This window comes from Pseudomonas asturiensis, from assembly GCF_900143095.1.
Lineage (GTDB): Bacteria > Pseudomonadota > Gammaproteobacteria > Pseudomonadales > Pseudomonadaceae > Aquipseudomonas > Aquipseudomonas asturiensis.
The window spans coordinates 1-81,956 of the sequence record NZ_FRDA01000011.1; the positions used below are offsets into that span (position 1 = coordinate 1).

The following is an 81,956-nucleotide window of genomic DNA, read 5'->3' on the forward strand; positions in this document are numbered from 1 at the left end:
GCTTGCCGGCATATTCGAAATCGGAAAAGCTCATCTGGCTCATGGGCGGCTCGGATCAGGTGGTCAGGCGTATTTCAGCACATCTTGGGACTTGTTCGGAGATTCCCTAAGCAAGACTCAGAGTTATGCGCGAAATGTCCTTGGTCGCTATGAACCGCTTCTTACGAGCGCTATTCGAAACCTTGAGCTCTCCGAACACCAAGACATAGCTCCCAGACAACTCATCTGTGTCCGCTACGGGAAATCTTTCTAGGAAAGGAACGCTCAGCGAAGCGTCAACAACAATGCTGACGTCATCAGTTGCCCCGCTATTAAGCCAAAGGCTTTTTGATTCCCCTTTGGACAAACCTGCATCTGTGATCAATCCCCAGTATCCCCTGAAGGAGTTTAGGTGGTGCACGTTAATTTCATCAAATTTGACAAATAGGTCTTTTACCCGGTACTCGCCCTCGGGCAAAGCTATCAACTGATCTGACCTGCAAAAGTCCTCACTGTGCATGAGGTTTTTAAGCAGAGTACTAAGCCTTCGATGTGAAACTGAAGTTTGCGCCCTTTGGCCTCCTCGAAATCTCCCCCCTCGCCCGGCGCCGTCATCGTCGGCATCTGGTCCGGGATGCAGAACAGGGCTCGCACCAAATTTGAAATCGATCTCGATCCGCTCTCCGTGATTTATACGCTCCTCTTTATCAGGACCGGACATACCGCCTTGCGAAGAATCCACGGCAGCTAACGAGCAATTCTCGCCGTGAGGCCGCGCACCGAAGCAAGCCGCCTGCCCACTGGTTGACTCCTTACGAAAAAAAGCTGGCCCCCTGCACTCGGGACAGACTAATTGGCGGCGGTAAGCCTCGATAACTGAATCATCCAAAGCTTCAAAGCTTAGAGCCGAATAATTTCGGCCATCGGCCGTGCAATGCGCTACATCCATGATGATCTTCCCTGGTAAATCCAAATCGTAGTAGCTATCAGCCACGTCCAAAACATCCCCTCTTCAATACCTCAATTTCATAAGTGACGCTAGCAAGCAATGTCGGCGCCCGATAGGAATCGACCATGGACTATGAATTACACCTGGGCGACTGCCTAGAGGTGCTGCGCGGCTTGCCTGCGAACTCGATCGACAGCGTTGTAACTGATCCGCCCTATGGCATTCGCTTCATGGGCAAAAGCTGGGACGGCCAAGACATCGAAGATCGTGCCGCATACCGGGCCAGCATGCCGTCACACGCTGGGGCATGCGGGCCGAACGGCGGGCACCGATCGGTCGCAGCCGAAGCGGGAAAGTACGACCTGACGCCAGCCGGTATGCGAGCCTTCCAAGCATTCACGCTGGAATGGGCAACAGAGGCCTTGCGAGTACTCAAGCCCGGCGGGCACCTGCTGTCATTCGCCGCCGCCCGGACCTACCACCACATGGCTGTAGGCATAGAAATGGCGGGCTTTGAGATCCGTGACCAGATTATGTGGGTGTTCGGCTCCGGCTTTCCGAAGTCGCACAACCTGAAAGGCGATCGCGCTGGTTGGGGCACTGCTCTGAAGCCCGCGCATGAGCCGATTTGTATGGCGCGCAAGCCATTCTCCGGGACAGTTGCTGCAAATGTTGAGCAGCACGGTACCGGGGCAATCAACATTGATGCTTGCCGAATAGATCCAACAGGCGAGAGCAGGCAACGAATCGGCGAGGCATCTCAAGATAAGCGCTACGCCGAGAGCGGTGGGACGAATTTCGCTGCACGCCCGGGCGTCCGTGGCGGCGATCCGCTTGGCCGATGGCCAGCGAACCTGATTCATGACGGAAGCGAGGTTGTTCGTGCTGCTTTCCCGAGCGCAAAGGGCCAGCAAGGTGATTTGAAATCGCACGGCGTCTGCCGGCAGTCTCCCAACGGGATATTCGGCGGGATGCGCCCTGCCCTCGATCACGCCGCCAGAGTAGAAAGCGACGAAAGCGCTGCGCGTTTTTTCTACTGCGCAAAGACGACTCGCGCTGATCGGCATGAGGGCCTGATTGACCCCGGCCCCCAGTTCAAGCAGGGCACCACCTTGCGCAAGGTGCAGGTAGCGGACACAAAGGGCAACAACCATCCAACGGTGAAACCCACGGAACTGATGGCCTACCTGCTCCGGCTGGTCACTCCACCTGGCGGGAAAACGCTTGACCCTTTCATGGGCTCAGGCAGCACAGGCAAGGCGGCAGTACTCGAAGACTTCAACTTCATCGGGATCGAGCAAGACGCCGCGTACATGGCGATCGCCAAGGCGCGGATCAGTCACGCGCACGCCAAAAGCCTGCTGGCCCAACACGAAAGCGCTCTGAAAGAACAGCAACTCAACCTTTTCAGCGCGTAACCACACCACTCAACGACTCACGCCACCCCGGCGAGGATGAGCATGACCACAGCAATTGATTTGTTCGCCGGGCTCGGCGGATGGAATACCCGCGCGCAATGCTGGTGACAACGCTCTATGGGCTGCGAACCACTGGCCTGTTGCAGTTGTTATCCACAAGTATCTTCGGATCGCAGGTTTCTCCGCCCGAGACTCCTATGCATAGGATGGCCGGCGGCTTCCGCCTCGCACCTTATGTACGAGCAGCCTATCGCTGCGATGCCAACGTGATATCATGGGCAATTCTATCAATATGGATATACATAGATGATTCAGTCTATCACAACTTGGCTTAAAAACTTTTTCGTGAAAACCTGGCAGTTTTTTGCGAGCGTTGTTGTGGTTATAATCGTTTTCATAAGCCAGTTCCATGATTTCAAATCCCCAGACATGGCGCTAGAGGTCACATCTGTCAAAGCCACAAGTTCCCAACCAATCGACCTAATTAAGCTCAACGAACTTTCATCTTTAAAATTTATTGTTAGCTACGGATACCCCAGTATCATTCCTCAGCGCGAGATGGAATTTTCCCCGGAAGAAATAGATCGCTCCCTACTAATCTTCAAGAATCGTATAATTTCTCTATCTACTGAAATTGAGCACACGGAGAAAAAACTTGCTTTCGGCTTCTCTGGTGCCGATCAAAAAACAATACTGAACCAGTTAGCCGACTTACATGATAATGACAGCACCAGTTACCAGCGTTTCTTCATGAGCACAGCATCGCGATCACTAAGCAACTCGCAAGAGTCCAACACAGAAAAGAAAATCGACAGCCTAAAAGAAAAGATCACCGATAGTCTTGAATCAAAAAGACGAGAAAGAGACAACTTAAACATTAAATACGATCAAGCCAACAAGGATTGGACCGAGTTTAAATCAACGGTCATGCCAAGCAGAACAAAACTAGTAATAACCTGTGCCGTGGGAAACCAAGGAAGTGGAGCAACATCTTTAAAACCTCAGGCCCTCTTCAGAGCAAATTTAGGCGAAGGAAATTATCTGGACTTCTCTATGAAGATGAGCGACTACGATAGCTCCCCAGAAGCTGCCACCTTGCAACCCCAGTCGTACAAGGTAATTAAATTCGAATCTGATGAAATTCAATCGATGACAGCTGCGGACAGAGATCGCTTTAAATCATTCTTGGGAAATGCCTCTCCGGCCAGGCTGTTCGTATCGGATGTACGCGGTGAAGTTTACGAATCTAATTCGGTTCCATTTTCACCTGGCGTATATGAGCAAAAGATGTTTGATGCACTGAAACAGTTCGCATCATCGAAAACTCGATAATGGCTAATTCGCTGCGCCATGACCTGCGTAGTTATGGGGAAATTCCTATGACGAGTCGCTGAACAGTTTTAATTTTACATCCCTGACCAGGCTGAAAGCGTTGAACTTTAAAAGGTGCATCAGCCAGTCTTTTACCCTTTTGGAGCTCACGGCCGTCGCCCAAGAGCAAAACTCCGATAGATGATGGTGAAGGCGGGATTACCGGCTGGCTCAGCGGCGTTGGCGGCAAGGGAGAACAAAGAATGCCGGCAGTTCAAGCAGAGCCTCGCTTAGACGCCTCACCCATCTTGAATGCGAGCATCTTCAAGATTTCCGAAAACTACACGCTGATCACGCTGTGAAATAGGCTTTCCGGCGAATGTCAGGGCGGCCCGCGCTACAAAGCGACCGTTAGCAGCAAGGCTGCGCCAGTCGTGCGCTGGATAGTCATGCGGATTTTGAATCAGTTATGACAAGCTGAAATCCCCGCAATCCCCACCACTTCAATCAATTCAATGTCAGCCGCGTGTGCGGCAAGGACGAAGTCATGCCTGAAGGAAAGATCGTATTCATCCAGCCAGCGCCCGTCATTCGCGACGAAAACGGTTTCTTCCAGCACCCGGATATGCCGGACTTCGAGGAGGGCGACGGCGAGAAATGCAAAGCGTGGGTCGCTGAGCAAGCCCTCGAAGTGGGTCAGGTCGAACTTGAGTACGCAAGCGACAAAGCTGTTGCTGATCGCTACTTCGAAGCAGGCGATCCTGACTGCAGTTACTGGGAGCCAGATCGCCCTGATGGTGAAGACTGGTTCTGCCTGGCTATTCATGACACGGACGATGGTCCGGTGTGCTGGTGGGCACGCCGGCTGAAGCCGTGAGCCTAACGCAACGTGAAAATCAGCTCTCCCCTGTCAGTCATCGCCATGCCGTACTTGAGCCTGCCCAGGTACTGGTCATGCATTGAGTAGACCCGGTCGTCGATGATTCTGAAAATCATCGTTCGGTCCGACCAGATATTGCCGTCCACCGCCCGCCTGCCGAGCCTGGCATTGCGCGGGCTATACACCTCATCTGCTGTTGTGGTGCATTCCATGACCTCTCCTTGGCGTTGCCCCAGCTCCTGCTGGCCGCATGAACCATAGCAGTGATCGGCAGTTTCTGCCTGATACCCCCTTCCCTACAGAGCCTGCCGGTGATCGGCGGGCGGAGATATGCGCATGATCATTGATGACGTAATGAACGACGAAATCACCCTTCACGGCCTAGGCTTTGTGCAGGTCCAGCTCGAAGGTAGCCAGCGCCTACACGTCTGGCACCCAGAACTACCGCGCCGCGCATGCTTCGAGCATTCAGCCATCCATGATCACCGCTTTAGCTTCACCTCGCGCGTGATCATTGGTGAGCAGCGCAACATCGAATTCAGGGCCGACCCTGATCCCGATGGAGAATACATGCTCTATCTGCACGAGGGCGCACGCACTTCATGTGGCGGGCGCCCGTGGGTGCCTGATGGCCGAGTACAAATGGTCAAGATCCATGACGAGACCATAACGGCCGGCCTTACCTATGGGCAGACTGCATACCACTACCACCGAACCGAGCCTCAAGGAGACGGCAAGGTCGCCACCATTCTGCAGAAGTGCGGCGAGTACTCCCGTGGCGCTCACTCAAGCTGCCTGATCGGCACGCAGCCCGACGATCAGTTTGATCGCTATCAGTGGACGCCAGCCCAGCTCTGGGAAGTCGTGCGCAGCGTTCTTATCGGATAACCCCTTCTGCCGCCCAACGCGGCCCGGAGCAATAAAATGAGCAAAGTTACCCTCGACGAGTGGGCGGCAGACCAGTTTCGGACGCCGCCCAGCCTGAATACGCTGCGCAAGTGGGCTCGCGAAGGCCGAATAGCGCCAGCTCCCGTAAAGCATGGCCGAAGCTACTATGTCGAAGCCGAGGCGCAATACAGCGAGCCCGAAAAACCGATTGTCCGCATTACGGGCGGAAGCCTGATCAGCCGAATAGAGAGTGCACGTAATGGTTCCAAGGCCGCGTAACGCTGGATCAAAAGACCTCCCGCCTAACTTGTATCGAAAAACCGACAAACGTAACGGCCAAACCTACTACACATATCGTGATCCACTCACAGGCCGAATGTTCGGCTTGGGCAAGGATAAGGCGGCAGCGATTATGGAAGCTGTTGCTGCCAATCATGCGGACGTGCTGAGACCAACACTAAGGGAGAGGATCACCGAGCCAGTCGCTTCGCTTGACCGTTTGTTCGCTGATTGGCTTGTTGAGTACGACCTGATCTACCGAGAAAGGGGTCTCAGCGTGCATACCGTTCGAACTCTCAAAAGTAGGCTCAGGGTGCTCAAGGAAGCTTTCGGTGATAAATACATGCGCAGTATCCGGACGATGGATATAGCGACGTTCCTCGCCACATTCACTAAGGCCGGGAAAGCGCCAATGTCCAAAGCATTGAGGTCCTTGCTACGGGATGTCTTCACAGAAGCCATTGCGGCTGGGTGGTGTGACCTAAACCCCGTCGATGCGACAAAGGCGGCACGGTCAAAAGTGAAGCGCGGGCGCCTAAGCCTCGAACTCTGGAAAGCAGCTCACGCAGCGACTGACAGGCCCTGGCTTAAGCGGGCGATGGAGCTTGCCCTGCTCACAGGACAACGCAGAGACGACATAGGCTCGATGCTGTTCAAGGATGAGGCAGACGGCTTCTTGCATGTCATACAGTCGAAAACGGGCGCTCGTCTGCGGATCAGTACCAGCCTAAGGCTCGAAGCAATAGACCTTGACCTGTCGAGCGTAATAAAAATGTGCAGAGACAGAGTGCTTTCGAAGCACTTGGTGCATCACGCAAGGACGGTCGCCGTCGCGAAAGCAGGTAGTCCAGTAAAGCTGAACACTTTGACGCTCGCTTTCGCCGAGGCCAGGGATAAGGGCGCTGCAGCGCTCGGCATTGATTTAGGCGCGAACCCACCCAGCTTCCACGAAATGCGCTCCCTGGCCGCAAGGCTTCATGCATTAGAGGGCCGTGATCCTCAGAAGCTACTTGGGCACCGCAACGCAGCGATGACCGAGATGTATAAAGATGGTCGCGGGTCAGAGTGGATTGAAGTCGCGTGATTCGTTTTAGGGATATATTGGGGGAGTTTTGGGGAGGATTTTAAGCCCTTTAAAATCAATCAGTTACGTTATCGTGATATTCCCGACTGCAATATGCCGGTCATGAACGGTTACGATCTGACCCGCGGCATAAGGGCTCATGAACACTCTCTCAAGCTTGAGCCATGCCCGGTCTGGGGATTCACGGCCAACGCTCAGCCTGAGGAAATCCATCGCTGCATGGACGCGGGAATGAACGATTGCCTGTTCAAACCCATCAGCCTGGCACTGCTCAGCGAGAAGCTGGCTCATCTTGAGCCGGTGGTGCATTCAGCACCCGCCTTCAACCTGAGCAGCGTCCACAGCCTGACGGGCGAACGCCCCGAGATGGTCAAGCGCCTGCTTGCCCAACTCCTGCAGAGCAACCGGGAAGATCGACAATTGCTCGCCACCCTCATGCGTGAAGGCCGTCGTGACGATGTGCGTGAAATGGCCCACCGCATCAAGGGCGCCGCCCGCATCATCAGCGCCGCTCAGGTGGTCCAGGCCTGTGACGCGCTTGAGGCTGCGTGTGAGCCAGACGCAGCCGATGCCCAACTGCAAGCTGCCCACGGGGTCGTCAACATGACCATGATCGAACTTGAACGGGCACTGGTCGCCCAACAGGCCAGGGCCGAAACTCCAGGGCATTCCCCGCCTGGACGTTGAACCTGTCGGCCCCGTTACACCGGCCTCACAGTCGCCTGCATGTAACAAAATGCAGGCGGCTGTGCACTCATTCAGGCATCGCCCCCTTGAAACTGTTAAAGTGCGCCGCGTAATTACTCAAGAGGAATGTTTCATGGCCACTAACCGCTCCCGCCGTCTGCGCAAAAAACTGTGTGTAGACGAGTTCCAGGAATTGGGGTTCGAACTTAACCTGGGCTTCAAGGAAGATCTGGCTGACGAGGCAATCGATGCATTCCTCGACGCGTTCCTGACTGAAGCGATGGACGCAAACGGGCTCGACTACGTCGGTGGCGATGACTACGGTCTGGTCTGCCTGGCCGAACGTGGCTCGGTCACTGAAGAACACCGCCGCATCGTTGAAGCCTGGCTCAAAGGCCGCGACGAAGTGGAAAGCGTCGAAGTCAGCCCGCTGCTGGACGCCTGGTACCCTGAAAAGCCGATCAATCAGGCTGCCTGATACCTTGAAAGCGCACTGATGTTCGGTAGGGCCATCCTCTGTGATGGCCCTATTTTTTTGCGCCACGCCTGCCTTGAAGACTGTCGCCTCTCCTCCAGGACCGGCATCGCTTGAAGATGACCTGTCAGATGCTTGAAAAAATAGCGTTTTCCTGACGCCTGCCCCATCACATGCCGGCCCTGCTTGGGGCATAATGCCGCACGCCTGGGCGCAGCGGGGTGCAGAACAACGCCACCTGCGCAGCCTTAGCGTGTTCGCACGTTCATTTTTGCGTGCTCGACTATTCGTTTTTTGACGTTCGCTGCTTTCACTTTTTCACAGGTTTTGATTTTTCACGGGTTTTGAATTTTCACTATAGTTACGCCACGGCAGTTACCCGCGCCATTCAAGTTACCCAATAGTCAGCGACTGGTTACCGAGGGCATTCATCCACGCTCTCATTTTTGTTTCCCCTTATGCAGTAGGGTTTTATTCATGATCAAGCCGTTCCGCTCTCTTCTGATCGCTACATTGCTCGTTCCCATGGCCTTTACCGTCAACGCGGCCGTCATCAACACCACACTGTCCCCCAAGGTTCAACAGGCCCTCAAGGCCAGCAAACTCGGTGATGATGCATTGTCGCTGGTCATGCTGCCGCTCAATGGTCCAGGCACGCCGACTGTGTTCAATGCCGACGTGTCGGTGAACCCGGCGTCCACCATGAAGCTGATCACCACCTACGCGGCACTGGAAATCCTTGGCCCCACCCACCAGTGGAAAACCGAATTCTTCACCGATGGCACCCTGAGCAACGGCGTACTGCGCGGCAACCTGTACCTCAAGGGCGGGGGCGACCCCAAGCTGAACATGGAAAAGCTCTGGCTGCTGATGCGCGACCTGCGTGCCAATGGCGTACAGCAGGTCACCGGTGATCTGGTGCTGGATCGCAGCCACTTCGTGCAACCGCAATTGCCGGTCTTCAACGATGACGGCAACGACGACAACAAGCCGTTTCTGGTCAAACCGGATTCGCTGATGGTCAACCTCAAGGCCCTGCGCTTTGTCACCCGCAACGACGACGGCCGCATCCTGGTCTCGGTCGAGCCGCCCATCGCCACGATTCAGGTCGACAATCAGGTCAAGGCTGTCGCGTCCAAACAGTGCACGGGCGATGTGCGTTACAACCCGGTGAACCAGCCTGACGGCAGCGTCAAGGTGACGGTGACCGGTCAATTGGGCAACGGCTGCAACTCCCAGACTTACCTGTCGCTGCTGGACCATCCGACCTACGCAGCGGGTGCCGTACGCGCCATCTGGCAGGAGCTGGGCGGCACCATCCAGGGCAAGGACCGTGTCGATGTCGTGCCGGGCAACGCCAAGCTGCTGGCCAAGGCGTTTTCGCCGGACCTGGTAGAAGTCATTCGCGACATCAACAAGTACAGCAACAACACCATGGCGCAGCAGCTGTTTCTCAGCCTGGGCGAGGAGTTTCGCAGTGACGCCGACGGCGATGACGCAAAAGCCGCACAGCGAGTGATTCGCGGCTGGCTGGCGAAAAAAGGCATCACGGCGCCGCATCTGGTGATGGAGAACGGTTCAGGTCTGTCTCGCGCCGAACGTGTCAGCGCTCGTGAGATGGCAGTCATTCTGCAAGCGGCATGGCGCAGCCCGTATGCCGCAGAATTCATGAGTTCCATGCCATTGGCGGGGCTGGACGGCACCATGCGAAAACGCCTGAAACGCACCCCGCTGCTGGGCGAGGCACACATCAAGACCGGCACACTCAATACCGTACGCGCCATTGCAGGCTTCAGCCGCGACAGTAACGGTAATACCTGGGCTGTCGTGGCGATTCTCAATGATCCACGCCCGTTCGGTGCATCCTCGGTGCTCGACGAGGTGCTGGTCGATCTCTACCGTCAGCCCAAGCTGGGCAATACCACGGTGTCGATCCAGCAGCCCTGACACCACCTGGCCCGGGCTCTGTGCGTAAAGTCAGCAAGCCCAGCCACTTTTACCCCTAGAGCCTTCGACAAAGAGCAGCGGCCTGACTCCGATCAGGCCTGCTCCGGCTCTACCTTGTCACGGCCCGACTGCTTGGCCGCGTATACGCCGGAATCGGCGCGCTGCAGCATTGCGTCGACGCCCTCGCCTTCCCGCCAACTGGCAATTCCGAAGCTCGCAGTCACCCGGCCCACACCCTTGATATCAGCACGGCTCAACTCGTCACGCAGGCTCAGCGCCAATTGATAGGCATGGCTGCCTTGTGTTCCGGGGCACAGCACCATGAACTCTTCGCCACCCAACCTGCAAAAAACGTCATCGGTGCGCAGGCGCTGAGTAATTCGCTGCGAGATCGCCTTGAGCACCAGATCCCCCACACCATGCCCGAAGCGGTCATTGATACGTTTGAAATGGTCGATATCGAGCATGATGATCGACAGGTCTCCGCCGTGCCTGTCGATACGTTTGAGCTCGGCCTGCAACCGATCCTGGAAATAACGCCGATTGAAGGCTCCAGTCAGCACATCGGTCACCGATAGTGCTCGCAGCTCCTGCTCGACCCGCTTGAGGTCCGAGATGTCGGACACAAACCCATGCCACAACACAGCACCGCCCTCCAACTGTTCAGGCGTCGAGGCGGCGCGTAGCCAGCGCAAGCCTTTGCGGGGCAATTCCACGCGATATTCTTCGCTCCAGGGCGTCAGTTGTTGAGCGCTGGGAATGATCGAACTCTTGATTCTGATCAGGTCCATCGGATGAATACGGCGCATCAGGATTTCAGCGTCGACCAGTAACTGCGCCTCGTCCAGCTCGAACAACTCGCACATGCCAACGCTGACGTACCTGAAACGCGATTGGCCATCGGCATCCAGCTGGTACTGATAAATGCCGCCAGGCACTTGCGAGCCCAGCTTTTTCAGCAGTTGTCCCTTGGCTTCCAGTGCGTCATGCACACGCCGATGCTCGGTCATGTCCGTACACACGGCGAGGCAGCCGGTCCAGTGCCCCTGATCGTCACGCATCGCCGTGACCAGCATGCTGACCACCAGCGTCGTGCCATCACGGCGTTGAAAGGTCAGCTCGCGTGCCGAATGGCTTCCGTCATGCGCGGCCGCCGACAGCATGTCCTGCAACAGCCAAGCGTCGCTGTCGGCATTGGCATCTGTCAGTGCCGATTGCTGAAAATCCTTGAGCGTGAACCGGCCCAGCACCTCTTCGTCCGAGTAGCCGAGCATTCTCTGGGCGCCCACATTGAACGTGCTGATGACGCCACTCAGGTCAGTGGCAATGATCGCCACCTCAGTCGCGGCATTCAACACATTGCGCAACTGGCCATTGGCGACCCGCAGTTGCTGTTCGCGAACACGCAGCTCGCGCGTGCGCTGGTCCACCCGCAGAAGCGCTCGCTGACGCTGACCGATGAGGCTATAGAGCAGCGCACTGAGCATCAGACTCAATAAGCCGCCGAGCCAGAGGATGTTGTCAGTGGTCATCCGGTTACTTTGCTGGAACAGCTCGGAGGGCCGTACTTCCATCAGATAATCCCGGTCACCGAAGCTCAGCACGGTACTCTGATAAAGGTCGTCGGCAATGCCGGCGACAGGCGACTGGTAAACCTGTTCCGGGGTCGGCTGCGCACTCAGGTCAGTGAGCGTGATTGCCAGATTGTCCCGCTCAGCAGGACCGACGCTCATCAACTGGGCAAGACTGATGATCGCCGTCAGCATGCCTCTGAGTGCCGACGGCTGATCGGGTGAGCGATCAGCGGAAAACACAGGGGCTACCAACAGTATGCCCTGGCTGTCCGAAGGATCGAGCGCCAGCAGTTTGATGCGCGGCGTCGCAACGATGTGATCGAGCTGGCGTGCCCGGTCCAGCGCAAGACGTCGTATCGGCTCAGAATAAATGTCGAAACCCAACGGCGGCGGGATCTTGCTCAGCGAATCGATATACAGGACCGGGAAGTATTCGGCACGCTCGCCTGCGATGGTCAACTGGCCCTGCTCATCAAGCTCACGAATGGAAAACGCCGGTAATCCACGATTGCGCATCGACTGCTCGAACGCAGCACGCTCGGCCCGAGTCACCCTGGGATTCCAGGCATACGCCTGCGTGCCCATCAGCAACGGTGTTACGAAACCGTCGTATTCGGCCTGGTCGACCTGCTTGGAGAAAAGAAAGAAACGGCGGACGGTGTCCAGCCTGCTGACCTGACGGTCAAGACGCTCCTGAATGCGGCTGAAACGCTCGCTGGCCAGGATGTCGAAACGCTGACGCAACTGGAGTTGGTAGAGGTCATGGTCAGCCAGCGCCAGCATGAGCGTCAGTGCGGCACCGACCACAAACGTCAGAACCGCAACCAGCCACGCTGAAACCTGCTCGCTGATGAAGCCCAGCACCCTGAGCCTGAACCGTTTCGCCGCCATAAACGCAACTCATGACGCCAACAGGGTGTTGCGCCACGCTGGCTGTGCTTTGTTTATAGCTATTCGCCAGTAATTTGCCTAGTGGGTGATGAACGAACCTGCGTACTCAGTGCGCAGATTCGTTGTTCACACCCTGCATCACGCGCGCGCAGTGATCTTCCAGGCCCGGTGAATCTTGCTGTTGCGGGCAAAATCCTGGTCGATGGTCTGGGCGGTGATCTCCTCCACGGCATAACGCTGGCCCAGGTTTTCGTCGAGCACAAACTTGCGGAAGTTGTTGGAGAAATACAGCACGCCGCCCGGTGCCAGACGCGCCATGGCCAGGTCGATCAACTCGACCTGATCACGCTGCACGTCGAACACGCCTTCCATGCGCTTGGAGTTGGAGAACGTCGGCGGATCGATGAAGATCAGGTCGTACTCTTCACGACAAGCCTGCAGCCAGACCGTGACGTCGCTTTGCTCCAGACGGTTCTTGTCGGAGAAACCATTAAGCGACAGGTTGCGACGCGCCCAGTCCAGGTACGTGCGCGACAGGTCGACGCTGGTGGTGCTGCGCGCGCCACCCTTGGCCGCGTGAACGCTAGCGGTCGCGGTATAGGCAAACAGGTTGAGGAAGCGCTTGCCGGCGGCCTCGCGCTGGATGCGCATGCGCATCGGGCGGTGATCGAGGAACAGCCCGGTGTCCAGGTAATCGGTCAGGTTGACCAGCAGCTTGACGCCACCTTCGCTGACTTCCAGAAACTGACCCTGTGCGCTCTGACGTTCGTACTGGCGAGTACCGCTCTGACGCTCGCGACGCTTGATCACCACGCGGCTCTTGTCGATGTTCAGCGCCTGAGGAATGGCCGCCAGCGCGTCGAACAGACGGGCCGAGGCTTTCTCCGGGTCGATGGACTTGGGCGCAGCATATTCCTGCACATGCACCCAGTCGTGATACAGATCGATGGCCATCGAGTACTCGGGCATGTCGGCGTCGTACACGCGATAGCAGTCGATACCCTCGCGGCGCACCCACTTGCCCATCAGCTTGAGGTTCTTCTGCAGGCGGTTGGCAAACATCTGCCCGCCTTCGCTCAAGCGCGCCTGCTCGACCACCACGGGAGCCGGCTTGATCGGGTTGCCGTTCTTGTTGAATTTCTTCTCGACTTCAACCTCGGCCTCGACCGGGGTTTCGCGCTCGATCTGACGTTGTTCCGGGGTGCGGCGCTCGCCGGTGACGAACTGATCCGGCAGCACCTTGATCAGCAGCAGCTTGCAGGGCAGCGCGCCGTTCCAGAACGAATACTGCTTGTGGCTGCGAATGCCCATGCGCTTGCCCAGGTCCGGCGCACCGGTGAACACCGCGGCTTCCCAGTTCAGGCACGACTGACGCAGACGCTCGCCCAGATTCTGGTAGAGATACAGCAGGCTGGCTTCGTCGCCCAGACGCTCGCCGTACGGCGGGTTGCAGATGACCAGACCTTTCTGATTCTGATCCGGCCGCGGCTCGAAGGTCGCGACTTCGCCTTGATAAACCTTGATCCAGTCGCTCAGCCCTGCGCGCTCGATGTTGTTGCGCGCAGGCTGAATCAGACGCGGGTCGGCTTCATAGCCGCGAATCCACAGAGGCGGCCTGGCAAGGCCAGCCTCGGCACGCGCCAGCGCCTCGTCGTGCAGCTTGCGCCACAGGGCCGGGACGTGACCCAGCCAGGCAGAGAACCCCCAGCGCTCACGCTTGATGTTCGGTGCAATGTCGGCAGCAATCAGGCCGGCCTCGACCAGGAAGGTGCCCACGCCGCACATGGGGTCGGCCAGCGCGCCGCCTTCAGCAGCGATGCGCGGCCAGCCGGCCCGTACGAGGATGGCCGCAGCAAGGTTTTCTTTCAGGGGAGCAGCACCCTGCTGCAAACGATAGCCACGCTGGTGCAGGCTATGGCCGGACAGGTCCAGCGACAGAATCGCTTCACCGCGATCCAGGCGCAGGTGCACGCGCAGATCGGGGTTGATCTTGTCCACCGACGGGCGCTCCCCGTCAGGCGTGCGCAGCTTGTCGACAATCGCATCCTTGACCTTCAGCGCACCGAAGTGGGTATTGTCGATGCCCGAACCGTGGCCGCTGAATTCCACGGCAATGGTGCCGTCCGATTCGAGATGGTCATGCCATTCAACGTCGAGAACGCCGTGGTACAAATCTTCGGCGTCCTTCATCGGGAAGCGTTTGAGCACCAGCAACACGCGGTTGGCAAGACGGGACCACAGGCACAGCCGGTAAGCGGTCTCCATGTCGGCCGAGCCGCGAATCGCCGAGGTGTGTTCGCGGGTGTCCTCAAGGCCGAGTGCCGTGGCCTCTTCAGCCAGCAGTCCTTCAAGACCTTTGGGGCAAGTGAGGAAAAGTTCGTAGCGATCCGACATGTGTATTCCAGGGCCTGAGCCGTCAGCGGCGGGCAACGCATTGCCCGACCAGATTTTAAACAGGCGCCTTTCTTGGAGTACGCCTGCGTGGCACGTCAAATGTGCCGGTCCGCTGCATCAACCTGCCGTGTGATCAGGGCAGTGTCGGTGCGGCAGTTTTCAATACATCATCTTCTTCACATAGCTTCCCTATATGAAGAACGAACATTCAACCCGACGAAGTGGGAAACAAAAAGTCACATCTCGACCCTTCGTCGAATTTGCACTTAAAGCATTCAGCCATCACCTGCACCTGAGACGCGCTCTCAGTTCGGCCTGAAACGCCCGCGTCAAAAGGCTTACGTCAAAAATCGGTAGTGAAACCCGACCTTGCTTATCACTCGACAGACCTAAATGTGACGTGCTTATGACAAAACGGTCATTCACAGCGTCCGGCGCTTTGGTTAGAAATCACCTCAGGTCATCTCCGCAACGGATTTGACACAAAGGCCCGCGACGCCGGCAGCGGGCACCAACGGCAGATCTTTCTGCCCGACCTCACCATGAGGTCTCAGGGATATAACAGTCAACAGACGAGGGCAATACCCTATGAGAAGACTTAAGCGTGATCCGTTGGAAAGAGCATTTTTACGCGGATATCAATACGGCGTTCATGGTAAATCCCGTGAGCTTTGCCCTTTTACTCTACCGTCAGTACGCCAGGCATGGATCAATGGTTGGCGAGAAGGACGCGGCGACAACTGGGACGGTATGACCGGCACTGCGGGAATCCACAGACTCAACGAACTTCACGCGGTCGGATAAGGCGCTTCTGGAGATACAGGCCCCGACCAGTCCATCATCAAGGCTATATTGACTGACCATCTACACCCACACCATGCACGCCCCATCCGGGCGGCGGGCCAAAAGCCCAGGGGCTCTTCAGGAGCCCCTTTTTTTACCTGAGTTTTATCCCCGCTCGCGTGGCATCGCCGCAATCGCGTCCACCGACTCACGGATCAATGCCGGCCCTTTGTAAATGAAGCCGGAGTAGATCTGTACCAGACTCGCACCCGCCGCGATCTTCTCTGCGGCGTGACGCCCTTCGGTGATACCGCCCGCCGCGATGATCGGCATGCGCCCTGCCAACTCGCCCGCCAGTATCTTCACGGTGTGGGTGCTCTTCTCGCGCACCGGAGCACCCGACAGACCGCCCGCCTCGTCCGCATGCGGCAGCCCTTCGACGCCTTCGCGGCCAAGGGTGGTATTGGTCGCGATGACCGCATCCATGCCGGACTCGATCAGCGCAGCGGCGACCAGCACGGTTTCTTCATCGGTCATGTCCGGGGCGATCTTGATGGCCAGTGGCACACGCTTGCCATGGCGCTGCGTAAGTTCCTGCTGGCGCAGGCTCAGCGCCTCAAGCAACTGCTTGAGCGAATCGCCGAATTGCAGGCTGCGCAGGCCTGGTGTGTTCGGCGAACTGACGTTGACCGTCACGTAGCTGGCATGGTCGTAGACCTTGTCCAGGCAAATCAGGTAATCATCCACCGCACGCTCGACGGGCGTGTCGAAATTCTTGCCGATGTTGATGCCCAGAATGCCGCTGTATTTCGCGGCCTGCACTCGGCTGACCAGATTGTCGACGCCCAGGTTGTTGAAGCCCATCCGGTTGATGATCGCTTCTGCCTGAGGCAAGCGAAAGATCCGTGGTTTGGGGTTGCCTGGCTGAGGACGCGGCGTGACCGTGCCGATCTCTACAAAGCCGAAACCCAATTGAGCGAATCCGTCGATGGCCGCGCCATTCTTGTCCAGGCCTGCTGCCAGTCCCACCGGATTGGGAAACTCAAGCCCCATCACGTTGACCGGCACCTTCGCCGGTGCCTTGCTCAACAGGCCATTGAGGCCCAACCGCCCGCCGGCACCAATCAGGTCCAGCGAGAGGTCATGGGAGGTTTCCGGGGAAAGTTTGAACAGTAACTGGCGGGCCAGGTTATACATGGGCGGGCTAGGCTCGTGAGAAGCTGAATTCAGGGCCGCGATTATAGCCGTGTGGAGGGCCCGCACGCGAGGCATGCGAAAAACTTGTTACCCTGACCCGTCGAGCACTGGCATATGCCTTGCTTCAACCCATTATCGGCACGCGTTCCAACGAAGGAGCGGTGCCCGGACAACGGCGTCGCTCCAGCCCTTGCATCGTGCAACGGGCTGGGCGACGCTTTTTTTCTGGATGTCCCTGATGAAGCACGCGGTATGAACGAACCAACAAGCAATGCGCTGGACTGGGTAAACGGCAGCGATGCGCCCGAGATCAACAGCCTGGACGTGGGTTTCATGGCACTGACCGACTGTGCCTCGCTGGTCGTGGCGGCTACGCAGGGCTTCGCCCAGCCGTATGGACTGACCCTGAACCTCAAGCGTCAGAGTTCCTGGGCGAGCCTGCGCGACAAGCTGGTCAGCGGCCAGCTCCAGGCAGCCCATAGCCTCTACGGGATGATCTATGCCGTCGAACTGGGCATCAGCGGCGGCCCGGCCAAAGACATGGCGATCCTGATGGGGCTTAACCAGAACGGTCAGTGCATCAACCTGTCGCGTGGCCTTCAGGACAGTGGCGTGGTCACTCCTGAAGCACTGGACAAACGCGTGCACCAAAGCGGCCCGAAACTGACCTTTGCCCAGACATTCCCTACCGGCAATCACGCCATGTGGCTTTATTACTGGCTTGCCAGCCAGGGTATTCATCCGCTGGACGACGTGAACAGTGTGGTGGTACCGCCACCGCAGATGGTCCAGCACCTGCAGGCCGGGCGTATCGACGGCTTCTGTGTCGGCGAGCCCTGGGCTGCCAGCGCTGTCAATCAGCAACTGGGGTTCAGCATGGCGACCAGCCAGGCAATCTGGCCCGATCATCCCGGCAAGGTGTTGGGTTGCACCCGCGAATTCGTCGAGCAGAACCCCAACACTGCCAGAGCACTGGTCATGGCCGTGCTGGAAGCGAGCCGCTTCATCGAACAGAGCGAACACAACCGGCGCAGCACCGCGCAATTGCTGAGCGGCGCAGAGTATCTGGACACCGCACTGGACTGCATCGAACCCCGCTTGCTCGGCCACTACAGCGATGGCCTGGGCAATCACTGGGAGGACCGCCACGCGGTAAGGTTTCACAATGAGGGCCAGGTCAATTACCCGTGGTTGTCAGACGGCATGTGGTTCATGACCCAGTTCCGGCGCTGGGGCCTGCTGCGCGAAGACCCGGATTACCTGGCCGTCGCCAACCGGGTTCAGCAATTGGCCTTGTACCGTGAAGCGGCCATTGCATTGGGCATCGAGGTGCCGGATTCGACCCTGCGCAGCAGCCAGTTGATCGACGGCAAGGTCTGGGACGGCAGTGATCCGGCTGCCTATGCGCGCAGCTTCAAGCTCAACGCCTGGGCGGATGCTGCGCCCATTGCCGCCCGTCGTTGAAGGAGGACGTGACCATGCTGCGTATCCTGCTCATAAACGACACCCCGAAAAAGGTCGGTCGTCTGAAGTCCGCACTTATCGAGGCTGGCTTCGAGGTCATCGACGAATCAGGCTTCATCATCGACCTGCCGGCACGCGTCGACGCGGTACGGCCCGACGTCATCCTGATCGACACTGAGTCTCCGGGACGCGACGTCATGGAACAGGTCGTCCTGGTCAGCCGCGACCAGCCCCGCCCTATCGTGATGTTTACCGACGAACACGACCCCGGAGTCATGCGTCAGGCCATCAAGTCCGGGGTCAGCGCCTACATCGTCGAAGGTATTCAGGCCCAGCGCCTGCAGCCCATTCTGGACGTGGCCATGGCCCGGTTCGAAAGCGATCAGGCCCTGCGCGCGCAACTGCACGCCCGGGACCAGCAACTGGCTGAGCGCAAGCGCATCGAACTGGCCAAGGGTCTGCTGATGAAAATGAAGGACTGCAACGAGGAAGAGGCCTACACCCTGATGCGACGCCAGGCGATGAGCCGCCAGCAGAAGCTGATTCAGGTCGCCGAACAGATCATTGCAATGAGTGAACTGCTGGGTTGAACATGTAGATTGAGAAAATACTGACGAAACACTAATCGTGGGAGGCGGCTTGCCGGCAATGAACGATGACGCGGCCTGGATGTTAAACCGCGCCGACGCCATCGCCGGCAAGCCGCCTCCCACAGTTACAGTACCTGTCAGCAGGCCGCGTTGTGCAGACGCTTGCCGTTCACGCCTGCATGCATCCGGATTACTGAGTCAGCACCACGTCCTTCATCGCCGGTATATAGCCGTAGTCATACGACTCTTGCACAAACGAACGGTCGCCCCGCAACAGAATCCTCACCGTCGGCGCTTCGGTGCCACCGATGCGAAAGTCCTGCCCCGTCGTGGGCACGCTGTCGATGAACGAGGTGACCAGCCCGTTGGGCATCACGCAGTGCGAATAGGTCTGGAACGGCTGAGACGGAGGATTACCCAGCACCAGACCTGACGCATTCATAGGGCGATAAGGGCCAAACAACTGCTCACTGACAAAACCATAAACGCCATCAGGGCCGGTGATGCCATCGGCATAGGTGAACTTGTGGCTGATCGTAAACAAGTAATACTTGTTGTCCTGAAATACATAATGCGGCCGTTCGGTCTGGTCATTGACTCCAACTGCCGTGACAAGCGGCGGCAGAATATCCCACTCATCGCCATTAAGGTCTTTGGCCACGGCAAGACCGATACAGCCCACTTGAAATCTGGCACCCCCTACCTCTTCATGACCCGGCGGCACCGGACCTAGTTCAGCAGGGCCTACTTCGTGAGTACCGCGCTCACCCGCGACATTACCTTCAAAGACCATATACAACTTGCCATCATTGGGATCTATGAAAGGACTGGGGTCGCGAAAGTTCCAGGTGGCATTCTGGGCTTCTGTTTGATAATAAGTGCCGTCGGCTTCAAATAACGTTTTGACTTCAGTAAAGTCCGTCAGTATGACACCACTGTCAGACGTCACGACACGGCCGCGAACTTTGGCAATGGCAGCGCCCGGTGTGACGCAGGTGTAATAAAGGTCGATATCGCCCTTGTCGTTGAGCAGGATCGGGGTACCCGCCCACTCTCGAGTGGTGGGTGATACGCCTTCGGCCATGACACGCCCGCCGAAGATCCAGTCCTTGCCAGTACGCGAATACCAGTAGCAGATACGCGCCCGACCATGGCGATCTTCCCAGTCTCGCTTGATGTCATAGCGGCCATTAGCCCCCAGATACTGGGGATCCGTGGGGTGACGGTCGGCCGTGAGCGTCAGGATCACGGACCAGCCGTTGACCGACACGACCGTGCCGTCCAGCTCGCGCAGCGGCATGGTGTCCCAGATAAAGACGGTGTCGCTCATGACCGGAAAGTCGGGACTGACCAGGGGCTGAGTGGTGGTCGGATCGTTTTCATTGACCTTGAGCGCGTCGGCCCGGGTCCACACAGTAGGTGAATAAGTGACGTTATTCATGTTGATGTCCTTTATTGGCGCTCGCCCATGCGAGTGCTTAGATGAAGACAATGCAGCATGCAAACTTTTCACATCGCTGAAGTGCGCTTGAACATACCTGTCCTCTCGGCATGCACCGAAACAACAGGATGATTGATGTAGGGTGCACTCAGGCACCCATTAAATAATCGCAATAAGCCACCTTCATAATAAGCTGGCTGACTGCGCAGACGTGCCCTTTTCGAAGCAGGCCATGCCTTGCAAGACGAGAGGGATCCTCTCAGAGACAAGATGGAAAGTAAATTAAATATTCCCTACTGTTAAGCAACACTATTAAATACCTGACAAGGATGAACTATTAAGCCTTAAGCGCATCCCCCATTATGATGCTCCTCATTCAATACCATCAAAACACTATCATTGTGATTTAATAAAACTGCCTTGATAGTGACTATAACTGTAATATGCAGCGGCTTACCGGCAGTGTTCGAGGCGTGCGCGCTCCCGCAGAGACGCTATTCAAAGGCCGCGCTCCCCCGCTCCGATTGCCTCGCACCTATTTGCGGCGTTCCACACAGTCAATGCCCGGTTCAAGGTCATGCCCTGACGAGGGCCGTGACGCGTCGATGCCTGCCCCGTCGCCCCCTCAAGCGCCTCCCTTGAGGCCTGCGACGCTTGTTACCGAACAAACCATTTGTTTGGCCCGCCTCTTGCTTTATCCCTCTCACAGGTAGCCAACGGCGGTTGCCACCCCTTACGACAAAGACGTCGCCCATCTCTTTTCGCCACTGCGGACAGAGAGGCGACGTTTTTTGCGTTTTGGCCCCAGCGATGGGGCCGGTGGAGTCGCCGGCACTCGGAACACTCCGCCACAACGTCTGGAAATTCCTGTGTCGTGGTCTCGAACCCGACTGACTCCCTAGCAGATGATGAGGTGTGCAAATGGATACAAGCTTCTGGAAGGCCGGCCACAAACCGACCCTGTTCGCTGCCTTTCTCTACTTCGACCTGAGTTTCATGGTCTGGTATCTGCTCGGCCCGATGGCGGTGCAAATCGCCGCCGACCTGCACCTGACCACTCAACAGCGCGGCCTGATGGTCGCAACGCCGATCCTGGCCGGGGCAATCCTGCGTTTCTTCATGGGCCTGTTGGCGGATCAGCTGTCTCCCAAGACCGCCGGCATCATCGGCCAGGTTATCGTGATCGGTGCCCTGCTCACGGCGTGGCAACTGGGCATTCACAGCTACGAGCAGGCGCTGCTGCTGGGCGTGTTCCTGGGTATGGCCGGCGCGTCTTTCGCCGTCGCGCTGCCACTGGCGTCGCAATGGTATCCGCCGCAGCACCAGGGCAAGGCCATGGGCATCGCCGGTGCAGGCAACTCGGGCACCGTACTCGCGGCATTGATCGCACCGGTACTGGCGGCGAGCTTCGGTTGGGGCAACGTGTTCGGCCTGGCGCTGATCCCGCTGGTGCTGACGCTGATCGCCTTTACGCTGATGGCACGCAATGCACCGGAGCGCAGCAAACCCAAATCCACGGCGGACTACCTCAAAGCTCTGGGCGACCGGGACAGTTGGTGGTTCATGTTCTTCTACAGCGTGACCTTCGGCGGCTTCATCGGCCTGGCCAGCGCCCTGCCCGGTTATTTCAACGACCAATACGGCCTGAGCCCGATCACTGCTGGCTATTACACAGCGGCGTGCGTGTTCGGCGGCAGCCTGATGCGCCCGCTGGGTGGCGCGCTGGCTGACCGGTTCGGCGGCATCCGCACCCTGACCGTCATGTATGCCGTAGCAGCCATCGGCATCGCAGCGGTGGGCTTCAACCTGCCAAGCTCGTGGGCTGCACTGGCCCTGTTCGTCGCCGCAATGCTCGGCCTGGGTGCTGGCAATGGCGCGGTCTTCCAACTGGTGCCACAGCGCTTTCGTAAAGAGATCGGCGTGATGACCGGCCTGATCGGCATGGCAGGCGGCATCGGTGGCTTCCTGCTCGCAGCGGGCCTGGGCAGCATCAAGCAGAACACCGGCGACTATCAGCTTGGCCTGTGGCTGTTCGCGAGCCTGGCGGTACTGGCCTGGTTCGGCCTGATGAACGTCAAGCGCCGCTGGAGAACCACTTGGGGTTCGGCCGCTGTCACCGCAGCGCGGGTGTGATCGGTCGATGACGCTGCACCTGCGTTTTGCCGAGTACAGCGCCAGCGGTCCACGAGCGGAGAATCAGGACGCGCTGCGCCTGGTCACTCCGGTTCCGGCGCTGGCCGCCAGCAAGGGCTATCTGTTCGCCCTTGCCGACGGCGTCAGCCAGTGCGCCGATGGTGCACTGGCCGCGCAGTCGACCCTGCAAGCCCTGGCGCTGGATTACTACGCGACGCCTGAGACATGGGGCGTGGCCCAGTCACTGGATCGTTTGCTGCTTGCCCAGAACCGCTGGTTGCTGGCCAACGGCTTGCTGACCACCCTCAGTGCGCTGGTACTGCGCGGCAGGCGCTTCACCCTCGCCCACGTAGGCGATTGCCGCGCCTACCGCTGGCAGTCCGGAAAGCTCAAACGCATCAGCGAAGACCACGTGTGGGAACAGGCCGACATGCAGCACGTGCTCAAGCGCGCGCTGGGCCTGGACCAGTACGTGGTCATGGATTATCTGGACGGCGAGCTGTGTGAGGGTGAGCGCTTGCTGCTGGTCAGCGATGGCATCTGGGCAACGCTGGGCGACACGAGCATCCGTTCGATCCTGACCGAGCAGGATGACCTCGATGACGCTGTCAGGACGCTGGTCAGCGCTGCGCACCTGGCCGGCAGTCAGGACAACGCCAGCGCCCTGCTCATTCAGGTCGATAGCCTGGGTGAGGACGATCTGGGCGATGCCCTGCTTCAATTGCAACAATGGCCCTTGCCGCCAGCGCTCAAGCCCGGCCAGACCTTCGAAGGCTGGAGCGTCGGCAACGTGGTCGCCCAGTCGCGCCAGTCCATCCTGTACCGCGCCCACGATAGCCATGGCCAGCCCTGGCTGCTCAAGACCCTGCCGAGTGCCCGGCATGACGAACCGGGTGCCGGCCAGGGACTTCTGCTTGAGGAGTGGTTTCTGCGCCGGGTTGCCGGCCGCTTTTTCCCCGAAGTGCATCCGCTGCCTGAACGCCAGCACCTGTACTACGCCATGCGCGAATACAGCGGGCGCACGCTTGCAGATAGCTTTGCACTGAGCGGACCGCTGCCACTCGCACACTGGCAGGATCTGACCACCCGCCTGCTGCGGGCCACAGGCCTGCTGCATCGACGCAACATCATTCATCGCGACATAAAGCCCGAAAACCTGTTGCTGGCGCACGACAATGAATTACGGCTGCTAGATTTCGGCCTTGCGTTCTGTCCGGGTCTGTCGGCGGCCAATGCCGATGAACTGCCGGGCACACCGAGCTACATTGCCCCGGAAGCCTTCAACGGTGCCGAGCCGGCTCCGCAACAGGATCTGTACGCGGTCGGCGTGACCCTTTATTACCTGCTGACCGGCCAGTATCCCTATGGTGAGATCGAAGCCTTTCAGCATCGTCGTTTTGGCACACCGATTCCGGCCAGCCGCTACCGGCCTGACCTGCCACTCTGGCTGAGTCAGAGTCTGGACAAGGCGGTGCAGGCCAATCCCGCTCAGCGTTATGAGACGGCCGAGCAGTGGTTGCTGGAACTGGACCAGGCCGAACAACGCCCGACAGTGGCGCGTCCGCGTCCGCTGCTGGAACGCGAGCCATTGAAGGTCTGGCGCAGCCTGGCGCTGGTTTCGCTGCTGATTAATCTGGTCGCGGTGATCTGGTTGATTGGGGGGCACTGAGCAACAGGCCCGCCCCGCTTCTGTGCAACACGCCTCAAGGCAGTGCAGGCACGAACAGGGCTCCTGGCTCAGCGCCCCGCTTTAGCGGCCCCGAACAAGTTGGCACAACCACTGCATGGTCCCTCTCAGAAGTTTCATACTGCGCCGCCCTCAACGATGAAGGCAGCGTTTCCCGAGAGAACGGGACCGGACAAAGGCGTCCTCGTCAGGCAACTGACGGGACGCCTTTTTTTGTTTGCGCGCAATTTGTCGAGCACACCCTTGATGGTGACTCGGAGGCCCGATGAAAAAACTCAAACTGGTGATGATTGGCAACGGCATGGCCGGAGTGCGCACACTCGAAGAGTTGCTCAAATTGAGCGAAGACCTGTACGACATCACGGTCTTCGGCGCCGAGCCACACCCCAACTACAACCGCATCTTGTTGTCACCGGTGCTGGCGGGCGAGCAAACGTTCGAAGACATCGTGCTCAACGACCTGGCCTGGTACGAAACCAACGGCATTCAACTGCTGCTCAATCGCCGCGTGGTCAGGATCGATCGCATCAAGCGTCTGGTCATCGCGGATGACGGCACACAGGCCCATTATGACCGCCTGTTGATCGCGACCGGCTCAAGCCCGTTCATCCTGCCGATTCCCGGCAACACACTGGACGGTGTGATCGGTTATCGCGACATCGGCCACACCCGGGAAATGATCGAAACCGCCGCCACACACAAACGCGCGGTTGTCATCGGTGGCGGCCTGCTGGGTCTGGAAGCGGCCAATGGCCTGAGCATGCGCGGCATGCAGGTCACCGTGGTTCACAACGGCCAGACTCTGCTTGAGCGCCAACTGGACAAAACCAGCGGCCTGATGCTTCAAGCGGCACTGGAGAAGCGCGGTCTGAGCTTTCGCCTCAACGAGCAGACCGAAGCCTTGCTGGGCGACGATCAGGGCCGGGTTCAGGCGGTGCGCTTCAAGAATGGCGAGGTGATCGATACCGATCTGGTGGTGATGGCCGCCGGCATTCGCCCTAACACTGAACTGGCCGAACAGGCGGGCCTGCCCTGCAGCCGAGGCATTCTGGTCAACGACACGCTGCAGACCTATGACCCGCGTATCTACGCCATCGGCGAATGTGTCAGCCATCGCGGCATCGCTTACGGCCTTGTGGCGCCTCTGTTCGAACAGGCCAGGGTCTGCGCCAATCACCTCGCGCAACTGGGTTTTGCACGCTATCGGGGCTCGGTGACGTCGACCAAGCTGAAAGTGACGGGCATCGACCTGTTCTCGGCTGGCGATTTTCTGGGCGGCGAAGGCACTGAGTGCATCACCTTGTCGGATCCCATCAGCGGCATCTACAAAAAGCTGGTCATCAAGAATGATGTGCTGGTGGGCGCTTGCCTGTATGGCGACACCGCCGATGGCAGCTGGTACTTGAAACAGATTCGTGACGGCCAAGGCATCGATGCGATTCGCAATCACCTGATGTTCGGCGAAGCCGTACTCGCCGAGGCAGCCTGCGCATGACCCGCCTGACTCTGCAGCCGACCCAGATCACGGCCTCCACCTGCTGCTACTGCGGCGTAGGATGCGGCGTGCTGATCGAGCATGATGGACAGAATATTTTGGGCGTGAGCGGCGATCCGCAGCACCCGGCCAACTTCGGCAAACTGTGCAGCAAGGGGTCGAGCCTGCACCTGACCGGCGATATTGACGCGCGCGCGCTGTACCCGGAATTACGCTTGAGCAAAGGCCTGGCCCGCAGCATCACCGACTGGGACACCGCACTGGAACACGCCGCCACGGTGTTCGCCGACAGCATCCGCGAGCACGGCCCCGACAGTGTTGCGTTCTACATTTCCGGCCAGTTGCTGACCGAGGACTACTACGCCTTCAACAAGCTGGCCCGCGCCCTGATTGGTACCAATAACATCGACAGCAACTCGCGGCTGTGCATGTCGTCGGCCGTAGCCGGCTACAAACGCAGTCTGGGTGCCGACGCACCGCCGTGCAGCTATGAAGACATTGAGCTGAGCGATTGCGTGCTGATCGTCGGCAGCAACATGGCCTACGCCCATCCGGTTCTGTTTCGTCGCCTGGAAGAAGCCAAAAGCCGTCGGCCCGAGATGAAAGTCATCGTCATCGATCCACGTCGTACCGACACCTGCGAGCTGGCAGATATGCACCTGGCGATTCAGCCTGGCACTGACGTCGCGCTGTTCCACGGCATTGTGCATGTGCTTATGAGTGAAGGCCTTGTGGATCCGGTCTTTATTGCCGCACACACACAGGGCTACGAAGCGCTGGAAACCCTGGTGCGCGATTACCCGCCAGAAAGCGTTGCGCAACGGTGCGGCATACCGATTGAGCAACTGCTGACCTGCGCCCGCTGGATAGGTGAAGCGCCGAGCTTCCTGTCGCTGTGGTGCATGGGACTGAACCAGTCCACTGCCGGCAGCGCCAAGAACAGCGCACTCATCAACATCCATCTCGCCACAGGCCAGATCGGTCGCGTCGGTGCGGGGCCCTTTTCGCTCACCGGTCAGCCCAATGCCATGGGCGGGCGTGAAACCGGCAGCCTGTCCAACTTGCTGCCAGGCCATCGCGACGCCGCCAACCCGGAGCATCGCGCTGAAGTGGCGCAGTACTGGGGGGTTGACGAGTTGCCGGGCAACCCCGGTCTGTCGGCTATCGAACTGTTCGAACAACTGCAGAGCGGCAAGATCAAGGCCCTGTGGATTGCCTGTACCAACCCCGCGCAATCCTTGCCCGACCAGAACAGAATCCGGGCGGCGCTTGAGACCTGCCCGTTCGTGGTGCTGCAGGAGGCTTTCAAGACCACCGAAACCGCGCGCTTTGCCGACCTGCTGTTGCCTGCGGCAAGCTGGGGTGAAAAGGAAGGCACAGTCACCAATTCCGAGCGACGCCTTTCCAACGTGCGCAAAGCCATCCAGGCGCCCGGCCAGGCACGCCCGGACTGGGCGATCACGGTGGATTTCGCCCAACGCCTGCAACAGCGGCTGCTGCCCGACGCGCCGGCCCTGTTCGACTTCAAGAATCCGGCAATGCTGTTCGATGAATTCAAAGGCCTGACCACCGGGCGCGACCTGGACATGTCGGGCATCGACCGGGCGCTCATCGACCGCGAAGGTCCGCAGCAATGGCCGTTCCCGCAGGGCGCCAGCGTCGGCACACCGCGCCTGTACGCCGACGGCGTGTTCCCGACCGCGTCGGGCCGGGCTCAGTTCTTGAGCGAGCCCTACATCGAAGCCAGGGAACTGCGCGATACCCGATTCCCGCTGACGCTCAACACCGGCCGCCTGCGTGATCAGTGGCACGGCATGAGTCGCACCGGCACTGCCGCACGGCTGTTTGGTCATGTCAGTGAAGCAGCGCTGAGTCTGCACCCTGATGACCTGCAGCTTCACGCGTTGCAGAATGGCGACCTGATCAAACTGATCAGCCGTCGCGGTGAACTGTACTTGCCAGTGAGCAGCGATGACAGCGTGCGTCCCGGCCAGCCATTCCTGCCCATGCACTGGGGTGATCGCTTCCTCAAGGGCGGCGTGAACGTCCTGACCCAACCGGCCTTTGATCCGATCTCGAAACAGCCGGAACTCAAGCATTCCGGGGTCAGAATCGAGAAAGCCGGGCTGGCGTGGCAGTTCTTCGCATTGGTCGAAGGCGACGTGCAACAGCAATGGGAGCGCTTGCGCACGCTGTGCGGATCATTCACTTACCTGAGCCTGGGCCTGGCAGGCCGGGAGCGCCCGGCGCTGGTGATTCGTGCCGCCAGCGCGATTGCGCCCGAGGCCAGTCTGCTGCGCGAAATCGATACCCTGCTAGGCGTGGACGAGGGCCCGGTGCTGGCCTACGACGACCCCGAACGCTCCATTGGCAAGCGGGTGCGAATCGATAACGGGCGCATCACAGCCATTCGCCTGGCCGGTGAGACGCTGGCCCGGCACTGGCTGCAAACACTCTGGCTGGAAGAGCGCGTCGATGCGCCACTGCGCCGCTGGCTGCTCGCGCCGCTGAGCAGCGAGCCGGGAAAGGACGGCTGCGCGACACGTGACAAGACCTTGTGCAACTGCATGAACGTCAGGCAAAGCGCGGTCGAGAAAGGCATCGAAAACGGCCTGGATCTGAATCAACTCAAGAAACAACTAGGCTGCGGAACCCAGTGCGGGTCCTGCGTCCCGGAAATAAAAAGACTGATCAATACCCTGATGGTCACTGAATGAGGTACGCAGCATGAGCGCAAAAGTCTGGCTGGTGGGCGCAGGTCCGGGTGACCCTGAATTGCTGACGCTCAAGGCCGTACGGGCCTTGCGCGAGGCGCATGTGGTGTTGATCGATGATCTGGTCAACACCGCCGTGCTTGAACACTGCCCCGCTGCGCGGATCATCCCGGTTGGCAAGCGCGGCGGCTGCCGCTCGACGCCACAGGCCTTCATTCATCGCCTGATGTTGCGCTACGTGCGTCAAGGCAAATGCGTGGTACGCCTCAAAGGCGGCGACCCGTGCATCTTTGGTCGGGGCGGCGAAGAAGCGCAGTGGTTGCAGGAACGCGGCGTAGACGTGGAGCTGGTCAACGGCATCACGGCGGGTCTGGCGGGCGCTACACAGTGCGGAATTTCACTGACACTGCGTGGCATCAGCCGTGGTGTGACGCTAGTCACCGCCCATACGCAGGACGACAGCAGTCTCAACTGGCAGGCACTGGCACAAACCGGTACGACGCTGGTGGTGTATATGGGCGTGGCGAAACTGCCGGACATTCGTGAGAACCTGCTGGCAGGCGGCATGAGCGCGGACATGCCCGTGGCCATGATTGAAAACGCCTCGCTGCCATGGCAACGCGAATGCCGCAGTACCCTGGCGAACATGCAGCACGACGCGACAGCATTCGAACTCAAGAGTCCCGCCATTCTGGTAATAGGCGAAGTGGCAGCGTCCACTGAGGCCCATCACACCCTGCTGAGCGATCTGCACCGGCAGGTTGGTTGATACGCGCTCAACGCTTGCGGCTTAACGCCTGCTGAGCGCCAGGCGTGCGGCGAACAGCACAAAGATCACGCCGGTCGCACGATCCATCCAGGCAATCACCTTCTCGCGCCGCAACACTGCGGCCAGCGGGTGGGTGGCGGCGATCAGAATCATCGACCAGAGCAATCCGATCACGATGTGAATGCTGACCAGGCCAAACGTCCAGGCAACCAGCGGCTGGCCCTGTGGAATGAATTGCGGCAGAAACGAGACGTAGAAAACCCCCATCTTGGGATTCAGGACATTACCCATCATTCCTTTGAAAAACCAATTGGCCCCTGGTCGTCCGTTCACCTGAACCGATGACAGTGACGTTCGAGGTCGAAGCAGCATGCCCAATCCTAGCCAGGCCAGATAGGCAGCGCCGCAGTATTTCAAGACGTTATAGGCCAGTTCCGACACCGCGATCAACGCACCCAGCCCGAACGCTACCACTGCGCCCCACAACAGGCAGCCTGCATTGATACCCAGGACCGCGCGAAACGCCTGCTGCTTGCCTTCTACCGTTGCGGTTCTCAGGATAAGGGCCGTGTCGAGGCCGGGCGTCAGCGTCAGCAGCGTCGCGGCAAAGGCAAACGCAAGGAGGGTGTCGGCGAAGGGCATGGATGGGTCCCGGCAGGATGAAAGCGGCTATTTATCCTCAAATCGCAGGCAAAGAAAAGCCCGGCCGGAGCCGGGCTTTTCAGTAGGAGCGGCTAATTACTTAGCTTGAGCTTCTACTTCTGCTTCTACGCGACGGTTAACTGCGCGACCAGCTTCAGTTGCGTTGTCAGCAACTGGACGGGATTCGCCGTAACCAACCGAGTTTACGCGGCTAGCGCCAACACCGTACTGGTTGACCAGAACTTGCTTAACGGCGTTTGCACGACGCTCAGACAGCTTCTGGTTGTAAGCGTCAGGACCGACGGAGTCAGTGTGACCTTCAACAGTGGTGGTGGTCTGTGGGTACTGCTGCATGAAGTCAGCGAGGTTCTTGATGTCGCCGTAGCTGTTAGGCTTGACTACGGATTTGTCGAAATCGAACTTCACGTCCAGCTCAACACGAACCACTTCAGCAACTGCCGGGCAGCCATCAGCGTCAACGGTTACGTTGGCTGGGGTGTCTGGGCACTTGTCGACGTTGTCGCACACGCCGTCGTTGTCGCTGTCGGAGCAGACTTCAGCAACTGGAGCAACCGGAGCAGCTTCAACTTTCTTGCTGCCGCCGCCGAAGTTTACGCCGATACCGACGCTAGGAGCCCACTCGGTGTCGCCCTGGTCGATGTTGTACTGAGCTTCAACGCCTGCACGGGCATAGAAGTTGTCAGTGAAGTACAGCTTGGCGCCGCCGCCAACGTTGGCGAAGGTGGAGCCGTTACGGCCGCCACGAGCGTCCTGGCCAATGCTCTGGTCAGAGAAACCGGCAGACAGGTAAGGACGCAGCATGTCGCCCGGGTTGTTGAAGTGGTACAGAGCGTCCAGGGCAGTGTTGGAGCCCTTGATGTTCTTGCCGCTGTCGCTACGGACGTTGTGAACTTCGTCGTAGCCCAGACGCAGTTCAACATCATCGGTCAGGAAGTAGCCAACGGAGCCGCCGAACAGGTTGCCGTCGTTTTTGAAGTTACGAGCGCTGTCGTAATATTCTTTCTTGGCGAAGCCTTCGATTTCGACCGCGCCTTGGCCTTGTGCCAGAGCGCCGAAAGAAGTTGCGGCAACAATAGTACCAATGGCCAAGCCCAAGGTGTTTTTCAGTTTCATCCGTTAAATCCCCATCTGATGATTATAAAGCAGTCCCGCATAACCGGGGACAACTCGTCGGCGAGTCTACCAGACCTTGCCAGTTCGTTAGAGATATTTGCTCGCCGTTAAGTTTCGGCGATACCTGCAAATTTCTCACGTAATTTGTCCAACGCCCGCTTGTAACGCATTTTCGTTGCGCTCAAGCCCATGTGCATAATGTCTGCAATCTCCTGGAATTCAAGTTCTGCGACGAATCGCAGCACCAGAATCTCCCGATCGATCGGGTTCACGTGCACAAGCCAGCGATCGAGACCGCCCCGCTCCTCAGGTTTTGGCGTCTTTTCTTCCGACGCTTCCTCAAGCGGATCCAGACTCAAAGCGTCCATCAAGCGACGCTTACGCCGTTCCTTCCTGTACTGAGTGATGCACTCGTTGTAGGTGATGCTGTAAAGCCAGGTTTTGAACTTCGACTTTCCCTCGAAATTCTTCAATCCATACAAGACCTTAAGCATCACCTCCTGACAGACATCGTCAGCATCGCGATCGTTCCCCAAATAACGTGCACAGACGTTAAAAAGTGTTCTCTGGTAACGACGCATCAATTCTTCATACGCCCGGGTCACGTTGAACAGCTCAACGTGTGCGCGCGCGACCAGCTCCTCATCAGAGAGATCGCGGGGTTCGTAGCGCGTCGAAAGCGGTTGAGGTTTATTCAAAACGAATCTTGCCGACAGTCAGGTCAATGTCCGCCACGGCCCGTTCCGGCAACTGGGGCGGCATAGATTAGCAGGTTCGCCGCTTAACGGCTGCTTACTCTCTGCTCGAGAAGGATGCGGTTGGAAAAAGACACCAGCTCCCCCTCGTCTGTCAGCAAGGTCGTTTTGACCGTACCGATTTCCTCTATCTGACCTTCGGTGTCGCCTATCTGCACCTGCTGGCCTACCTGATAGAGCTCACGCACATAAATTCCGGCGATGATCTGACCCGCGATTTCGCGGCTTCCAAGCCCCAATGCCAGGGCAACTGCCAGACCAACGGTAATCAACGCAATCACAATCACATGATTCAGCAGGTCGGTTTTGACCTCAAGCTGACTGATCGCGACAGAAATACTGATGATAATGACCAGTCCCTGAGCGATTCGCCCAAGGCCTGCCGAGTAATCGACACCGACGCTTTCGGCTGCACCGCGCACCAGACCGTTGACCAGCTGCGCCAGCAGCACGCCCACCAGCAGTACCAGCGCGGCGCCAAAGACCTTGGGCAAATACAGCGCCAGCATGTCCAGTGTCGCGGAAACACGTTGCAGGCCCAGCGACTCGGCCGCCGAAACCAGAAAGATCAACAGCACGAACCAATAGACGATCTTGCCGATCAGCGTGGAGATAGGCACTTTGACGCCGGCGCGCCCCAGGATTTTGGTCAGACCGGTGCCACCGACCAGTCGGTCCAGCCCCAGCTTGGCGAGCAGTTTGGACAGCAGCGCGTCGAGCAGCTTGGCCACGGCAAAACCCAGCAGCACCACGACAAGCGCGCCGAACAGGTTCGGGATGAAGTTTGCGACTTTAGTCCACAATGCAGTCATTGCAGCAAGAAGACTCTGCGTCCAGAGGTTCAATTCCATGCTCAATCAGCCTTATCGGTAGAACGGGCACCGTTCACGGTGCGACGGGAAACGGGAGCGACATGGGCGGAGCCGTTGTTGAGTGCGATCATCATCGCCTCGGACCAACGACCCAGCAGCCCGAACAACACGCCTGCACCGACCTGGCGGTTGGCGGTTTTCAGGACTCGCCCCAGACATGCATCGTCATCCCGGCTGGAGGATGAAGATTTAAGCATGTCACGTAAAGATTCTTCGAACGGATCGTGCATCAGGCACCTCACGCAATGTCAGTCAAAGACGTGACACATTCAGAACGAGTCACACGTGCAGCATGAAAAAATCTTAAGGGTGCAAGCCTTATACCCAACGCAATCGCCTGAACAGCCACCACTGCCCCGCCGCCAGCGACACGATCAGGCCGCACGCAACCAGAAAACCGTAAGGGTTTTCAGCCCCCGGAATACCGCCGACGTTGATGCCCAGCAGGCCGGTCAGAAAGCTCATGGGCAGGAAGATTCCGGTGATGATGCCGAAGCGATACATGGTGCGGTTCATGTGCTCGCGCAGACGCCGGTCTTCGGACTCAAGCAGCAGCCCGACTCGCTCTCGGGTCAGTTCGAGTTCTTCCAGGTAACGGGTCAGACTGTTGTTCAGCTCATTCCAGTAGTCGGCATCATCGTCACAGAACCACGTCAGTTTGATGCGCGAAAGCTGGCCGTAGATATCGCGCTGCGGCCCCAGAAAACGGCGCAGTCCGGCTGCGCGACGACGGATGTGCAACAGCTTGCCGTGCTCGGGACTGTACCATTCGTCGGCATCGGTCTTTTCTTCTTCCTCATCGACCGATTCGGTCAACTCGCCGACCAGATCCTGGACCTTGTCAGTCAGGTACTGGGCCAGGTAAAGAATCAACTCTGAAGCTGTTTTCGGCCCCTTGCCCTGACCCAGCAGCTCTATCAGCTCTTCCGTCGCACGCAGAGGGCGCAGCCGCAGGGAGATCACCCGCTGGGCCGCGGCAAAAATGCGCACCGACACCATGTCTTCCGGCTCGGCACCGGGGTTGAGGTTCACGCCACGCAGAAACAGCAGCAATTCCTGATCCGGCAAGGCCAGCAACCGGGGCCGGGTGTTTTCTTCAAGCAACAGGTTGCAGGCAAACTCGCTCAGCCCGCTGGCAGTGCGCAGCCATGTGTGGGTTTGCGGATGGCTGCGATCCCAGTGCAGCCACAGGCTTTCCTGCGGCTGCAACTGAAGATCCTGAAGTTCGGTTCGAGCAATGAAACGCGCTCCGCCTTTACCGTCCAATACGAGGGCATGCACCAGCCCCCACTGCGCGTTTGCTTCATCGAACATTAATACGTCGCTTATTCCGGCATGGTCAGAGGAGAAGGAGAAATGATCACGCCATTGTTGTCGGCATACAGGTAATCGCCCGGCTTGAAGGTCACACCGCCGAACGTGACTGGCACATTCAGCTCACCGACGCCGCGTTTCTCGCTTTTTTTCGGGTGACTGGCCAGCGCCTGCACGCCCAGGTCGGTCTGGGCCAGCATGTCCACGTCACGTACACAACCGTAGATCAACACGCCTTCCCAGCCATTCTTCGACGCTTTATCGGCCACCATGTCGCCCAGCATTGCGCAACGCAGCGAGCCGCCACCGTCGACCACCAGCACCTTGCCTTTACCGTCCAGCGCAACCTGCTCCTTGACCAGCGAGTTGTCTTCGAAACACTTGAGGGTGACGATCTGGCCGCCAAACGAGTCGCGGCCACCGAAATTGCTGAACATCGGTTCGACAACCTGTACCAGGTCTGGATAAGCGTCACACAGATCGGGGGTGAGGTAGTGCATGAGGTCAACTCCTGTCATCAAGGCATGGGCGCAAGAAGGGTGCAGATCCAGCGTACCGCGCAGCATAGTGAATTTAATCGCTAACTGCCTACCGCCACCTGAAACTCTGCACCCTGTTCAGGAACAGACTGCTCGCGCAACCAATCGATCACTCGCGGCCAGACCTGTTGCTGCGCGCCTTTGCTGACGAGCATTTGCACGTGCCCGAAATCTTCATTGAACCCGTGCTCACGCCCCAGACAGAGGAACTGCTTGCGATCCGACCCGATCTGTTCGAACAGCGCGCGACAGGCCCAGACCGGATCCTGATGATCACCGACCGCTGCCACTGCCAGCACAGGCACCTGTACACCTTTCAGACCCGCCCACCAATCGCTGTGCCGATCACCAAAGCGCCCGAACAGACCATGCCAGCGCATGCTCTCCAGCAACACACCCATGGGTTCATCTTCCGGCCCGCGCTTGAAACGTGGCCCGGATACGTGTTCGAAACGTTTCAGCAACAGTCGACCGGACCATTGCAGCGGCGGGATCTTGAGCGGCCAGTACGTGCGACTGACCTGGCTGCCGAACAGCGCCACCGACGCCGCACTCGCAACGCCCAGGTACCCGCCGCCCAGCGCCGCCGCCAATGTCGTGCCGCCGAGCGAATGACCGATCCAGTGCGGCACTTGCCCGCTCTGCTCCTGCACAAACGCCGCAATCGACGGCAGGTCGTAGCGGGCGTAATCGGCCACACAATTGGCACGATAGTTCTGGTTGCGCGCCGACAGCCCGTGCCCACGCATTTCGGGGATCCACACGTCATAACCGGCACGCGCGAGCAATGGTCCCAGCCCGATGCCCTTGGGCGAGTACCAGAACCTGCGGTTGGAGAAACTGCCGTGTACCAGAATGACCGGCACGCCCCGCCCATGAGCCTGTTCGACCAGACCCAGGCGGGTCACGGCCAGTTCGACGCTCGGATCAGGGCTGTTGGCAGGCTTGAGGCGATAAACGTCCTCGACCAGGTCGCCGCGACGCTCGGCACTGATCAAGGCAACGGGAAATAGATGGCTGCTGCTTTGCATATTGCTCTTTTCGGAAATTCAAAGGCATCGGGTCGCCTCTGACAGACTGGATGAAACTGCGCACAGGAACGCCTTGTCGCGCCGCATAAAAAAGGCGGTTTCCGAAAAAACCGCCTCTTTTTGCTGAAACCCTGAACCATCAAGACGGCCAAGGGCTTTTTCGCGTCACATCAGACCGGTGCTTGCGCCTCGGCCAGGAAGAACCAGGTCTCCAGCACCGAATCGGGGTTGAGCGAAACACTCTCGATGCCCTGATCCATCAGCCAGCGGGCCAGATCCGGGTGATCGGAAGGGCCCTGACCGCAGATGCCGATGTACTTGCCAGCCTTGTTACAGGCCTGAATGGCATTGGACAGGAGCTTCTTGACCGCAGGGTTACGCTCGTCGAACAGGTGCGCGATGACGCCGGAGTCACGGTCCAGGCCCAGGGTCAACTGAGTCAGGTCATTGGAGCCGATGGAGAACCCGTCGAAATACTCGAGGAACTCTTCAGCCAGGATCGCGTTGGACGGCAATTCGCACATCATGATGATGCGCAGACCGTTTTCGCCGCGCTTCAGGCCGTTGGCCGCCAACAGGTCGATCACCTGACTCGCCTCGCCCAGGGTGCGCACGAACGGCACCATGATCTCGACGTTGGTCAGGCCCATGTCCTCACGCACACGTTTCAGCGCGCGGCACTCCAGCTCGAAGCAATCGCGGAAGTTTTCACTGATGTAGCGTGATGCGCCGCGGAAGCCCAGCATCGGGTTTTCTTCTTCCGGCTCGTACAGCTTGCCGCCGATCAGGTTGGCGTACTCATTGGACTTGAAGTCCGACAGCCGCACGATGACTTTCTTGGGTGTGAAGGCGGCGGCCAGGGTACTGATGCCTTCGACCAGCTTCTCGACGTAGAAACCGACCGGATCGTCATAACCGGCGATGCGTTTGTCGACGCTGTCCTTGATTTCCGGGGGCAGCAGCGAGTAGTTGAGCAGCGCCTTGGGGTGCACGCCGATCATACGGTTGATGATGAACTCCAGACGCGCCAGGCCGACACCGGCATTGGGCAACTGGGCAAAATCGAAGGCGCGATCGGGGTTACCGACGTTCATCATGATCTTGAACGGCAATTCAGGCATGGCATCGACCGAGTTGGTCTTGATGTCGAAGCCCAGTTCGCCTTCGAAGATGTAACCGGTGTCGCCCTCGGCGCAGGACACTGTCACGCCCTGCCCGTCCTGCAGCAACTGAGTGGCGTTGCCACAGCCGACGACAGCCGGAATGCCCAGCTCACGGGCGATGATCGCCGCGTGGCAGGTACGGCCGCCACGGTTGGTGACGATGGCGCTCGCACGCTTCATGACCGGTTCCCAGTCCGGGTCGGTCATGTCGGAGACCAGCACATCACCGGCCTGCACCTTGTCCATCTCGGACACGTCCTTGATGATCCGCACCTTGCCCGCGCCAATACGCTGGCCGATGGCACGCCCTTCGACCAGCACCTTGCCGGTCTCCTTGAGCAGGTAGCGCTCCATGACGTTGGCCGAGGCACGGCTCTTCACGGTTTCAGGACGCGCCTGAACGATGTAGAGCTTGCCGTCATCACCATCCTTGGCCCATTCAATGTCCATCGGGCACTTGTAGTGCTTCTCGATGATCATCGCCTGCTTGGCCAGCTCGGACACTTCCGCATCGCTCAGGCAGAAACGCGCACGGTCGGCAGGCTCGACGTCGATCACCTTGACCGAACGACCGGCCTTGGCCTCTTCGCCGTAAATCATCTTGATGGCCTTGCTGCCCAGGTTGCGACGCAGTATCGCAGGGCGGCCAGCCGCCAGGGTGTCCTTGTGTACGTAGAATTCGTCGGGGTTCACGGCACCTTGCACAACCGTTTCACCCAGGCCATAGGCACCGGTGATGAACACCACGTCGCGAAAGCCCGATTCGGTATCCAGGGTGAACATCACGCCTGCGGTACCGGTTTCGGAACGCACCATGCGCTGCACGCCCGCAGAAAGCGCCACCAGCTTGTGGTCGAAGCCCTGATGCACACGGTAGGAAATGGCACGGTCATTGAACAGCGAGGCGAACACTTCCTTGGCAGCACGAATGACGTTTTCGACGCCGCGGATGTTCAGGAAGGTTTCCTGCTGACCTGCGAAGGAGGCGTCAGGCAGGTCTTCAGCGGTGGCGGAAGAACGCACGGCAACGGCCAGATTCGGGTTGCCTGCCGACAGCGCGGCAAAGGCCGTGCGGATCTCGGCGTTGAGCTTCTCGGGGAATTCGGCTTCCATGATCCACTGACGAATCTGCGCGCCGGTGCGGGCCAGAGCGTTGACGTCGTCGACATCAAGCGCATCCAGGGCTGCGTGGATCTGATCGTTCAGACCGCTGAGCTCAAGGAAATCACGGTAGGCCTGGGCCGTAGTCGCGAAGCCACCAGGTACTGAAACGCCAGCACCTGCGAGGTTGCTGATCATTTCGCCGAGGGATGCGTTCTTGCCTCCCACGTGCTCCACATCATGGACGCCGAGCTTATCGAGGGAAACTACGTACTCTACCAAGGTGATCTCTCCACTAACTGTGTTTGTTGTTGGGAAAAGCTCATTCACCCAAGCCACTGTCACGTGGCCGCGGGCGTTTCGGGTCGGGCGCAAGCCTGAACCTTCAAAATAGGTGAGAATGCAGACCCTCAGGGCCCGCAAGCGCGCCTATGATATCCAAGAATCGTCAACTGCTTAAGGCCAGGAGCGCAAATGAAACGATCCGCTTTCTTCATCTCCGACGGGACCGGGATCACGGCTGAAACCCTGGGTCAAAGCCTGTTAGCGCAATTTGAAAACATCACGTTCAACAAGTTCACCAGGCCCTATATCGACAGCGTCGAGAAAGCGCGGGCGATGGTACAACAAATCAACAACGCCGCGGACAAGGACGATGTCCGGCCGATCATCTTCGACACCATCGTCAATCAGGACATTCGGGAGATCCTGGCCACCTCCAACGGCTTCATGATCGATATTTTCTCGACCTTTCTGGCCCCGCTGGAACAGGAGCTTAGTTCACACTCCTCGTATTCGGTGGGCAAATCGCACTCCATCGGTCACAACTCCAACTACATGGAGCGCATCGAGGCTGTCAATTTCGCGCTGGACAATGACGACGGCGCACGCACGCATTATTACGACAAGGCCGACATTATCCTGGTTGGCGTCTCGCGTTGCGGAAAGACCCCGACCTGTCTGTACATGGCCATGCAGTTCGGCATCCGCGCAGCCAACTACCCGCTGACCGAAGACGACATGGAGCGCCTGCAACTGCCCGCCGCGCTCAAGCAGCATCGCGAAAAGCTGTTCGGCCTGACCATCGACCCTGACCGCCTGACGGCCATTCGTCACGAACGCAAACCCAACAGCCGTTATTCAAGCTTTGCGCAGTGCGAATTCGAAGTGCGGGAAGTGGAGAACCTGTTTCGTCGGGAAAACATCCCGAACATCAATTCAACCCACTTTTCCGTGGAAGAAATCTCCGCCAAGGTGCTGGTTGAGAAAGGAGTGGAGCGGCGGTTCAAGTAAGGGCCATTTCGCTGGATTGCCGAACAGAGCAATCCAGCCCCATAAAAACGCGTAACTCTTTGAATTAAAGCAATTTATTGTGGAAAGCGGCTTACCGGCGATGCTTTTTCTGCAGCAACACATCAGTGACTGAACTGACGCCATCGCCGGCAATCCGCCTCCCACGAGTGGTGCGTTTATTCAGCGGGATCGGGGCCAACGCGGTGCATTGGCACGATCAATCCGCGTATTTCCATCCTTAAGGTTGCGGCACCCGCACCCAACCCTCCATCAGCACCCGGGCACTGCGGCTCATGATGGCTTTGGTGACTTTCCACTCGCCATCCTGCTGGTGCGCTTCAGCCCCTACTCGCAAGGTGCCGGACGGATGACCGAACCGCACCGCAACACGCGTTTCGCCACCAGCCGCCAGATTGACCAGTGTGCCCGGAATAGCGGCGGCCGTGCCGATGGCAACCGCCGCCGTGCCCATCATTGCGTGATGCAGCTTGCCCATGGACACGGCGCGCACCCGCAGATCAATGTCCTGCGCGGCGACCGCTTTGCCGCTTGACGACACGTAGCCAGACGGCGGAGCGACAAAAGCGACCTTGGGTGTGTGCTGCCGACGTGCCGCTTCATCTATATGAGCGATCAGCCCCATGCGCACTGCCCCGTGAGCCCGAATGGTCTCCAGCTTCGCCAACGCTTCGGGACTGCCGTTGATATCCCCCTGCAGCTCGCTGCCGGTGTAACCAATATCGGCGGCGTTGATGAAGATGGTCGGGATGCCTGCGTTGATCATCGTCGCTTTCAGCGTACCGACACCCGGCACCTCAAGGTCATCGACCAGATGCCCCGTAGGGAACATCGAACCTGCGGCGCCCTCTTCATCCGCTGCCGGATCGATAAACTCCAACTGAACCTCGGCGGCGGGAAAAGTGACGCCATCAAGCTCGAAATCACCGGTTTCCTGCACCTCACCCTTGCTGATCGGCACGTGGGCGATGATGGTCTTGCCGATATTGGCCTGCCAGATACGCACAATGGCGATGCCGTCCTGCGGAATGCGGCCGGCATCGACCAGACCGCTGAGAATCGCGAACGAACCGACCGCTGCCGACAGGTTGCCGCAGTTGCCGCTCCAGTCGACGAAAGGCTTGTCGATGGACACCTGACCGAACAGGTAATCGACATCATGATCGGCCTTGTCGGAGCGCGACAGAATCACTGTCTTGCTGGTGCTGGATGTTGCCCCGCCCATGCCGTCAATCTGCTTTTCATAGGGATCGGGGCTGCCGATCACGCGCAGCAGCAATGCATCCCTGGCCGGACCCGGGACCTGAGCAGCTTCGGGCAGATCAAGCAGGTTGAAAAACACCCCCTTGCTGGTCCCCCCACGCATGTAGGTGGCGGGAATTCTGATTTGCGGTAAATGAGTCATGCCTGTTCCTGTCCCGGTTATTGATCGTTGCCATGCCCCGCGCTCATCGCTACAGACAAGTCTCGCGGCAACCAGCGAACTGTGGGAGGCGGCTTGCCGGCGATGCTTTTTCTGAAGCAACACATCACTGACTGAACTGACGCCATCGCCGGCAAGCCGCCTCCCAAGGGGTATGTATTCACTCAGACACTTTTGTTTTGATCGTGCCCATGCGCTGCGTGGGCACGATCAGTGCTGCTCTGTTTTCAAGACACCGTCGCCTCGAGGAAATCCTGCGCGAAACGCTGCAATACGCCGCCCGCCTCGTAGATGGAGAGTTCCTCAGCGGTGTCCAGACGGCACGTCATCGGTACCTCCAGGCGCTCACCATTCCTGCGGTTGATCACCAGGGTCAGGGTCGCACGCGGGGTCCGCTGACCCACCACGTCGAAGGTTTCGCTGCCATCGATGCCCAGTGTCAGGCGGCTGGTGCCCGGTTTGAACTCCAGCGGCAATACCCCCATGCCCACCAGGTTGGTGCGATGGATACGCTCGAAGCCTTCGGCGGCAATCGCCTCGACACCCGCCAGCCGCACGCCCTTGGCCGCCCAGTCACGGGATGAACCCTGACCGTAATCGGCACCGGCGATGATGATCAGCGGCTGCTTGCGCGCCATGTAGGTCTCGATGGCTTCCCACATGCGCGTGACCTGGCCTTCCGGCTCGATCCGGGTCAGCGATCCTTTTTTGACCTTGCCCTCCACCACGGCCATTTCGTTGACCAGTTGCGGGTTGGCGAAGGTGGCACGCTGTGCGGTCAGGTGATCGCCGCGGTGGGTCGCGTAAGAGTTGAAGTCTTCCTCGGGCACGCCCATTTTCGCCAGGTACTCGCCTGCGGCGCTGTCGAGCATGATCGCGTTGGAGGGCGACAGGTGATCCGTGGTGATGTTGTCCGGCAGCACCGCCAGCGCACGCATGCCGTTGAGCGTGCGCTCCCCGGCCAGCGCGCCTTCCCAGTAAGGCGGACGACGGATGTAAGTGCTCATCGCGCGCCAGTCATAGAGCGGCTCGACTTTCGGCCCGGTGTGCTCTTCGATGGCGAACATCGGGATGTAGACCTGCCGGAACTGCTCTGGTTTGACCGACGCCTGCACAACGGCGTCGATCTCTTCGTCTGCAGGCCAGATGTCCATCAGACGAATCGCCTTGCCATCGACAACCCCCAGCACGTCCTTTTCGATATCGAAACGAATCGTGCCGGCGATTGCGTAAGCGACCACCAGCGGCGGCGAGGCGAGAAACGCCTGTTTGGCGTAAGGGTGGATGCGTCCATCAAAGTTGCGATTACCGGACAATACCGCCGTGGCGTAGAGGTCACGGTCGATGATTTCCTGCTGGATGACCGGATCCAGCGCGCCAGACATGCCGTTGCAGGTCGTGCAGGCAAACGCGACCACGCCGAAACCCAACTGCTCAAGTTCGGTGGTCAGCCCGGCGGCGTCCAGATACAACGCCACGGTTTTCGAGCCAGGTGCCAGTGACGACTTGACCCAGGGCTTGCGCGTCAGCCCCAGGCGATTCGCATTGCGCGCCAGCAAGCCGGCGGCAATCACGTTGCGCGGATTGCTGGTGTTGGTGCAACTGGTGATTGCCGCGATGATCACCGCGCCATCGGGCATCTGACCCGGCACGTCGTCCCATTGCCCGGCGATGCCTCTGGCGGCCAGATCGGAGGTCGCGACACGCGCATGCGGATTCGACGGTCCGGCCATGTTGCGCACCACACTGGACAGATCGAAGCTCAGCACCCGCTCATATTCAACCTGCTGCAGGCTGTCAGACCACAACCCGGTGTGCCTGGCGTACAGCTCGACCAGCTTGACCTGCTCATCCTCGCGCCCGGTCAGGCGCAGGTAATCGATGGTTTGCGAGTCGATCGAGAACATTGCCGCCGTAGCGCCGTACTCCGGTGCCATATTGGAAATCGTCGCCCGGTCGCCCAGCGTAAGGCTGGCTGCGCCTTCGCCGTAGAACTCAAGGTATGCGCCTACCACTTTCTGTTGGCGCAGGTATTCGGTCAGGGCCAACACCACGTCGGTGGCAGTGATACCGGGCTGGCGGCGGCCGGTCAGCTCGACACCGATGATGTCCGGCAGACGCATCCAGGACGCACGGCCAAGCATCACGTTTTCAGCCTCCAGGCCGCCGACGCCAATGGCGATCACGCCCAGCGCATCAACGTGCGGGGTGTGGCTGTCAGTGCCGACCAGCGTGTCGGGAAAGGCCACGCCGTCGAGCACCTGAACCACCGGCGACATTTTTTCCAGATTGATCTGGTGCATGATGCCGTTGCCGGGCGGAATCACTTCGACGTTCTTGAACGCCTGCTTGGTCCAGTCGATGAAGTGGAAGCGGTCTTCGTTGCGACGGTCTTCGATGGCACGGTTCTTCTCGAACGCCTGCGGATCATTGCCCCCACACTCCACAGCCAGCGAGTGATCGACGATCAGTTGTACCGGCACCACCGGGTTGACCAGCGCGGGATCCCCCCCTTGAGAGGCAATGGCATCGCGCAAGCCTGCCAGATCAACCAGCGCGGTCTGGCCAAGGATGTCGTGACACACCACACGTGCCGGAAACCAGGGGAAATCCAGGTCGCGGCGGCGCTCGATCAGTTGGGTCAGCGATGCGTTCAGGGTCGCCGGGTCACAACGACGCACCAGGTTTTCGGCCAATACGCGTGAGGTGTAGGGCAACGTGGCGTAAGCGCCAGGCTTGATGGCCTCGACGGCCGCGTGGGCATCGAAATAGTCCAGCCGGGTACCGGGAAGCGGTTTGCGAAATTCACTGTTCATGGCGGGCTCGGTTCATTGCTGGCGACATCAGGAGGGTTTCGAAAAGCGGGCGGGAAGCTCATCAGCGGCTCCCCTGCCCGTCTGGCTCAGCGGCTCTGGATGGGCACGAAGCTGCGTTGCGCGACGCCTGTGTATTCGGCGCTCGGACGAATGATGCGGTTGTTGCTGCGCTGTTCGAACACATGGGCTGCCCAGCCAGTCAGGCGCGAACAGACGAAGATCGGCGTGAACAGCTTGGTCGGAATGCCCATGAAGTGGTACGCCGAGGCGTGGTAGAAATCGGCGTTGGGGAACAGCTTCTTCTGCTCCCACATGACCTTGTCGATGGCCTCGGAAACCGGGAACAGCACGGTATCGCCCACCTCATCGGCGAGCTTCTTCGACCAGCCTTTGATCACCTCGTTACGCGGATCTGACTCTTTGTAGATCGCGTGCCCGAAGCCCATGATCTTTTCCTTGCGCTCCAGCATGCCCAGCGTGCCTTGGGTCGCCTCATCGGCCGAACCGAAACGCTGAATCATGTCCATTGCCGCTTCGTTGGCCCCGCCGTGCAGCGGGCCACGCAACGTCCCGATGGCTGCCGTGATGCAGGAGTACAAGTCCGACAGGGTCGAAGCGCAGACCCGTGCGGTAAAGGTCGAGGCATTGAATTCGTGCTCGGCATACAGGATCAGCGACACGTCCATGACCTTGCGGTGCAGCTCGCTGGGCGTTTTATCCAGCAACAGGTGCAGGAAGTGCCCGCCGATGGAGTCTTCATCGGTCACACAGTCAATGCGCTTGCCTTCGTGGCTGAAGCGATACCAGTAGCACATGATCGCCGGAAAGGCCGCGAGCAGGCGGTCAGTCGAGTCGCGCTGCTGCTCGAAGCTGCGCTCCGGCTCAAGGGTGCCCAGCATCGACGCACCAGTGCGCATCACGTCCATCGGGTGAGTGTCGGCCGGAATGCGCTCAAGCACTTCCTTCAACGCCTGCGGCAGTTCGCGCAACGCTTTGAGGCGCTGCAGATAAGCGCTCAGTTGAGTCTGGGTCGGAAGCTCGCCATAGAGCAGCAGATAAGCGACTTCCTCGAAGCGCGCTTCGGCAGCCAGCTCGCGCACGTCATAGCCACGATACGTCAGGCCAGCGCCTGCCATGCCGACGGTGGACAGGGCTGTCTGTCCGGCAACCTGACCCCGCAGACCTGCGCCGCTCAATACTTTTGCTTCAGCCATTGCATTCTCCAGTTCTTGAAATTGTCGGGAATTGGCGATTCTTGATGCCGATTCGGCTAACCCCTCTTCTGCGCAAACAGCGCATCGAGCTTCTGCTCGAAGGTGTGGTAGTCGATGGCGTCGTACAGCTCCATGCGGGTCTGCATGGTGTCGATCACGTGTTGCTGGGTGCCGTCGCGGCGGATCGCGCCGTAGACGTTTTCCGCCGCCTTGTTCATGGCGCGGAATGCCGATAAAGGATAGAGCACCAGCGAGACGTCAGACTCGCGCAGCTGGTCGACGGTAAACAAAGGTGTGGCACCGAACTCGGTGATGTTGGCCAGAATCGGCACACCGGCGCGGTTGGCGAACTGCTTGTACATGGCCAGTTCGGTGATCGCTTCAGGGAAGATCATGTCCGCGCCCGCTTCGATACAGGCCGCCGCACGCTCCAGCGCCGACTCCAGCCCTTCGACCGCCAACGCGTCGGTACGCGCCATGATCACGAAGCTGTCATCGGTGCGCGCATCGACAGCGGCCTTGATGCGGTCGACCATTTCCTGCTGCGACACAATTTCCTTGTTCGGACGATGCCCACAACGCTTGGCTCCAACCTGATCCTCGATGTGAATCGCGGCCGCTCCGGCCTTGATCATCGAACGCACGGTGCGCGCCACATTGAACGCAGACGACCCGAAGCCGGTGTCGACATCGACCAGCAACGGCAGGTCACAGACATCGGTGATGCGCCGCACGTCGATCAAGACATCCTCGAGCCCGGTGATGCCCAGGTCCGGGATACCCAGCGAACCTGCGGCCACACCGCCGCCGGACAGATAAATTGCCTTGAACCCGGCACGTTTGGCCAGCAAGGCATGATTGGCATTGATTGCGCCGACCACCTGCAATGGCTGTTCGCTGGCAACGGCGTCACGAAAACGCTGTCCGGGAGTTGGGGTGTCGCGACTCATGGTTCACCTCGTTCGGTAGCCGCCTGGTAATGGCGCTCGATGTTGCGTCTGGACGCACCGATATGCCGGCGCATCAATAATTCGGCCAGTTCGCCGTCGCGCTCGGCAATCGCGTCGAGAATCCGGTGATGTTCGGCAAAGGCCTGGCGGGGTCGGTTGGGCGTGGTGGAAAACTGGATGCGGTACATGCGCACCAGTTGGTACAACTCGCCGCAGAGCATCTGACTGAGCGTGCGGTTGCCGCTGCCCTGAATGATCCGGTAATGAAAGTCGAAATCGCCTTCCTGCTGGTAATAACCGACACCGGCCTGAAACGCGGCGTCACGCTCGTGGGTATCCAGCACCTGGCGCAGTTCGTCGATTTGCTCGCGGGTCATGCGTTCGGCGGCCAGTCGGCAGGCCATGCCCTCAAGGGATTCGCGGATTTCGTACAGTTCGATCATCTCGGCATGGCTCAGCGAAACCACACGAGCCCCCACATGAGGGATGCGAACCACGAGACGCTGCCCTTCGAGACGATGAATCGCTTCACGCAACGGCCCACGGCTGATGCCGTAGGTACGGGCCAGTTCGGGCTCGGAGATTTTGCTGCCAGGAGCGATCTCGCCTTTGACGATGGCGGCCTGAATACGTCGAAAGACATGCTCGGAAAGGGTTTCAGAGTCGTCAGTCAATTTCGTGACTTCTTCAAGCGCACCCAGCATTGTCGACACCTCGCTGTTCAATAAAGCCAAATCTAGCTATCAGCGCAGTATCAGTCAAAGAAAAACACACGATTGTCGACAATCGTCTAATGCGCCGGCTTATTTCGCCCATACGGGCAATGGCTGAATCCCGCCGTAAAACTGGCAGCGTCAAGGCTTCATGCTAGAATGCGCGCCACGTTTGCACAGCGCTGCCCGGCCCCGGATCACAGCCTGCGACCCCACGACTGCCCATCAATCAGGCCCGTCCCGTTTGCGCCCTGACCCTGAAGTTGTTGCGCTCATCGCGCCAGGATTTATGAGACTCGATACCCTCACCACACTGCTCTGCCTTTGGCTTTTGCCCACTTTTTGCGTGGCGGCCAACAAGACCGTCTATGGCCTCAACGAATACGCCAAGCTCACCGACATCGACCTGGAAGTCGCGGCCAAGCTCGACACCGGCGCCAAAACGGCCTCGTTGAGCGCCCGTGAGATCAAGCATTTCAAGCGCAATGGCGAAAGCTGGGTGCGCTTCTATCTGGCCATCGACGACAGTCACGCTCACCCCATCGAAAGGCCTCTGGCGCGGGTCAGCAAGATCAAGCGCCGCGCCGATGACCGCGACCCGGATGACGAGAAAAAATACACGGCCCGCCCGGTCATCAGCCTGACGGTCTGCATGGGTGAAGTTTTACGCACCATAGAAGTGAACTTGACCGACCGAAGTGCTTTCCAATATCCGCTTTTGATCGGCTCCGAAGCCTTGAAACGCTTTGATGCGCTGGTCGATCCAAGTCTTAAATATGCGGCAGGAAAGCCTGGCTGCGCTTCCGTCGCTCAAAACGCAGAGTAAATACATGCGCTCTCTCACGCTCCACCTGAAAATCCTGATCACTGTCCTGGTGACCCTGGGCATTGCGATCACGGCCTATCAGATACTGGCGCTCGGCATCCCGGTGACCGAAGACGAAACCGACGACCTGTGGAACATCGACGCCAAGGTGGAATTTGTCGCCAACCCCAAAGACTCGGTCAAGATCCAGATGTTCGTGCCGCCTCTGGCGCATGATTACATCAGCCTCAATGAAAGCTTTATTTCCAACAATTACGGGGTCAGCGTCAACCGGGGCGACGGCAACCGTCGTGTTACCTGGTCGACCCGCCGCGCAACCGGCAACCAGACGCTGTACTACCGCCTGGTCCTGACCAAGCGCTACAGCGGCGAAAAACCCAAGGTCAAAGGCCCGATCTTCCGCGACAGCCTGCCCGTCGAAGGCCCGGAAAAAATCGCCGCAGAAGCCTTGCTGGCACCGATTCGCCAGCACTCGGCGGATGTCGAGACGTTCATCACCGAAGCCATCAAGCGCGTCAACAACCTGAGCGATGACAACGTCAAGCTGCTGCTGGCAGGCGACACGTCGGCCAGCAAGAAAGCTCAAGTCACCGAACTGCTGCTGTCCATCGCTCACGTCCCCATGGAAAAGGCCCACACCATCCGCCTGGAAGCCGACCAGCCGCAGACGCCCGAACTGTGGCTGCGCAGCTTCAATGGCAAGGAGTGGCTGTACTTCAACCCGGACACCGGCGAAGCCGGCTTGCCGGACAACCGCCTGCTGTGGTGGACCGGAGATGAAAACCTGGTCACCGTCGAAGGCGGCAAGAAGGTGCAGGTCACCTTCAGCCTGAACAACAGCGAAATGAATGCCATGCGTCTGGCCAAGCTGACCGACGCCAGCACCGATTCGGACTTCCTCGCCTACTCCCTGTACGGCCTGCCGCTGCAGACCCAACAGACCTTCATGATCATGGTCATGATCCCGATTGGCGTGCTGGTCATCCTGATTCTGCGTAACCTGATCGGCCTGCAGACACTGGGCACGTTTACGCCGGTGCTGATCGCCCTCGCCTTCCGTGAAACCCAGCTGGGTTTCGGCATCGCGCTGTTTACCGTCATCACGGCACTGGGGCTGTCGCTGCGCTCCTATCTGGAACATTTGAAACTGCAGATGCTGCCGCGCCTGTCGGTGGTGCTGACCTTCGTGGTGGTATTGATCGCCGCCATCAGCCTGTTCAGCCACAAGCTGGGGCTTGAACGGGGCCTGTCGGTGGCGCTGTTCCCGATGGTGATCCTGACCATGACCATCGAACGCCTGTCCATCACCTGGGAAGAACGCGGCGCGAGCCATGCGATGAAAGTCGCCATCGGCACGCTGTTCGCGGCCTCGCTGGCGCACCTGATCATGAGCGTGCCGGAACTGACTTACTTCGTGTTCACCTTCCCGGCCGTGTTGCTGGTGCTGGTCGGCTTCATGCTGGCAATGGGCAGATACCGTGGCTATCGCCTGACCGAACTGATGCGCTTCAAGGCGTTCCTTAAAGAGGACCAGGCCAAGTGATCGGCTGGTGGAAGACCTGGAAGGCGCTGGAAGCCCGCGGCATCATGGGCATCAATCGGCGCAATGCCGATTACGTACTCAAGTACAACAAGCGCAGCCTGTACCCGATTGTCGATGACAAGATCATCACCAAGGAACGCGCTATTCAGGCAGGCATTCATGTGCCTGAAATGTACGGCGTGATTTCGACCGAAAAGGAAATCGACCAGCTTGACGAGATCATCGGCGGGCGCAGCGATTTCGTGATCAAACCCGCCCAGGGCGCAGGTGGTGACGGCATTCTGGTGATCGCCGACCGTTTCGAGGACCGTTATCGAACGGTGTCGGGGCGCATCATCAGCCATTCGGAAATCGAGCATCAGGTTTCCAGCATTCTCACCGGCCTGTATTCGCTGGGCGGACACCGCGACCGGGCACTGATCGAATACCGCGTCACGCCTGACCCGATCTTCAAGAGCATCAGCTACGAGGGCGTACCCGACATTCGCGTCATCGTATTGATGGGTTATCCAGTCATGGCCATGCTGCGCCTGCCCACTCGGCAGTCAGGCGGCAAAGCCAATCTGCACCAGGGCGCTATCGGCGTCGGTGTTGACCTGGCCACCGGCATCACCCTTCAGGGCACCTGGCTGAACAGCATCATCAGCAAGCACCCGGACACCACCAACGCGGTGGACGGCGTGCAATTGCCTAACTGGGATGGCTTCATGAAGCTGTCGGCCGAATGCTACGAACTGTGCGGGCTGGGCTACATCGGCGTCGATATGGTGCTCGATCAGGACAAAGGCCCGCTGATCCTGGAGCTCAACGCCCGCCCCGGCCTGAACATCCAGATCGCCAACGACAGCGGCCTTACGCATCGCACCCAGGCGGTGGAGGCTCGCATCGAACAACTGGCGCAGGAAGGCAGGCAGGAAACGCCGCAGGAACGCGTCGAGTTCGTGCAGGCGCTGTTTGGCCACGTGCCCAGCGCCTGAAGCGCTACGGCACTGCCCAATCCCGACATGCCTCTAGGAGGCACCCGGCCTTAGGACTACAATCCCCGGCCGCGCTTTTGATACTGACGTCACGACATGCCCATCTGCTCGCTACACCCTCTGCCTTACAGTGCCGACCCGACCGTGTATTTCTCACGGATTCGCCGGGCTCCGGGCGCGGTACTGCTCGACAGTGGCCGGCCCGTGGCCCAACGAGGCCGCTTTGACCTGCTCAGCGCCTGGCCACTTCAGGACCTGACCGTCGAAAGCGAAGAAACCGGCAGCGCCTGCATCAATCGCTTGCGCACATGCTTGACGTCGCTGGGTGCCGCCAGCCTGCCGGAAGGCTGCGCGCTGCCATTTGCGGGCGGCCTGATCGGTTACCTGAGCTACGATTTCGGCCGGCGACTGGAACCGCTGCCCAATCAGGCCATTGACGACCTGCACCTGCCCGATGCGCGCCTGGGGCTCTATGACTGGGCCTTGATCAGTGACCATCACGCCCAGACCAGTCAGTTGGTCTTTCACCCGGCCATGGCGGAAGCCGAGCGCGCACGACTGATCGAGCTGTTCACTGACAACACGGCATCGTCCGCCTCGTCGTTTTCGCTGCAACAACCTTTTGCGGCGAGCATCAGCGCCAGCGATTACCGAAGCGCCTTCGAGCGAATCCAGCAGTACATCCAGGCAGGCGACTGCTATCAGGTCAATCTGACCCAGCGGTTCCAGGCGCCTTGCGCAGGCGACCCCTGGCACGCCTATCAGGCGCTTCGCTCGGCCTGCCCGACGCCATTTGCAGGCTTCATGTCGCTGTCTGGCGATGATGCCATCCTGAGCCTGTCACCCGAGCGGTTCGTCAAGGTCAGCGACCGACAGGTCGAAACCCGCCCGATCAAGGGCACGCGCCCGCGCGGCACCGACCCGATACAGGATGCGGAGCTGGCCGGACAACTGCTTGGCAGTGAAAAGGATCGTGCGGAGAACCTGATGATCGTCGACCTGCTGCGCAATGACCTGGGCCGCAGTTGCAGGATCGGCTCGGTAAAAGTCCCGGAACTGTTCAGTCTGGAAAGCTACCCCAACGTGCATCACCTGGTCAGCAGCGTGACGGGCGAACTGGCGGCCGACCATGATGCACTTGACCTGATTGCGGGCAGCTTCCCCGGCGGCTCGATTACCGGCGCGCCGAAAATCCGCGCGATGCAGATCATCGACGAGCTGGAGCCCACCCGACGCGGCCTCTACTGCGGCTCGTTGATGTATCTGGACGTGCGGGGACAGATGGACAGCTCCATCGCTATACGCAGCGTGCTGGTCAAGGATGGCCAGGTATCGTGCTGGGGCGGCGGCGGCATCGTCGCAGATTCCGATTGCGATGCGGAATATCAGGAGACCTTCACCAAGGTGCGCGTGCTGCTTGAGACGCTGAATGCGCTAACCTGATCGCGCCCAACGTTCTGCGCTCAGCGTTATACACACGTCTTGCTGCAACCGCCTCCCCACACGAGGTACTCATTCAGCCAGATACTTTCAGAGCGCCAAGTCCCGATTCGATGCCTTGATGAAGGCCTTCTTCAGGTCTTCAAACGTATGCACGGCCGGAAATTGCGGAAACTCGCGGATCACGTTTTCAGGCGCGTGGAACAGGATGCCAGCGTCGGCCTCGCCCAGCATGGTGGTGTCGTTGTAGGAGTCGCCTGCGGCGATGATGCGGTAATACAGGCTCTTGAATGCCAGCACCGATTGACGTTTGGGGTCTTTCTGGCGCAACTGATAGCTGACCACCCGGTCTGTCTCATCGGTGATCAAGCGATGGCACAGCAAGGTCGGAAAGCCCAGCTGGCGCATCAAGGGCTGGGAGAATTCGTAGAAGGTGTCCGACAGAATCACCACCTGAAACCGCTCCCGCAGCCAGTTGACGAATTCCACCGCGCCGTCCAGCGGCTTGAGGGTAGCGATCACTGCCTGGATGTCCGACAACTTCAGGCCATGCTCATCAAGAATGCGCAGGCGCTGCTTCATCAGCACGTCGTAGTCGGGAATGTCCCGTGTGGTGGCGCGCAGTGATTCGATGCCGGTTTTCTCGGCAAAGGCAATCCAGATTTCCGGGACCAGCACACCTTCCAGATCGAGACAGGCAATTTCCACAGAACACTCCTCAAGGGCACTTCACGATAAAGGGAAGCGGCACTCTAGCGGCTCGTACCACACGACGCAACGCGCTGCCCGTGCGTGTGCAGCGGCCACGTGGCGACGGATTTTGTTACCATTACCGCCATCACGAGCGCTTAAGCGCCAACCTTTACCCAGGAAGCCGCCTGATGAGCCAACCCTTCGACGTCGCCGAGCTGGCGACGACTTATGCAAACAAGTCTGCGCAGGACATTCTGAAACTGGCCTTCGAGCATTTCGGTGACGAGCTGTGGATTTCCTTCAGCGGCGCCGAGGATGTGGTGCTGGTGGACATGGCCTGGAAGCTGAACAAGAACGTCAAGGTGTTCAGCCTCGATACGGGTCGCCTGCACCCCGAGACCTATCGATTCATCGAGCAAGTGCGCGAACACTACAAGATCAACATCGAGATCATGTCGCCGGAACAGAGCAAGCTCGAACCCTTCGTCAAGGAAAAGGGGCTGTTCAGCTTCTACCGTGACGGCCATGGCGAATGCTGTGGCGTGCGCAAGATCGAACCACTGCGTCGCAAGCTCTCCAGCGTCAAGGCATGGGCGACCGGCCAGCGGCGTGACCAGAGTCCGGGCACGCGCAGCGCCGTGGCTGCGATGGAAATCGACACCGCCTTCTCGACGCCCGAGCGCACGCTGTACAAGTTCAACCCGTTGGCACAAATGAGCAGCGAAGAAATCTGGGGCTATATCCGCATGCTGGAGCTGCCTTACAACAGCCTGCACGAGCGTGGCTTCATCAGCATTGGCTGCGAACCCTGCACGCGCCCCGTCTTGCCGAACCAGCACGAGCGTGAAGGTCGCTGGTGGTGGGAAGAAGCCACTCAGAAAGAGTGCGGCCTGCACGCCGGCAATCTGATCGCCAAGGTCTAGGCATCACGCTCGCGTCATTGCGGACACCTGGTGCCCGCAATGACGCCGTTTCAGCGACACCCGATCAATGAACGGGCAGCTCGACATTGGCGAACAGCTCTTCCATCTCCTGTTTGTTATGGCAGGTAATCGCCTTGGCCATGACTTCGCGAGTCAGGTGAGGGGCGAATTTCTCGATGAAGTCGCACATGAAGCCACGCAGGAACGTGCCGCGACGGAAGGCAATCTTGGTGACACTGGACTCGAACAGATCGCTGGCATCCAGAATCACCAGATCGCTGTCCAGTTCCTCATCCACGGCCATCCTGGCGACGATGCCGACCCCCAGGTTCAACCGCACGTACGTCTTGATCACGTCGGCATCTGCGGCGGTGAACACGACTTTGGGCACCAGACCGCGATGGCTGAAGGCTTCGTCCAGCTTGGAGCGACCGGTGAAACCGAACACGTAGGTCACGATCGGGTATTCAGCCAGCAACTCCAGGGTCAACTTCGGTGCTTTGGTCAGCGGATGACCCTGAGGCACCACGACGCAACGGTTCCAGCGATAGCACGGCATCATCACCAAGTCACTGAACTGCTCGAGCGCTTCGGTCGCAATGGCAAAATCCACGGTACCGTCAGCCGCCATTTCGGCGATCTGGGTCGGTGATCCCTGATGCATGTGCAAGGCAACGTCCGGGTATTGCCTGATGAAATTGCTGATGACAGGCGGGAGTGCATAGCGCGCCTGAGTGTGGGTGGTCGCAATCGACAGCGTGCCCTTCTTCTCGTTGGAGAATTCCTGAGCGATCTGTTTGATGCTTTCGACCTTGCGCAGAATCTCACCTGCAGTGGTGATGATGCGCTCGCCTGCCGGCGTGACACGCGTCAAGTGCTTGCCGCTGCGCGCAAACACCTCGACCCCCAGTTCGTCCTCAAGCAGGCGAATCTGCTTGCTGATGCCGGGCTGTGAAGTGTAAAGGCTCTGTGCCGTCGCGGAAACGTTGAGGTCGTGGTGCGCCACTTCCCAAATGTAGCGCAGTTGTTGGAGCTTCATATGTATCCCTCAAAGCAGATAAACCCTAGGGGCATCAGCGACGGTATATAACTGGATTAATGGTCAGGCGAATAATTCTAGAACTTTTTATCACCTTTGTGAGGCGATGGCACGCTCGATTTCACTTAAACCGCCAATTAAACCTTCTTGAACCTTCGCTCTACCCTCGCCCTCTGTTCTGCATCATGGGCACCATGTAAACCGGTACTGCGCAAAGCCGTAAAATCCTGGCAGCCGTACGGCCTAACGACGCGCCCTCTTCCGCCCTGCGGCTGTGACTGCCCACCACAAGCAAATCCACATCCAGTTTTCGCGCCTGCTCAAGAATCACGCTGGAGGGTTCTCCCTGAACAACGCGCACTGTGCGAATGAAAGACAGGTCGTTGTGACCTTCACCCAGTTCCTCACGAAACCCGTCGAGCATCCTTTGCTCAATTCCATCCATGAACGCACTCACACCCTTGCTGTGCAGTTCCCTTAACGCATCCTCGCCCAGATAGCTCTGCAGCACCGATTCGGCGAACAGCCCCATGGGTTCAACGACATGAATAACATTAAGTTCGGCATTGAACGTCCGGGCCAGCGCCAGCGCATGCTGTGTCACATAAGGCGCATACAGACCGAGGTCTGTGGCATACAGCATCGAACGAACCATACAACCTCCCGAACAGCCAGAATGGCGGAGATTGATAGAGCTTAGCAGTGCGCCAAAGTCTGCGACGCCTGTAAACCGGCGCTCTGTCCGCTCGCGACTCAATCGGGCCGACGATTGCCCCGATCAATAAAGGTCAGCGCCTGATACAGCGTGCGTACACGCGGCATGTCGCAACCGGCGGCGAGCGCGGCGGCCAATGGCCGGGCGTAGATGGCTTCCAGTTCCAGAGGCCGCTTCTCGACGTGATCGTGGTACATGCTGGGCTTGTAGTCGGGCATGGTCTCGGTCACGGAGAACAGCCTGGAGGCAAAGCCGGGCGGCAAGGTGTAACCACAGGCCTGAGCGCCGTCCACCACCTCGTCCATCAGCGCCCGTACCAGCTCGCGACTGGCCGGATCGCTCATCAAGCGGGAGGTGCCGGCGCGCAATAGCACCGATAATCCGTTATACGGCACGTTCCAGACCAGTTTTTGCCAGCGCGCCTGCTGCAGATCCGCCATTGCGTGCGCCTCGACCCCGGACTCGCTGAACAATGCCGCGCAGGCCTCGACAATGGCCAGGCGATCGGCCTGATCGGGCGACGGGCCACTGTGATAGCCCACGCTTACTGCACCAAATGCCTGGTGTGTAACGACGCCCGGCGCAGTGCGATGAACGCAGATGAAACACAGACCGCCCAACACATGCAGACTGTCCGGGATCACGGCTCGCAGTTGATCCTCGACCGCCAGACCGTTCTGTAACAGCACAACCTTCGCCCCCTCGGCGGCGACCTGAGTGATGATCGGCCCCAGGTCCGCATTGCCGGTGCTCTTGGTGCCTACCAGCAACCAGTCACAGGCTGGCATGTCGGCTGCCGAGCTGTAGGCTTGCACAGGATGCAGTTGCAGATCGCCATGGACGGCGCTGTCGATCTGCAGGCCATGGCTCACCACCGCTTCAAATTCGCTGCGCAGCAGAAAATGCACATCCAGTCCTGCCCGCGCCAGCATCAACCCATAAAAACCACCGATGGCACCGGTGCCGATGATCCCGATACGGGGAGCTTTCGTCTCATTGCGCATACTGTTTTCTCTTGCTGACTGTGTGTTTCAGGGCAATTCGTCGGGGGAACGGTGCATGACCTCGTCCAGCGCCGTCGAAAGACCCTCCAGGGTCAGTGGCGCACGAAGCGGGCCTTGAAACAGGCCATCGCGCACCACGAACAGCGCGGGCAGATGAAAGACTTCATAGCGCTGCACAGCGCCACCGTTATCCTGAGCGTCGACCCAGCACAGCCGGTCGACGGCCAACGCCATGGCGGGCAGTTGCTGCCTGGCCCAGCGACAGGCGGAACAGCCTGCGCTGGTAAAAATCAGCAGCGACGTTCCCGCAAGCCCGAGTAATTGATGATCGATGTCGAAGTCACTCAGTTGCAGTTGATTCAACGAAATAGCCCTCACCTCTGGCCGTACACTATCGGTTGCAGCGCCAGCGGTTGCAAATGACAGATGCACAGACGTCGTAAAGTCGCGGCAAAGCGGCGCAAACCCGTGCTTTACCCATTGTCGAACAGCGCGATAACGCGCTAAGGTTCCGCTCCCCGCTGCGCTCAAACCTGCTGGGCACCGCCGCACCGGGAACCGCAGGCGGCCAGTACCCGCGACCTGATGAGTAACACGATGGCTGATTTACCGATTGACGACCTCAACGTTGCATCCAACGAGACTCTGATCACGCCGGATCAGCTCAAGCGCGAAATCCCCCTGACCGACGCTGCCCTGCATACCGTCAGCAAGGGTCGTGAAGTGATTCGCAACATTCTCGACGGCAATGACCACCGCCTGTTCATCGTGATCGGGCCGTGCTCGATCCATGACCTGAAGGCGGCAAAGGAATACGCCGAGCGCCTCAAGGCACTCGCGGCAGAAGTGTCGGACACCCTGTATCTGGTCATGCGCGTCTACTTCGAAAAACCGCGCACCACCGTGGGCTGGAAAGGTCTGATCAACGATCCGTACCTGGATGACTCGTTCAAGATCCAGGACGGCCTGCACATCGGTCGCCAGTTGCTGCTGGACCTGGCTGAAATGGGCCTGCCGACTGCAACAGAAGCGCTGGACCCGATTTCCCCGCAGTATCTGCAGGACCTGATCAGCTGGTCGGCCATTGGCGCGCGCACCACCGAATCCCAGACCCACCGCGAAATGGCCTCGGGCCTGTCCTCCGCAGTAGGTTTCAAGAACGGCACCGACGGTGGCCTGACTGTCGCCATCAATGCGTTGCAATCGGTTTCCAGTCCGCATCGTTTTCTGGGCATCAACCAGGAAGGCGGCGTCTCCATCGTGACCACCAAAGGCAATGCCTATGGCCACGTGGTGCTGCGTGGCGGCAATGGCAAGCCAAACTACGACTCGGTCAGCGTCGCGCTGTGTGAGCAGGCCCTGAACAAGGCCGGCATCCGGCCCAACATCATGGTCGACTGCAGTCATGCCAACTCTAACAAGGACCCTGCCCTGCAACCGCTGGTCATGGAGAACGTCGCCAACCAGATTCTGGAAGGCAACGAGTCGATCATTGGCCTTATGGTCGAAAGCCACTTGAACTGGGGTTGTCAGGCAATTCCCAAGGACTTGTCGGAATTGCAGTACGGCGTGTCCATCACCGATGCCTGCATCGATTGGGAAAGCACCGAAAAAACCCTGCGCAGCATGCACGCCAAGCTCAAGGATGTACTGCCGGCGCGCACGCGCAAGTAAACATCCGGCCGACACGAAAACGCCGAGCAATTGCTCGGCGTTTTTCATGGTGCTGTTTGTGAGGCTGAGCGCAAAAGGACCAGATCAGATTTTTGCGGCTTGCCGGTGATGACGCTCCATGTAGCGCTCCACATAGGAGCAGGACGCGATCACGGTATAACCCAGGCTGTCGGCGTAATTGAGTGCTTCCTCGGTCAGGGCAGCCGCAATCCCCCTGCCGCGCAATGCGTCCGGGACGAATGTCCGATAGAAATCCAGGGTCTGCTTACCCAGGTCCATATAGGTCAGGTAGGCACGATGGCCGTCGATGTTGATTTCGAACTGATGGCCGGTCTGATCATGGTGGATGGACAACGCCTCGCTCATCGCTACTCCTCGCGGGTCTTGGAATTTGACCCCTACCTTACCGATCTTTTTCCGGCGAAGGAACATCTACGCCACCCTGTGCCTGTTTTGACACCGAGAAGAGCCTGGCCGATCTCAACAAAGAGCACCTGTAAATAGTAGGCGTCATTGCCGGATATGCTCAAGCGTGATCCTTATAAAAAAGCATGAAACAACCACCGTACTGACAAAGCTTCACCTGAAACGGTCCGCACGCCCTGCGCAAGAGTGAACGCAACAGCACTTGCGGCACAAAGCGCACAGCGTGACAAACGCAACGGTCGCAAGGTACATCGGGCACACGATGGCCGATATGAACCGACACCGCCAGGCCCAACTGCCGTTGCATATGCCTGCCATCTGGCCTGCGCGACACTTGCCACGGGTGCACACGGCAGCCACGGCGAGGTGGATAGTTTTCACACAGACTGCATGAGAAGTAACGCGGAACACTTTCAAAGCCAAGAAATTTATGCGCTTCTTGCGCTTCCTCCGTTTACTTACTACAAACAATGGGTACTATGTACGCCGGTCATTTTCTCACTTTCGAGAGATGACTAAATTGAAATAAGTCCTTGAAGGGGAACACGATGAACAACGTTCTGAAATTCTCTGCTCTGGCTCTGGCAGCAGTTCTGGCCACCGGTTGCAGCAGCGTATCCAAAGAAACCGAAGCTCGTCTGACAGCTACCGAAGACGCAGCTGCTCGTTCGCAAGCACGTGCCGACGAAGCCTACCGCAAGGCTGACGAAGCACTGGCTGCAGCTCAAAAAGCTCAGCAAACTGCTGACGAAGCCAACGAGCGCGCACTGCGCATGTTGGACAAGGCTAGCCGCAAGTAATAGTCCCCTCGGGATTGTTGAAAGGCCGACCCGGAAACGGGTCGGCCTTTTTATTGGCTGATGACTCTGCTCATCGCAATGCTGCGGGAGATGGTTCCCGACGCGCGGGAATGCAGCTCGATGCCGCCAGCGCTGTCAGCGCTGATCACTGAAAAATGACCGGCGCCTCAGTTGCCGCAGAAGCCGCACCCGGCACCGCGATTTCCACCGGCATGCCGTCTTCGGCCGCAACCACGTCACGCACCAGATCCCAGTTCATGCGCAGGTTGTTAGACAGATCCTCGCGCTTGAGCAGCGCGTTGATGACTGCGGTGTGCTTGTCCACCACAGACGGGTTGCCCAGATCGTCCACTGGCGTGTGCGCTTCCAGATACACCTTGCCGCCGCTCAGACCGAACTTGTAGGGTTCGCTGATAATGCGCACGGTGGTGCCGACCGGGGCCATGTCCGCCAGCTCCAGCACGTTGTTGTTATACATGCGGAAGCAGCCGTGGCTGGTGCGCATGCCGATGCCGAACTTCTTGTTCGAACCGTGGATCAGGTAGCCGGACATCCCCAGGCCGAACTTGAAAGGCCCCAGCGGGTTGTCAGGGCCGGCAGGGACGACGTTTGGCAGCGGATCGCCATCGGCGGCATGCTCGGCCTTGATCGACGCAGGCGGCGTCCAGGTCGGGTTAGGCGTCTTGGCCGTCACCTTGGTCACGCCGATGGGCGAGCCCCAGCCTTCACGCCCGACACCCAAGGGATAGGTATGCACCACGTTCTGCCCTTTCGGGTAGTAGTACATGCGGTATTCGGCCAGGTTGATGACGATCCCTTCACGCGGACCCGGTGGCAGGATGAAGCGGGTTGGCAGCACGATGTCCTTGCCGGCGCCCGGCAGCCAGGGATCTACGCCGGGGTTGGCCGCAATCATTTCCAGATAACCCAGATCGTATCGGGTGCCGAGGTCAGCAAAGGTATCTTCGTATTTGGCCTTGATCACCTGAACCTGGCCCACGATGTCCTCGCCGGGTGGCGGCAATGGAAACTCCAGTGCATGAACAGAGCTCGCCGCGCAGAGAGCAGCAAGTGACAGACAGCGGGTAACGGCTGGAATGCGCGACAACATCCGGAAAGATCCTTCGGGTAACAGCGATATGGGAAAGATTTGAAGTGTACACCTGCGCCCGGCGAATCGGGGAGATCTGCAGCGTTGCATGCAGCGCTGACAGTTACAGTTCAGGCCAGATCGGGTTCATGCCTCGCCGCTGGGCATCGAGAATTGCCTTGCACAGCGGACACAGCCGTTCATCGCGCAGCGCGTCCAGCTCAACAGCGCGAAGATGCGGCTGGGCAGGCAGCAAGGTGCCGCACAACGTGCGATCGATCGAGCCACCCAGCTCCAGTTGACGAGCAATCAGATGCACCCGCACTTCCTGGCACGCGAACAGATCGAGCTGCTCGTCGGGCTCAAGCATTTGATAGGCATATAGGGACCAGGCGGGACGCGGCATGGGGGGCTCCAGATCGGGGGGCGCCACATTAGCCGAAAGCTCTCGCCTGGAAAAGCCTCAAAGCAGCGGTTTAAGGGTCGGCCAGACATTTTCCAGCAATTTCCCCTGAGCCGCCGCCGCGGGATGGAGACCATCGGCCTGCATCAACTCAGGCACCCCGCCAATCCCTTCCAGGAAGAATGGCACGAACGGGACCTTTTTCTCCTCGGCCAACGTGCTGTAGACCTCTTCGAAAGCCTTGGTGTAACGTGGACCGTAATTGGGCGGGATGCGCATGCCGAGCAGCAACACCTTGGCTCCCGATGCACGGGAGCTCTCGATCATCGAAGAAAGGTTTTGTTGCAATTGCGCAGGCTGCTGCCCGCGCAAGCCGTCGTTGCCCCCCAATTCGAGAATAACCAGCTCCGGTTTATGCTCTGCAAGCAGCGCAGGCAGCCGCGCCTGACCTCCGGCACTGGTGTCACCGCTGATGGAAGCATTGATCACCTTATCGTTGAAACCCTGCTCCTTGAGACGCTGTTCGAGCAGACTGACCCACCCCACGCGGGTATCCAGTCCGAAAGCCGCGCTGATACTATCCCCAACAATCAAAACCGTGCCCGCCACTGCCCCCTGTGACAGCAGCAACAACCCCAGGCCAGCACTTAAAAACCACGCACGCATCGGATTCTCCATGAGTGAAAGTATTCTCAGTGCCCAAAGCCTCAGCAAAGTGGTCCCCAGCACCGAAGGTGACCTGACTATCCTGCACGAACTCTCCCTGGAACTAAACAAGGGCGACACGCTGGCCATCGTGGGCTCATCGGGATCAGGGAAATCCACCCTGCTGGGTCTGCTGGCCGGGCTGGACCTGCCCAGCTCGGGTTCGGTCACCCTCTCGGGTCGTAACCTCAGCGAGCTGGATGAAGACCAGCGCGCCAGGGTGCGTGCCGAGCATGTCGGCTTTGTCTTCCAGTCATTCCAGTTGCTCGACAGCCTCAACGCGCTGGAGAACGTCATGCTGCCCATGGAGCTTGAGGGTCGTCGCGATGCCCGCGATCAGGCCCGTAACCTGCTGGAGCGTGTCGGCCTGGGCCAGCGCCTGACCCACACTCCACGCCAGCTCTCGGGTGGCGAGCAGCAGCGTGTCGCGATTGCGCGCGCGTTCGCCGCCCACCCGGACGTGCTGTTTGCCGACGAACCCACCGGCAACCTGGACAGCCACACCGGCCAACGCATCAGCGACCTGCTGTTCGAACTGAATCAGGAGCGTAATACAACCCTGGTGCTGGTCACCCACGACGAGCGCCTGGCCCATCGCTGCCGACGCCTGATCCGCCTTGAAGGGGGTCGCCTGGTCGCCCCGCTGGAGCCTTGATGGCACGCCTGCCTTTTGCTCGTTTGCTGAGCCTTGCTGCCCGCCAGCTGCTGCGTGATGCCCGCGCCGGCGAACTGCGGGTGCTGTTTTTCGCCTTGCTGGTCGCCGTGGCCGCCAGTACCGCTATCGGCTATTTCGGTGCGCGCCTGAACGGGGCGATGCTGTTACGCGCGACCGAGTTCCTGGGGGCCGACATGATCCTTGAAGGCTCAAGCCCTGCTCGCCCGGAGCAGGTTCAGGAGGGTGAGCGCCTGCAGCTCAAGCATGCGCAGATCGTTATTTTTTCCAGCGTCATCGCGACGGACGATGGCATCCAGCTGTCGAGCATCAAGGCGGTGGATGACGCCTACCCGTTGCGCGGCGAACTGAAAAGCGCCCCTGACCTGTACCAGACCGAAGCGCCAGGCAGCGGACCGAAACCCGGCGAAGCCTGGGCCGAGGCGCGACTGTTCCCTGCCGTCAACCTGAAGATCGGTGATGACATCGATGTCGGCTCAAAGACCCTGAAGCTGACCCGCGTGCTGACCTATGAACCGGACCGCGCCGGCAATTTCTACAGCCTTACGCCACGCGTGATGATCAACCTGCAGGACCTGGCCGCCACCGGCGTGGTACAGCCAGGAAGCCGGGTCACTTATCGGGAAATGTGGAGCGGCCCGGCAGCGACGCTGGCGACCTATCGCAAGGCCATCGAGTCGAATCTGGAACCGCATCAGGAGATCAAGGATGCGCGCGACGGTAGCCAACAGATCGGCGGCGCACTGGGCAAGGCCGAACGCTATTTGAATATGGCCAGTCTGGTCGCCGTGCTGCTGGCAGGCGTAGCGGTCGCGTTATCGGCTTCGCGTTTCGCAGCACGACGCTTCGACGCCAGCGCCCTGTTGCGCTGCCTGGGGTTGTCGCGAGGCGAAGCGATGGCGCTGTTCAGCCTGCAACTGGCGATTATCGGTCTGCTGGCCAGCCTGAGCGGCGCGATCCTGGGCTGGCTCGCGCAACTGGGCCTGTTTGCATTGCTGCAAAACCTGTTGCCGGCTACGGTTCCGCCGGGCGGTCTGCTGCCCGCCCTCGCGGGCATGGGCACAGGTCTGGTCGCCCTCGCCGGCTTCGCATTGCCTCCGCTGGCAGCGCTGGGTCGCGTGCCGCCACTGCGCGTGCTGCGCCGGGACATGTTGCCGATTCCCGCCAGTTCATGGCTGGTGTACGGTGCAGCGCTGCTGGCATTGGGCCTGATCATGTGGCGTCTGAGCCTGGATCTGGTGCTGACCTTCGCCCTGCTGGGCGGCGGGATTGTTGCAGCGCTGGTGCTGGGCAGTCTGTTGCTGCTGGCGCTCAAGAGCCTGCGCCGCTTGTTGTCCGGCGCACCACTGCCGTGGCGCCTGGGCCTTGGTCAGTTGCTGCGCTACCCGCTGGCCGCTGCCGGGCAATCGTTGGCGTTCGGCCTGATCCTGCTGTCGATGGGCTTGATCGCCTTGCTGCGCGGCGAACTGCTCGACACCTGGCAGAACCAGCTGCCCAAAGATGCGCCTAACTATTTCGTGCTCAACGTGCTGCCTTCGGAGAAAGATAACTTCGCTCAGGCCATGAGCAAGCTGTCCACTCACTCGGCCCCGCTGTATCCGGTGGTGCCGGGGCGGCTGACCAGTATCAACGGCGAGCCGGTCGGCAATTTCGTCACCAAAGACTCGCGCGGCGAGAACGCCACACGACGCGACCTGAGCCTGACCTGGGCGGCCGACATGCCCGAAGGCAATACGCTGACTGCCGGGCAATGGTGGAAAGACCTGCCTGCGACCGGTCAGGCCGATGCCACACCGGGTGTTTCAATCGAAGCCAAACTGGCCGAAAGCCTGCAGATCAAGCTGGGGGATCGCCTGAGTTTCATCGTCGGCGGCCTGACCCGCGAGGCGGTCGTCACCAGCCTGCGAGACGTTAACTGGGACACCTTTCAGCCTAACTTCTTCATGATCTTCCAGCCCGGCACACTGGCCGATTTGCCAACCACCTATCTGACCAGTTTCTACCTGCCCAAGGGCCAGGACAGGCAGATCGTCGAGCTGTCGCGGGCGTTCCCGGCCATCAGCATTCTGGGCGTGGAGGCGTTGCTGGAGCAGGTACGCAGCATTCTCGACCAGGTCACGCTGGCAGTGCAGTTCGTGCTGCTGTTCGTGTTGGCAGCGGGCGTTGCCGTGCTGTTTTCGGGCCTGCAGGCGACGCTGGACGAACGCATCCGTCAGGGCGCGCTGTTGCGGGCGCTGGGTGCGGAGCGGGCGCTGCTGATCAAGTCGCGCCGGATCGAGTTCGGGTTGCTGGGCGCTGCGAGCGGGCTGTTGGCGGCGCTGGGCTGTGAGCTGGTGAGTTTTGTGCTGTACCGCTATGCGTTCTCGCTGGAATGGAGCCCGCATCCGTGGCTGTTGCTGCTGCCGGTGATCGGCGCGTTGCTGGTGGGCGGTGCCGGTGTGTTCGGCACCCGTCGCGCGCTGAATGCCAGTCCGTTGACGGTGCTGCGGGAGGGTTGATTAACCGTGTGAGCGCAGTAAACACCGTGGGAGGCGTCAATTCAGTTGCCGGTATAGCGCCTGAATAACCGAATCGCCGGCAAGCCGCCTCCCACGCGTATGTCTTCAGGCAGACATGGGTTGCCTGAAGACATCCTCGCTGCATCTGCGAGATGCAGGGATGCGGCACTCACTGCTCATAAACAATACTGTTCACGAACCATAGTTTCTCGCCCTCGGGCGTGTTGACGATGACTTCATCGCCCTCTTCTTTTTTCAGCAGCGCCCGCGCCATGGGTGAGTCGATGGAGATGTAGTCGTTGCGACCGTAAATCTCGTCGTACCCCACGATGCGGAATTTCTTAAGGTCGCCGTCTTCGTTCTCGATCTCGACCCAGGCACCGAAAAACACCCGCCCTTCCTGCTCGGGCGAATACTGCACCACGCGCATGTCTTCCAGACGCTTGCGCAGGTAGCGTACGCGCCGGTCGATCTCGCGCAGCAGTTTCTTGTTGTACTGGTAATCCGCATTTTCGCTGCGATCCCCCAGCGAAGCCGCCCACGCCACCTTCTGGGTGATGTCCGGGCGATGCTCGCGCCACAGGTAATCGAGCTCTTTCTTGAGGGCATCATGCCCCTGCCGGGTGATAATTTTTGTACTCAAGACGGTCCTCCGAAAACACAAAAATCAGCGCGACAGGGAGATGACGAACTACCGACGCGTCACCTCGTGGCGGATGCAACCGTCGTAGTAGATCTGCTTCACGCTGTCAGGTTTGAGACGCGAGTCGCTGTCGTAGGTCTGCTCGGTAATGCCCAGCGCCATCGGGCGCATCCACTGTTTGGTGAACTTGCGCGCCTGAAGCTTCTGTCGCGCGCCGTAGCGGGTCACGCCGGACAGCTTGGACGCCTGCGCCCCACCCGCTATGGTCGAGCCCCAGCGACAGAGGTAGCGCTCACTTTCAGTCGCGTTTCGAGCCTGGGCCGACACTGCAATCCCCGATAGCGTCAGGCACGCCAGAGCACAATAAACCAATCGCATGCAGACACCACCTAATCCTTTGATAAGGCGGCGATTTTGCCTATCAAGCGAAACGTCGGGGGCCAGCATAATGCCTTCCCGGGCAACCGCTGAACGAGGGCGATGACCGGAACGACGCCAGCGTCATTCCGGTATCCGACGCAGGGAGGGCCGCGTTATGGACTAACCTTGCTGTAGCACAGCCTGCCCGGGCGTAACCGCATGCGTACCAGCGAGACCAGAAAACTGAACCCGGCCTGGTTCGGATCGATGACCGGCACGTAGGCACCCAGGGTTTCCTGCAACACCTCGGTCACCCGGGCGGCCACGCCAACAAAACCGGTACAGCCCAGCAGAATCGACTGCGCGCCGTCCTCTCGTACAGCGAGCAACGCCTGCTCGACCGTCTTGGCAACCACTATGTCGACGTTCCCCAATTGATCGACAGGGCAGTCAATGGCCCGGATCGAAGAGAACGATTCGCTCAAGCCATAAGTGAGTATGTGGCCGCGCTGCATGGCCAGCGTGCTTTGCAGAATCGTGACGATCGAGAAGCGCTGACTCAAGGCCAGCGCCGTAAACGCAGACGGGGGAAAGCCTCCGATGATCGGTATGTCGATGACTTCCCGGGCCGCTTCCACGCCGCACATGTCGAAATCACTCAGCCAGATGCCGTCAAAGCCCTCTTTCTCGATCAATGCGGCCTGTTCAACCACATAGCGCCCGTTTTCCAGCAAGTTGCCCCGATTTTCGATGCAGGGCGTGCCGGCAGGCAGGTTACGTATTTCCACTGTGATGTCGGCAGGCAGCACCCCGTTGACCGACTCAAGCAAGCGCTCGTTGTAGGCGTCAGTGTTGACGGGCGCCAGGATGCAGATCCGAAAGGCACTCATTGCGCAACTTCCTTTGACGGGTGTGGCTGCGACGCATCTACGCTGACGTACGGCCCCAGATACCCCATGTCTGCAAGCAGGCTCATGAAGCTGGCGAGAATCTGCCCATCGGCGACCCGCAACGGCGCCTGCGCCTGCCAGGCCAGTACCGTCACTGTCCGGTTGCTCAATACAGGATTGAGCGCGCCATCGGCACCTACGGCATCGCCGTTCGAGAACACGCTCTGGCCTGCGCCTGACACAAAGTAGGCAATACTGTCGGGCGCTGTCGCCAGGGGTGCAGCACCACGGCTGTCCCAGGCCAGCATTGATTCATTCTGATACACCACCGTGCAGGTCGCCTCTGCCGATTCGATGTGCATCTTGCCGAGATCAAAACCACCTGCCGTGCTGACCTCGACTGCCTTGAACTGTCCGCTGAAGATCGCGTGAGCCAGCAGCCCGAACTCTTGCTTCAGAAACGCCTGCAGCTTTTGCGCGGTATCCAGTTGGCCTGCGCCTATTGCGCGGCCAGTGGTAAGCGCACGGGAGAGCGTTGCACGAATGGGCAAGGCGGCGTCGAGCTGCTCAGGCGTCATGACCCACATGGCCAGCCCGCCAAATTCCTTGAACTGCGCGGCGGCGACAATCGGGCGCATCATGTTCTCGACGATGCTGGCCACATCTTGCTGATGCTGGGGGCTGCCGTTCTCACCTTCACGCGGCGTAACGTCCAGTTCGACCTGCAGACCTTCCTGACTGACCAGAACCGCCGGGCGCGGGGAAATTCCAGCCGCGGCGTAGGTCAGCATCGGCAGGGAAGGAACAGCCCGACCGGCTCCATCGGCATCAATGACTTTAAGGCCGAGGCGCGCGGCCACCAGGCAGGCGACGACAAACCCCAGCGCCCCGCTTTCCGGCGGCACGATGTAGGCGAGCTTGCGCCCTTCTTTCGCCAGGCGGTCTCTCACGTACTCTGTCGCGCCGACCGGACCCAGAGGATAGGCGGAGCCGTTGATGGCCTGTGGCGATCCCATGTAGGCGACCATCACCGTATCGCCCTCCGCGCTGCGGCACGCCTCTTCGACCGTGACCACCTCGACCTTGTCGCTCGGGTAGTAGGAGCCCTCGCGAAAATGCTCCAGCAATCCTTTGGCAGATGAGAGCGTACCGCCGCCACCGCTGCCAAAAAAACAGCCCCCTAACGCAAGTGCTGCGAGATCCTGGCCATCCAGTTCGAACGTCATAGCAGTCTCCATCCGTGTATTTCAGTTGTGGTGAATAAGGCTCCGTGCCGGTTGAAGCGCTACCAGAACAGAGTGGGCGTGAGTAAGAGAAAGCGGCGCCTGTTGCATCGAAACCCCCGTCATCGCCCGCTCCAGGGTATGGAGCGCCTTATCGTGGCGGGCGGTGTCGGCAAGCAGCACTGCAAGGTGAGTGGCAGCTGAAATTCGAGCGGGCAGCGAGCCCAGCGCATAGGCTGTGGACAGGGCCGTGCGCAGCATGTCTTCGGATTCAGGGTGGTCAAGTGCCTGAAATGACCGGGCCCTGACGACCATCAGGTCACAGAGATAAACCTTCTCCTGATACGTATCGGCGCGGTCGATGGCTTGCAGGATCAGCGTGGATGATTCCAGCGCCCGGCCCGCTTGCAACAGCAGCTCGGCTCGTTTCCAGATCTGGAATGAATAAAAAAGGTGCCCGCCATGACGCAGCACATGATGTTCATAGCCGTCGACAATCATCGCCAGTCCGGCTTCGAGCGCACCGCCCTGCGCCATGTGCCAGCCCTGAAAGATCAGGCCCACGCCCTGGTAAAACGTGAAACCATTGTCCCGCGATACCAGCACCAGCCTTCCCGCGTAGAGTTCGACGGCATCGGCGTCCTCAAAGAGGCAGGATAGCCAGGCAGCACCCTGCAGGACAACGGCCTCGCCGAACGCGCAATGATGCTCGTCACCGAGGGCTTTCAAGCGTTCCAGCGCTGTTCTGGCCCGTGAGAAAAAGCCGCTGTGAAACGCCGACAAGCCTTCCAGCGTCAATGCCAGCGCAAAAAAATCCAGGCCCTGCGCGCTCACCTGCCGCTGCGAGTTGCGGTCTGTCAGGCGCGATTGGGCCAGGATCGACAGACATTCCTCGGTGTCACCCAGCCAGTACAAGGTGTTGGCCAGGGCAATGTGCGCCTCATCCAGCATCTGCGCAGTCCCACCGGCATAGCCTCGGCGCAGCATCTCCTGCGCTGTGCTGCGAGCCTGACGCAGGTCAAGTGCCATCAACTGACTGCTCCAGATACCGAACTGCAACACCGCCAATTCTGCGGGCTCGCAAAGGTCTGTGCCGATCCTCAGGGCCGCACTGTCACTGGCACGCGCATCAGGGCTCATCCAGCCCTGTAATCCCCGATAGCAAACGCCCAGGAGACGCCAACCCTCCACAAGCTGACGACCGACTGCCGGGGTGTAGGACTGGCTTTCGCTTGAATGCAACAGCGGCCGCAACACGCGAATTGCCGCCTGAAACCGGGAACTGGCCGTCGCCGTGAACGCCAGGTTCAAAGCGGATTGCAGGTCCGGCTCGTACTGCTCGCGCATTTTGAGCCGCCGCTCGATGACCTGACGATGCACCCCCAACAACTGCGCCGCCGCACACGTGTCGCCACGACTGAGCTTGAGCGCGTGTTCCACCAACAACTGTTCGGCTGCCGCCAGCTTATTCTTGCCGGGCAATCGCATGAGCAGGTCGGTGACATCGCTTGGCGGCGCCAGGCGTTTCAACGAACGGTCTTCACCCAGGAAGGGCTTCAGAACGGCCGCACTGACCAGCGGATCGTCGACCACAGTGCTCAGACGCTCGATCAGCGTGCGCAATTGACGGGCCTGTCCAGGCCAGCGCTGACGCATCAATAACGCGTTGGCATCCGATGTAAAACTCATCGGCCGGGGCTGGAGACTCGCGAAGTAGCGCGCCAGCACCACGACATCTTCAGGCCGTTGATCCAGACCCGGCAGCTCGATTTCGAACACGGCGAGCCGGTAATAAAGGTCCTCCCGGAACAGTCCCTGGTTGACCAGCTCTCGAAGATTACGGTACGTCGCCGCGACGATCCGGCCCTGAAAACGCCGCTCTTCACTGCTGCCGAACGGACGAAAGCTGCCTGTTTCCAGAACGCGTAGCAGCGCAGGCTGGAGCGCGAGGGGGAGCTCATCGATTTCGTCGAGAAATAATGTCCCGTTGCCAACCGACTCAAATGGACCAAAGTCGCTGCCCGTGCCTGTGGTTGACGCAGCCAGACGATGACCGGACAGCTCAGTCTCTGTGAGGTTGGCCGACAAGGCGGCACAGTTGAGATCAATGAACGGCTTGCCGGCACCGGGCCCCAGCCGATGAAGGCGCTGGGCGATGATCTTCTGGCCCGCTTCCGATGGCCCGCAGATCAGCACCGGGTGTCGGGCAGCTGCGATCCGGCCCACCTGGTGAATGACGCTGAGAAACGATGGCGACGCCCCGACAATGCGCGTATCCGGCTGCGAAGGCCCAAGGGCCAGCTCATGACTACTCACAGCGCCTCCTCCCAGGAAAAACCGATACCGTCCGAGGTGTTGAATCGAGAAATGCGTAAGCGATAAAGAAGCTTGCGACAGCAGGAACGCCTGAATAAATCAGGCGCCCGCTGATCCTGACAAGCGCTCAAGTCATCTGTGTGAAAGGCATCGGGGAGACCCTGCTCAATTCAGCGCTGACTCGGCGCGCATGATCATCATCCCCAGTGATATCAAAATGCAAGCACTGATACACAATGGCGACGGTAAATGCGGTGTTGGCGGGTCAACCCAGCGTGATCAAACCCTGTCGGGCAATGCGCACCAGATCGCCAATCGCCTGCTCGATGTCGGCCGGATCCGGCGACTGAATAACGGCAAGGTCGAAATGATCGTTGGCAAAATGGCTGAGCGGTTGATGTGCATCGACAAACTGAATCAGAAAGGCACAGGAACCGCCACGACGACGTGGCCAACCGTCCAGATAGCGCAGCAGCGTTGGCTGGTGGGCACCGGCGAGAAGGATTTTCGGGCTCTTGCGGGTCAGCACGGTGCTGATGGGCGACAAACGAAGAAGGGGGCGCAGGTTGTTCATGGTTTTTTCTCTGCCTCAGAAGCTCCGCTGGGCAGCGGTGAGAGGCAACACCGAACCAACGTTTTAGCGGTATTTCGACAAGACATGAGCCTTGTCAGGCGCCCCGCAAGTAGTTGTTAAATCGGCGCTTGAGCACGCATCCTAGAGAAGCGCGCCCTTCGTTGTCAATTACCTTGCCCTACAATCTCGCTCAACGAGAAAGGCCCACACTCTGTGGGCCTTCAAGCATGACGACGGATCGATTATCGAGCGATCAACCGGTCCAGCGACAGCCTGCCTGCGCCTTCGATCAATACCGCCAGAGCGCCGCCCAGCAGCGCGAGCGCATATTCATAGCCATTGTTGGCCATGAAGAAGCCGTGGCTGATGTGCACCGTAAAGATCGCCACCAGCAACAATACCGTCACCAGCGCAGCCGCCGGACGGGCCAGCAGGCCCAGCAGCAGACCCAGACCGCCAAAGAACTCGGCACCACCGGACAACAGCGCCATCAGGTAACCGGGTGTCAGGCCAAGGCTTTCCATGTACTGCGCGGTGCCTTCAAGGCCGTAACCGCCAAAGGCACCGAACAGTTTCTGGCTGCCGTGAGCAATGAAGGCGATCCCGACGATGACACGCAGGATGGTCAGGCCGTAGCCGGCGCGGGTGGTAAGTACGGATTTGATCAGGCTGTTCATGCGGGTGGATTCCATCGCTGATTAAGTGGGAGTGGCGCCATCATAATCGAATGAACAAATGTTAAAATCGCAATAAATGGCGCATACCCATCTAATTAATCGATCAACGCCTGATCGTCGGCTTTCCAGCCGCGTCTTTTTCCAGCGCATCGCGTTGACGATCGAAGGCCAGGTAGTATTTGTTGACGCTGTTGACGAAGGTCACCACGTTGGCCCCGCCCTGCTCCATCGCAATACGCTCGGTCTGGAAAAACCATTGATTGGGGTTCAGGCCGCGCCTTCTGGCCTCGTCGCGCATGCCCTGCACCCGCTCAGGCCCCATGTTGTAGGCGGCCATGGTGAATGCCATGCGCTCACGCTCGTTGACCCTGGGGCTGGAGAAATATTTGCGCTTGATCGATGCCATGTAGCGCGAGCCTGCACGCACGTTGTCGTCGGCATTCTGAATATTGGCAACCCCGACGCTCCTGGCCGCAGAAGGTGTGATCTGCAACAGCCCTGTCGCCCCGCCGCTGCCCTTGGCAGACGGATCGAGCTTGGATTCTTTGAACGCCAGCGCTGCGAGGTCCAGCCAGTCCATGCCCTGCGCGTCGGCATGGCGTTGCAGCATCGGGCGTAATTGCTCCAGTCGCTGGATATTGCTGCGCACCAGCGGATTGTTGACCCGGTACATGTTCTTGTAGGCTTTTTCGAAGGCAATGTCCTGGGTGCTGGAGGGCTTATAGTCCTTGAGGAAATCGTCAATGCTGGCGCGCAGCAGGGTCGCCTTGTCACGCACGAACCAACTCACGTCTCCATGGGTTTTCAACGACAGCCCGCGATCCAGGCGCAGCTTCGGCATCACCGCGACCCACCGCTCGGCAATCGGCTGCTCGACCAGCGTCAACGGATAGATACCCGCCTGCACCATTTCAAGCACGTCTTCGACAGCAAGACTGGGGTCGACCCACTCAATTTTCACCGGCGGCAGCTTGCGCAGCTCCAGTTGCCGATTGACCTGATGCAGCGCTTCGTCAGCGGCACTGCCGGTGGGCAGGCTCAGCGTACGGCCGGACAACTGCTCCACACGCCGCAGCGGACGGTCGCCACGCAGGCCGACCAGCACCAGGGGCACATCGTGAATGATCGGATTGCTGGCCTGAACGCCCCTGTCGTCACTGACATCCAGCAGCTCGCCGGGCGCGATCAGGTCACCTTCCCCACGCTGCAGGGCGCTGAGCAGTTGATTCTTGGCCTTGGGAATGACCTTGAACGTGACCTTCTGGCCATTGCGCGCATGGCTGTTGAGGTAACGCTCGAAGGCTTGCAGGCGGTGGTACTCGACACCGATCTCCTGCCCTTTGACGTCGCCCGAGCTGTTGCGGCTCTGATTGACCAGCACGCGCAGCACTTTGCTGCTGCGAATCGCCGGCAGGTCACGTACCTGTGTCGAGTGCTGCACCGCGACGACAGGCCCGGCAGGCCCGGTCGGGCGAGCGAGGACTTCAGCCGATAATGTCAGTGACAGCGGTAACAGACAGATAATGGACACGAGCGCGGATCGGATCATTCATTCCCCAAGGGCATCGCCGGAAACAGGAAAAAGGAACTCTGGAAGTCACGCAGCAGCATCAACATCGAAGGAACACGTCGAGCCTTGAAGCTCAACCGGTTGAATAGCCAGCGTTTTCTTGTTTTTACCGAAGCTCTGATATGCTCGGCAGCCTTGCGCTGGAGGTAGCACCATGCAACTCATCGACATTGGCGTCAATCTGACTAACGCCAGCTTCGCTTCGCAGCGACAAGCGGTACTCGACCGGGCCTACGCCGCAGGCGTGGATCAACTGGTCGTCACCGGCACCAGCGTCGAAGGCAGCGAACAGGCCTTGCAGCTCTGCCTGGAACTGGACGAAAGCGCTCAACGACTGTTCTGCACGGCAGGTATTCACCCTCACTCAGCGAGCGATTGGACCGGCGACACCGAGAAACAGTTGCATGCCCTGCTCAAGGAAAATCGCGTGCGCGCTGTAGGCGAATGCGGACTGGATTTCAATCGCGACTTTTCACCTCGCCCGCAACAGGAAAAAGTCCTGGAAGCGCATCTGGCCATGGCCGTGGAACGGCAACTGCCGGTGTTCCTGCATGAGCGCGACGCCAACCAGCGTCTGCTGGAAATCCTGCGCGATTACCGGGACCGGCTGCCGGCGGCCGTGGTCCACTGTTTCACCGGCGAACGAGCCGCGCTGTTCAGCTACCTGGACCTGGACCTGCACATCGGCATTACGGGCTGGATCTGCGACGAGCGACGTGGCACCCACCTGCACCCTCTGGTCGGCAACATCCCTCGCGGTCGTCTGATGCTGGAAAGCGATGCGCCTTATCTGCTGCCACGCAGCCTGCGTCCCAAACCGAAAAATGGTCGCAATGAGCCGGCGTATCTGCCGCACGTGTTGAGTGAGGTCGCGCTGCACCGAGGCGAATCCGAGGCAGACCTGGCGCGCCACAGCACCGCGTGTGCCCGCGCGTTTTTCGGTTTGCCTGTCGTTGAGCGGGTATCCGACGAAAACCCACCGTTTTCTTGATCCGCGTCAACGGTGGCTTTGATGGCCGGAATACAGTGATGGCACCTTGCTGCTATTTCTACCGATCATCATAGAAGACCACTCATGGGCTCATGGCTAAGTAATCTGTCACTCAAGTACAAGTTCTGGGCGGTGAACGCCGTGGCGTTCATCACCACCCTACTGCTGGTGCTGTACGCCGTACACCTGGAGCAGCAATCGCGTCAGGCATCCGCTCAACAGGCTGCACGCCTGATCGAGCAATGGCCCGCCACACAGCCACTTCCAGCCAATGCCGCACTGCTCATGCAGACCCCGACCTTCACCGACGTACTGACACAGCATTTCGCCCACTACGCGATAGCGGTCTTTATCCTGATGATCGTGATGCTGGGGGCTTCGCAGTTGCTGATCCGTTTCCTGCTCAGTCAGCTCAACACGCTCAAGGACGTGATGCTGCATGTGGAACGCAGCGGGGACCTGTCTGCCCGTGTGCCCAACGGCAGCGAAGACGAAGTCGGACAGATGGCCAAGGCGTTCAATGCGCTGCAGGCCGGGTATCAGCGGGTGGTCGCCACGGTCTCGCAGACTGCCATCAGACTCGACCAGGGTGCAGCGCACCTGGCCTCGGGGATGACTGAGGTTCGCCACGGCATGCTCGGCCAACAGAGCGAAACCGATCAGGTCGCCACGGCGATCAATGAGATGACCGCGACGGTGCACCACATCGCCCAGCACGCCACGACGACCCGCGACCAGTCACAGACAGCAGACGCCCTTGCAGGCAGTGGCAAGGCAGTGGTGGACCGGGTGCAGGTGTCGATTGCCGGGTTGTCCAGCGGCGTGCAACAAACCGCCGAGATGATTCAACGCATGGCTGCAGACAGCCAGAAGATCAATGGCGTGGTGAATGTGATTCACAGCATCGCCGAACAGACCAACCTGCTGGCGCTCAATGCCGCCATCGAAGCGGCGCGCGCCGGTGAAATGGGCCGTGGCTTTGCTGTGGTCGCCGATGAAGTGCGCAACCTTGCCAAACGCGTGCAAAGCTCCACCGACGAGATCACCACCATGGTGTCCGCGTTGCAGGCCGGTACGAGTGACGCGGTGGACTTCATGCAGGACAGTTCGCACAAGGCCGATGAATGCGTGCAGCAGGCACGCGAAGCCGGAGAGGCGTTGGCAGCAATTGCCGGAGCGGTGGCGCAGATGCGCGAAAGCAATACCCAGATCGCCGTCGCCGCCCAGCAACAAAGCCAGGTGGCCGAAGAAATGAACCGGGCGGTGGTCAGCATTCGCGACGTGACCGAGCGCACGGTCATCCAGACCGTAGACTCGGCCAACACCAGCGGCGAACTCGCCGTACTGGCGGGCGAACTGAACATGGCCATCGGACAACTCAAGCTGTAGGCGACTATCGCGCCGATAGTCAGGCTTGATTCGCGACGGATCGGGGTCAGGCCTATTCTTCAGGCATTGAATGACGCATTGACTGCAATGCACTGAAGAGGACTGCAGTATGGACAAGCGACTTCCCGATCTCCACACATGGCAGTGGCGTGGTTACACCGACAATCACCGGCACCCGGCCAATCGGGTGCTGCACCTGATCGCTGCTCCCCTGTTCATCGTGGCCGCGCTGCTGATTGTCGACGGGCTGTTTTCACTGAGCATTGCTTCGATTGCCATTGGCGTCATCGGGCTGGCCGCAGCGCTGGCCTTTCAGCGCCATGGGCACATGCTGGAGCAGCAGTAACCTGACCCGTTCAGCGATCTTGGCGATGCCGCCAAACGTTTGCTGGACGAGCAACGCGTGAACGTTCCTGGCTTTGTGCTTAGCCAAACACCGTCACGGTCTGACGGCTGATCGCAATCAACTCACCCTCAGGCGTCCACAACGCCGCAGCCGTGTGCCCGTACCCGTCACGCGCATGTTCGATCACGGCGCGATAGCTGCACCATTGCAAGGTGTCGAGCACCGGCTGGGGCTGCACGAATTCGATGGTCCAGGTCAACGAGCTGCCGGGGGCGGGCCTGTTCAGGTGCGGCAGAACCGCGGGCGGCCAGGTATCGACCAATGCCAGGATATGCGCCTCGCTCATGGGCTGAGACCGTGAGGTGTCGCGAAACCGGGCGTAACCACCGATGGCAGGCGACGGTGTGCTGCTGAACGGCAGGCCACCCAGCGCCCAGCGGATCTCCATGAAACGCAGGTACTCCGGCATCAGGCCGCTGACAAAGGGCAGCTCAGGGCATTCATCGACCGGTTTGAGGTGGGGTGCCGGTTCAGCCTTGACCGAAATCATCGACTCACGCGGCGCACCGAAGCTGCCCTGCATCAGGGTCATGACCTGACCGTTCTGGACAGCGCGCCCGAGCACCTGACTCACCGCCTTGCCATGACGCAGAATCTCGACTTCGAAGGCTATCGGTATCCCCGGCTCGGCAGGGCCGACAAAGGTGATCGCCAGCGAACGAACGGGCCGGTCCTGCGGGACCTGCGCACACATGGCCTCGAAGTTCAACGCCGCCATCAGCCCGCCGAAACAGGCCCGGCCTTGAGACCACTCGGCAGGAATGGTAACGCTGCCCGGGTTGTCTCGTACGGCGTCGATCAATTCGGAAAAGGTCATGGGCTTACCTGCTGGGTTCGATACGAATAGAAAGGATGGTACTCATACCATCCTTGCGTGGCATGCCACATATCGGCCATTAGTGCGGCCTGAATGACCTGTTTGTCGCAGGAACTGTTTTTTCCAAAGCGACCCGCTAGAAACAGGCCTTCGCCAGACGCTTGAGCGATGCCTCGGCCTTGCGTTCGGCGCGCACGATTGCGATCTGCCAGCCGGCAATGCACGGTGCCAGATCGGGCTGCTCGCCTGCCTGCGCCAGCCATTGCAGATGATCATGCCAGTCACCCAGCTCGCTTTGCGCCGACTTGAGCCGCGCCCGCATATTCTTCGGCTGGTGGCTCAGTTCCGGGTAAGCCTCGGCGGCGTAGCGCACACGCTTGATCAGCAGACGCAGGTCATGTCGATCATGATCCGGTTCGGCAATCGCCGTGCGCAGCGTGTGCCACTGTTTGTCCATGCGCTTTTCGATGGTCTTGCGCAAACCGCGCAGCAGGCCCTTACGCTGCTGCATGCGCAGCAGGGTCGGAAACTGGTCGATCAGGGTCAACAGTCGGGTCAGCTCGCTGGACTTCGCCACACGGGGACAGGCGCTGCCCAGATGATCGTGACGCTTGCGGGCTGCGTCGTTCAGGCCTTGCTCCTCAAGGAACGCGGCCAGCACCTGCATGTCACGCAAAGGCGTGGTCAACTGGCCGACGGCCTTGGCAGCGTCCTCCAGTTGCGTGGCGCCGGAAAACTCGCGCAGAGGGCGCAACACGCTGCGCAGACGACGCACCGTGGTGCGCAGATCATGCAGCGCTTCACTGTCGGTCGAGACGGCCAGGCGTGCCTGACAGGCAAGCAGTTTGACGTCCAGCGCCAGAATTTCAGCGACCAGATGATCCACCATTGAAGACATGCAATTCCCCTGTAAGACGTTCTATGAATGATGCTTGCGGGCCGACGACAGCCGCCATGGCAAACCACGGCGCAGCGCTTTGAGACGCGCTCGCAGGCGGCCCACGGAGCCCGGATGTCCGGCATAACGCTGTGCCTGAAACTCGTCGACAAACGCCTTGATGGCCTCAGCCTGCAATGGCAGGAACACCACGGCACGCCTGCCAAACGCTTCGGCACCTTCGCCGGGCATACGACGCAGACCATGGCGAGCCAGCATGCGTTCAAAGGCATTGAACACTCTGAGTTGAGAATCGCTTTCCCGCTGCCAGGGTTTGAACAGCCACAAGGCTACCAGCCCCAGAGAAAGCGCGATCCCCGCCACAAACACCGGCGCGTCGAACCCCGAGAACCAGCGGCTGAGTACCTGCAGTTGCTGCTGGCCCTGATACCCCAGCACCCAGCGCTGCCAGCCGTAATTGAGAGAATCCCAGCTCAGGCGCAGGTCATTGATCCACGGTATGTGGCGATAGCGCAGCGCGGACATGGGCGAGTCCTGCAGAAAGTCTTCATCGGCCGCCAGCGCCTGTTCCAGTCCCTGCTCGATACGCTGGGGCGCGACGGCGGCGGTCGGATCGACACTGCGCCAGCCCACGCCCGGCTGCCAGTATTCGACCCAGGCGTGGGCATCGAACTGGCGCACGGTCAGGTACTGGCCATCGGGGTTGAGTTCGCCACCCTGATACCCGGCCACCACGCGCGCCGGAATGCCCGCCGCTCTGAGCACAAAGGTCATCGCCCCGGCGTAGTGGGCGCAAAAGCCACGGCGGCTGGCAAACAGGAATTCGTCGATGCTGTCGTTACCCAGCGGCTCGGGCTTTAGGGTGTAGTGGAACGGCTGGTCAGTGAAATAACCCAACATGGCCTGCACCAGCGCGTCGGGCCTGGCGTTGCGACGACGAAGCTCTTCGGCCCACTGCCGGGCTTGAGGATTGCCTTTGGCAGGAAGTTGCAGATCCTGACGCTGAATCTGCTCGCTGAGCTGCGAGTCACGCACGCTTTGCGGCCAGGACGTGACGCTGTACAGCAACGATTGCTCGACCGGCCGCCTGCGCTGCAGGCGGAAGTCGCTCATCTGCCGCACCTCGGGCAACGGGGTTTCACCCACATCCAGACTCGGCAGCCAGGGCCGACCGCTGGCCTCCATGACAATGCTGTAGGCAACTGAATCGCCACGTTTGTCCCACTGCGGCACCTGCACGGTCTGCGCACGCGCCGACTGTGACCAGCGACGGCCATCAAATTGTTCCAGGGTCAGGCTGCGCCAGTACAACTGATTGCGTGCAGGCACAGGCCCTTCGAAACTGGCACGAAACACCAGCGCCGGTGAGCGGCTCAGCTCGGCCATATCGCCGGGAGCCATGTTGTCGGAAAGCCCGGTCAGCCCCTTGTTGCTCGGCTGCGGCAGCGACCAGAGCGGGTCCAGACGCGGAAAGAACACAAACAGCAACAGCATCAGTGGCACCGCCTGCGCCATCAGCTTGAACGCCAGCTTGAGGGTGCCCGCAGGCTTGCTGGCCAGGTCCGATTGCTGCAAGCCGATCAGGGCCGCCAGCAACGCGCCGATCGGCAACAGACTGAACAGGGCCCACAGCAGGCTGTCCTCGAACAGATAACCGACTACCACGCAGAAGAAGCCGAGGAAGATCAGCACGCGCGCATCACGGCGCGTGCTCATTTCCAGCATTTTCAGCACAAATGCCGCCACCAGCAGCGCTGCGCCCGCATCCAGCCCCACCAGGCTGCCGCGCGCCAGATAAACGCCTCCGGCCGTACCCACCAGCAACCCGGACTTGACCCACGTACCCGGCAGGCGCACACGCATGCGAAATGCCTGCACGCGCCAGATCGTACAGCCCAGCCACAGCACCATGATCGACACCGGGACGTGTACTGCAAACGGCACCACCACCAGTGCCTGGGCGAGCAACAGCCAGGTCAGGCTGACCCGGGGAATGGGCTGACTCACCACGGTCTTCGGGGTCATGGACGCTGTCCATACAAAGCCAATGCACGCAGGCAGGCTTCCCGATGCGCATCACCACTGTCGACGCTGGACAGAAACCCCGGCAGGCGTAACGCAAAGGGCTGGTGCCGCTGCGACAGCTCCAGCACCCAGTAGCACAGCCGTGAAAGGCGTTGCTCGATATCGCCACCCAGTGCCAGAAAATCCAGACACAGCTCGTGCCCGCTCAGGTCGGTAAAGTCCTTGACCAGCAGCCCCTGTCCTCGGGAATAGGCTTTCCAGTGCAACCGCCCACGGTTATCGCCCGGCTGATAGCTGCGCAACCCCTGATAGTCATCGACGCCCGCCCCCTGAGTGGCCTGGCCGTCGTCTTCGGCGTGGGGTTGCACACCGGTGAGCAACGGCATCGTGCCGGACAGCGGACGGGGGTAAATGAGTGCGGTCTGTCCCAGGTCCAGCCAGGTCCAGGCCCGAAAGATGCCCAATGGAAACACACTCTCGACCCGCAGCCGTGGTGCCCGCAACCAGCCACGGCGCTCTGCCGGCAGTGTCAGCTCGACCTCGGTCAGGCCCTGAGCGCTGACATCGCCGTTTTGCAGGTGGTCCGCCGCCCAGCCCAGCCCGAGCGCCTGATGAGCGTGACCTGCGCTTTCAAGGCGCAGCCGCAGTTGCACCGGCTCACCGACGAACACCGAGCGCGATGGCCCTGCGCTGAGGATCAGCCCGCTAAGATTGCGATAGGTGTGCAGAATCGCCAGCACCCCCACTGACAACATCAGAAAGGTCAGCCCATACGCCAGGCTGTTCTGGTAGTTGATGGCGACCAGCAGCATCAAGATCAACACGACAAAAAAGGTCACACCCGTGCGCGTCGGCAAAATAAAAATGCGCCGATGATCGAGCACAATGCGCGACGCGGCAGGAATCCGCCTTGCCAGCCAGCGTTGCCAGAACGGTTTGAGCGGCGCAATCAAAGCACGGGCACCTCACGCAGCAGCCACTGCACCAGCGCACCGCCGCCATGGCCGGTCGGATCGGTGCGTTCACGCAGACGATGGCCCACCACTGACGGCAGCACCGACTGCACGTCTTCGGGAATCACATAATCGCGCCCCGCCAGCATGGCCCAGGCCCGCGCCGCTGCCAGAATCGCCAGACTGGCCCGTGGCGACAGCCCATACGCGAACTGCGGCTGGCTGCGGGTCGCATCTGCCAGACGCAGCACATAGTCGACCAGCGCATCGCTGACTCGCACCTGACGCGCCTGGGCCTGCAACTGCCCCAACTGGTCGTGGTTCAGAATCGGTTGCAGACGCGGCAACAGCTCACGACGCGATTCACCCAGCAGCAGCGCCCTCTCGGCAGCCCTGGCCGGATAGCCCATGGAAATGCGCATCAGGAACCGGTCCAGTTGCGACTCGGGCAACGCAAAGGTGCCACCGGAGCTGAACGGGTTCTGAGTGGCAATCACGAAGAACGGATCAGGCAGCAGGCGGGTCGCGCCTTCAATGGACACCTGCCCCTCTTCCATCGCCTCCAGCAGCGCACTCTGGCTTTTCGGGGTGGCGCGATTGATTTCGTCCGCCAGTACCAGTTCGGCGAAGATCGGCCCCGGATGAAAGGTGAATTGCCCCGTGTCGCGATCAAACACCGAGGTGCCCAGGATATCGCCCGGCAGCAGGTCGGAGGTGAACTGAATGCGCTGATAGCTCAGGCCAAGAATTTTCGCCAGCGCATGGCTGAGCGTGGTTTTGCCCATTCCGGGCAGGTCTTCGATCAGCAGATGCCCACCGCCGATCAGGCAGGTCATCGCCAGACGCACCTGTGCTTCCTTGCCCAGCACCACTTCATTGATGGCGCTCAGGCATGCATCGAGTCTTGTGCCCATTAACGCCTCCCCGGCAACTGCTTACTACCCGTCCAGACACGACAGGGCCCGCCAACTATTCCGACACTTTACGGTTAGCGTAGGACGTTTCGCCAGAGGGAGTAGGGATTTGCTTAAGAGGATGTAAAACAGAGACGGGCAAGCACACTGGACGTGCCTGCCCGTGGCGATCGATCAACGACCGGCGCGCGACTCACGAATGTAGAAACGGGCTTTTTCCGACTTCTCGGTGCAACCTTCGAACGCTTCGAATTGTTGCTGAGTCTTGGCACCTGTCAACAGCGACAGCGCCTTGGAGTAGCTTACGGTCCCGGCGAAGCCTTCGGCCTTGGCAAGATCAAGCTCATGCCAGGCAGCATCAAGCTGAGTGGCGCAGCTGTCCCGATACCCGGTCTTGCCAGCACAACCTGCAAGAACCACGATGAACAATGGCAGACAGATCCAGGCTTTCATGGGGTGTTACCTCAAGAGTAAAAATGGAATGTGCGGGTTGGACGGCGATGCAGGCCGAAAGTGCCGTTGCACAAGGGCGCAAGCGTAACTCTTTTCAATCAATGACGTAGGTTTCATCACGCAACGCCGGAGGTTGCAGGTAAGGTAAGACGATACTCAGGAGCGCATGGATGAAAAAACGCATTGCACTGGTGCTAGGTTCGGGTGGCGCTCGGGGTTACGCCCATATCGGCGTGATTCAGGAGCTGGAACGACGCGGTTATGAGATCGCCTGTATCGCAGGCTGCTCGATGGGTGCCGTGGTGGGCGGGATCTACGCGGCAGGCAAGCTTGATCAGTACCGCGAGTGGATCGAAAGCCTGGATTATCTGGACGTACTGCGCCTGGTCGACGTGAGTTTCCGGCTGGGCGCGATACGGGGTGAAAAGGTGTTTGGCCAGATCCGCGAAATTGTCGGCGAGATCAACATCGAGGACCTGCGCATTCCTTACACGGCGGTGGCCACCGACCTGACCAATCAGCAGGAAATCTGGTTTCAGGAAGGTTGTCTGCACCAGGCCATGCGCGCCTCGGCGGCGATTCCCAGCCTGTTCACCCCCGTCATGCAAGGTGGCCGGATGCTGGTCGATGGCGGACTGCTGAACCCGCTGCCCATCGTGCCGGTGGTGTCGAGCCACTGTGACCTGATCGTGGCGGTCAACCTCAACTCGACGCATCAGCAGCATTATCAGTTGCCGATCATCGAACGCCCGCCAGCGGTGAAAAAACGTTTCGACCTGCTGATCAACTCGCTGGGCTCGCGCTTGCCGTTCCGCCGCAAGCTGGAAACCACGAACACAGCCTCGATAGCCGCTGAACCCAGCAGCCTCAAACCGGCAGCCGCCCGCGTGCCCAGCCCCTGGCTTGGCGAGATCAGCGCCGACCCGCAAGGCCAGCAACCGGCGGCTGCGCCACAGGCTGAAGGCGCGCCGAAATCGGCGAGCGGCTCGGTGATCATCGACAACGTCGGACCTGCGTCCTTGCTGGATTTGATCAACCAGAGCTTCGAAGTGATGCAGACGTCACTGGCGCAGTACAAGATCGCGGGCTACCCGCCGGACATCCTGATCAACGTCCCGAAGCGGGTGTGCCGTTTCTTCGAATTCTACAAAGCCCCGGAACTCATCGCCCTGGGCCGTGAGATCGCCAGCGACACACTGGACCGGTACGAGCGTGATCAGCGCTGACCCACCAGCTTGCAATGCACGACCTTCCTGACGCGCGCGGCCTTCCAGCAAACACCGGACTGCGGACTTGTCCGCGAAGGGGCCGGTGTATTCAGTCGAAGGGTTGCGTCTGGAAGTCAGCCTTCGTGAGCAAGCTCACTCCCACAGGTTGAAAACCGGTTTCAGCCAGTGGGAGCGGACTTGTCCGCGAAGGGG

At 59.7% G+C, this 81,956-nt stretch carries 72 protein-coding genes and 3 pseudogenes; 32 read left to right on the forward strand and 43 right to left on the reverse strand.

What is annotated here, in order from left to right; all coding sequences use genetic code 11:
- Positions 1-106 precede the first annotated feature (106 nt).
- Positions 107-973, reverse strand: a complete 867-nt coding sequence (locus BUB69_RS18555) for a hypothetical protein (RefSeq protein WP_141121874.1) — start codon at positions 971-973, stop codon at positions 107-109.
- An 80-nt stretch (positions 974-1,053) separates the two neighbouring features.
- Between BUB69_RS18555 and BUB69_RS18560 the strand changes: the two genes are divergently transcribed.
- The 4 genes and pseudogenes from BUB69_RS18560 (at position 1,054) to BUB69_RS29175 (ending at position 4,534) form a co-directional block, all read left to right on the forward strand.
- On the forward strand, positions 1,054-2,346 hold the full coding sequence (locus BUB69_RS18560) for a DNA-methyltransferase (RefSeq protein ID WP_073169291.1): 1,293 nt from the start codon (positions 1,054-1,056) through the stop codon (positions 2,344-2,346).
- A 42-nt stretch (positions 2,347-2,388) separates the two neighbouring features.
- A pseudogene (locus BUB69_RS29705) lies at positions 2,389-2,503 on the forward strand (DNA cytosine methyltransferase); the annotation flags it as partial.
- Between the two features lie 149 nt (positions 2,504-2,652).
- Positions 2,653-3,678 (forward strand): hypothetical protein, encoded by a 1,026-nt coding sequence (locus tag BUB69_RS18565; protein ID WP_073169293.1) that lies wholly within the window; start codon positions 2,653-2,655, stop codon positions 3,676-3,678.
- Between the two features lie 526 nt (positions 3,679-4,204).
- A complete protein-coding gene (locus BUB69_RS29175; RefSeq protein WP_073169295.1) occupies positions 4,205-4,534 on the forward strand; it encodes a hypothetical protein in 330 nt (109 codons plus the stop codon).
- 2 nt (positions 4,535-4,536) lie between these two features.
- On the opposite strand, the gene BUB69_RS18575 is transcribed toward BUB69_RS29175, so the two are convergent.
- Positions 4,537-4,749, reverse strand: a complete 213-nt coding sequence (locus BUB69_RS18575; RefSeq protein WP_024695365.1) for a hypothetical protein — start codon at positions 4,747-4,749, stop codon at positions 4,537-4,539.
- 124 nt (positions 4,750-4,873) lie between these two features.
- On the opposite strand from BUB69_RS18575, the gene BUB69_RS18580 reads away from it, so the two are divergent.
- The 6 genes from BUB69_RS18580 (at position 4,874) to dacB (ending at position 9,897) form a co-directional block, all read left to right on the forward strand.
- Positions 4,874-5,425 (forward strand): hypothetical protein, encoded by a 552-nt coding sequence (locus BUB69_RS18580; RefSeq protein ID WP_073169297.1) that lies wholly within the window; start codon positions 4,874-4,876, stop codon positions 5,423-5,425.
- Between the two features lie 36 nt (positions 5,426-5,461).
- Positions 5,462-5,704, forward strand: coding sequence for an excisionase (locus BUB69_RS18585; protein WP_002553062.1), 243 nt, complete (start codon positions 5,462-5,464; stop codon positions 5,702-5,704).
- Positions 5,685-6,788, forward strand: coding sequence for a phage integrase Arm DNA-binding domain-containing protein (locus BUB69_RS18590; protein ID WP_073169299.1), 1,104 nt, complete (start codon positions 5,685-5,687; stop codon positions 6,786-6,788). The genes BUB69_RS18585 and BUB69_RS18590 overlap by 20 nt, the downstream gene beginning before the upstream one ends.
- A 93-nt stretch (positions 6,789-6,881) precedes the next feature.
- Positions 6,882-7,475: a response regulator gene (locus BUB69_RS18595; protein WP_073169301.1), complete on the forward strand. Its 594-nt coding sequence runs from the start codon at positions 6,882-6,884 to the stop codon at positions 7,473-7,475.
- Between the two features lie 133 nt (positions 7,476-7,608).
- Positions 7,609-7,953, forward strand: a complete 345-nt coding sequence (locus tag BUB69_RS18600) for a YggL family protein (protein ID WP_073169303.1) — start codon at positions 7,609-7,611, stop codon at positions 7,951-7,953.
- A 474-nt stretch (positions 7,954-8,427) separates the two neighbouring features.
- Positions 8,428-9,897, forward strand: a complete 1,470-nt coding sequence (gene dacB, locus BUB69_RS18605; protein ID WP_073169305.1) for a D-alanyl-D-alanine carboxypeptidase/D-alanyl-D-alanine endopeptidase — start codon at positions 8,428-8,430, stop codon at positions 9,895-9,897.
- Between the two features lie 92 nt (positions 9,898-9,989).
- Here dacB and BUB69_RS18610 read toward each other — a convergent pair whose 3' ends face one another.
- Both BUB69_RS18610 and rlmKL read right to left on the reverse strand, forming a co-directional pair.
- Complete coding sequence (locus tag BUB69_RS18610; protein WP_073169307.1) at positions 9,990-12,362, reverse strand: sensor domain-containing diguanylate cyclase; 2,373 nt, start codon at positions 12,360-12,362, stop codon at positions 9,990-9,992.
- A gap of 138 nt (positions 12,363-12,500) precedes the next feature.
- A complete protein-coding gene (gene rlmKL, locus BUB69_RS18615) occupies positions 12,501-14,756 on the reverse strand; it encodes a bifunctional 23S rRNA (guanine(2069)-N(7))-methyltransferase RlmK/23S rRNA (guanine(2445)-N(2))-methyltransferase RlmL (protein ID WP_073169309.1) in 2,256 nt (751 codons plus the stop codon).
- 588 nt (positions 14,757-15,344) lie between these two features.
- On the opposite strand from rlmKL, the gene rmf reads away from it, so the two are divergent.
- A complete protein-coding gene (gene rmf / locus BUB69_RS18620) occupies positions 15,345-15,560 on the forward strand; it encodes a ribosome modulation factor (protein WP_002553055.1) in 216 nt (71 codons plus the stop codon).
- Positions 15,561-15,704: 144 nt separating this feature from the next.
- Here rmf and BUB69_RS18625 read toward each other — a convergent pair whose 3' ends face one another.
- Positions 15,705-16,736: a quinone-dependent dihydroorotate dehydrogenase gene (locus BUB69_RS18625; RefSeq protein WP_073169311.1), complete on the reverse strand. Its 1,032-nt coding sequence runs from the start codon at positions 16,734-16,736 to the stop codon at positions 15,705-15,707.
- Between the two features lie 252 nt (positions 16,737-16,988).
- Here BUB69_RS18625 and BUB69_RS18630 point away from each other — a divergent pair, with 252 nt between their 5' ends.
- On the forward strand, positions 16,989-18,200 hold the full coding sequence (locus BUB69_RS18630; protein WP_073169313.1) for a CmpA/NrtA family ABC transporter substrate-binding protein: 1,212 nt from the start codon (positions 16,989-16,991) through the stop codon (positions 18,198-18,200).
- A gap of 14 nt (positions 18,201-18,214) precedes the next feature.
- Positions 18,215-18,790 carry an ANTAR domain-containing response regulator gene (locus BUB69_RS18635; protein WP_024688555.1) on the forward strand — a complete coding sequence of 192 codons (576 nt, stop codon included), beginning with the start codon at positions 18,215-18,217 and terminating at the stop codon, positions 18,788-18,790.
- A gap of 190 nt (positions 18,791-18,980) precedes the next feature.
- On the opposite strand, the gene BUB69_RS18640 is transcribed toward BUB69_RS18635, so the two are convergent.
- Positions 18,981-20,231: a glycoside hydrolase family 68 protein gene (locus BUB69_RS18640; RefSeq protein ID WP_141121875.1), complete on the reverse strand. Its 1,251-nt coding sequence runs from the start codon at positions 20,229-20,231 to the stop codon at positions 18,981-18,983.
- Between the two features lie 921 nt (positions 20,232-21,152).
- Here BUB69_RS18640 and BUB69_RS18645 point away from each other — a divergent pair.
- The 5 genes and pseudogenes from BUB69_RS18645 to cobA all read left to right on the forward strand — a co-directional run bounded on the left by BUB69_RS18645 (position 21,153) and on the right by cobA (position 29,029).
- A complete protein-coding gene (locus BUB69_RS18645) occupies positions 21,153-22,364 on the forward strand; it encodes a nitrate/nitrite transporter (RefSeq protein ID WP_024688557.1) in 1,212 nt (403 codons plus the stop codon).
- Positions 22,365-22,371: 7 nt separating this feature from the next.
- A complete protein-coding gene (locus BUB69_RS18650; protein WP_073169318.1) occupies positions 22,372-24,033 on the forward strand; it encodes a bifunctional protein-serine/threonine kinase/phosphatase in 1,662 nt (553 codons plus the stop codon).
- A 283-nt stretch (positions 24,034-24,316) separates the two neighbouring features.
- A pseudogene (locus BUB69_RS18655) lies at positions 24,317-25,531 on the forward strand (NAD(P)/FAD-dependent oxidoreductase); the annotation flags it as partial.
- A gap of 11 nt (positions 25,532-25,542) precedes the next feature.
- On the forward strand, positions 25,543-28,263 hold the full coding sequence (locus tag BUB69_RS18660) for a nitrate reductase (protein ID WP_073169322.1): 2,721 nt from the start codon (positions 25,543-25,545) through the stop codon (positions 28,261-28,263).
- Positions 28,264-28,273: 10 nt separating this feature from the next.
- Positions 28,274-29,029, forward strand: a complete 756-nt coding sequence (cobA, locus tag BUB69_RS18665; RefSeq protein WP_073169324.1) for a uroporphyrinogen-III C-methyltransferase — start codon at positions 28,274-28,276, stop codon at positions 29,027-29,029.
- A gap of 21 nt (positions 29,030-29,050) precedes the next feature.
- Here the strand turns inward: cobA and BUB69_RS18670 are convergent, their stop codons facing one another.
- From BUB69_RS18670 to ppsA, 9 genes are all read right to left on the reverse strand, one after another.
- Complete coding sequence (locus BUB69_RS18670) at positions 29,051-29,671, reverse strand: LysE family translocator (protein ID WP_073169326.1); 621 nt, start codon at positions 29,669-29,671, stop codon at positions 29,051-29,053.
- A gap of 96 nt (positions 29,672-29,767) precedes the next feature.
- Positions 29,768-30,805 carry an OmpA family protein gene (locus BUB69_RS18675; protein ID WP_073169329.1) on the reverse strand — a complete coding sequence of 346 codons (1,038 nt, stop codon included), beginning with the start codon at positions 30,803-30,805 and terminating at the stop codon, positions 29,768-29,770.
- A 107-nt stretch (positions 30,806-30,912) separates the two neighbouring features.
- Complete coding sequence (gene sigX / locus BUB69_RS18680; RefSeq protein WP_024688564.1) at positions 30,913-31,503, reverse strand: RNA polymerase sigma factor SigX; 591 nt, start codon at positions 31,501-31,503, stop codon at positions 30,913-30,915.
- 83 nt (positions 31,504-31,586) lie between these two features.
- Positions 31,587-32,411: a mechanosensitive ion channel family protein gene (locus BUB69_RS18685; RefSeq protein WP_073169331.1), complete on the reverse strand. Its 825-nt coding sequence runs from the start codon at positions 32,409-32,411 to the stop codon at positions 31,587-31,589.
- A gap of 2 nt (positions 32,412-32,413) precedes the next feature.
- The gene (locus tag BUB69_RS18690) at positions 32,414-32,662 is read right to left on the reverse strand and encodes a hypothetical protein (protein WP_024688566.1); all 249 of its coding nucleotides are present in this window, start codon (positions 32,660-32,662) and stop codon (positions 32,414-32,416) included.
- Between the two features lie 88 nt (positions 32,663-32,750).
- Positions 32,751-33,746 carry a zinc transporter ZntB gene (locus BUB69_RS18695; protein WP_024688567.1) on the reverse strand — a complete coding sequence of 332 codons (996 nt, stop codon included), beginning with the start codon at positions 33,744-33,746 and terminating at the stop codon, positions 32,751-32,753.
- A gap of 11 nt (positions 33,747-33,757) precedes the next feature.
- Positions 33,758-34,246 carry a ribonuclease E activity regulator RraA gene (gene rraA / locus BUB69_RS18700; RefSeq protein WP_024695352.1) on the reverse strand — a complete coding sequence of 163 codons (489 nt, stop codon included), beginning with the start codon at positions 34,244-34,246 and terminating at the stop codon, positions 33,758-33,760.
- Between the two features lie 80 nt (positions 34,247-34,326).
- Positions 34,327-35,316: an alpha/beta fold hydrolase gene (locus BUB69_RS18705; protein WP_073169333.1), complete on the reverse strand. Its 990-nt coding sequence runs from the start codon at positions 35,314-35,316 to the stop codon at positions 34,327-34,329.
- A gap of 170 nt (positions 35,317-35,486) precedes the next feature.
- A complete protein-coding gene (ppsA, locus tag BUB69_RS18710; RefSeq protein WP_073169335.1) occupies positions 35,487-37,862 on the reverse strand; it encodes a phosphoenolpyruvate synthase in 2,376 nt (791 codons plus the stop codon).
- Positions 37,863-38,054: 192 nt separating this feature from the next.
- On the opposite strand from ppsA, the gene ppsR reads away from it, so the two are divergent.
- Positions 38,055-38,873 carry a posphoenolpyruvate synthetase regulatory kinase/phosphorylase PpsR gene (gene ppsR, locus BUB69_RS18715; protein WP_073169337.1) on the forward strand — a complete coding sequence of 273 codons (819 nt, stop codon included), beginning with the start codon at positions 38,055-38,057 and terminating at the stop codon, positions 38,871-38,873.
- 238 nt (positions 38,874-39,111) lie between these two features.
- On the opposite strand, the gene prpF is transcribed toward ppsR, so the two are convergent.
- The 5 genes from prpF to BUB69_RS18740 all read right to left on the reverse strand — a co-directional run bounded on the left by prpF (position 39,112) and on the right by BUB69_RS18740 (position 45,998).
- Positions 39,112-40,296, reverse strand: a complete 1,185-nt coding sequence (prpF, locus tag BUB69_RS18720) for a 2-methylaconitate cis-trans isomerase PrpF (RefSeq protein ID WP_073169339.1) — start codon at positions 40,294-40,296, stop codon at positions 39,112-39,114.
- A 245-nt stretch (positions 40,297-40,541) separates the two neighbouring features.
- A complete protein-coding gene (gene acnD / locus BUB69_RS18725) occupies positions 40,542-43,130 on the reverse strand; it encodes a Fe/S-dependent 2-methylisocitrate dehydratase AcnD (RefSeq protein WP_073169341.1) in 2,589 nt (862 codons plus the stop codon).
- Positions 43,131-43,216: 86 nt separating this feature from the next.
- Positions 43,217-44,344, reverse strand: coding sequence for a bifunctional 2-methylcitrate synthase/citrate synthase (gene prpC, locus BUB69_RS18730; protein ID WP_073169343.1), 1,128 nt, complete (start codon positions 44,342-44,344; stop codon positions 43,217-43,219).
- A gap of 56 nt (positions 44,345-44,400) precedes the next feature.
- A complete protein-coding gene (gene prpB / locus BUB69_RS18735; protein ID WP_073169345.1) occupies positions 44,401-45,294 on the reverse strand; it encodes a methylisocitrate lyase in 894 nt (297 codons plus the stop codon).
- Positions 45,291-45,998 (reverse strand): GntR family transcriptional regulator, encoded by a 708-nt coding sequence (locus BUB69_RS18740; RefSeq protein ID WP_073169347.1) that lies wholly within the window; start codon positions 45,996-45,998, stop codon positions 45,291-45,293. Before BUB69_RS18740 ends, prpB begins: the two co-directional genes overlap by 4 nt.
- A gap of 298 nt (positions 45,999-46,296) precedes the next feature.
- Here BUB69_RS18740 and rloA point away from each other — a divergent pair, with 298 nt between their 5' ends.
- The 4 genes from rloA to pabB all read left to right on the forward strand — a co-directional run bounded on the left by rloA (position 46,297) and on the right by pabB (position 50,796).
- Entirely contained in the window at positions 46,297-46,833 is a 537-nt protein-coding gene (gene rloA / locus BUB69_RS18745; protein ID WP_073169349.1) for a retropepsin-like aspartic peptidase RloA, read from the forward strand.
- Positions 46,834-46,837: 4 nt separating this feature from the next.
- Positions 46,838-48,376: an osmotic stress tolerance membrane protein RloB gene (gene rloB, locus BUB69_RS18750; protein WP_073169351.1), complete on the forward strand. Its 1,539-nt coding sequence runs from the start codon at positions 46,838-46,840 to the stop codon at positions 48,374-48,376.
- Positions 48,376-49,353, forward strand: a complete 978-nt coding sequence (locus BUB69_RS18755) for an alpha-L-glutamate ligase-like protein (RefSeq protein WP_163032047.1) — start codon at positions 48,376-48,378, stop codon at positions 49,351-49,353. The genes rloB and BUB69_RS18755 overlap by 1 nt, the downstream gene beginning before the upstream one ends.
- Before the next feature lie 96 nt (positions 49,354-49,449).
- Positions 49,450-50,796, forward strand: coding sequence for an aminodeoxychorismate synthase component I (gene pabB / locus BUB69_RS18760; RefSeq protein WP_073169355.1), 1,347 nt, complete (start codon positions 49,450-49,452; stop codon positions 50,794-50,796).
- Positions 50,797-50,883: 87 nt separating this feature from the next.
- Here the strand turns inward: pabB and thrH are convergent, their stop codons facing one another.
- Positions 50,884-51,501 carry a bifunctional phosphoserine phosphatase/homoserine phosphotransferase ThrH gene (gene thrH, locus BUB69_RS18765; protein ID WP_073169357.1) on the reverse strand — a complete coding sequence of 206 codons (618 nt, stop codon included), beginning with the start codon at positions 51,499-51,501 and terminating at the stop codon, positions 50,884-50,886.
- Positions 51,502-51,674: 173 nt separating this feature from the next.
- Between thrH and BUB69_RS18770 the strand changes: the two genes are divergently transcribed.
- Entirely contained in the window at positions 51,675-52,409 is a 735-nt protein-coding gene (locus tag BUB69_RS18770) for a phosphoadenylyl-sulfate reductase (RefSeq protein WP_073169359.1), read from the forward strand.
- A 64-nt stretch (positions 52,410-52,473) separates the two neighbouring features.
- Here the strand turns inward: BUB69_RS18770 and cysB are convergent, their stop codons facing one another.
- From cysB to BUB69_RS18790, 4 genes are all read right to left on the reverse strand, one after another.
- Positions 52,474-53,448, reverse strand: coding sequence for an HTH-type transcriptional regulator CysB (gene cysB / locus BUB69_RS18775; protein ID WP_073169361.1), 975 nt, complete (start codon positions 53,446-53,448; stop codon positions 52,474-52,476).
- 160 nt (positions 53,449-53,608) lie between these two features.
- Complete coding sequence (locus BUB69_RS18780) at positions 53,609-54,103, reverse strand: universal stress protein (protein ID WP_073169363.1); 495 nt, start codon at positions 54,101-54,103, stop codon at positions 53,609-53,611.
- Between the two features lie 98 nt (positions 54,104-54,201).
- Positions 54,202-55,167 (reverse strand): putative 2-dehydropantoate 2-reductase, encoded by a 966-nt coding sequence (locus BUB69_RS18785; RefSeq protein WP_073169365.1) that lies wholly within the window; start codon positions 55,165-55,167, stop codon positions 54,202-54,204.
- A gap of 27 nt (positions 55,168-55,194) precedes the next feature.
- Entirely contained in the window at positions 55,195-55,530 is a 336-nt protein-coding gene (locus tag BUB69_RS18790) for a YbbN family protein (protein WP_073169367.1), read from the reverse strand.
- Positions 55,531-55,764: 234 nt separating this feature from the next.
- Here BUB69_RS18790 and BUB69_RS18795 point away from each other — a divergent pair, with 234 nt between their 5' ends.
- Positions 55,765-56,841 carry a 3-deoxy-7-phosphoheptulonate synthase gene (locus tag BUB69_RS18795; RefSeq protein WP_073169369.1) on the forward strand — a complete coding sequence of 359 codons (1,077 nt, stop codon included), beginning with the start codon at positions 55,765-55,767 and terminating at the stop codon, positions 56,839-56,841.
- An 84-nt stretch (positions 56,842-56,925) separates the two neighbouring features.
- Here BUB69_RS18795 and BUB69_RS18800 read toward each other — a convergent pair whose 3' ends face one another.
- Positions 56,926-57,207, reverse strand: coding sequence for a GNAT family N-acetyltransferase (locus BUB69_RS18800; RefSeq protein ID WP_024687879.1), 282 nt, complete (start codon positions 57,205-57,207; stop codon positions 56,926-56,928).
- Positions 57,208-57,815: 608 nt separating this feature from the next.
- Here BUB69_RS18800 and oprI point away from each other — a divergent pair.
- Positions 57,816-58,067 carry an outer membrane lipoprotei OprI gene (gene oprI / locus BUB69_RS18805; RefSeq protein ID WP_002553018.1) on the forward strand — a complete coding sequence of 84 codons (252 nt, stop codon included), beginning with the start codon at positions 57,816-57,818 and terminating at the stop codon, positions 58,065-58,067.
- Between the two features lie 145 nt (positions 58,068-58,212).
- Here oprI and BUB69_RS18810 read toward each other — a convergent pair whose 3' ends face one another.
- From BUB69_RS18810 to BUB69_RS18820, 3 genes are all read right to left on the reverse strand, one after another.
- Positions 58,213-59,178, reverse strand: coding sequence for a L,D-transpeptidase family protein (locus BUB69_RS18810; protein ID WP_073169371.1), 966 nt, complete (start codon positions 59,176-59,178; stop codon positions 58,213-58,215).
- A 103-nt stretch (positions 59,179-59,281) separates the two neighbouring features.
- A complete protein-coding gene (locus BUB69_RS18815; protein WP_024687877.1) occupies positions 59,282-59,563 on the reverse strand; it encodes a hypothetical protein in 282 nt (93 codons plus the stop codon).
- 57 nt (positions 59,564-59,620) lie between these two features.
- Positions 59,621-60,226 (reverse strand): arylesterase, encoded by a 606-nt coding sequence (locus BUB69_RS18820; RefSeq protein ID WP_073169373.1) that lies wholly within the window; start codon positions 60,224-60,226, stop codon positions 59,621-59,623.
- 10 nt (positions 60,227-60,236) lie between these two features.
- On the opposite strand from BUB69_RS18820, the gene BUB69_RS18825 reads away from it, so the two are divergent.
- Together BUB69_RS18825 and BUB69_RS18830 are read left to right on the forward strand one after the other, a co-directional pair.
- Positions 60,237-60,920, forward strand: a complete 684-nt coding sequence (locus BUB69_RS18825; protein ID WP_024687875.1) for an ABC transporter ATP-binding protein — start codon at positions 60,237-60,239, stop codon at positions 60,918-60,920.
- Complete coding sequence (locus BUB69_RS18830; RefSeq protein ID WP_073169375.1) at positions 60,920-63,436, forward strand: ABC transporter permease; 2,517 nt, start codon at positions 60,920-60,922, stop codon at positions 63,434-63,436. The genes BUB69_RS18825 and BUB69_RS18830 overlap by 1 nt, the downstream gene beginning before the upstream one ends.
- Positions 63,437-63,605: 169 nt before the next feature.
- Here BUB69_RS18830 and greB read toward each other — a convergent pair whose 3' ends face one another.
- The 8 genes from greB to BUB69_RS18870 form a co-directional block, all read right to left on the reverse strand.
- The gene (gene greB / locus BUB69_RS18835) at positions 63,606-64,079 is read right to left on the reverse strand and encodes a transcription elongation factor GreB (protein WP_024687873.1); all 474 of its coding nucleotides are present in this window, start codon (positions 64,077-64,079) and stop codon (positions 63,606-63,608) included.
- Positions 64,080-64,127: 48 nt separating this feature from the next.
- Positions 64,128-64,457 (reverse strand): hypothetical protein, encoded by a 330-nt coding sequence (locus tag BUB69_RS18840; protein WP_024687872.1) that lies wholly within the window; start codon positions 64,455-64,457, stop codon positions 64,128-64,130.
- 155 nt (positions 64,458-64,612) lie between these two features.
- A complete protein-coding gene (locus tag BUB69_RS18845) occupies positions 64,613-65,329 on the reverse strand; it encodes an aspartate/glutamate racemase family protein (protein WP_073169377.1) in 717 nt (238 codons plus the stop codon).
- Positions 65,326-66,555: a DUF917 domain-containing protein gene (locus BUB69_RS18850; RefSeq protein WP_073169379.1), complete on the reverse strand. Its 1,230-nt coding sequence runs from the start codon at positions 66,553-66,555 to the stop codon at positions 65,326-65,328. Before BUB69_RS18850 ends, BUB69_RS18845 begins: the two co-directional genes overlap by 4 nt.
- Positions 66,556-66,576: 21 nt before the next feature.
- A complete protein-coding gene (locus BUB69_RS18855; RefSeq protein WP_073169381.1) occupies positions 66,577-68,868 on the reverse strand; it encodes a sigma 54-interacting transcriptional regulator in 2,292 nt (763 codons plus the stop codon).
- A 265-nt stretch (positions 68,869-69,133) separates the two neighbouring features.
- Positions 69,134-69,442: a hypothetical protein gene (locus BUB69_RS18860; RefSeq protein ID WP_073169382.1), complete on the reverse strand. Its 309-nt coding sequence runs from the start codon at positions 69,440-69,442 to the stop codon at positions 69,134-69,136.
- A 242-nt stretch (positions 69,443-69,684) separates the two neighbouring features.
- Positions 69,685-70,119: a DoxX family protein gene (locus tag BUB69_RS18865; protein WP_073169385.1), complete on the reverse strand. Its 435-nt coding sequence runs from the start codon at positions 70,117-70,119 to the stop codon at positions 69,685-69,687.
- 103 nt (positions 70,120-70,222) lie between these two features.
- A complete protein-coding gene (locus tag BUB69_RS18870; RefSeq protein WP_073169387.1) occupies positions 70,223-71,668 on the reverse strand; it encodes an MltF family protein in 1,446 nt (481 codons plus the stop codon).
- A gap of 175 nt (positions 71,669-71,843) precedes the next feature.
- Between BUB69_RS18870 and BUB69_RS18875 the strand changes: the two genes are divergently transcribed.
- The 3 genes and pseudogenes from BUB69_RS18875 to BUB69_RS18885 all read left to right on the forward strand — a co-directional run bounded on the left by BUB69_RS18875 (position 71,844) and on the right by BUB69_RS18885 (position 74,526).
- A complete protein-coding gene (locus BUB69_RS18875) occupies positions 71,844-72,680 on the forward strand; it encodes a TatD family hydrolase (RefSeq protein ID WP_073169389.1) in 837 nt (278 codons plus the stop codon).
- Positions 72,681-72,764: 84 nt separating this feature from the next.
- Entirely contained in the window at positions 72,765-74,069 is a 1,305-nt protein-coding gene (locus BUB69_RS18880; RefSeq protein WP_073169391.1) for a methyl-accepting chemotaxis protein, read from the forward strand.
- A 109-nt stretch (positions 74,070-74,178) separates the two neighbouring features.
- Positions 74,179-74,526 (forward strand): annotated as a pseudogene (locus BUB69_RS18885) (Mpo1-like protein).
- Here the strand turns inward: BUB69_RS18885 and BUB69_RS18890 are convergent.
- The 6 genes from BUB69_RS18890 to BUB69_RS18915 all read right to left on the reverse strand — a co-directional run bounded on the left by BUB69_RS18890 (position 74,495) and on the right by BUB69_RS18915 (position 80,535).
- Entirely contained in the window at positions 74,495-75,292 is a 798-nt protein-coding gene (locus BUB69_RS18890; protein WP_073169395.1) for an acyl-CoA thioesterase, read from the reverse strand. The pseudogene BUB69_RS18885 and the gene BUB69_RS18890 overlap by 32 nt on opposite strands.
- 136 nt (positions 75,293-75,428) lie before the next feature.
- Positions 75,429-76,181, reverse strand: a complete 753-nt coding sequence (locus BUB69_RS18895; protein ID WP_163032045.1) for a CHAD domain-containing protein — start codon at positions 76,179-76,181, stop codon at positions 75,429-75,431.
- Between the two features lie 30 nt (positions 76,182-76,211).
- Positions 76,212-78,215 carry a transglutaminase TgpA family protein gene (locus BUB69_RS18900; RefSeq protein ID WP_073169399.1) on the reverse strand — a complete coding sequence of 668 codons (2,004 nt, stop codon included), beginning with the start codon at positions 78,213-78,215 and terminating at the stop codon, positions 76,212-76,214.
- Complete coding sequence (locus tag BUB69_RS18905) at positions 78,212-79,168, reverse strand: DUF58 domain-containing protein (protein WP_073169401.1); 957 nt, start codon at positions 79,166-79,168, stop codon at positions 78,212-78,214. Before BUB69_RS18905 ends, BUB69_RS18900 begins: the two co-directional genes overlap by 4 nt.
- Positions 79,165-80,082 carry an AAA family ATPase gene (locus tag BUB69_RS18910; RefSeq protein WP_073169404.1) on the reverse strand — a complete coding sequence of 306 codons (918 nt, stop codon included), beginning with the start codon at positions 80,080-80,082 and terminating at the stop codon, positions 79,165-79,167. The genes BUB69_RS18905 and BUB69_RS18910 overlap by 4 nt, the downstream gene beginning before the upstream one ends.
- A gap of 174 nt (positions 80,083-80,256) precedes the next feature.
- On the reverse strand, positions 80,257-80,535 hold the full coding sequence (locus BUB69_RS18915; protein ID WP_024687857.1) for a hypothetical protein: 279 nt from the start codon (positions 80,533-80,535) through the stop codon (positions 80,257-80,259).
- A gap of 170 nt (positions 80,536-80,705) precedes the next feature.
- Between BUB69_RS18915 and BUB69_RS18920 the strand changes: the two genes are divergently transcribed.
- Positions 80,706-81,761: a patatin-like phospholipase family protein gene (locus BUB69_RS18920; RefSeq protein WP_073169406.1), complete on the forward strand. Its 1,056-nt coding sequence runs from the start codon at positions 80,706-80,708 to the stop codon at positions 81,759-81,761.
- The last annotated feature ends 195 nt before the right edge of the window (positions 81,762-81,956 follow it).

Excerpts from the sequence above, each read along its gene's own strand:
- BUB69_RS18560 (WP_073169291.1), top strand. The coding sequence starts at position 1,054 with ATGGACTATGAATTACACCTGGGCGACTGCCTAGAGGTGCTGCGCGGC.
- BUB69_RS18565 (WP_073169293.1), top strand. The coding sequence starts at position 2,653 with ATGATTCAGTCTATCACAACTTGGCTTAAAAACTTTTTCGTGAAAACC.
- BUB69_RS29175 (WP_073169295.1), top strand. The coding sequence starts at position 4,205 with ATGCCTGAAGGAAAGATCGTATTCATCCAGCCAGCGCCCGTCATTCGC.
- BUB69_RS18575 (WP_024695365.1), bottom strand. The coding sequence starts at position 4,749 with ATGGAATGCACCACAACAGCAGATGAGGTGTATAGCCCGCGCAATGCC.
- BUB69_RS18580 (WP_073169297.1), top strand. The coding sequence starts at position 4,874 with ATGATCATTGATGACGTAATGAACGACGAAATCACCCTTCACGGCCTA.
- BUB69_RS18585 (WP_002553062.1), top strand. The coding sequence starts at position 5,462 with ATGAGCAAAGTTACCCTCGACGAGTGGGCGGCAGACCAGTTTCGGACG.
- BUB69_RS18590 (WP_073169299.1), top strand. The coding sequence starts at position 5,685 with ATGGTTCCAAGGCCGCGTAACGCTGGATCAAAAGACCTCCCGCCTAAC.
- BUB69_RS18595 (WP_073169301.1), top strand. The coding sequence starts at position 6,882 with ATGCCGGTCATGAACGGTTACGATCTGACCCGCGGCATAAGGGCTCAT.
- BUB69_RS18600 (WP_073169303.1), top strand. The coding sequence starts at position 7,609 with ATGGCCACTAACCGCTCCCGCCGTCTGCGCAAAAAACTGTGTGTAGAC.
- dacB (WP_073169305.1), top strand. The coding sequence starts at position 8,428 with ATGATCAAGCCGTTCCGCTCTCTTCTGATCGCTACATTGCTCGTTCCC.
- BUB69_RS18610 (WP_073169307.1), bottom strand. The coding sequence starts at position 12,362 with ATGGCGGCGAAACGGTTCAGGCTCAGGGTGCTGGGCTTCATCAGCGAG.
- rlmKL (WP_073169309.1), bottom strand. The coding sequence starts at position 14,756 with ATGTCGGATCGCTACGAACTTTTCCTCACTTGCCCCAAAGGTCTTGAA.
- rmf (WP_002553055.1), top strand. The coding sequence starts at position 15,345 with ATGAGAAGACTTAAGCGTGATCCGTTGGAAAGAGCATTTTTACGCGGA.
- BUB69_RS18625 (WP_073169311.1), bottom strand. The coding sequence starts at position 16,736 with ATGTATAACCTGGCCCGCCAGTTACTGTTCAAACTTTCCCCGGAAACC.
- BUB69_RS18630 (WP_073169313.1), top strand. The coding sequence starts at position 16,989 with ATGAACGAACCAACAAGCAATGCGCTGGACTGGGTAAACGGCAGCGAT.
- BUB69_RS18635 (WP_024688555.1), top strand. The coding sequence starts at position 18,215 with ATGCTGCGTATCCTGCTCATAAACGACACCCCGAAAAAGGTCGGTCGT.
- BUB69_RS18640 (WP_141121875.1), bottom strand. The coding sequence starts at position 20,231 with ATGAATAACGTCACTTATTCACCTACTGTGTGGACCCGGGCCGACGCG.
- BUB69_RS18645 (WP_024688557.1), top strand. The coding sequence starts at position 21,153 with ATGGATACAAGCTTCTGGAAGGCCGGCCACAAACCGACCCTGTTCGCT.
- BUB69_RS18650 (WP_073169318.1), top strand. The coding sequence starts at position 22,372 with ATGACGCTGCACCTGCGTTTTGCCGAGTACAGCGCCAGCGGTCCACGA.
- BUB69_RS18660 (WP_073169322.1), top strand. The coding sequence starts at position 25,543 with ATGACCCGCCTGACTCTGCAGCCGACCCAGATCACGGCCTCCACCTGC.
- cobA (WP_073169324.1), top strand. The coding sequence starts at position 28,274 with ATGAGCGCAAAAGTCTGGCTGGTGGGCGCAGGTCCGGGTGACCCTGAA.
- BUB69_RS18670 (WP_073169326.1), bottom strand. The coding sequence starts at position 29,671 with ATGCCCTTCGCCGACACCCTCCTTGCGTTTGCCTTTGCCGCGACGCTG.
- BUB69_RS18675 (WP_073169329.1), bottom strand. The coding sequence starts at position 30,805 with ATGAAACTGAAAAACACCTTGGGCTTGGCCATTGGTACTATTGTTGCC.
- BUB69_RS18685 (WP_073169331.1), bottom strand. The coding sequence starts at position 32,411 with ATGGAATTGAACCTCTGGACGCAGAGTCTTCTTGCTGCAATGACTGCA.
- BUB69_RS18690 (WP_024688566.1), bottom strand. The coding sequence starts at position 32,662 with ATGCACGATCCGTTCGAAGAATCTTTACGTGACATGCTTAAATCTTCA.
- BUB69_RS18695 (WP_024688567.1), bottom strand. The coding sequence starts at position 33,746 with ATGTTCGATGAAGCAAACGCGCAGTGGGGGCTGGTGCATGCCCTCGTA.
- rraA (WP_024695352.1), bottom strand. The coding sequence starts at position 34,246 with ATGCACTACCTCACCCCCGATCTGTGTGACGCTTATCCAGACCTGGTA.
- BUB69_RS18705 (WP_073169333.1), bottom strand. The coding sequence starts at position 35,316 with ATGCAAAGCAGCAGCCATCTATTTCCCGTTGCCTTGATCAGTGCCGAG.
- ppsR (WP_073169337.1), top strand. The coding sequence starts at position 38,055 with ATGAAACGATCCGCTTTCTTCATCTCCGACGGGACCGGGATCACGGCT.
- prpF (WP_073169339.1), bottom strand. The coding sequence starts at position 40,296 with ATGACTCATTTACCGCAAATCAGAATTCCCGCCACCTACATGCGTGGG.
- acnD (WP_073169341.1), bottom strand. The coding sequence starts at position 43,130 with ATGAACAGTGAATTTCGCAAACCGCTTCCCGGTACCCGGCTGGACTAT.
- prpC (WP_073169343.1), bottom strand. The coding sequence starts at position 44,344 with ATGGCTGAAGCAAAAGTATTGAGCGGCGCAGGTCTGCGGGGTCAGGTT.
- prpB (WP_073169345.1), bottom strand. The coding sequence starts at position 45,294 with ATGAGTCGCGACACCCCAACTCCCGGACAGCGTTTTCGTGACGCCGTT.
- BUB69_RS18740 (WP_073169347.1), bottom strand. The coding sequence starts at position 45,998 with ATGCTGGGTGCGCTTGAAGAAGTCACGAAATTGACTGACGACTCTGAA.
- rloA (WP_073169349.1), top strand. The coding sequence starts at position 46,297 with ATGAGACTCGATACCCTCACCACACTGCTCTGCCTTTGGCTTTTGCCC.
- rloB (WP_073169351.1), top strand. The coding sequence starts at position 46,838 with ATGCGCTCTCTCACGCTCCACCTGAAAATCCTGATCACTGTCCTGGTG.
- pabB (WP_073169355.1), top strand. The coding sequence starts at position 49,450 with ATGCCCATCTGCTCGCTACACCCTCTGCCTTACAGTGCCGACCCGACC.
- BUB69_RS18770 (WP_073169359.1), top strand. The coding sequence starts at position 51,675 with ATGAGCCAACCCTTCGACGTCGCCGAGCTGGCGACGACTTATGCAAAC.
- cysB (WP_073169361.1), bottom strand. The coding sequence starts at position 53,448 with ATGAAGCTCCAACAACTGCGCTACATTTGGGAAGTGGCGCACCACGAC.
- BUB69_RS18780 (WP_073169363.1), bottom strand. The coding sequence starts at position 54,103 with ATGGTTCGTTCGATGCTGTATGCCACAGACCTCGGTCTGTATGCGCCT.
- BUB69_RS18785 (WP_073169365.1), bottom strand. The coding sequence starts at position 55,167 with ATGCGCAATGAGACGAAAGCTCCCCGTATCGGGATCATCGGCACCGGT.
- BUB69_RS18795 (WP_073169369.1), top strand. The coding sequence starts at position 55,765 with ATGGCTGATTTACCGATTGACGACCTCAACGTTGCATCCAACGAGACT.
- BUB69_RS18800 (WP_024687879.1), bottom strand. The coding sequence starts at position 57,207 with ATGAGCGAGGCGTTGTCCATCCACCATGATCAGACCGGCCATCAGTTC.
- oprI (WP_002553018.1), top strand. The coding sequence starts at position 57,816 with ATGAACAACGTTCTGAAATTCTCTGCTCTGGCTCTGGCAGCAGTTCTG.
- BUB69_RS18810 (WP_073169371.1), bottom strand. The coding sequence starts at position 59,178 with ATGTTGTCGCGCATTCCAGCCGTTACCCGCTGTCTGTCACTTGCTGCT.
- BUB69_RS18815 (WP_024687877.1), bottom strand. The coding sequence starts at position 59,563 with ATGCCGCGTCCCGCCTGGTCCCTATATGCCTATCAAATGCTTGAGCCC.
- BUB69_RS18820 (WP_073169373.1), bottom strand. The coding sequence starts at position 60,226 with ATGCGTGCGTGGTTTTTAAGTGCTGGCCTGGGGTTGTTGCTGCTGTCA.
- BUB69_RS18825 (WP_024687875.1), top strand. The coding sequence starts at position 60,237 with ATGAGTGAAAGTATTCTCAGTGCCCAAAGCCTCAGCAAAGTGGTCCCC.
- BUB69_RS18830 (WP_073169375.1), top strand. The coding sequence starts at position 60,920 with ATGGCACGCCTGCCTTTTGCTCGTTTGCTGAGCCTTGCTGCCCGCCAG.
- BUB69_RS18840 (WP_024687872.1), bottom strand. The coding sequence starts at position 64,457 with ATGCGATTGGTTTATTGTGCTCTGGCGTGCCTGACGCTATCGGGGATT.
- BUB69_RS18845 (WP_073169377.1), bottom strand. The coding sequence starts at position 65,329 with ATGAGTGCCTTTCGGATCTGCATCCTGGCGCCCGTCAACACTGACGCC.
- BUB69_RS18850 (WP_073169379.1), bottom strand. The coding sequence starts at position 66,555 with ATGACGTTCGAACTGGATGGCCAGGATCTCGCAGCACTTGCGTTAGGG.
- BUB69_RS18860 (WP_073169382.1), bottom strand. The coding sequence starts at position 69,442 with ATGAACAACCTGCGCCCCCTTCTTCGTTTGTCGCCCATCAGCACCGTG.
- BUB69_RS18865 (WP_073169385.1), bottom strand. The coding sequence starts at position 70,119 with ATGAACAGCCTGATCAAATCCGTACTTACCACCCGCGCCGGCTACGGC.
- BUB69_RS18870 (WP_073169387.1), bottom strand. The coding sequence starts at position 71,668 with ATGATCCGATCCGCGCTCGTGTCCATTATCTGTCTGTTACCGCTGTCA.
- BUB69_RS18875 (WP_073169389.1), top strand. The coding sequence starts at position 71,844 with ATGCAACTCATCGACATTGGCGTCAATCTGACTAACGCCAGCTTCGCT.
- BUB69_RS18880 (WP_073169391.1), top strand. The coding sequence starts at position 72,765 with ATGGGCTCATGGCTAAGTAATCTGTCACTCAAGTACAAGTTCTGGGCG.
- BUB69_RS18890 (WP_073169395.1), bottom strand. The coding sequence starts at position 75,292 with ATGACCTTTTCCGAATTGATCGACGCCGTACGAGACAACCCGGGCAGC.
- BUB69_RS18895 (WP_163032045.1), bottom strand. The coding sequence starts at position 76,181 with ATGGTGGATCATCTGGTCGCTGAAATTCTGGCGCTGGACGTCAAACTG.
- BUB69_RS18900 (WP_073169399.1), bottom strand. The coding sequence starts at position 78,215 with ATGACCCCGAAGACCGTGGTGAGTCAGCCCATTCCCCGGGTCAGCCTG.
- BUB69_RS18910 (WP_073169404.1), bottom strand. The coding sequence starts at position 80,082 with ATGGGCACAAGACTCGATGCATGCCTGAGCGCCATCAATGAAGTGGTG.
- BUB69_RS18915 (WP_024687857.1), bottom strand. The coding sequence starts at position 80,535 with ATGAAAGCCTGGATCTGTCTGCCATTGTTCATCGTGGTTCTTGCAGGT.
- BUB69_RS18920 (WP_073169406.1), top strand. The coding sequence starts at position 80,706 with ATGAAAAAACGCATTGCACTGGTGCTAGGTTCGGGTGGCGCTCGGGGT.